Source organism: Sulfitobacter sp. EhC04, from assembly GCF_001650875.1.
Classification (GTDB): domain Bacteria; phylum Pseudomonadota; class Alphaproteobacteria; order Rhodobacterales; family Rhodobacteraceae; genus Sulfitobacter.
On record NZ_LXYI01000011.1, the window covers coordinates 1 to 115,343 of the forward strand.

Consider the following 115,343-nt stretch of genomic DNA (forward strand, 5'->3'; position numbering starts at 1 on the left):
GTTCTGCCCCTGATAATGACAACTCTTCCTGCACAGGCTCAGATCATTGATATCGATCTTGACCTGGGTGACCTTCTGGGGGTGGGGCTTTGTATCGGGGGCGGGTGCGATGACGACTTTGAATCACCTGATGACGAATTGACCCTGGCAGGTACAGATCTCAGTATTCTGTTCAACGATACTTCGGTTTCGCCTGCACCACTGAATGACTGGCGCATCAAGATCAATGACAACGATCCGACAGGCGAAAGCTATTTTGGCATCACCGATGTGACGGGGGGGCAACAACCCTTCCGCATCATGGGCGGTGCGCCGGGCAACGGTTTTATCCTTGATGCAACCGGCCACGTCGGCCTGGGCACACAGTTCCCGATGCGGGACCTGCACCTGACGGCCACGGACAGCCCCGGTATCCGCCTTGAGCAAACCAGCGGCGGGCCGGGTGCTCAGATCTGGGATGTGGTTGCCAATGAAGACAACTTCTTGATTGTGGATGTGACCCACACCAAGATTCCCTATGTGATTGAGGCAGATGCACCGAACGACAGCCTGATCATCACGGAAACCGGCAGGGTTGGTTTCGGTGTCGCGGCACCGGAAGAGCAACTTCATATTCGCTCGAACGCGCCCGACACGGACGCCTTTGCCCTGTTCGATGCCAACGGCAGCGGGTCCGACGCGGCCTTCCGGTTGCGCCAGAACGGTCTGATCCCGACAACCTGGGAATTCCGCAACCAGCAGGACTCGGGCCGCCTTAACGTTGGCATCGCGGGCGGGAACACACCGTTCAAGATCGACGACCAGGCCGACAACAACCTGCTGCGTCTTGGTGCAAACGGGCAAACCGATGTGGTCAGGATCACCGGGCGTCTGATGGTCAATGATGTATCCCTTTCCGTGCCGGACTATGTGTTCAAGGACGACTACGTCCTGCGCCCCCTGACAGAGGTGAAAGCGTTCATTGATCAGAACAGTCACCTGCCTGAAGTACCTTCCGAAAAGGACATCGCAGACGGCGGCGTGGATCTGACGGGCATGCAGATGGCCCTGCTGAAAAAGGTCGAGGAACTGACCCTCTACACCCTGCAACAGGAAGACGCGATCACGGCCCAGAAGGAAGAGAACAGCGAACTGCGTGATCGTCTGGCTCGGGTCGAGGCGCTGTTGACCGAATGACGGAAGGCGGCTGACAGCCAGCCCGGTTCCGATCAGGGACCAACGCGGCATCCATTTGAATTTCGGCCTATGATCTGAGGCCAGAAATGAAAATGGGTGCCGCTTTTTTCCGTTTGTGAACGGCGGCTGAGATTGCCGCCACGGGGGGCGATATGACCCGGATGCAGATGCTCCACCTGAAAAAGATTGAGGAGCTGACGCTTTATACGCTTGAACAAGAGGACCGCATTTCAACCCAAGACGCGCGCATTGCGATGCAAGAGGACCGTATCGCCCGGTTGGAAGCGGCGCAGTAGACGCGCCATAGGATTTGACAGGACCTGACCTTGCGCTGTTAACTTGCGCTGCCCGCCTTCTGGGGGAGGCGGTATTTGAGCGAAGCCATTTTGCGCCAGCACCCCGGCCGTTGTCGGCGCTAATTTTATTTGGGGAAGCTGTCCCATGTTGATCCGACTTATTATCATTGTCGCATTGTCGCTGACCTCCGCACTGACCGCTTCGGCGCAGGCCACCTTCAGCGAAGGTGTCCGTATCGGCGACGGAAACATACAAGAAGCAGACCTCACGGTTGCGGGAAGTGCCAGCATCGGCAACCTTTGTCTGGGGCTGAGATGCGGCGAGGACGAGCCCACCAGCAATACCACGCCTCTCATCATCGACACGCCGAAGCAGGCCTGGATTGATCTGATCAATCAGTCGTTTGCGGGGACTGGGCAATACCCCGGCCGCGATTGGCGGATCAGGCCGAACGACGATTACAATGGCGGGATCGAACGCTTTTCGATCGAGGATCTGGATGCGGCCACCATCCCCTTCAGCATCGAAGGCGGCGCGCCCGAGAACGCGCTTTGGGTCGACAATGGCGGCGGCATCGGGCTGGGCACCATGTTTCCCCAGGACCGGCTGCATGCCTCCGGGGCCATCGGCCCCGGCTTTCGGATGGAACAGACCGGCAATGGGCTTTTGCCGCCACAGGCCTGGCGAATCGTCGGGCAGACCGCCTTCAGCGTCCACGATCTGACCGCCGGGACCACCCCTTTCCGCATTGACCGGACCGCGCCCACCGGGTCTTTCCATCTGGACGAAACCGGATTTGTCGGCCTTGGCACCACCGCGCCCGAGGAATTGTTGCATATCCGGACGACGGCTCCGGATACTGATGCTTTCGCGCTGTTCGATGCGGCCGGTTCCGGTTCGGACGCCGCGTTTCGGCTGCGGCAAACGACCACGAACGCCACCTGGGAGTTCCGCAATCAGGCGGATTCAGGCCGTTTGAACGTCGGGCTTGCCGGCGGCAATACGCCGCTGAAGATCGACAATGCAGCGAACAACAACCTGCTGAAACTGGGCATCAACTCCGCCCCAGACGCTGTTGTGGTGACGGGCCGTCTTGTGGTCAACAACACCACGCTGAACGTGCCTGACTATGTCTTTGCCGAGGATTTCGCCCTGCGCTCACTCGCCGAGGTGCGCGCATTCATTGATGAAAACAGCCACCTGCCGGATGTCCCCTCAGAAGCCGAGATCAAGGCCAATGGTGTGGACATGACAGCGATGCAGATGACGCTGCTCAAGAAGATCGAGGAGTTGACGCTCTATACGCTTGAATTGGAAGCGCGGGACACGGCCAAGACAACCCAGATCGCCGAGTTGATCACTAGGCTGGAAAGGCTGGAGGCACGGTGATCTTTTGTAACCTTCGCGAGGAAACTCTCATGAAAAACTTGTCTCAATACAGAATAATGGCGCTTGGACTTGTCGCATCTGTCATTGGCGCGCCGCTGGCCGCCGACGTTCTGAGCACCACCAGCCCCACGATCCGCAACAACCTCTGCGTGGGCGGCAGTTGCCTGAATGACGAAAGTTTCAGCGGCGATTTCAACCAGATCGTCGTCAAAGCCTCCAATACCCGCCTCCTGTTCGAAGACGCCACGACACTCGCCAACTTCCCCTCTGACGACTGGGCGCTGCAGGCCAATGAACGGGTCATCAATGGGCGCAACCAGTTCATGCTCAAGAACGACACACTGGGCACCATCCCGGTGACGGTGCAGGCCGGGGCCGGGGAAAATGCGCTTTTCCTTGCCGATACGGGCAGGATCGGCATGGGCACCTCGATGCCGCAAACCGATCTGCACATCGTGGGCTCCGGCGCGACGGTCGGCTTGCGCATGCAAACCAGCGGTGCCAGCTCTCATACCTGGGCCATGCAATCGAACCAATTCAACTGGTTCATGACAAACGTAACCGACAACAATGTGCCGTTCGTGGTCCGTTCAGGCGCTGGCACCAACACCCTTGTTCTGGACGATAATAGCTTTGTCGGAATAGGAACGCCCGCACCCGAAGAACTGCTGCACATCCGTTCAAGTACACCCAATACCGATGCCTTTGCACTGTTTGATGCCACTGCCGCAGGCTCGGACTCAGCCTTCCGCCTGCGGCAGAACGGGACCATCCCCTCCACATGGGAATTCCGCAACCAGCAATCATCGGGCCGCCTGAATGTCGGCATCGCGGGCGGCAACACGCCACTCAAGATCGACAATCTGGCGAACAACAATCTGATCCGGCTGGGGCGCAATGGCCTGCCGGGCGAGGTGAATATTACCGGTACGCTGGTTGTGAACAACACGCAGCTGAACGTGCCGGACTACGTTTTCGCAGATGATTACGCCCTGCGCCCGCTCGCCGAGGTGCGCGCATTCATTGATAAAAACAGCCACCTGCCGGATGTGCCGTCGGAGGCCGAGATCAAGGCGAACGGTGTGGACATGACCGCCATGCAGATGACCCTGTTGAAAAAAGTCGAGGAATTGACGCTCTATACGCTGGAACTGGAACAGGCCCGCGCCGCGCAGCAGGCACAGATCGCCGAATTGCAGGGGTTGGTCCTTGGGTTGCGCCAGATGCAGGAATGATCCGAAAGTGACCCGATACGGCCGCGCCGTTTCGGTTTTTTCTACCGCATCTGGGGGGATGCGGCGCTGCTTTTTTCACTTCATGTCGACCGCGCCCTCCCTTCGCGGCGGTATTCGGAGTAAGGTCATGTTTTCAAATAAATATCTCTTTGCGACCATAATTTGTGCTCTTTCGGGGCTGCCGGCGCTGGCACAGAACACCCATGCCGGTGGCATCACCATATACGACAGCAACACCTCGAATGCCGATCTCTACGTAGAGGGGCCATCGGTTCTGGATGACAGCGCCTGCATAGGAAATTCCTGCGCTCTGACCGAGACATTTGACCTCGATACCTTGCTCAAATTGAACGGTCCTGTCACCGGCATCGAGTTTCGGGACAGTTCGCAGGTCTCGATCTATCCCGCCACGGACTGGCGGCTTTTTGTCAATGACCGCGATACTTTGGCAAACGGCGGTCTGAACCGTTTTTCGATCGAGGATCTGTCGGCTGGCACGACACCTTGGACCATCGAGGCGAATGCGCCCGACAATGCCTTCTGGATGACCAGGTTTGGGACCATTGGCATGGGGACCACGGTGCCAAATGCGTATCTGCATATCGTAGGGAACCTTTATACCCCGAGCGTTCGGATGGATACGACCGGCGCCGGGGCGCAAAGTTGGGAAATCATCGGGGACAGCACGTTCAGCATCCGTGACAATACCAACACCCTGACGCCCTTTCAGATCAACAGCGCCGCGCCGACCAACAGCTTTGTCATAGATGCAAGCGGCGAGGTCGGCATTGGGACCAACAAGCCGACCGAACTGCTGCACATCCGATCCAATGCCATCAACACCGATGCCTTTGCCCTCTTCGACGCGAATGGCGCAGGCTCGGATTCCGCCTTCCAGCTGCGTCAGAACGGCATCGTGCCCAGCACATGGGAATTCCGTAACCAGCAGGACTCGGGCCGCCTCAACGTCGGCTTGGCGGGGGGCAACACACCCTTCAAGATCGACAATGCGGCCAACAACAATCTTATGCGCCTTGGCCGCAACGGCAAACCGGGCGAGGTGAACATCACCGGCACACTGGTCGTGAACAACACCCAATTGAACGTGCCGGATTATGTCTTTGCCGATGAATACGCCCTGCGCCCCTTGACCGAGGTGAAGGCATTCATCGACGAAAACTCTCACCTGCCAGACGTACCCTCCGAAGCAGACATCAAAGCCAACGGCTTGGACATGACCGCAATGCAGATGACCTTGCTGAAAAAGGTCGAGGAGTTGACGCTTTACACACTCGAACAGGAGGCGATCATTGCGTCCTACGAACGCCGGTTTGCCCGGCTTGAATCGATGATGGCGGCGCAAGTCGGCGACCGGCCCCTGGACTAATTCTACGATACTTCACCCTCGTTGCGGTTTTTGCCGTGCACTCATAAGGAAATTACCCCATGCGCCCTTTTAACATTCCAATCGCGGCTGCCGTTTTTGCGATCAGCCTTGGTTCTACGCCGCTGCTGGCTCAGGCCCTCAGTGGCAGCGACCTGACCCTGTCGGGCACCATCACCCAGAACGGAACAGGCGCAAACTTTTTCAACGGCTCTTATTCGGCGTTCAACGGCAGCGGCTGCTTTGGCAACAGCTGCACTGCCGGAGACTCCAATGGCTTTGGCAACCCGCCGCTGAAGCTCAAGTGGAGCGTGGCGGACCTGCTGTTCGAGGACACCTCCACCATATCGTCTCTCGGCACCAACGACTGGCGCATCATGATCAATGACGGCGGCGTTTCAGCAGGGGGGCGCAACCGCTTTTCGATCCGCGACGACACCGCCGAGGTCATCCCGTTCACCGTCATGGCCGGGGCACCGGTAAACAGCCTCTGGATCGACAGCGATGGCGAAATCGGGCTGGGCACCTCATTGCCGCAGGCCGATCTGCATGTGGTGGGCAAAGGCATCACAACCAGCATGCGGATGCAATCGGTCGGTAGCTCGCCCCATACATGGGAGATGCAGAGCAACCTTTTCGAATGGTTGCTGCGCAACACGACTAACAGCCGCACGCCGTTCCTCGTCGGCACCGGGGCGGCCTCAAACACACTCGTTGTCAGCGATGACAGCCGGGTCGGGATCGGCACTTCCGCACCTCAGGAACTGTTGCATATCAGATCCATTGCATCAGACACCGATGCCTTTGCCCTGTTTGAAGCGGCCGGATCAGGGTCCGACTCCGCCTTCCGCCTGCGCCAGAACGGCACCACCCCCAGCACATGGGAATTCCGCAACCAGCAGGACTCGGGCCGCCTGAATGTCGGTCTGGCCGGGGGCAACACGCCGTTCAAGATCGACAATGCGGCCAACAACAACCTTCTGCGGCTGGGGCGGAACGGTCAGCCGGGAGAGGTGAACATCACCGGCACGCTGGTCGTTAACAACACCACGATGAACGTGCCGGATTATGTCTTTGCCGATGACTACGCCCTGCGACCACTGGCCGAGGTGCAAGCCTTCATCGACACAAACAGCCACCTGCCCGATGTGCCCTCAGAAGCGGAAATTAAAGCCAATGGTGTCGACATGACCGCGATGCAGATGCTGCTGCTCAAGAAGGTCGAGGAGTTGACGCTCTATACGCTGGAACAGGAGGCGGTGATCGCGCAACTGCAGGATGCCAAGGCCGCGTCGGACGCTCGCATCGCCCGGCTCGAAGCCCTGATGGACGCTCGCACGCCAGAGCACTGAACCGGCCCCGCGGGCCGGTCTCGCGGGTTTACAGGCGCTGCAGGCATGTCTTAGCATATAGCCTCACGCGCTCCGCTTTGCCGGGGCATCCTGTATTTCACCGGAAAGGCCAGTCCCGTTCAGCGGTATCGGCCACAATAGTGACCCAGTTGATTGGACATGCCCATGACTTTTCCCCGCACCCGCCACCTTTCCCTTTTCACGCTGATCCCCGTCGCCCTGCTGGCCCTGCCGCTTGTCACGCTGACCGCGTCAGAGACACGCGCACAAGCGCATGTCGATTCAGGCGACGCCACTGTGCGCAACCAGCTTTGTGTCGGTGGCGCCTGCCCCGACGATCCGACCGGAACCTTCATCAGCGGGTTGGCCGGTTCGGTCAGGATCCACGCCAACGTCACCCGTCTCGATTTTGACGACGCATCGACAGCATCCCTGGCTCCCAAGAATGACTGGGCGCTGATCGCGAATGGCGACCCTTTTTCGATTGATGCCTTTTTCTCGATCGCCGATGTCACCGGGGGCACCACGCCGTTTCGTATCGACGCCGGGGCGCCGGAAAATGCGATTTACCTCGCGAGCAGCGGCCAGTTCGGCCTTGGCACGTCCTTACCTCAGGCCGATCTGCACGTGGTTTCCGAAGTCGATCCGTCCATCATGCTGCAACAGGCCGCTGGCGGAAAACCCCCTCAGCGCTGGCGGATCCGGGGGAATGAATTCGGCCTGTCCTTGGGGGATGTCGATGCATCCACGACCCCGTTTTTTGTGGCCACCAATGCCCCGACGTCTGCATTTCATGTCAATGCCGCCGGGGCTGTCGGCCTCGGCACCAATGCCCCGCAGGAACTGCTGCACATCCGCTCCAATGCCACCAACACCGACGCCTTTGCGCTGTTCGACGCGAATGGCGCAGGCTCGGATTCCGCCTTCCGCCTGCGCCAGAACGGCATCACCCCCAGCACATGGGAATTCCGAAACCAGCAGGACTCGGGCCGCCTCAACGTCGGCTTGGCGGGGGGCAACACGCCGTTCAAGATCGACAATGCGGCCAACAACAACCTTCTGCGGCTGGGGCGGAACGGTCAGCCGGGCGAGGTGAACATCACCGGCACACTGGTTGTGAACAACACGCAGTTGAACGTGCCGGACTATGTGTTTTCCGACGATTACGCCCTGCGGTCGCTGGCTGAGGTACAGGCGTTTATCGACGAGAACTCCCACCTCCCTGATGTCCCCTCAGAGGCGGAGATCAAGGCGAACGGCGTCGACATGACAGCGATGCAGATGACCTTGCTCAAGAAGGTGGAAGAACTGACGCTCTATACCCTTGAGCAGGAAGCCAAGCTGGCGCGGATGGCAGAGTTGGAAGCCAAGATTGCCCGGCTCGAAGCGCTTCTGGATTGACCCTGAAAAGCCACGCCTGGAGCACAGTCGGTCGGATCGCGTCGACCAGCTTCTCCTTGCTGACGGGCGTTGACGCCCTGCCATCAGAACAAACATAAGTATTTCAAAAGCTTAAAAGGGTATTTTGAGAATGTGTCAAAATAGTGTATGGTGCCGAAATATAAACGAGTCTGCATCTGAGCAGTTACTGCTGAGTTTTTGAACAACCAATTGATCCGATGAAATCAGGAAATCCCATGAAAAAGACAACATTCACACTGCGCGCAACCTTTTTTGCGGCAACCAGCCTTGCCGGATTGGCAGCCATTCCCGCAACCGCCCAGGACCTCGTGGTGGATGGCAGCCTTTGCGTCGGCTTTGATTGCCCAGCAAACCCCAGCTTCGGATCTGACACAATTCGCCTGCAGGAAAACAACCTGCGCATCCATTTCGATGACACGTCAACCGCCGGCAGCTTTCCATCGAACGACTGGGCAATCCAGGCCAATGATCAGGCCAATGGTGGTGCCAGCTATCTGGCCATCGTTGACCGCACTGCCGGGCGGACAGTGTTCAGCGTCGCAGCCAATGCGCGCTCAAACGCACTGGTTGTCGACAGTCAGGGCGACGTTGGCATCGGGACGGCGAACGCCACTACCACGATACACGCCGTTGATGGTGACACGCCGACGCTGCGGTTGGCACAAGACACGTCATCCGGTTTTGCGGCGCAGACCTGGGATCTGGCCGGTAATGAAACCAGTTTCTTTATTCGGGACTCGTCAAACGGATCGACGTTGCCTTTCCGCATTCGTCCGGGCGCAGCCTCAAATTCACTGGTCATTGATACAGACAATGATGTCGGGATCGGCACGCTTACCTCGGAAGCCTCTTTGCACGTCAAGCGTACCGGTTCAAATGAAGCGACTGTGCTGATTGAGTCGGTCACTGGCGATTCATCCTTTGTGATCGAGCAAGCAGGCACGACATCTGCGGCTTGGGAGTTCCGCAATCAGGCGGACTCGGGCCGGCTGAACGTTGGTCTGGTCGGCGGGAACACACCGCTCAAGATCGACAATGGGGCGGACAACAACCTGCTGAAACTCGGCACAAATGCAAATTCCAGCGCTGTGGTCGTCACCGGCGAATTGCTGGTTAACAACATCACAATGAACGTGCCCGATTACGTGTTCGAGCCGGGCTATGCACTGCCCAGCCTGCACGAGGTCGAAGCCTTCATTCATCAAAATGGCCACCTGCCCGGCGTGCCTTCGGCCAAGAAAGTCGCAAGCGATGGCGCGCTCAACATGACCGAAATGCAAATGGCGCAGCTTGAAAAGATCGAAGAACTGACACTGCATTCCATTGCTCAGCAAAAGACGATCGAAGCACAGGAAACCGCGCTGACCGCGCAGCAAGACCGGATATCCCGGCTTGAGGCTGTGGTCCAGTCGATTGCCGATCAATAGATCAATGCGCCGCTATAGTGGCGACAAAACCTGACCTGACAAAGGCCCGTCACCATGTGTGGCGGGCTTTTTCGATGTACAGCGATCTGCCCTGCATCGCATCCGGCCCAACGGGAAACGGTCCGCGCTCCGGTGTTTTTTCTATCTGCAAAAGAAGTCCTGCCGCAACCTTGGGTCACCAGAGTTTCAGATGGTTGGCAGTGATTGTGCGCGGATGGATGCTGCGGGACAGCAGCAAAGACAAACGACCCGGCCCTGGATTTCAGGAGGAGGTGCGATTTCGGGCGGTACGAGAACGATTACTGAGACCTTTGCAGCGTCCCGCCTTTAACCTGATACACTCCGTATCGCCGATGTCCCGAGAGCGCGAAGCGCGGCAGGGTATCGGCGTTTCAAGTTTAAGGCGGGGCGCTTTAGAACATTTTGTAGGGTACACAATGAAACAGTTATTCCAATTCACCGCATTCACCGCGCGGCCAAGCCAGACAGAGAACCGATATCAGTTTTTCAGCGAGGAGCATTCTAGATGACCAAACAGACAATCACCGCGGCGGGGTTGACCCTTGCCCTTTCCCTCGGCGCCACCGCTGTGTTCGCGCAGGCGATTAACGGATCCAACCTGACCCTGTCAGGTCATATCACCCAGAATGGTTTCGGCCCGAACTTCTTCGACGCCGGGAACAACATCTTTAGCGGGCGCGCCTGCATCGGGCCTGCATGTGATGGCACCGAACCCTTCGAACAGGGCCCGCTGCGCCTGAAATGGTCCGAACCCGACATTCTTTTTGAAGACAGTTCCACAACTGGGGGCATTTCCAGCAACGATTGGCGGCTGGTAATCAACGATGTCTCGACCACCAAATTTGCGGTGCAGGATATCGACGGGGATACCATCCCCTTCACCATCGAGGGCGGCGTGCCAACCAATACGCTGGTGCTCGAAACTTCCGGCGAAGTCGGCATGGGGACGGCCAGCCCATTGACCCAACTGCATATTGTCGATGGCGACAGCCCCACTGTGCGGCTCCAGCAGGATGGCAGTGAGGCCATGCCCCAGCAAACCTGGGATATCGGCGGCAACGAGACGAGTTTCTTCATCCGCGACGTCAGCGGCAGCAACCAGATGCCGTTCAGGATCCTGCCCGGCGCCGATACCGGATCTTTCCTGATCACAGGCAACGGCGATATCGGCCTTGGCACCGCTGCCCCCGAGGAAAAGCTGCACATTCGGACCACCGCCAACAACACAGATGCCTTTGCGCTGTTTGACGCGGCGGGCACCGGCAGCGATTCCGCCTTCCGGCTGCGTCAGAACGGCACCGTGCCCAGCACCTGGGAATTCCGTAACCAGCAGGACTCGGGCCGCCTGAACGTCGGCTTGGCGGGGGGCAACACACCCTTCAAGATCGACAATGCGGCCAACAACAACCTGATGCGGCTGGGGCGGAACGGTCTGCCGGGCGAGGTGAACATTACCGGGACGCTGGTGGTCAACAACACCCAGCTGAACGTGCCGGATTACGTGTTCGCCGACGACTACCCCCTGCGCCCGCTGGCGGAGGTGCAAGCGTTTATCAAAGAGAACTCTCATCTGCCGGATGTGCCTTCAGAGGCCGAGATCAGGGCAAATGGCGTGGACATGACCGAAATGCAGATGACCCTGCTGAAAAAGGTCGAGGAATTGACGCTGTATACGCTTGAGCAGGATGCGGTAATTGCGACCCTGACAGAAAAAGCGGCGCAGTCTGACACGCAGGCAGCGATCATCGCCGCGCTTGCCGAACGCCTGGCAGTGCTTGAGGCTGCACGCTAAACGCGAACAATAATGTGTTCGAAACTGCCGCACGGTAATTCGCCGCGCGGCTTTCGCGCGCTTTACCTGCCGGTTTTTGGCGTTAAGTTAAGCCGCAAGGTACAGCAGGAGACAGGCCATGCGGCTGCGCGTCAACGGGACGGAACACGAGGTGGATGTCGAGGATGACATGCCGCTGCTATGGGTATTGCGCGACGAACTGGGGATCACTGGCCCGAAATACGGTTGCGGGATCGCGCAATGCGGGGCCTGCACGGTGCATGTGGACGGGGTCGCCGTGCGGTCGTGTCAGCTTGCCGCGGCGGATGTAGATGGCGAAGTGACCACGATCGAGGGGCTGGGCACGCCGCAGGCGCTGCACGCGGTGCAAGCGGCCTGGGTGGACCATCAGGTTGCACAATGCGGCTACTGCCAGTCCGGCCAGATCATGCAGGCGGCTTCCTTGCTTGATCTCAATCCGGAGCCCACGGACGAACAGATCGACGCGGCGATGAGCGGGAACTTGTGTCGCTGCGGGACCTATCCGCGTATTCGCGCCGCTATCAAGACCGCCGCAGTCAAGTTGCAGGGGGTCTGAGCATGGGACGGGTCAAAACCATCGCGCGGCGCAGTTTTCTGGTGGGGTCGGTCGCGGTGCTGGGCGGTGTCGCCTTTGGCACCTACATGTACAAGCGGGACGTCAAGAACCCGCTGCTTGCCGATCTGAAACCGGGCGAGGCTGCGTTCAACCCTTACGTCAAGGTGGATGCGCAGGGCGTGACGCTGATCACCCCGCGCGCGGATGTGGGGCAGGGGGCCTATTCGGTCCAGGCGCATCTGCTGGCAGAGGAACTGGATGTGGACCTGGCCGAGGTGCGGATTGATCCGGGCATGCCGTCGGCCGCCTACTACAACGGCGTGTTGGCGGCAGAAGGCATGCCGATTGCCGCAACCTCCGACAGCATGATGGCGCGCACCGGGCGTGGGGCGGCGGATGTTGTCGGCAAATTTCTGGGGCTGCAACTGACCGGCGGATCATCGACAGTGCCGGATATGTATGACCGTCTGCGCCATGCCGGCGCTGTCGCCCGCGAGACACTGCTGGCGGCGGCGGCCCGGCAAACCGGTCTGGACCGCGATCAGCTGAGCACCGAAAATGGTGCCGTGGTGCTGCCTGACGGAATGCGGCTTTCCTATGCCGATCTGGCCGCCACAGCGGCAGAGATTGAACCGGTCCAGGATGTCACCCTGCGCGACCCTTCGACATGGCGGGCCTTGGGGCGGGATCATCAGCGCACTGATATCGTTGCCAAGTCCACCGGCACGCAGGAATTTGGCATCGACATGGTGATGGAGGGCATGGTGTATGCCACCACCCGCACCAACCCCGCACTTGGTGGCGGTATTCAGGGCTATGACGCGACCGATGCAGAGGTGATGCGCGGGGTTCAGGCCATCATCCCGATCACCGGTGGCTTTGCCGTTGTCGCGGACAACACCTGGCGCGCTTTTCAGGCGGCAAATGCGGTTCAGGCAGATTGGGGTCCGTCTCCATATATTGGCGATACGGCCGCGCAGTTTGCCGATGTTGCCGCCTCTTTCGTCGAGGACCGGCAGGACAGCCGGTTCAAGGACGAAGGCGATGTGGATGCGGCGCTCGACGGCGCGGATGTGCTGGCGGCAGAGTACCGCATCCCCTATCTGGCGCATGCCCCGCTGGAGCCGATGTCGGTGGTCGTGAATTTGACGGACGGTCGTCTGGACATCTGGACCGGCACGCAGATCCCGCGTTTCGTGCAGGACGGTGCCGCAGCGGTCGCGGGGCTTGAGGCACAAAACGTCTTTGTCCATGTGTTGATGTCCGGGGGCAGCTTTGGCCGCCGGTTGGACGACGATTACGTCCGTCAGGCGGTCGAAATTGCCGTGCAGATGCCAGATACGCCGATCAAGATGGTCTGGAGCCGGGAAGAGGACATGACCCACGACTTCCCCCGTCCGCTGGCAATCAGCCGCGCGCGCGGTGCGGTGTCGGATGGTCAGGTTGTGGCCTATGATCTGGGCATCGCGGCCCCTTCTGTTGCCGCATCATCGCTGGGCCGTTTGGGCCAGCCCTCCATCGGGCCGGACGTCGCCATCGTTGCAGGTGCGTGGGACCAGCCCTATGCCATTCCCGATTACCGGGTTACCGGCTACCGCGTGCCGCCGATGGTGCCGGTCAGTTCCTGGCGGTCCGTGGGGGCATCCGGCAATGGCTTCCTGCATGAGAGTTTCCTGGATGAACTGTGTCATGCCGCAGGGGCCGACCCGATGGAGGAACGCCTGCGCCTGTGCTGGCACGACACGTCGCGCAAGGTGCTGGAAGCTGTGGCAGAGATGTCTGACTGGGGCAGCGACCTGGGTGAAGGGCGCGGCCGTGGCGTGGCCTTTACCCTTGCGTTCGGCGTGCCTGTCGCCGAGGTGGTCGAAGTCACCAACACCGATCGCGGTATCCGCATCGACAAGGTATTTGTTGCCGCCGATGTGGGCCGGGTGCTGGACCCGGTGAATCTTGAGGCGCAGCTTTCGGGCGGGGTGATCTGGGGGCTGGGACATGCGATGAACTGCGAACTGACCTATGAAGGTGGCGTGGCCCAGCAGGACAATTACCACGTCTTCGAGGGGATGCGCCTGTACCAGACGCCACAGATCATGGTGCGCGGTCTCGAAAACGGCGACAAGATACGCGGCATCGGTGAACCGGGCGTGCCACCTGCCGCGCCTGCCCTGGGCAATGCGATCTTTGCCGCGACGGGGCAGCGCATCCGCGAACTGCCGTTTTCCAAACATGTGGATTTCGTCTGATGCGTCTTTTGGTTGCAGCGCTGCTGCTGGCCACCCCCCTGGCCGCGCAGGAAACCATTGCCAGCCGGGAAGAGGGCCTTGCCGCCTGGGACCGGATCTTCGAAAAAGTCTCGCATCCGCGCTGCACCAATTGCCATGTGGGGGACAGCGGTCAACCGATGTGGAACGGGCTGGGCTACGGGGTCGATACGGTGCACGGCATGGGCGTACTGGCGGACCAGACCCGGATCGGTGCGCTGAGCACGCCGTGCCGGACCTGCCATGTGACTGCGGACAGGGCCAATACCGTCCCCCATGCGCCGCCCCATATCGACGATGCCTGGCGTCTGCCCCCGGTCGAACTGGAGTGGCTGGGCAAGTCCAGCGCCGAGATATGCACGCAGATGCGCAACCCGGAAACCAATGATGGCAATGACATCGCGGAGCTTGCCGAACACCTGCGGACCTCGCCTTTCGTGGCCTGGGGTTACGCGCCCGGCGCGGGCCGATCTGCGCCCGACGGCACGCCCGAGGATATCGCCGCCGATGTGGAGATATGGGGCGCTGCCGGAGCGCCCTGCGACTGATCAGGCTCGCGCACCACTTGACGTGGACTGCGTCGGCGTGTCCGGTAACCCATGGATATTTTGAGCGTTGCGCGACCCGTTGCTGTTTCCGGCCTGAATGACATTCCTTTCCCTGTCGCGGATGCGGACCGGGTTGAGGCGCTGCTGGCGCGCTGTCCGGTTGCCGCAGAGACCCCGCTGCTGGAGGCCGAGGCCATCGCGGTGGAGGCGGGTGTGGCCCAGGTCTGGGTCAAGGATGAACGCGGGCGCATGGGGCTGGGCAGCTTCAAGGCACTGGGGGCCGCTTATGTCATCGCAAGCCACGGCGCGGCGGCGCGGGGCCGGACCTATGTGACGGCCAGTGCGGGCAACCACGGGCTGTCCGTGGCGGCAGGTGCTGCGGCCTTTGGTGCCAGATCAGTCATCTACATTGCCGAAACGGTGCCGGAACCCTTTGCCTACCGGCTGAAAGAGCAGGGGGCCGAGGTGCGCCGCGTGGGAGCGGTCTACGAGCAGGCGATGCAGGCGGCAGAAGATGAGGCCCGCGCACAGGGCTGGCACCTTTTGTCGGATACGGCCTGGCCGGGATATACCAAAGACCCTCTGACGGTGATGGAAGGCTACCTCGCGCTGATGGCAGAGGTGGTGCGCCAGATGCCGCAGGCACCCAGCCATGTCTTTTTGCAAGCCGGGGTCGGCGGGCTGGCGGGGGCCTGTGCCGCCTTCGCACGGGCGCATTGGGGGAACGGTCCGCGGATTGTCGTGGTTGAACCGGCGGTCGCCCCGGCGCTGCATGGCTCTGTCGCAGCGGGCAGGGCGATCACCACCCAGGGCCCGGCCAGCAACATGGGCAGGCTGGATTGCAAGACGCCATCACTGATCGCCCTCAAGGGGCTGGCCCGCGATGCGGATGCCTATGCGCTGATCACCGAGGAAGAGGCACAGGTGGGCGCAGGGACCGCGATGGTCGCCGGTCTGGCGTCAACACCTTCGGGGGCGGCTGGCATTGCCGCCCTGCTGGCCCTTGGCGAGGATGGCAAGCGCGCCCTTGGCATCACGCCAGAGGCAACGGTGTTGTGTATCCTTAGCGAGGGCCCGGAAGGTTAATGGGTCCAGAGCCTAGCCCTGGGGCAGCCAGGGCAGGTCGGGGGCGTACCGCAAAAGGCGGTTAAGTCCGCCTGTGACCTGAAAGCTGGCATTGCCCTGCTTGACGCTCAGGATCGGATGACTTAACTCAATCCCTGCGCGGGCGTTGTGTAATGGTAAGACCTCAGCCTTCCAAGCTGATGATGCGGGTTCGATTCCCGCCGCCCGCTCCAGCCCTTCCAGACATCGACTGCGACATCTGTTGCGCTTGACCCCTGCGCGCTGCCGCGCCATGACACGTCACGACTAAAGCGACCGGCCTTGAAACTGAAACTCCGATACCCAGCCGCGCTATGCGCTCTCGGGACGTTGGAGATGGGGGTCTACCTCAGGTCAAAGGCCGGACGCTGTAAAAGAGGACGATCAATGGCACGCGCACCTGTACCCGCACCGACCCAGACCGAAGAACGCGAAAAGTCGCGGCAGATCGGCGCGCTTCGGGCGCTGTTGCCTTTCATGCTGCCCTATCGCGGGTTGATGGTTTTGGCTGTCATGGCGCTGGTCATGACGGCGATGGTCTCGCTGACCCTGCCTTTGGCCGTGCGCCGTGTGGTGGACAATTTCCGCTCTGCCGAAACGGAACTGCTGGACCGCTACTTTCTGGCTGCCCTGGGCATCGCGGCGCTGCTGGCTGTCGGCACCGGGCTGCGCTATGCGCTGGTGACGCGGCTGGGCGAACGTGTGGTCGCCGACATCCGGCGCGCGGTCTTCGACCGGGTGATCTCCATGAGCCCTGCGTTTTATGAACGGATCATGACCGGCGAGGTGCTGAGCCGGATCACCACCGACACAACCCTGATCCTCAGCGTCATCGGGTCATCCGTTTCCATCGCGCTGCGCAACATCCTGATTTTCGCAGGCGGGCTTGCACTGATGCTGCTGACCTCGGCCAAGCTGACGGGGCTGGTGTTGCTGATCGTGCCTGCGGTCGTCATCCCGATCCTGGTGCTGGGCCGCCGGTTGCGCGTCATCAGCCGTGAAAATCAGGACTGGATCGCGGCGTCGTCGGGCAACGCTTCGGAAAGCCTCGGCGCGGTGCAGACGGTGCAGGCCTTTACCCATGAAACCGTCACCCGCGATGCCTTTGCCCGCATGACCGAAGGATCGTTCGACGCCGCGCGCCGCCGGATCAAGACGCGCGCCGCGATGACGGTGATCGTGATCTTTCTGGTCTTCTCCGGCGTGGTCGGGGTGCTGTGGATCGGTGCCAATGATGTGCGCGCGGGCAATATGAGCCCCGGCGCGCTGGTGCAGTTCGTGATCTATGCGGTGATGGTCGCGGGCGGCGTCGCGGCGCTGTCGGAAATCTGGGGCGAGTTGCAGCGCGCGGCGGGCGCAACGGAGCGGCTGGTCGAATTGCTGCATGCCGAGGACACTGTGCAGGACCCGGTGAAGCAGGGCCTGTTGCCCGACCCGGTACGCGGGCGGATCGTGTTCGAGGACGTGCATTTCTCATACCCTGCGCGACCCGGCACCGCCGCGCTGGATGGGGTGACGCTGGACATTCGGCCGGGCGAGACTGTGGCTTTCGTCGGCCCGTCCGGGGCGGGCAAGACCACGATCATCCAGTTGATCCTGCGGTTCTACGATCCGGCCTCGGGCCGCATCACGCTGGATGGCGTGGACCTGCGCGATGTGGCGCGGGATGCGTTCCGCCGCGCGATTGCGCTGGTGCCGCAGGACCCGGTGATCTTTGCCGCCTCGGCCTCGGAAAACATCCGCTTTGGCAGGCCGGAGGCCACAGATGCAGAAGTGGAGGCCGCGGCAAGGGCCGCCGCCGCGCATGAGTTCATTGCGGCATTGCCCGATGGGTATGACAGCTACCTTGGTGAACGTGGCGTCATGTTGTCGGGCGGGCAGAAACAGCGCATCGCCATTGCTCGCGCCATCCTGCGGGACGCGCCGGTGCTGTTGCTAGACGAGGCGACAAGTGCGCTGGATGCCGAGAGCGAACGTGCAGTGCAGCAGGCGGTGGACCACCTCAGCCAGGATCGCACAACATTGATTGTGGCGCACCGCCTGGCGACCGTGAAAAAGGCCGACCGCATCGTTGTCCTGGAAGCGGGCCGGGTGGTGGCGACCGGCACCCATGACGCCCTGGTGGCCAAGGGCGGCCTTTATGCCCGGCTGGCACGGCTGCAATTCACCGATGGCATTGCTGCCGAATAGACACGGGAAATTCTGACTCTACGGCCCTGCCGCGACGTCATTTAACGGTGTTACGGGTGGACATTACCTTGCGAATGCCCCGTTTTCATCGCATCCTTGACCCAGGAAAAATTCAGCCGGAAACCGGCATTTGGGGAGGATAGTTCATGGGATACAGTGGTATCGAAGACCGCGAGAAGATTGAAGGCGAAATGGCTTGGGCAGATCGGGATTTGCCAAAAACGCTTTATGGTCTGATCAGCCGGACAACGGCAAAGTTTCCGAACCACAAGTCCATCAGCTACCAGATATTTTCCGGCCCCAAGGACAAGGCCGAGACTTTTACCTGGACCCAGCTCAAGGACAAGGTCAGCCAGACGGCGAACCTGTTCCGGTCTTTGGGCATCGGGCCGAAGGATGTCGTGGCTTATGTCTTGCCAAACTGCAATGAAACCGTACTGGCCTTGCTGGGCGGTGGCGTGGCGGGGATCGCCAATCCCATCAACCCGCTGCTGGACGCCGAACAGATCGGCTCGATTCTGCGCGAGACCGGGGCATCGGTGGTGGTCACCTTGCGGCCTTTCCCCAAGACTGACGTGGCCGAAAAGACGGCAGAGGCGGTCAAGCTTGCCCCCGGCGTTCATACGGTGCTTGAAGTCGATCTTGTCCGCTATCTGACGCCGCCGAAATCCTGGATTGTGCCGTTGATCCGGCCCAAGGGACTGACGGGAAACCAGGCGAAGTACCTGAACTTCAATGCCGAGATTGCAAAGCAGCCCAAGGAGCTGACCTTTGAAGACGTGCAGGAAGACCGGGTGGCCTTCTATTTCCACACCGGCGGCACCACGGGCATGCCGAAGGTGGCCCAGCACCTCTATTCGGGGACGATCTACAACGGCTGGATCGGGTCCGAACTGCTGCTGACCGAAGATGACGTAATGCTGTGCCCGCTGCCGTTGTTCCATGTGATGGCCTGCCAGGTGATGCTGCTGGGGGCGCTGTCTTCGGGTGCGCACATCGTCTTCCCGACGCCGCAGGGCTATCGCGGCGAAGGGGTATTCGACAATCTGTGGAAGCTGGTGGAACGCTGGAAGGTCACATTTGTGGTCTCTGTTCCAACCGCCCTTGCCGCTACCATGCAGCGCCCGGTGAATGCGGATATCTCCAGCGTGAAGACCGCATTCTCCGGCTCCGCCCCCCTGCCGCTGGAACTGTTCCGCCGGTTCGAGAAGACAACCGGCATGACGATTGTCGAAGGCTATGGCATGACCGAGGCAACCTGCCTGATCTCTGGCAATCCGGTGGACGGGCTGAAAAAGGTGGGCTCGATCGGCATTCCCTTCCCCTACACAGAGGTCAAGATCGTCAGCAACGGCAAGGAACTGGGCGTCGACGAGGTGGGGGAAATCTGCGTGTCGAACCCCGGTGTCTATGTGGGCAATACCTATACCGAAGCGGACAAGAACAAGGATCTGTATTATAAGAGTAAGTTCCTGCGCACCGGTGACCTGGGCCGGATGGATGCGGACGGCTACCTTTGGATTACCGGACGGTCCAAGGACCTGATCATTCGCGGCGGGCACAACATTGATCCTGCCGAGATTGAAGAGGCGCTTTTGGGGCATGATGCCGTCGCCTTTGCCGGGGCCATTGGACAGCCGGATGCCCATGCGGGCGAAATCCCCTGCGCCTATGTGGAACTGGTCGAAGGGGCAGAGGCCACCGCGGAAGAACTGCTGGCCTATTGCACCGAAAAGGTCCACGAGCGTGCCGCCCAACCCAAGCATGTCACCATCATGAAGGAACTGCCGAAAACGGCAGTCGGCAAGATTTTCAAGCCCGATCTGCGCAAGGATGCGATCACGCGCGTTTATGATGCCGCCTTGACGGATGCGGGCTGCGCCGCACGCGTGGATCATGTGATTGATGACAAGAAACGCGGCCTGGTTGCCAAGGTTTCGATGAACGGCGCATCGGAGCAGGACGTTGGTGCGGTGCTCGACAGCTTCACCCGGCCATGGGAGGGGGCGTGAGCACCCCGGACTATGACCAACTGATCGACGCCGAGACCTGGGCCTATATCGCGCGACTTGATGCGGCCTATCCGCCTGACGCGGTCGAGATGACCATCAGGGAACAGCGGCACGTCTATGACCAGATGTGCCGCATCTTCGATCAAGGGCGTCCGGAAGGGATCGTCGTGCGGGATATGCCCTATGGGGCGGTGCCGTGCCGGATCTACGAGAAAGCGGCGACGGATGTCACGGTGGTCTATTACCACGGCGGCGGTTTCGTTGTTGGTGGGTTGGACAGCCACGATGACATCTGTGCGGCGATCTGTGACCGCACCGGATACCGCGTGATCTCGGTGGAATACAGCTTGGCACCAGAGGTCGTGTTTCCGGGGTGTTTCAACGACGCCTATGCCGCGTTCGAGGCGATTGCAAAGGTCCATCCCGGCCCCATCATGATGGCGGGCGACAGTGCGGGCGGTAATCTGGCGGCTGCGGTCACGCATCAGGCGCGCACAGGCGTGCCGGGGCGGATTGTCGGGCAGGTGCTGATCTATCCGGGCTTGGGCGGCGACTTGGGGCAGGGGTCTTATGTGGAACATGCCAATGCGCCACAGCTTACGGCTGCGGATCTGGCGTTTTACCACAAGGTCCGTGTCGGAGACGGCGCGCCGCCGACGGACGATCCCCGATTTGCCCCGCTGTGCGATACGGATTTTTCAGGCCTGCCGCCCAGCGTGCTGATCACGGCAGAATGTGATCCGTTGGCCGGCGACGGCGGTGCCTATCGCGACAAGGTGCTGGGCGCGGGCGGGCAGGCGGTCTGGTTCAATGAACCCGGCATGGTACATGGCTGTTTGCGTGCACGCGGCATGTCCACCCGCGCGGCGGCCTTCTTTGACAAGGTGGTGGATGGGATCGGGGCACTGGGGCGCGGTGAGTGGCCTTATGCGAACGCGCCGGACTGAAAGGTTCGGATCCCGTTCTTTTCGAAAAGAACGGTGCGGAGTTTTTGAAAACTCCGATGGCGAACTGGCGCAGGTCGAACAACCGCATGCACCGCTTTCTTCGAAGAAAGCGGACCGGAGTTTTTGAAAACTCCGGGGTACGCTCCCGTCATTTCAAAAAGGACGCCGCTTTCATCGTGTCCGCGACCGGCGCGCCGAGGCGGTGCAGGATAGTGGGGGCCAGTTGCAACTGGTCAATCAGGGTGTCCTCGCGTGGTCCTTCGGCGGGGCCGAAATAATACAGCGCCGCATCCTGTTGCAACTCGCCCCGCCCGCCGTGGTGGCCGCGTTCGTCCTGACCGTGATCGGCGGTCACGATGATCTCGTATCCTGCCGCCATCCATTTCGAGATGAAGGGCGCCAGCATCTCGTCCATCACCGCGCAGGCATGGTCCATCTCCTGGCAATCGTGGAAAAACCGGTGCCCCATGCTGTCCAGCGTACAGGTGTGCAACATGCCGTAGTTCAGCCCGAACCGCAGGCACAGGTTGGTCAATGTGGCAAAGAGATCCACGTCCGAAGGCGTCATCTGGTTGACCAACCCATAGCCGGTCATCGTGTGGAACCTGCCGTGGTTGATGGTGTCGCTGTCGGGCTCGTCGTATTCGATGTCACGCACATAGTCGAAGGGGTGGCGATTGAAGAACTCCGACCAGAAGGAATGCGCCACTGCGCCCGTCACGCCGCCGCCGGCCCGGACCTGGCTGAACACGTCCTTGTGCTCCAGCCGAAAGACGTTGCCGTTTCCGGTGCAGCCATGCTCCGCCGGGGCGACGCCGGTGTGGATCGAGGCATAGCAGGAGGCCGAGATCGAGGGCAGCACCGCCCGGCTTTTCCAGACGCGGGCATCGCCGGACTGCACCCAGCCTTCGAGATTGCCAAACAACCTGCGCCAGTTTCGGTAGGGCACGCCGTCGAGGATGATCAGCAGCAGTTTGTTGTCCATGTCGGGGCCTCCTTGATTGAGGTCATATGACCGCAGGCGCGGGCGCGGTGCAACGGCTAACCTTTGGTCAAATGGGTGCGGGGCTGTCGTGCTCCGACGTTTCGGCGCTGTCGATCTGCCGGGGGAATGGGCGAATAGCATCGCCGAGCCGCTTTGGCGAAAATCCGGCCTGTGGTAGCATCGCGAGATTGGAATCAGGGAGTATTGTGATGAAACATTGGACCTTGGAAACAGATGCCGAAAAGCTGATGCCGAAACCGACCGACGGCACCGGGAGTGACGCACCGACAATGGGCACGGGCAAATGCACCGTGTCGGGCTGCGGCTGCCCCAGCTATGTCGATCCTCCGGGTGGATTTGACTGTGCCCGCTGCGGGCACGCAAGATCAGAACACTGGTAAGCGCCTGTGGCGGATCATGACCTGCGCGCAGAGAACGACCGGCTGCGCGCCCGGCTCAGCGCATTCGAGCGTTCAGCGGAAGACTCCCGCCGGGGCAAGCGGTGGTACAGTGACAATGACTGGAAGGATTGGGTCAAACTCTCTGGCCTGCCACTGGCCTTTGTTCTGGCCTGCTACACGTTCTACGACGATGTCTACCTGCGCTATAAGGGGCAGGACCGCGCCACCGTCAGCGCGATTGAAAGCAATCTGCGCGAAATCCAGAAGCTGAATGAAAAGGCCTATGCGCTGAACGAGGCGGATGGTCTGTCAGGTTCCAGCAGTTTCGAGGCGGCCAATGCCGGATTGCGGCAGCGGCTGGTCAGCCAGACATTCGCATATTGGCAGCAGCAGCCGGATTTTTTTCAACCCTCAGAGGCGCAGATCCTTGCCGATCAATTGTTGCAGCAAGGCCGGACCAAGGATGCCTGGCAGATCGCTGAAACCCTGGACAGCGCTGCCCGGACTGCAACTGATCGGGTGAACCTTGCCACGTTCAAGGGCCGGATATTGGCGGCGGAGGGGGATGCCTTTGACCTTGAAGCGGCCCGCAAGCAACTGGGGGTGGCTTACGGAATGACGGATGACGTCGCGGTGTCGTCGCGCACCCTGGCGCTGCGGCGGATGATTGTGCAGTACCGGGTGCAGATGGAACTCTACTATGAACAGCCCTGTGAGGGGATCGGGCCGCTGGTCGAGGCGCTGGAGGCCTGGACGCTCGACGGCACCCCCGCCGAGGATACGCAGGACCGGGAGGCGCGGCGGTTGTTCGAGACATACGCCGCGCGCTGCACGGGGTAGGGGCAGTTGCCAAGTAAAACCGACTTTTGTGTCACATTGCTGACCCAGAGCGCTGTGCTCCGTCTGGCGCACGGGGCAGGGGCGAAGCGGTCATCCGTGAAAATTGCAGAGGACGGCGGGAAAAAAGCCCCTTTCCACTAACCCCCCGCGCGGAATCAAGGCCGCAGGCCGCCGCGCATCGCCGGGCCGTCCCCTGGCACGGCGATTTGGCTGCTGTCGTGTGCCACGCATAATTGGGAAGTGCGTGGCTGCCATAAAGTGCCAGTCACGACGGTCGGATCGCCGCACCACGGCCCGTCGATGCGCGGCTTGGGGTTTTGTTGCGAACGGCCGCTTCGTCCGCATAACGAACCCTCACGTGTCCCGCACTGAAGGTCAGGTTGGGTCGGAAATGCTTGGCATTCGAGTCGGGATTGCTTGGCACGGCCTTGCGACAGGATTCAGAAAATCCATAGGTTTGTGTCGCTTTCGGATGGCTTTCGACAGGTAGGGGCAGGGCAAAGGGGAACAAGGCGGCCCGGCCCAGCCGGGTGCCTCCCCGCGCCTTTTCTTTGAAAAGACGCTTGGTCGCGCGGGTCGCGTTTTTTCGGGGAAAAACGCGACCTAGTTTCCGGCGCTTTCCATGCGGCGGGTTTCGATGACCTGTTCCAGCCAGCCCAGTTTCATCTCGGGCACCGAGCTGAGCAACAGTTCGGTATAGGCATCGAAAGGCGGGGCCAGCACCTGCGACTTTGGCCCGTACCGCACAACCGCGCCCTGATACATCACCGCGATGCTGTCCGCGATCGCCTTGACCGTCGCCAGATCGTGGGTGATGAAAAGATAGGACACGTCCTCGATCTTTTGCAGTTTGAGCAGCAGTTTCAGGATACCATCGGCCACCAGCGGGTCGAGCGCCGAGGTCACCTCGTCGCAGATGATCAGCTTGGGCTTGGCGGCCAGCGCGCGGGCAATGCAGACACGTTGTTTCTGCCCGCCGGACAGTTCCGCCGGATAGCGGTCCTGAAAACCCGTCCCCAGTTCGATCTCGTCCAGCAGTTCCTGAATACGCTCCTGCTTTGCGCGGCCCTTGAGGCCAAAGTAGAACTCCAGCGGCCGCCCGATGATCGTGCCGACGGTCTGGCGCGGGTTCATCGCGGTGTCGGCCATCTGATAGATCATCTGCAACTCGCGCAGGTCCTCGTAGCTGCGCTGCGCCAGCGCAGGCGACAGGTTGCGCCCGTCAAACACGATCTGCCCATCACTGGGCGGCAGAAGGCCGGTGATCACCCGTGCGAGCGTCGATTTGCCCGAGCCGCTTTCGCCCACGATGGCGAGAGTCTGACCGGGGTGCAGTTCCACGTTCACATCCTTGAGCACGTCGAAATCCGTGCCCCTGTAACGCGCGGTGATGTTCTCCACCCGCAGCAGCGGATTGTCGGTGGGTTGTTTTTCCTCGTGCTGGATTGACCGGACGGAAACCAGCGCCTGAGTGTATTCTTCCTGCGGGTTGTTGATGATCTGGTCCGTGGTGCCGTATTCAACCATCGCGCCCTGTTGCAGCACCATGATGTGGTCGCTGACCTGTGCGACAACCGCAAGGTCGTGGGTGATATAGAGCGCGGCAACACCGGTGTCGCGGATCGCCTCCTTGATGGCGGCGAGCACGTCGATCTGGGTGGTCACATCCAGCGCGGTGGTGGGTTCGTCAAACACCACAAGGTCGGGTTCGGGGCAAAGCGCAAGCGCTGTCATGCAGCGTTGCAACTGACCGCCCGACACCTGATGCGGATAGCGGTTGCCGATGGTTTCGGGGTCCGGCAGGCCCAGCTTGCTGAACAATTCAACCGCGCGGCTTTCGGCCTCCTTGCGGGAAAACTTGCCCTGGCGGATCGCGGCTTCTGTCACCTGTTCCATGATCTTTTTGGCCGGGTTGAAGGACGCGGCAGCGGATTGCGAGACATAAGTTACCTCGCCACCGCGCAGGCGGCGCACGTCGCCGACACCGGTCTGCAGGATGTCGCGGCCATTGACCCAGACCTCGCCGCCGGTCAGTTCCACACCGCCCCGGCCATAGGCCATCGCGGCCAGGCCGATGGTCGATTTGCCAGCCCCGGATTCGCCGATCAGGCCCAGGACCTTGCCGGCCTCCAGGTCGAAGTCGACGCCATGCACGATTTCGATATCGCGGGGCCGTTCGCCGGGCGGATAGATGGTCGCGCCGATTTTGAGGCCACGGACCTTGAGGAGGGGATCGCTCATCCTCTGCCCCCTTTCAGTGATGTGGTACGGTTCAGGATCCAGTCCGCCACCAGGTTGATCGAGATGCACAGTGTGGCGATGGCATAGGCCGGGTAGAGGGCCGCCTGGATGCCGTAGTTGATGCCTTCCTTGTTCTCTTTCACGATGCCGCCCCAGTCCGCCAGCGGCGGCTGCACGCCCAGGCCCAGGAACGACAGGGTCGAGATGAAGAGCACCGCAAAGATGAAGCGCAGGCCCATTTCGGCCACCAGCGGCGAGAGCGCATTTGGCAGGGTTTCGCGAAAGATGATCCAGCCGATCTTCTCGCCACGCAGGCGGGCCGCCTCGACATAATCCATGACCGTGATGTCGACCGCCACGGCGCGGGCCAGCCGGTAGACGCGAGTGGAATCGAGCAGCCCCATCAGCACAATGAGGATCGTGGTGGTGGTTGGCATGACCGAGAGCACCACCAGCGCGAAGATCAGTGAGGGGATCGACATGATCAGGTCCACAAGCCGCGAGATCGTCTGGTCAATCCAGCCGCCCGAAACGGCGGCAAAGAAACCAAGGACCGAGCCGGTGACGAAACTGAGGATGGTCGCCATCGTGGCAATGAAGATCGTGGTGCGCCCGCCGTAGATCAGGCGGGTCAGGAGGTCGCGCCCGATGCTGTCGGTTCCCAGCAGGAACTGGGAAGAGGGCGCTTCCCAGACGTCGCCAACGGTTTCGGCCATGCCGTAGGGGGCGATCAGGGGGGCGAAGACGGCCATGAGAAAGTAGAGGCCGGTGAAGAACAGGCCGATCATGGCGGATATGGGGATATTTTTCATATCAGTGACTTTCGGTGGACGGCATGCGGCGCTGTTGCGCTGGCGCGCAAGGCACCCCGCCCACCGTCCCTTGTTTGGTTGAACGCTACCGGGCGTCTCCCCGCGCCTTTTTTGCAAAAAGACGCTTGGTCGCGCGGCGTGAATTTTTTCGGGGAAAAATTCACTTTGGATGCCTCAGCCTGGGGTTGGCCAGGATCGACACGATATCGGCAATCAGGTTCAGCCCGATATAAACCGCCGCAAAGATCAGCCCGCAGGCCTGCACCACCGGCACGTCACGTTTGCTGACGTGGTCCACCAGGTATTGCCCCATGCCGGGATAGGCAAAGACGACCTCTACCACCACGACGCCAACAACCAGGTAGGCCAGGTTCAGCATCACCACGTTCACGATGGGTGCGATGGCATTGGGGAAGGCGTGTTTGCGGATGATCGTCAGCATCCGCATGCCCTTCAACTCGGCGGTTTCGATATAGGCCGATTGCATCACATTCAGGATCGCGGCGCGGGTCATGCGCATCATATGGGCCAGCACCACGAGGGTCAGCACCATGACGGGGATCGCAATGGCGTTCAGTTTCTGGCCCAGCGTCATGCCGTCATTGATGATCGCAACAGAGGAAAACCAGCCCAGCTTGATCGAGATCCAGTAGATCAGAACATAGCCGATCATGAATTCAGGGATCGAAATGGTGGTCAGCGTGATGCCGGAAATCAGCTTGTCCGGCCAGCGGTCCTTGTAGCGGACCGCAAGCAATCCGAGAAAAATCGCCAGCGGCACCGAGATGGCAGCGGCCCAGAAGGCAAGGAACAGCGTGTTCTTGAGGCGTCCACCAAGGCTTTCCGCGATGTCGCGGCCATTGGTCAGCGCCGTGCCAAGATCGCCTTGCAGGAAACCCCCAAGCCAGGAGAAATAGCGGGTCAGGGCGGGTTCGTTCATGCCCAGTTGTTCGCGCAGATTGGCCAGCGCCTGGGGGGTGGCCGATTGGCCAAGAATGGATTGGGCGACGTCGCCGGGCAGGATCGAGGTGCCGGCGAAGATCAGGATTGAGGCCGCAAAGAGCAGCAGGATGCCCAGCGCGAGGCGCTGGGCAATGAGTTTCAGGATGGGATGCATATCCGCGACGCCCCGATCAGGCGTTCTTCAACCAACATTTGATTGCCGCCTGGTTCGACATCATTTCGCCGTAGGGATCGTCGATCCAGCCACCGACATCATTGCTGACGCCGTTGATGAAGTCGTTGAACATCGGCAGGATCAGACCGCCTTCTTCGCGCAGCATCCGGCCCATCTTGGAATAGATTTCCTTGCGCTTCGCGTTGTCCAGTTCGGCCTTGGCTTCTTTCAGCATGGCGTCGAACTCTGGCCGTTTCCAGCGCGTGTCGTTCCAGTCTGCGGTGGAAAGATAGGCTGTGGAGTACATCTGGTCCTGCACCGGACGTCCGCCCCAATAGGAGGCGCAGAAGGGCTGCACGTTCCAGACTTCGGACCAGTAACCGTCATTGGGTTCGCGCTTGATCTCCAGCGGGATACCGGCGGCCTGCGCCGACTGCTGGAACAGCGCGGCGGCGTCGACCGCACCGGGGAAGGCCCCATCAGAGACGCGCAGGATGATCGGGCTGCCATCGTGGCCGGAGGCTGCATAATGTTCCTTGGCCTTTTCGATGGAATGTTCGCGCTGCGGAATGGTGTCGTCGAACAGCGGATAGGCCTTGTTGATCGGCATATCGTTCCCAACGGTCCCGTAGCCGCGCAGGATCTTGTCCACCATTTCCTCGCGGTTGATGGCGTATTTCAGCGCCAGCCGCAGGTCGTTGTTGTCGAAAGGCGCGGTGTCGATATGGGCGATGAAAACGTAATGGCCGGGGCCGGAGACGTTACGCACCTCAAGGTTCGGCGCCCGTGCCAGAAGCGCGGCAACCTTTGGATCGACGCGGTTGATCAGATGCACCTGACCCGATTGCAGGGCCGCCGTGCGTGCGGTGGCATCATTCAGGACAAGCTGTTCGAACTCGTCCGCAAAGCCACGGTTTTCGCTGTCCCAATAGTCATCGCGGCGCTTGAAGGCGTGGCGCACGCCGGGTTCGTCGATCTCAAGCGTATAGGCCCCGGTGCCGATGGCGGCACCCGGATCGTCCATGCCGCCGTTCGGCTGGATGATCAGGTGATAGTCGGACATCAGGTAGGGCAGGTCGGCGTTGGCTTCGTTCAGCTCCAGCACCACGTTGTCGCCATCGACCTTCATGTCCGCGATGCCCTTGACGATGCCCAGAGCGCCGGACTGGCTGTCCTCGTTCGAATGGCGCTGAAGCGTCTTCAGTACGTCGTCGGCGGTCATGTCCTTGCCGTTGGAGAAGGGGATGCCCTTGCGGACCTTGAAGGTCCATGTCTTGGCGTCGGCAGAGGCCTCGAAGCTTTCGGCAAGGCGAGGCTCAAGCGTACCGTCGGGGCTGACTTCGACCAGGGTTTCACCCCAGGCGTAAAGGTTGTTCAGCGGCACTTCGGAAGCGGTCAGGGCCGGGTCCTGGGTGTTGGTTGATTCACCGCCCGAGGAGCCGATGCGAATCATGCCGCCGCGCTTGGGTGTTTCCTGGGCCTGGGCACGCTCCGCCAGCATCGTGTTGGCAACGGCAGCGGTGACACCCAGAGCAGCGGCGCGGCCGACGAATTCGCGGCGCGTCATCAGGCCTTTGGCCACCTGACCGGTCATATGTTTCAGTTGTTCATTCATGTTTTGATACTCCCCTTTGGAATCGGGCGCTTGTCCGCCCGTTTTATTGATTGCTGAGTCAAGTTTGCGCATTTCTGACCTTGTCGCAAGGGTTAATAGCGCAGTTTTTGTGACGCTTACACTACATGTGATCGCGCGGGATGTTGTCTTCGATGTCTCTTGCGTAGATCAGCTCGTCGTTTTCGTAGGCTTCGATGCGGGCATTGAGATGGAATGCGGTTGCGCTGCTGGTCATCATGCAGGTCGCTTCAGTCCGCAGCGAAATGTCATCGCGCACCAGTTCGTCGGTCCAGTGGCATTGGCCGCGGGCAGAAAGAAGATCATCGGGATTGATGGTCCATGCCTCGCGCGCAACCGAGCCGTTGATCAACCCGTGATCCATGTCGCGCACCGCGCCAAAGTCGTCTTCGATGAACAGGGTGATGTCGCCGGTGGTCATGTCGACCTCGCGCCGCCTGATATGCGCTTCGGGGCGCAGTTCTTCGGTTTGCCAGGGATCGGCGGCGGTCGGGGGTTCGAACAGGTGTTCGTCGCCGCCTGCCGTCGGGCGCTGGGGCAGGTCGATATGGCCCGCACTCAGGCTCAGGCGTGTGTGGGCGGGGCTGGGCCAGATCAGCGGCCAGTAGGCATCAGAGATCGACACCCGCAGCCGGTGGCCTGCCGGAACTCGATAGGCGATGTGGTCCAGGTTCAGGGTGATTTCCACCGGCGTGCCGGGGGCCATCGGGGTGACCGCCTCTGCATCGTTGCGGTGGCTGAGGTTCAGGACGCCATAGGTGATGCGGGTGGCCGCGCCATCCGGGTGGATGTGGTTCAGGCGCACGGCGATCTGCGCCTGCGGTTGGTCGCTGGCCAGGGTCAGTGTGATGCGGGGGGCACCGACGATATCCATATCCGCGTCCAGCGGCGGGCTGTCGAAGGTGGTGGAAAGTGCATCGTCGCTGCGCTGGTCTCCGGGCAGTTCGGGGCCCAGCCAGATCGCGCAGTATTCGCCCGCATCCGCCCCGCAATGGGGTGGGGAGGATACGGTGGCGGTCAGCGGACCTGCGCTGTCGGCCATGCCCTTGTCAGTCAGATGCAGGGTGGTGGATTTGAGATGCGACGTGGCACCTGTCGGTTCCGCAATCCAGCGGCCGGGGCGGTGCTTGTACCATGTTGCGGGGCGGACCCCGTCCATCAGGTAGGCGCGGTAATCGGGGTCGTCTTCCACTCCGGTGTCGATACCCTTGAGCCAGCGGTCCCACCAGCGCAGCGCCTCTTGCAGAAAGCCGATGCGCGGTTCGGGGATGGCGAAATGCGGGTACTTGTGGACCCATGGCCCGACAATGCCCTTGGCCCCCGGCAAGGCCTCTACCAGTTGCGGCACCGCGTTCTTGTAGCCGTCGCCCCAGCCGCCGATCGCCAGCACCTTCGCCTTGATCGCGGAATAATCCTCGATCACCGATCCATGCCGCCAATAGGCGTCACGCCTTTGGTGGCGCAGCCAGACAGCGGGCAGGAAGGGTTCCGCCTCCAGCCGTTCCAGCCAGATCTCGCGCCAGTCCGCGCGCAGGGCCGGGTCCGGTGCCTTGGATGAATAGGACCACATGGTCGCGCCCCAGCCGAGGTTTTCGTTCAGCAGGCAGCCGCCCTTGTAATGAATATCATCGGCAAAGCGGTCCACGGTGGAACACAGGGTGATGACGGCCTTCAGCGGATCGGGGCCAAGTGCGGCCACCTGCAACCCGTTGAAACCGCCCCAGCTTATCCCCATCATGCCGACATTGCCGTTGCACCAGGGTTGGGCCGCGACCCAGTTGATCACTTCGACCGCGTCGGCCTGTTCCTGCGCGGTGTATTCATCTTCCATCACGCCCTGGCTGTCGCCATTGCCCCGCATGTCCACCCGCAGGCAGGCATATCCGCGTTGCGCGAACCACGGATGGGTCAGCGCATCGCGCGCGCAGGTGCCGTCACGTTTGCGGTAGGGCAGGTATTCCAGGATCACCGGCACCGGGTCGGCATCGGCATCCACCGGCCGCCACATCCGAGCGGACAGGCGGCAGCCGTCAGAAAGGGTGATGCCCAGATCGGGGTCTTCGGTGATGTCGCGCAGGCTGTTGTGAGGTGACTCCATGTGGCAGACTCTTGCCGCGTCGCAGAATTTGTCAACTGTTGCCGGAATGCCATCACATTTTGGGCTTTCCATATGTCCTATGACTTATTGGGAATTGCGAATCTTTCATGACCGGATTTGTGTCAAATGCCTCTCTCCCTGTGGTTGAAATGAACTAAGGCAAGAAAAAGGCACTAGTTTCAAAAGGATTTTCGGAGTATCCCAAGGACATACAAAAACGTGTACGGGCGATTGAACGGTCGACACGAATAAAATCAATTACAGAAGTCCCGCATAGAACGAGGGCTTCGAGGTAGAGTGGTGGTGCTATGAAGACGATAGATTTCGTCGTCCGCGATAACGCGGGCGGATTGCAGCGTGGTGTTGTTGCCTCAGAGGCGAAAAGCCACGTCATCCAGGCCGGATCAGGTCAGGAAATTTCCCTAAATCTCAGACAGACGGATCTGGCCGGACAGCAACGCGCGGGCAATGATCTGGTGCTGACGCTGGCCGATGGCCGGGTCATCATGATCGAGAATTACTTCAACGTCTCGGGCCCGGCGAACCGGCTGTTCATCTCGTCGGACGGATACCTGAACGAGGTCTCGCTGGTCGATACGGGCAGTGGTGAGCTTTACGCCCAATACGGGCCGACAGAGGAATGGGGCAAGTGGAGCCCATCCGACGATCTGATTTATCTGGGCCGCACCGAAGTGGCGGGCAACGCGGCCGCAGCCGACGATGAAGTTTCCATGTTCGCGGCCCCGCTTCTGGGTGGCGGATTGCTGGGTGGTGGCGTGGGCGCTGCGGCGGCGGCCGCAGGCGGCGCGGCGGTACTTGGCGGTCTTGGCGGCGGCAACTCCGATGGCGGCAACACGGCGGGCGAAGGCACCGGCGGTACAGGCGGCACGGGTGGTACAGGTGGGACAGGCGGCACCGGCGGCGGCACGGGTCCGGCAACGCCCTATGTTGATGACGCGGACAGTTCCAGCGACATCGGCGGCGACGATTCAGCACCGCATCAGGTGGTGATCACCGGCGGCGGCGAACCCGGCAGTGCCGTCATCGTCACGCTGGGCGACCAGCAGGTCGAAACAATCATCGACCAAGACGGCGTTTTCGAAGCGGTCTTCGAAGACGAAAACTTCCCCCCCGACGGCACCTACGAGGCCGAGGTCATCGTGACGACAGAGGGCGAAGACACGGTTCTGGACGGGCCGGAGTACGTGATCGACACGACCCCGCCACAGATCGAAGTGACATCGGGCACGCAATCGGTCGATGATTATTTCAACGCCGAAGGCTTCGATGACGGTGTGACCGTCACCGGTACGGGCGAGGCCGGTGCCGCCGTGGTTGTAACCATCGCGGGCATTGAACAGGCGACAACCGTGGCCGAAGATGGCACCTGGTCTGTCACCTGGGAAAACGGCACGCTGGACGCGGGCGAATATACCACCGACGTGACCGTCTGGACCTCCGACGCATTCGGCAACACCAATACCATCACCGATGTTCTGGTGGTGGATACGGTCATCAACGTCACCATCGACACCGATATCATCGGCGGTGATGGCGTGGTCAACGCAGAAGAGCATGACGACGGCGTGACTGTCACAGGCACCGCGGATGCGGGGGCCACGGTGGTTGTCACCTTCGGCACCGGCACCCAGACAGTGACCGCCACCGCCCAAGGCACATGGAGCGCGGTCTTTGCTGCGGGCGAAGTCCCCACTGGCGAGACAATGGCGACAATTACGGCTGTGGCGACAGATGCCTACGGCAATGCAACCTCGGCCACGGGCGAGGTGCAGATCGACACGATCGCGCCCGAGATCACAGTCACCAGCGGCACCCAGTCGGTTGATGATTTCTTTAACGCCACCAGCTTTGCCGATGGCGTCACGCTGACCGGCACCGGCGAGGCGGGTGCCTCCGTGGTCGTGACCATCGCGGGCATCGCGCAAAGCACCACTGTTTCCGCAGATGGTACCTGGTCGGTCACTTGGGCGGCGGGCACGTTGCAGTCCGGTGAATACAGCACAGACGTGCAGATCGTCACCTCCGACGCCTATGGCAACAGCACGACAGTTTCGGATGTTCTGGTGGTCGATACCGTAACGGATGTCACCATCGACACCGAAAACGTCGAAGGCGACGGGACAGTCAACGCAGAGGAACGCCTTGACGGTGTGACCCTGACCGGCACCGCGCAGCCCGGATCGACCGTCATGGTCACCTTCGGCACCGGCACCCATCAGGCGACAGTCGATGCGGATGGCAACTGGACATGTGATTTCGCGGCGGGTGAAATTCCCACCGGCGAGGTGAACGCGACCGTGACTGCCGTGGCCACCGACAGCTTCGGCAACACCTCCACCGCCAGCGGCGAGGTCGAGATCGACACGCTGGTGCGCGACTTTGGCTTTACCGGGACAACCGGCGGCGCGGATGGCGTGATCAACATCGAAGAAGCGATGCAGGATCTTGTCATGACCGGGACAACCGAACCGGGCTCGACCGTGTTGGTCACGCTTGGCTCTGCCACCCATGCGGCGACCGTCGCGGCGGATGGCAGCTGGACAGTCACTTTTGCCACCTCCGAAATTCCGGGCGGTGCGCAAACGGCTGTGATGACGGCGGTTGCCACCGATGCGGCGGGCAATGTGGACACCATCACACAGGACGTCGAAATTGACCGCGATGCGGGCATCCTCACGATCTCTTCCGCACCTGTCGAAGGCGACGATGTGGTGAACGAGGCAGAGGCCAGCGACGGCGTCGTGCTGAACGGCACCTCGAACCCCGGCGCGCTGGTGACCGTAACCATGGCAGGCGTCAGCCATACCGTGACCACGGATGCCGCAGGCAACTGGACGGCAAACTTCTCTGCCGCTGAGGTCGCGCCCGGCGTCTATACCGCCGACATCCACGCCGCCACCACCGACAGCGCGGGCAACGTGCTGGAGGCTGTGGACAGCGTTGCCGTCGACACCCGTGTGGACAACCTGAGCATCCATGCCGACATCGTCGAGGGCGATGGCGTGATCAACGGGCTGGAACGCACCGACGGGGGCGGTGTGCAGATCACCGGCACAACCGAGGTCGGCTCCACATCCGTTGTGGTCACGCTGAACGGCGTGGCGGTGAACGCGGTGGTTGATGCAAATGGCAACTGGATCGCGGAATATGCCGCCAGCCAGATCGCACAGGGCACCTATGATGCCGATGTCTCCGTGCAGGCTACGGACGCCGCGGGCAATACCGCAACCGTGACCGACAGCATCCGCGTCGACACCGAAGTGGTGCCGCTGAACATGACCGAAACAGGGGGCGGGGCCGATGACGTGGCCTCCGCCGCCGAGGCCGCCACCGGCATTGATCTGGGTGGCCAGGTCGAGGCGGGATCGACCGTTGTGGTCAATTTCGACGGGGCGAACCACACCGCAACCGTGGATGCGGCTGGCAACTGGTCCCTGACCATTCCGCCGGGTGCGATGCGCATGGGCACCTATGACGCGGCCATCGTGGTCACCGCGACCGATGCGGTCGGCAACGTGGCAACCCTGTCGGATACCCTGGCCATCGACACCGATGCGCCCGAGGGGCCGGTCATCGCCTCCTACACCCGTGACGGTGACGGCATCCGGGGCATTTCGACAGAGATCAACGACGAGACGATCGAGGTTCATCAGGTCAATAACAACGGCACGGTGACCGAGGTCGATGCCACATCCGTGGATATTCCTCAGATCAACGAAACCAACTTCCAGTTCGGCACCCAGGTCCCGGACGGGTCGCATCTGGTGATCACTGCCACGGATGATGCGGGCAACAGCTCTGGCACCTATGTGGTTCTGGACGACGAATCCGTGAACTCCGAGGTTGCGCTGAATGCGGATGTACTGGGCAACTACAACATCGAGACTATTGATCTGAGCTTTGCCGAGGAAGGCAACCTAACGATCAACGAGGCGACGCTGCTGGACCTGTCCTCCAACACCAACGAGTTGCAGATTGATGGCGGTGCCGACGATACGGTGACGGTCACCGGCGCGGTGCGCGCCGGGTCCACCGTCCGCGACGGTCAGAGCTACGATATCTATACCTTGGGCGAGGAGGGCACGCTTTACATCGACGACGATGTGACAGTGGTGATCTGAGCCGACAAACGACGAGGGAGGCGCGGGCGGCAAATGACCCGCGCCCCCAGAACGAACCGGCTATTGAGGGCAGGGCATGACATACGGTGTAAAAGGGGCTTTCGGGGCCTGCGCAATTGCAGTCACCCTGTCGGGCTGTCTTGCCGACATGGGAAATGGCTGGGTGGCGGACAACATCGTTTCGCGCACCAGATTTGCCGATCCGCTGGCACCGGGCCAGAAGACCCACAGCGAAAACGTGAATGCCGATAGCCAGATCATCCAGGGCCTTGCCGCGCGCCGGTCCGCCCTGCCGCCAGGCAGCAGTTTCGAGCAGGTGGCAACGGCGGTTCTGGCCGCCAATTCGCGCGCGGCAGAAGCGGAACTGCGCGCCGCGCGCCTGCGTTCGGAGGCCGCAAGCAAGAACTGGCTGCCGCGCATCGGGCCTGACATCAGCCTGACCTCGCTGGGATCGGTGGTGGCCAATCTGGTGGTGGATCAGGTCCTGTTTGACAATGGCCGCAAGAAGGGTGAGCGCGAATTTGCAATTGCCGATGTCGAGGTCGCGGCTGTCACCCTTGCCGTCGATACCAACGACCGGGTTCATACCGGGCTGACGCTATATGTCACCGCCGCCGAAGCACGCGAAAAGGCGATGCTGTCAGAGGCCGCTCTGCGCGATATGGGCCATTTCGAATATGTCATGGGCGAACGGGTGCGCGGTGGCGTCTCGGACATGTCCGACCTCAATATCCTGCGCCAGAAACTGGCCGAAATCCGCGCGACCCGGACCGCCAACGCCGAACTTGCGCGGACGTCGCTGGCAGAATTGAATGCAATGTCGATCCAGCCGGTGTCCGACCTGCGCGGCGTGACGGAGCTTGCGGTCAGCGCCCATGCGGCCCAGCCGCTGACCGTGGTGCTGGCCGAAGCGGAGAAAACCCGCAGCATCGCAAGGGCCAAGGTAGAGCGCGCGGGCCAGCTGCCGGGGCTTTCCGCCGGGGGCACCGTCGGGGCCAGCACCAATGTCGGCTTGCGTGTGACCACCGACAGCCTGATCGGCTTTGGCACCGGTGCCACGCTTCAGGCCATCGAGGCCGCCAAGGAAACCGCCGCCCGCCGTGTGGCGCAGGCGCAGGAGGATGCCTCGCGCAGCTTGCGAAAACTGGAAAGCCAGATTGCCGCCAAGTCGCGCCAGGCAGGTGAGGCTGCCCGCCTCACGGCGCAGGCCAAGGGGAACCTTGATCTGTTTCAACAGCAATATGACGCGGGCCAGCGGCAAGTCATGGATGTGGTGGGCGTCTACGAGACTTTTGCCCGCCAGCAGCAGGCCGAGGTCAGCCTGAAATACGAGGCGGCCCGCCTGCGGCTGGAGATGGCCCGGCTTCTGGGCGTGCTGGCGGACGGGGATCAGATTTGACCGACAAGCGCGCCTTTACCCTGACCATCACCAATGGCAACCAGGGCCGCATTGCCCCGGCAAATACCGCAGCCGCCGTGGCCAGCGCCCAGAACTCGAACCGTTTCGAAGACCGCATCGCGGCCCGTGCGCGGCTGGCCACAACCTATGCCGGGTTGCTGGGGGTCGAGGCGGTGGCGCGGGACCTGTTCGAGGCTATCGGCAGCGCAACCCGCGAAGGTGCGGGACCGGCAGCAGAGGCCGCAGCAATCAGCCACGGGCTGAAACACCTTGGCCTGCTGGCGCAGGTCGCAAAGGTTGAGGGGCTGACGCCCGCGCTCTGGCCCGCGCTGGCCTATATGACATCGGGGCAGGTGCTGCTGGTGCTGGGGCAGTCGCGCGGCGATCTGATCGTCTTTGACCAGACCTGCACGGACAACCGCGCGCAGGTGCCGGTTGCCGAATTCCAACCCTTCTTTGCCGGCATGATCGTGCGTGCCGAAGCGCCACTGACAAAAGTGGCCGAGACCCACAAGACGGAAAGCAAGCCCCGCCATTGGTTCTGGGGCCAGTTCGACCGCTTTCGCCGCCAGATGGCAGAGGTCGCCCTGGGATCGTTTGTGGCGAACCTGCTCGCGGTGGCGGTGGCGCTGTTTTCCCTGCAGGTCTACGACCGGGTGATCCCGCATCAGTCCGAGGCGACGCTTTGGGTGCTGGCCGCGGGCGCAGGCCTTGCCTTGCTGATGGAGGCCTTCATCAAGATCGCCCGCGCCCGGCTGATGGACGGGGCAGGCCGTCAGATCGAACTGGGTGTGTTGCAGATTCTGATGCGGCGCATCTTGGGCATGCGCTCCGACAGCAAGGGGCAGGCCCCGAACCAGGTCTTTTCCGCGATGCGCGAATTCGGATCGGTGCGTGAATTCTTTACCGCCTCGACCGTGGGCACGTTGGCGGATCTGCCGTTTATCTTTGTCTTTCTGTTCCTCGTGGCCAGCATCGCGGGCAATGTTGTCTGGGTGCTGGTGCTGGGGGGCATCCTGATGGTGGTGCCGGGATTCTTTCTGCAAAAGCGGATGATCCGGCTGACCCAGGAAACTCAGGGCGCATCGGCAAAATCCTCTCGCCTGCTGCATGAGACGATCTTCGAACTGGACACGCTCAAGACCCAGCGCGGCGAGGACCGCGTGATGCGGCTGTGGTCCGAGCTGAACACGCTCTCGGCCATGAAATCCTCCGAACAGCGCAAGCTGGCCTCCATGCTGACCTTCTGGAGCCAGGGGGTGCAGCAGGCCACCTATGTCAGCGCCGTGATCATGGGGACCTATCTGGTCTTTGCCGGGGAATTTACCGTTGGTTCGATTATTGCCGTGGGTATCCTGACCGGGCGCACGCTGGCCCCGCTGACCCAGCTGGCCGGTACGATGGCGCGCTGGGGCAACGTCAAATCCGCCCTCGACGGGCTGGAGTCGGTGGCCCAGGCCCCGCAGGACGCCGATGAGGCGCGGACCTACCTGCGGCGCGAGACGCTCAAGGGGCATTTCGAATTCCGCGATGTGACATTCCGCTACGAAGACGACGGCGCGCCGATCGTGGACATCGCGGGGCTGGCGATCCTGCCGGGGCAAAAGGTCGCCGTTCTGGGGGCCAATGGCTCCGGCAAGTCGTCCTTGCTGAAACTGATGAGCGGGCTTTATGCGCCTGTGACGGGGCGGGTGTTGATCGACGGCACGGAGATGGCCCAGATTGAACCCCGCGACCTGCGGCGGCTGATCGGCTATCTGGGGCAGGATGTGCGGCTGTTTGCGGGCACCCTGCGCGACAACCTGAACCTGACGATGCTGGAACGCGACGATGCGCGCCTGATGAAGGCATTGGAATTTGCGGGGCTTGGCCCCTTTGTGCAGGCGCACCCCAAGGGGCTGGACCTGGAAATCAAGGACAATGGCGCGGGGCTGAGCATCGGACAGCGCCAGTCCATCGGCTGGGCGCGGCTGTGGTTGCAGGACCCGAAAATCTGCCTGCTGGATGAACCCACCGCTGCACTGGATCAGACCCTTGAGGCGACGCTGGTGGCCCGGTTGCAGGTCTGGATGGCGGGTCGCACGGCCATCATCGCGACGCACCGGGCGCCCATTCTGGCGCTGACCAACCGCACCATGGTCCTTCAGGCCGGACGAATGACAATCGACGGTCCCAAGGACAAGGTCCTGCACCATATTGCCAGCAAGAATAAGGGGCATGCCGCATGACCTTTGTGAACCCGACCCAGCTTGAGACGCAACTGGGCCGCGAGATGCGCGGACCCTCTGCCGTGATCTGGCTGTGCGGTGCTGCGGTGCTGGTCTTCGTGATCTGGGCGGCCTTTGCCTGGGTCGATGAGATCGTGCGCGCGGAAGGGTCGATGATCTCCTCCTCGCGGCCACAGATCATTCAAAACCTTGAGGGCGGCATTCTGGCCGAACTTGCGGTGGGCGAGGGCGATGTGGTGGAAAAGGGCGATGTGCTGGCCCGTCTGCACGGGACACAGTTCAAATCCTCGGTCGATGATCTGCAAGATCAGATATCGGCCTTCGAGATCCGCCGCCTGCGGCTGGAAGCGGAACTGGCGGGCCAGTTCGATTTTGCGGTGCCAGAGGCGCTGGCGACACGCACACCGGACATCGTGGCCTCTGAACGCACGCTGTTGCAGGCGCGGCAGTCCGACTTTGTCTCACGGACCGAGGGGGCAAAGCGGGTTCTGGCCGAAGCCACCAAGGAACGGCAACTGATGGATGATCTGCTGGAGCGCAAGATCGTGTCGATGATCGAGGCCACCCGTGCCCGCAAGGTCCATGCGGATGCCCGTATCAAGTATGATGAGATCGTGACCCAATCGGAGCTGGACCGGGCGCAGGAATATTCCGACGTGCTCAAGGAGCTGAGCACACTGCGCCAGAACCTCAAGGCCAGCACGGACCAGTTGAATCGGACGATCCTGGTCAGCCCGATGCGCGGCATCGTCAACAACCTCAGCGTCACCACCATCGGCGGCGTGGTGCGCCCCGGCGAAGAGATATTGCAGATCATCCCGCTGGACGAGGAATTGTTCGTCGAGGCGCGGGTCAAGCCCGAAAACATCGCGGGCGTGCGTCCGGGGCAGGAGGCGACGGTCAAGCTGAGCGCCTATGACTACACGATTTACGGCACGCTGAAGGGCCGGGTGAAGCTGATCTCAGCCGATACCTTCAAGGATGAACGGTCCCGCGATCCCGACGGCAATCCGCATTACAAGGTCAAGGTCGAGGTCGATACAGCGCATCTGACGGAACGGCAGGCGTCGTTGCAGATCAGGCCGGGGATGCAGGCCAGCGTGGAATTGCACACAGGTGCAAAGACGGTGCTGCAATACCTGCTGAAACCTTTGTACAAATCGCGCGAGGCGTTTCGCGAGCCATAGGGTTGGGTGCGGTTTGGGGGGCGACCTGTGCCGCGACACCGGACTTCAGGCAGCCCTGTCTTGCCGTTTCGGCTCACTCGACAAATGATGACATGTCATTTTTGACATGTCATCTTTTGCAAAGGGGTGGTGCCATATCTCAGTCTCAGTCTCAGTCTCAGTCTCAGTCTCAGTCTCAGTCTCAGTCTTGATTGTCGGCCCGGCTCCCGGCGCAGGGCACCGCAGAACGGCGGCCCGCTGGCATCGTGCCGAGTGCCCATGGGCGCCATCCGGCCAACCGTTCATTCATGATAAAATCTATAGAAGTTCCAGGGCCCCACCGGATCAAGGTGCCTGCGTGTCCAGCCAGATTGTCACCGGCCCGTCATTCACCAGCGCCACCGACATCTCGGCCCCGAAAGCGCCGGTCTGGGTGGTGATGCCCAGACCCTGAAGGCTCACCACGAAATGCTCATATAGCGCGCGGGCGAGGTCGGGTTTGGCAGCATAGGAAAATCCGGGCCGCGTGCCCCGCGACGTATCCGCGGCAAGGGTGAACTGGCTGACCACCAATGCCGCCCCGCCGGTCTGGGCCAGGCTGAGGTTCATCTTGCCCGCGTCATCCTTGAAAAGCCGCAGCTTCGAGATTTTCAGCGCCAGCGCCTCGCCGGTGGTCTCGGTATCCTCCGGCATGGCACAGACCAGGATCAGCAGACCCGCCTCGATCTGTCCGACCGGTTCGCCCGCGACAGTGACAGAGGCCTGGGTCACCCGTTGCAACAGCGCGCGCATCAGTCCTGCCAGTCGATGATATCGGCGGGCGTGGCCCGTTCCGTGCGAAATCGGTTCGCGGGCGCATCCGCATCCGCGTAGCCAAAGGAAATCGCGCAAAGCACAAGGCGATCTTCGCCGATCCCCAGCAGGTCCTTGACCAGTGGCGCATAGGCCGCGATGGCGGCCTGCGGGATGGTCGCGACCCCCAGGGCCGTCGCTGCAAGGGTAAAGGCGGTGACAAAGCCGCCGGTGTCCATCGCCCCATAGGCCCCAAGTTCGTCCGGGGAATGGATGATCGCCACATGTGGCGCGTCAAAAAGCGCATAGTTGCGCTGCATCTGGGCCATCCGCGCCTTGCGGTCCGACTTCTCGATCCCCAACGCATCATACAACTGGAACCCGCAGGTGCGGCGGCGCTCCGCATAGGCGCCGGAATAGCCCTTGGGCCAGTCCAGGTCGGGCGCAGGTGTTGTGCCTTCGGCTGCGGCCTCGCTCAGCGCGTCGCGAAAACGGTCGGTCGCCGCGCCGCGCGTCACGCTGACTTGCCAGGGCTGGGCATTGCACCAGGACGGCACATGGCGCGCGGCGGTGACGATCTGCTCGATGATCGCATCCGGCACCGGATCGGGGCGGAAGGCGCGGCAGGAATAGCGGGCCTGCAGGATGTCGGTGAATGTATCGTATTGGGTCATTGCTGTGCTGCCAGATATCCGATGATTGCTGCGGCGATCAGGCCAAGAACAACCGCAATCGCGATCTTGATGGCCGAATAGGGGCGTTCGCCCTGGACCCGGCCGGTGCGGCCATTCACCACGAAACGATAGGTCTTGCCCCGGTACTTGTAGGCCGCCAGCCAGACCGGCAGCAGGATGTGCTTGAAGGTCAGATTGCCAAGCTGGGTCTCGATCCCGTGGACACGTTGCCGGTCGCCACCGATGTCAAAGCGCACATCGCGTTCGATCACCCGGTCCATGTGGTCACGTGCCTGCGCGAAACCGTCCTGCAGCGACACGGCATAGGCTTCGGCCCGGAACCCGGCAAGGTATTCGGGCGCATAGGGTTCCAGTGCGGCCAGATCCCAGGGCTCCAGCGCATCGGTATACCGCTTGGGAAGCGAGTTCGAGGCCAGTACCAGCACATCGTCGAAGAACCGTTTGACCCGGCCCGACGCAGGTTGCCAGCGCACCTTGGGGATCTGCTCCTGCACCTTCTTGCCATCGCGCGTGACCGTGCGTGTCTCGTAATAGACCGTGCCGCGCTCACCCCTGTAGGACGATTTCGTATCGGCATCATAGGTCCAGTAGGGCACATAGATGCCCTGCATCCGGCGGCCCTTGCGGGCGTATTCCTGCAGGCCGCCGGGGGCGAACCACAGCCGGCCCAGCCAGGTCGACATGGCGTCGCGGGCTGTCGCCTCGTCCAGTGCAAAGGGCAGCACACCGCGTGGCTTGATCTGGCGGCTGACGCCGGTGTCCACCACCACGGGGGTTGCGCAGAACGGGCATTCGGTGGCGTGGTCCGGCCCTTCGAATTCGACCTGTGCGGCACAGTTCGGACAATTGGTGACGCGAGTTTCCCGCATCTCGCCCGCATCGAGCGCTGCGGCAAACCCGGTTTCCAGATCCAGTTCGGCTATCGGCCTGACCGGCGCGCCGCCCCCGCCAAGGGCCTGTTGGTTGCCACAATGATCGCAGATCAGCCGCCCGGCACCGGGATCATAGCGCAGGTCCGACCCGCAACTGTCACAGGGAAAGCGGTGCTCGGCCTTTGGGGCGGATATCGGGTCGTCTTCCATGCTGGCTCCGGTGCAGTCTTTGCGGCAGGTTAGCGCCGATGCGCGGGGGCTTCCAGACGGTTGCGCAAAAAGGAAGCGATCATAATAAGGTGAACTTGCGATCAATCGTTGTCCGCACGATCCCTTGCACAATCAATGTCAATCGTTCCCATCCGCAGACGTCAGGCCCCAATCCTCGGCCGCATCTCTTACTGCTGAAAAGACCTCATCTGGCGAAACCTGGAACCACTCGCTTCCAAACCCGCCAGTTATGCGCATTTTGGAAAACTTCCGGTGGAGATGGTTTTCGAGGTCTTTTTCTCTATCTGTTCTGAAAATATGCCATAAAATCGGGATGCCCGGCGTGCTGGTTCCGTACTGCTGCAGAATTCGGGTTCTTACGTTACCAATCCCGCTGTATTCATGGCGACCGATCTTGGTGCAGACGTCCCCCAGATGGTCCAGACGGCTGTCTGTGTAGACATATACTGCGCCTGACCCAGCATAGTGCACCTGTGTGTGTCTTGCGCTCTCGGTCCAGCGTGCAAACGTTTTTCTGTTGCCACCATAGCTGATCTCGATCTGTGCCGCGATGTGTAACTCTTCCCGGCTTACCTTCCATTTCTCAAGAGTTTGGTGTCCATCAGGTGTTTCGGTGGCAAGTTGCACGGCTCCCATTTTTGCGAAGCCGTTTTTGACAAGTGTCCAGATCGCTGCATCTCGTATGTCACCGTTCCAGCCGCGATTGGTTTCAAATCGCAACTCAGGACCTATGTGGTCTCTGTACCGGTTTTGAATCTCCTTGATTGTCGTTGGCAACTTACCATCGCAGATATCGTCGATCATCAGTTGCGCAAGCTTTTCTTGGTAAGGCCGCATCCTTCGAACAACGTCGGATTTTCTCATAATCAGCATTTTGGTGTCCGAGAAAGTCATTCAATAATGTCAGTTCAAATAGTGGTGCCGCATAAACATGAAGGCAGGTCCGACCCACAGCTGTCACATGGAAAGCGGTGCTCGGCCTTTGGGGCGGGTATCGGGTCGTCTTCCATGCTGGCTCCGGTGCAGTCTTTGCGGCAGGTTAGCGCCGATGCGCGGGGGCTTCCAGACGGTGTTCACAAAAACCGGTGCAGGGCGCGGGGGGCCATGATGCGCAGGGCATTGTCGCGCAGGCGCAAATGCCGCCAGATGTGAAACCCCGCATGGCCCAGTGCAATCGCGGCCAGCAGGTAGAACTCAAAGATGTGGATCTGCCCGATGATCTCATTGGCGCGTCTCAGGCCCAGCGGCGGGGCGATGGGCAGCACGCCGCCCGCCTTCAGCAGGGTGGCAGAAGTTAGCCCGAGCAGAAACCCCGTGACCGCCACCCCGAACAGGCCCCAGATCAGCGCCCTGTGCATCCATTGATGCATCTTTCGCCCCCAGGGGGGCAGCTTTGGCCCCGGTCGGCTGGCCAGGCCCCGGCGCAGGTAATCCGCCGTCCACCAAAGGCAGACAGTAACAAAGACCAGCGCCAGCGCCGAATGCGCCTGAAAGGCAGTCGGCCCGAAAGGCAGCACATCATCGGGGGTGACAAGGAGGAACCAGATCAGCATCGGCACCATGGCCCAGTGCATCGCTTTCAGCGCGCTGCGCCGTGCGGGCAGGCGGGCGAAAAGGCCGCGCCGCATCGCTCAGGACCACCGAGGTGTTGCGCGGGACAGGAACCCTCGGCGCACAGTGGCAAAAGGGTGCCTATGCCCCGCGTTGCAGCGCAGGCAGGCAGACGCGGATAGCGCCGGAAGGATATGAAGACCTCTGAGCATTCCCGGACATTCACGGCGGAGAGCCGCCAAAAGTTTCGACCGGCGCCACCCGATTGCTGTGGCCCGACAGGGCCAGCCCTTCCCTCGCCCTGTCGTCACCAACGAAAACCGGCGTGCCCGATGGAAAAACCCGCGCCCTGGCGGGTCACCGCAGGAAGGGCACCATGCGGCGCAGCGTGCCGTCGCGGGCCACGTAGTGGTGATAAAGCGCCATGAGCGTATGACCGCTGATCAGGATCACCAGGATGTTCACGGCGATCTCATGCGCTTCTGCCGCCGGCTTGACATGGCCGTACCAGGCGGCTGCGCCGAGGGCAGGCACCAGGATCATGAAGAGATAGAGCGCCCGATGCCCCCAGAGCGCGGCCTTGTCCTGCCAGCTCGGGTTCCCCGCGACCGGCTCGGGTGCGCCGGAAACGAACCGCACCACAAGCCGGATCAGCACCAGCAGGAGGACCGCGCCGCCGATCCAGACGTGCAGCGTGTTGCCCTCGATCCCGGTGGTGCCCGCCTCGATCCGCTTGTCGAGGATACGGCCCATGCCGTCCCCCAAGAACCATGCGGCGGCGATGAGGATGGCGATGAGCCAATGCAGCGCGATCTGAAGGCTGGAGTAGGAGGATTTGGTGGCCATGGCTGTGGTTCCGATGTTTTCCGATACGTGGTCCTGTGTCACAGGCCTGCCCGTCGTCTTTTCCCTCGGCGCGCAGCTGCTGCCTTTGCCCGTCGGCTCAGGGGGCAGGCGGGGGCGGCGGCATCACGGTGAAAAGCTGCGCCAGTTCGGTCACATCCTCGGCCCGTTGCCAGCCGTCCTGGCCTGGTGTCCAGACATGGGTTTCGCGGGTCAGTTTGCCTTCGGTGACCATGCGCCCCATGCGCGCCTTGGAGTAGGGACCACTGGTCTCGCCGCCCTCGGCAATGTGCCAGACGTGTTCCACGGGCGGCGGTGGTGGCGGTGTCATGCCTGCGGGGGCCGCCGCAGCCCCGGCCGGCCGTGCGCCCCATGGTCCGGCACTGGCGGCCGCCTGCTGGCCGATCTGCATGCCCAGACCCGCGCCCAGACCCGCCTGCATCGCATCGCTGGCGCTGCCTTCGCGGCCCAATGCCTCGGCCGCCTGGAACTGCGTATAGCGGTTCAGATCGCCGATCACACCCATGGAGGAGCGCTTGTCCATCACCTCCTCCACCGCGGGGGGGAGCGAGACGTTTTCGATGTAGAGTTCGGGGATGGCCAGCCCGTAGTCGGCGATGGTGGCCGAAATTTCGGTGCTGACCAGCTTGCCCAACTCGCGGGTATTGGCGGCCATGTCCAGCACGGGGATCTTGGACAGGGCGATGGTGCGGGAGAATTCCTGTACGATGATATTGCGGATCTGGAAGCTGATCTCGTCCATGGTGAATTCGCCATCGGTGCCGACAATCTCGGTCAGGAACTTCGCGGGGTCCGACACCTTCACCGAATAGGTGCCGAAGGCGCGCAGGCGGACCGGGCCAAACTCGGGGTCACGCACGATTATCGGGTTCTTGGTACCCCATTTCAGGTCATTGAAACGGGTGGTGTTGACGAAATAAATCTCTGATTTAAATGGGCTTTTAAAGCCGTGATCCCAATGTTGAAGGCTCGTCATGATCGGCATGTTGTTGGTTTCGAGCATGTAGAGACCGGGGGTGAACACATCGGCCAGTTGCCCCTCGTGGACGAAGACAGCGGCCTGTCCCTCGCGCACGGTCAGCTTGGCACCGTACTTGATCTCGTGGCCCTCCCGCTCGAACCGCCAGACCATGGTGTCGCGGGTGTCATCCGTCCAGTGGATGACGTCGATGAATTGCCCTGAGAGGAAGTCGAGAATGCCCATGATGTCAGTCCTTGGATTGGGTGTCAGCGCGAGGATATGGCGCAGGGCCGGGGTTATCAAGGTGCGGGGTGGCCCCGTCCTCTGGCGGAATGGTTAACGGCACTGTTTTGTTAGGCGAATCGGGGCACAACCCGTGCACAGGGCGTACACGATGCGTGCACCGGCAGATGCACTGTCGCCTGTTGCGGGCAAGTGTGAACCCGCCGGGCGGCCTGTTGCGTTAAGAAAGGGTTCCGTTCGACCGCAAAAAGATCGCCTTGAGCAGGGAAAATTGCCGGGGTGCGTCAAGGACGGTCGACCGCCGCCTGCAGGCGCACTGGCAACGTGGATATTGCCACCGGGCATTTTAGTGCTTGCCCTCAAGTTAGCTTGAGCTTGTAGGGTGACGTCAGCCGTGCCCGGGATGCGTAGACAAGGTGTATAACATGAACCTCTCAAATCGAAAATTTGCCATCACCGGTGCAAGTCGTGGGCTGGGTGCGGCACTGGCAATTGAAATGGCCCGGTCCGGGGCGCGGCTTGTCCTTCTGGCCCGAACCAGCGAAGCCCTTCAGGATGTCGCCAGTGCCATCCTTGAAGAGACAGGCCAAGAGGTCGCCACCATGGATTGTGATCTGGCGAACAGCGAAAGCGCGACAGAAGCCGGCGCGAGACTGGCGGCAGAGCACAAAGATCTGGATGGCCTGATTCACAACGGCGCCATGTGGCTGTCGGGACCGATGGAGGAGGTCACTGACATGGACATTCAGGCCTGCATCGCCTCAGCCGCGATTGGTGCGCTTATCCTGACGCGCCACCTGTTGCCGCAGCTGAGGGCAAGAGAACATGCAGATATCCATACCGTGGTGTCGACCAATGGCCTGCCCAATCGGCCGCTTGACGGGGCATCGGTTCCTTTTGCGGCTGCAAAGTCAGCGCAGGCAGGGTTTGTTCACGGTCTGGCGCAGGAGCTTGAGCATACGAATGTCCGGGTGACGTCGGTTTTTCCGGGAGATTTTGAAGACAAATCGCCCCTGGACCCGGATTGGAACGCATTGGCACCGGATCATAGTTTGTGCAGTCGTGAGGTCCTCAAGGCGATCCTCTTCATACTGAACCAGCCGCCCAAAGTCACCATACGGTCATTGGTGATCCAATAGCATCAGCATCGAGACGACTTTGGGAAGCGGCTATGGGGCATTTGAGGCGAAAATCATCTCAAAGCCCAACAAAACAAGAGACGCAGGCCGGGCGCGGCACCACAGCGTCCCGCCTTCAACCTGAAGCATATCACGTCGCCAATGTCCCGAGAGCGCGCAGCGCGGTAGGGTGTTGGCGTTTCAAGTTCAAGGCGGGGCACTAGGGCGTGCAGGCAACGTCCCTATACCGGCCCGCCTGCCATTTCCTCGGCGATTTCCCGTACAATGGGTTGTGCCTCTGCCGCAGTCATCCCGATACTCAGGCGCGGATCGTAAAGCATCTTCAACAACTGCTCATCATGACGGGTCAGCAGCGCGAATTCATCATCGTCATTGAAGATCGACGGGCGCGCGCCGGGGCTGTCATTGGCCAGCCCCATGCCCTGGGCCAGTTCCTCGTGAATGCAGCTGAGCCGCAGCAGATCGGGGTTTTCCGAGCGGATCACCGCGACCGCCGCCGTATAGGTGTTGGCGGAAGGTCCGGCGGCATAGGCGGCGACGGCGCAATAGGTGTCGCGGCGCATGTCGCGCAGGGCGCGCAGGCTGCTGCCGGAAATGCCGGGCAGGCGTTTGGCGATGGCCGCCAGGGTCTCGGCGCGGTCGTCTTCTGACGCGATGACCACCAGAAAGTTGGGCCGCCCGCCTGTAGAGACCGGGTGGCCGGTGACCCGCGACAGCCGCCGGGCATAGCTGTGTACATCTTTCGTGTCGGCCTGCCGTTGGGACGGCGGAACGCTGTCGCCAAAGATCACTTCCATCCGCACCGGTGTCGCCCAGCGGCGCAGGGGGCTGGCCCCGCCGCGGCCCGTAAAGGCACCGTCATATTCGTTGAAGAACGCGATCTGTTCAAAGTTCCGGGCCAGCACGGAGGCGGTAAAGGGCGTGTCGAGGCCACCACCATCCTGGCGCAGCAATCCCTGGCTGAGCTGTGCCACCTGCACCTGGTTGAGATAGCTGCGCAGCGCAGCGCTTTTCTGTGATGTCGGCTGCGCGACCTGGGGCGGGGCGGCGGCGGCAGCCTGCGCGGGGCGAGACTGCGGTTTCAGCGAGGGTTCGACCGGGGCGGCGACATCGCAGGCCAACAGGCTGGCGGACATCGCACCCGCCAGACCCCATTTCAACATCTCGGTTCGGCCCCGCACCGTGATCCTATCCCGGAACGCTGGTGGAGGTGGTGTCGCCCAGACCGGTCTTGCTGGCCTTGGCAGAGGCCAGCGTGTCGCGCAGCCTGGCTTCCATTTCCTTAAGCTCCACCTCGGCTGCGGCGCGTTTGGCTTTGCCGGCGTCGGCGATCTGAAGGCTTTCCTCGATGGTGCCGATCAGGTCGGCGTTCGCCTGTTTGACCGCCTCGATGTCGAACACGCCGCGCTCCATCTCCTCGCGGATGATCTTGTTGCTTTCGCGCAGGTTCTTGGCGTTGGAGGTCAGCAGTTCGTTGGTCAGGTCATTGGCCTCGCGCACCGCGCTTGCGGCCTCGGCAGAGCGCTGGCTGGTCACCGCCTGTGCCAGTTGGGTTTCCCACAGCGGCACGGTGTTGACGAGGGTCGAATTGATCTTGGTCACCAGGCTTTTGTCGTTTTCCTGTACCAGCCGGATCGACGGCAGCGACTGCATGGTCACCTGGCGGGTCAGTTTCAGGTCGTGGACCCGGCGTTCCAGATCGTCGCGGGCGGCGCGCATGTCGCGCAGTTCCTGGGCGACCATCACCTGGTCGTCCACGGGGGCCGCTTTGACCTCCGCTTCCTTTGCCGGGATCACCGTGCTGTCGAGCTCGGCCAGCTTTGCCTCACCGGCAGCGATGTAGAGCGCCAGTTCATCGTAGAACTGAAGCGTCTTTTCATAGAGCATGTCCAGCGACTTGATGTCCTTGAGCAGGGTGTGTTCATGGCTCAGCAGATTGTCGGTGATGCGGTCGATCTGGCTTTGCACCTTTTCGAACTGGGCGGTGAATTTGGCAAAGGGGGCGGCGCGGCCCAACAGTTTTTCCCACCAGCTGCGGTCCCGGCGCACATCAAGTTCAGAGACCGAAAAGCCACGGATCGTGCTGACGATGCTGCGCAGGCTGTCGCCTGCGGGGCCGACGTCCTTGTTGCGCACATCGGCCAGCATCGCCTGGCTGATCTCTTGCAGTTCCGCCTGCGCGGCAGAGCCGAAGGACACGATCGACTGGGTGTCGCTCATGTCGATTTCAGCCATGCGGGATCTGATCTCATCGCCCAGGGGCTTGTCGGCCTTTTCCAACGGCACAACCGCATTGGCGTCAGAAGGTTCGGGCAGGACGAGGGCGGTTACCTCTTCGACCATGTTGCGGGATTGCGTTGCTTTTTCACGAACAGATTCAGACATATACAGGGCTTCCTTGAAAGGTTGGATGAAGGGCGCAGGTCATTTGAGCCTGACCCCTTCACGCGACAGCCGCTCGCGCAGCACATCAATTTCGACGGTCAGGTCGCTGCGGTCGTCCAGCAGCGATTTCTCGGTCCGGGCAGCGAAGTTCTGCTCCAGGTCGGTGAGCAGTGCGAGGTAGTCTTCGCGCGCCTGGCTGTCCTGGGTCCGGGCGTAGATGTCGGCGAATTTCACGGTCGCATCGCGCGCGCCGCGCAGATAAACGCTGAGGTACTTGCGCGCCGCCGTCAGGTCGCGCGGGTCTTCTTCGACTGTGCGGATCAGGGTGCGGGCAGCGCTCTGGAACTGTGCCAGCTGCACCTCTGCCCGGCGGTCGCCCGCGCGGGCGATGGCGTCGGTCATCTGTGCCAGCGTCCTTTCGGCCTCGTCCACCACGCGGGCGACGCGGTCCTGCTGGAAGGTGTCGATGCCTTCCATCCCCTTGGATTTCAGCGGGTCGATGCCGAAGGCGGCCAGGTGCAATGCTGTGGCGCAGAGGCCAAAGAGCAATGTCGCCAGAATATCGGGCAGGCCGCCCTGGTGCGCGGCCACGGCAAGGGCGGTGCCGATGCCGGTTGCGGCCCCGGCAAGGATCTTGCGTGGCAGGGCGGGACGGCGCGCGACCTTGCGTTCGGCAAAGGCGGCCTCGGCACGCAGCCCTTCGCGCAGCAGCCAGGCCCCCAGCGCCAGCGCGGCCGCGCCGATCATGCCCAGGGTCAGGCCGGTCGCACCCCCGCCGAAGCTTGTGGCCAGCAGAACGACGGGTGGCACAAACAGGATGTTGGCGCGCCCGCCCACCGGATCGACCGTGACCCTTGCGCGCGGCGTCGGAGCGGCGGGGCTGCCCGGCGCGTCGTCGGGGCTGTATTTGCCACCAAAGCGTTTGGCCATGGCTAGAGCCCCCCCAGCAGGCCGGATGCCGTGCCGAGCAGCAGCGCGATCAACGCGACATAGGCGACTTTCTGCAAACCGTTGGGTGCCATCACACCATCCTTTGTCGGGCCGAATATTGGCCTGAGGGCGCGGCGGCCCTGATCCACTGCGTTGCTCCAGATTGATGCCAGAATGACAACAATGGCAATGATAACGCCCGCAACAAGCGCCAATAGAAACAATCTGCCCATACCGACCTCACTGCGACGAACATAGGCTGTTTCCCCGGACCTTGCTAGTGCCGCGCCGCGGTGCGGCGTTCGGCGTTGAGCTTGCGGGTATAGCCGGACTGGATCACTTCGACCGCCACCAGGACCACAACCGAGAAATAGAAGGTGGTTTTCGACATCGGCACGACCTCGTATCCGAAGAAACGCAGGGCGAGGTCGGGGTCATGCATGGCGTGGGCGGCAGCCTGACCGGATTCCCCCAGCAGGACAATGCCCACGATCAGCAGGATGAACAGGCCCAGCACCTCGTACATGCGGTTGGTTTCAAGAAATGCGGTGACCCGGTCGGCCAGCAGCAGCATGGCCAGCCCGGACAGGATGATCGCAGTGGCCAGAACGAAAAAGACATCGGTGATCGCCAGCGCCGAAAGCACGGAATCGAATGAGAAAATCAGGTTCATGAAGACGATCAACAGCACGACCTGTGCGGCCGATTTGCCGGGTTTAGCATCCACGTCCGTGCCCAGATGTTCGATTGCCAGCATGTGGCTGATTTCCTTGACGGCGGTGTAGATGATGAAGACGCCGCCGATGATGAAGACCAGCGTGGCAAAGTTGACGCCGCCTGTCAGGACACCGTCCCAGTTCAGCACGAAGAACGGTTCGGCCATGGCGTCAATCAGGCGGATCATAGCAAAAAGCAGCACGATGCGCAGCGCCACCGCGATCACGATGCCCCATTTGCGAACGGCGGCCTGTTGGGCCACGGGCGCGCGCTGGCTTTCGATGGAGATGTAGAGAAGGTTGTCAAAGCCAAGAACGGCCTGCAGGAAGCACAGCACCAGCAGATTGCCGAGGTTTTCGATGGTCAAAAGGTCGGTCATGGCGTCCCCCGTCTTGGTTTTGGTGCTGTCTTAGGGATTTAGCGGGGGGATGTGAATTGCCTGTGACGGGGAATTTTCGCTGTTGGGTTGCAGTTTGGGGCAGACTTTTCAAAAAGTCTGTCCCGATTTTCTCAAAAAAATCGGTTGGCACGATGGCGGACAAGGGCAAGCCTTGCAGAAAAGCCGGTTCGGTTTTGTCGCGAAGTTCGGCTTGGCCGGTTGCGACAGGGGGACAGACTTTTCAAAAAGTCTGGTTCGATTTTTTCAAAAAAATCGGTTGGGGGTTGTGGCAGAGGGCTATCGGCTCAGAAAGACTGGTTTGTCATTGGCGCGAAGATCGGTGAGCCCGGTTGCGACAGGGGGCAGACTTTTCAAAAAGTCTGTCCCGATTTTTTCAAAAAAATCGGTCAGCGCTTCTGCGGACGGTTCGGTTTTTTCCGCTGCGGGCGCTGCACGGTTTTTGGCTTTTTCGCCGCTGTTCCGCTGTCATCCACCAGTTCCAGGCCCAATTGATCGCGCACGATCTTGCGGCGGATTTCTTCGACCTCTCCGGCTTTCAGCTCGCCCAGCTGAAAGGGGCCATAGCTGACCCGGATCAGGCGGTTCACGGCAAGACCCACCGCCTCCATCGCGCGGCGGATTTCGCGGTTCTTGCCCTCGCGCAGTCCCACGGTCAGCCAGGCATTGGCGCCCTGCTGGCGGTCAATGGTTACGGTCATTGGTTGAAAGCGTTCGCCGTCGATGGTCAGCCCGCGCCGCAGCGGTTCCAGCGTCTTGTCGTCGGGGCGGCCGTTCACCCGCGCGCGGTACTTGCGCAGCCAGCCGGTGCTGGGCAGTTCCAGCTTGCGCTTGATGCCTCCGTCATTGGTCAGCAGCAGCAACCCTTCGGAATTGATGTCGAGCCGGCCCACCGACATGACGCGCGGCATGTCCTCGGGCAGGGCGTCATAGATCGTCTGGCGGTCTTTCTCGTCCCGGTCGGTGCTGACCAGACCGACGGGCTTATGATAGAGCCACATGCGCGGCGGTTCGGGGGCCGAGACATCCTTGCCATCCACCGTGATCTGGTCGCTGGCGGTGACGTTCAGGGCGGGTGACATGATCTGCGTGCCGTTCACGCTGACCCGGCCCGCCTCGATCATGCGTTCGGCTTCACGGCGCGAGGCGATGCCTGCGCGGGCAAGCACCTTGGCGATGCGGTCGCCCTTGGGCGGTTCGGATGGCGTTGACGTGTTCATCGCTTCCGCTTAGCGGGTTTGCGTCGCTTGCGAAAGAGCGGCTTTTGCAGCCAAGGTGGGTCATGACGTTTCGCTCTTTCATGGATGTGGCACTGACGGAGGCACGCGCCGCCGCTGCGCGCGGCGAGGTGCCTGTTGGTGCCGTGATCGTGGATGCGGCGGGGCAGGTCGTGGCGCAGGCGGGCAACCGTACCCGCGAATTGCATGACCCGACCGCCCATGCCGAAGTGCTGGCGATCCGCGCGGCCTGTGCAAAGGTCGGGTCGGAGCGGCTGGTGGGTCATGATCTCTATGTCACGCTGGAGCCCTGTGCGATGTGTGCGGCGGCCCTTGCATCGGCACGGATTGCGCGGTTGTACTATGGTGCGTCCGATCCCAAGTCAGGCGGCGTCGCGCAGGGCGCGCGGGTATTTGCGCATCCGCAGTGCCATCATGTACCACAGGTGTACGATGGCATTGATGCCACCGCCGCCGAGAGACTGCTCAAGGCGTTTTTCGCCGGTAAAAGGGAAGGGAACTGAATGGCCGTCAACAAGCAATTGTCGCGCTTCGTGCGCGATGCGCTGTCATCGGGCAAGACGCGGGCTGAGATTTCGCAGGCGCTGACCGACAGCGGGTGGAGCCGCTCGGAAGTTACAGACGCGCTGGATGCCTGGGCCGAGACCATGTTCGCCCCGCCCGTACCGCGCCCGCAGGCGACGCTGTCGGCACGGGATTTCTTCATTTACGCGCTGACTTTCGGGGTGATGATCATAGGCGCAATCCATCTTGTGCAGTTGTTTCACGCGCTGATCGACCTGTGGCTGGATACCGACAGTTACCGGTCGTCCGGCCGCATTCGCTGGTCGATGGCGGTGCTGATCGTGACAACGCCGGTCTATCTTTGGCTGACGGTGCGCGAACGGGGCAAGCTGGCTGATGATCCGGCGCTCTATCGGTCCGCGATCCGGCGCTGGCTGATGTATGTGACGCTGCTTTTGTCCGCGGCGGTGTTGCTGGGCGACGGGATTGCGGTGATCTACGCCTTTCTCAGCGGTGATTTCACCTTGCAGTTCTTCCTCAAGGCGCTGGTGGTCGCTGTGGTCGCCGGGCTGATCTTTCTGTTCTACCTTGCCGACATCCGCAAAGGGGATGCGGCATGAACCGGCTGTTGCTTGTTGCCGTTGTGGCGATTGTCGGCACCGGGCTGATCGCCGGTTTCATGATTGTCGGCGGTCCGGGCCATGCCCGGATGGAGCGGTATGACAGCGAACGCGCCGCCGATCTGCGCAGTCTGGGCGACTATCACCGCTGTGTGCTGGCACAGGAAGACCGCGCAGAGGACAGTGTTTCGCCACCGCAGTGCTCGGGCTATGAACAGGCACCTGACCTGTCCGACCCGGCCACCGGGGAACCTTACCGCTTTGCCCGCCTTGGACCGCAGGCCTTCAAGGTCTGCGCGACTTTCCAGACCTCATCCCAGCAGGAGGCGCGCAACCTGCGCTATTCCTATCTGGCGTTCGAGGGAGACGAGGGCTGTGTCATCTATGGGCAAGGCACCGGCGCGGATGCGCCGGCTGCCACGCTGAAGCAGACTACAGAGTGATTGCCTGCATCACCTGCGGCTCGATCACATCGACACCGGGCAGGCCCCTGGCCAGCGCCCCTGCGTCCTGCTCCAGCAGGGGGAAGGTGCGGTAGTGGCAGGGGATCACCGTCTTGAAATCGAAGTAGCGTTTGGCGGCATAGGCGGCTTCGGCCATGCCCATGGTGAAATGGCCCCCTGCTGACAGGATTCCGATGTCGGGTTTGTAGTAATCCCCGATCCAGTCCATGTCCGCCATGATGCTGGTATCGCCCGAGAAATAGATCACATGGCCTTCGCCTTTCAGGATGAATCCGGTTTCGGCCCCCATGTAGACTGGACCGCTGTCGGTCGCGACCGAGGATGAATGCGATGCGGGCACCATGCTGACGGCAACCTTGCCGCAGGTGATGGTGCCGCCCTTGCCGAAGCCGGTTGTGTTCTCGATCCCTTTTTCCGCGAACCAGCCCATCAGCTCATAAATCCCGGCCATCGGCGCCTGCGTCCGCTTGCTCACCATGTCGAGGTCGCCGGTATGGTCGCCGTGCCCGTGGGTGACCAGAATCTGCGTCGCCCCGGCAAGTGCCGCGTCATATTGCGCCTCTTCGATCATCGGATTGCCCGTCAGCCAGGGGTCGATCAGGATCACCTGATCTTCGATTTCGATGCGAAAGGACCCGTGGCCCAGCCATATGATATTCATGCAATTCTCCTTTTGTCTTCATGTCTGCTTTGTCAGCAAGACTAGCGCGTCGAATGGATTTGGGGAGGTATTTTTGACCTGATGCCGCAGATGCGCAGGCCGCGCCCTTGCGAGGGGCGGGCAGCAAGGGTACATGACCCGCAAAGAGATGGAGAGCGTTCATGTCAATTGACGAGAGCACCGCCGCACGCGTGGCGAAACTGGCCCGGATCAAGGTCGATCCCGAAGCGCTGCCCGCGCTGGCGCAGGATTTCAACGGCATCCTCGGCTTTATCGAACAATTGAGCGAAGTGGACGTGGACGGGGTCGAGCCGATGACATCCGTGACACCCCAGCGCCTGAAGCGCCGCGCGGATGTGGTCGATGACGGGAGCCAGCAGGACGCCGTGCTGAAAAACGCGCCGGATGCGCGCGAGGGGTTCTTTGCGGTGCCGAAGGTGGTTGAATAATGTCTGATCTGAACAAACTGGGACTGGCCGGGGCACGCGACGCCCTGCGCGCGGGTGACACCACTTCGAAGGCCCTGACAGAGGCCTGTCTGGCGGCAATCGACGGGGCAGGGGCGCTGAATGCCTTTGTCCACAACACCCCCGACATCGCGCTGGCGCAGGCCGAGGCGGCGGATACACGTCTGAAAGCAGGCGATGCGCCCGCCATGTGCGGCCTGCCGATCGGGATCAAGGATCTGTTCTGCACCAAGGGTGTGCCGTCGCAGGCGGGCTCGCGCATCCTTCAGGGGTTCCTGCCGCAATACGAAAGCACGGTCAGCCAGAACCTGTTCGACGCGGGTGCGGTCATGCTGGGCAAGCTCAACATGGATGAATTCGCCATGGGCTCGTCCAATGAAACCTCCGTCTATGGCAATGCGGTCAACCCGTGGCGGCGCGGCAATGACGACACGGCCCTGACGCCCGGCGGCTCTTCGGGCGGATCGGCGGCAGCGGTGGCGGCGGACCTTTGCCTTGCCGCAACCGGCACGGACACCGGCGGGTCGATCCGCCAGCCTGCGGCCTTTACCGGCACGGTGGGGATCAAGCCGACCTATGGGCGCTGCTCGCGCTGGGGCATCGTGGCCTTTGCCTCCAGCCTCGATCAGGCCGGTCCGATGACAAAATCCGTGCGTGACGCCGCCATCATGCTTGAGGCGATGTGCGGCCATGATCCCAGGGATTCCACCTCTGCCGATCTGCCGGTGCCGGATTTCGAAGCGGCGCTGACCGGCGACATGCGCGGCAAAAAGATCGGCATCCCCCGCGAATATCGCATGGATGGCATGCCCGAGGAGATTGAAAAGCTCTGGTCCGATGGCATTGCGATGATGAAAGACGCAGGCGCCGAGATCGTTGATATCTCGCTGCCGCATACGAAATACGCGCTGCCCACATATTACGTGATCGCGCCCGCCGAGGCGTCGAGCAACCTCGCGCGTTACGATGGTGTCCGCTATGGCCACCGCGCCGGGCTGGATCAGGGCGACGGCATTACCGAGATGTATGAAAAAACCCGCGCCGAAGGCTTTGGGCCGGAAGTGCAGCGCCGCGTGATGATCGGCACCTATGTGCTCTCTGCGGGCTTTTACGACGCCTATTACAACCGCGCCCGCAAGGTGCGCACACTGATCAAGCGCGACTTCGAACAGGTCTTCGCGCAAGGCATCGACTGCATACTGACACCGGCGACACCTTCCGCCGCCTTCGGTCTTGGAGAGATGACGGATGCCGACCCGGTGGCGATGTATCTCAATGACGTGTTCACGGTGACGGTGAACCTGGCCGGTTTGCCGGGCATCGCGGTGCCGACAGGGCAGGACCGCCAGGGGCTGCCACTGGGCCTGCAACTGATCGGACGGCCCTGGGAAGAGGCCGATTTGCTGTCTTCCGCCTATGCGCTGGAACGCAGCGCGGGGTTTGTGGCCAAGCCGGACAAATGGTGGTAAAAGCCTTGCCAACAAGTCTGAAAGACAAAGCAGGACCCATGATTTCAAGATCTTTTCTCGTTCTCGCCGCTGGCGTGATGCTGGCAGCATGTCAGCCTGCGGTTCCTGATTCCGGCCGTGGTGTTGGTTTTGACGATAGCGACCGTGCCCAGCGACAGGCCCGCGACGCGGCACTTGCTGCCGAAAGCGCCTCCACCGTGCCGGCCCCCGCCTCGGTGACCGAGGCACCTCTGTCGGCACCCGCCGAAGGCTCTGCCGAAGCGACGGCGGCTGAAACCTCCCGCGTGTTGGCAGCGACTCGCCCCGGTGCCAGCAATGGTCTGGGCAATGACGCCGCAACCAATTCCGGCGTGGCACCGGTGAACGCAAGCCCCTCCAACCCGGCACCCGCTGTCATCAACAGCGCGGGCATCTCGAACGAGAACAATTTCGATGCTGTTTCCGGCCAGCGCAGCATCGGTGACGATGCCGCGCGCATTGCCGCGAATCGCGCGCAGTACCAGATCGTTCAGCCCGAAGCGCTGCCGGACCGGGCAGACGCGGGGCCGAACATCGTGGCCTATGCGCTGCAATCGAACCACGAGCGGGGCACCCAGGTCTATCGCCGCATCGGCCTGAACAAGGCGGCCAAATACGCCCGGTCCTGTGGCGAATATTCGCATCCAGACCGGGCGCAGATCGCCTTTCTTGAGGCGGGTGGACCGGAAAAGGACCGTCAGGGGATGGACCCGGATGGCGATGGCTTTGCCTGTGACTGGGACCCGACCCCGTTCCGCCGGGCCGCGCAGGCCGGCTAGGGCTGCGACCGGGTGGACGGTCTGAGCTCGCCCAATTTCGGCCCGCGCCGCAACGGGCTGACGCCCCGGCTGATCGTGATCCACTATACCGCGATGGAAAGTGCCGATGCCGCCCTAGCGCGCCTGTGTGACCCGCAGGCCGAAGTTTCCGCCCATTACCTGATTTCGAACCACGGCCGGAACCTGCAACTGGTGGCAGATGACATGCGCGCCTGGCATGCCGGGGCAGGGGAATGGGCCGGGCAGGCCGACATCAACTCACGTTCCATCGGGATCGAGTTGGACAATCGCGGATGCCATCCGTTTTCAGAGCCGCAGATGGGGGCGCTTGAGGCCCTGCTGAGAACCCTGATGGCCCGCTGGGACATCCCGCCTGCCGGTGTTCTGGGCCATTCCGACATTGCGCCGGGGCGTAAATCCGACCCCGGTCCGCATTTCGACTGGGCGCGGCTGGCGCGGCAGGGGCTGGCGCTGACAACTCCGGCAGCCCCGGCGGAAACCGCCACAGAAACCGGATTCCGCGCGGCGGCGCGGGCGGCGGGCTATACCTCGGATGTGCCGCTTGAGACGCTTCTGGCCGCGACCCGCCTGCGTCACGGGCCATGGCGGCGCGGGCCACTCTGTGCTGCCGATCTGGCGCTGCCGCCACTCTGACCCGCCACCTCCCGCTTCTTTATGCCCAAAATACGCCTGCCCCCGGTCTGCCCCATTGACGCGGTCCGCGTTCAGCGCCTATGCCAAAGCTCGCGCGGAAGGCTGGATGGCCGCTTCGTGACATCCGCTCGCGCGGATGCACGGGGAGGAAAGTCCGGACTCCAAAAAGAGACGGTGCCGGGTAATGCCCGGGCGGGGCAACCCGACGGAAAGCGCCACAGAAATGATACCGCCACGCCGCAGGTCGGGAAACCGAAACCACGACGGGGTAAGGGTGAAAAGGTGGGGTAAGGGCCCACCGCGCCGCTGGCAACAGGGGCGGCATGGCAAGCCCCACCGGGAGCAATGCCAAATAGGGACCGCGCGCCACCGGCCTTCGGGCCGGGGCGGGGCCGCTTTTGCCCCAGCAGGTCCGGGTTGGCAGCTGTAGCCCTGCGGGCAATCGCAGGGTCAGAGGAATGGTCATCCACGGGGGATTTCCCCCGTGACAAAATCCGGCTTACAGGCCTTCCGCGCGTTTTCGGCCGGTGTCGGATTTTTCGAAAAATCCGGCCCGGAAAATTCGAATTTTCCGGCACCTTGCCAACGCGGCCCCCGGTTTGGATTTCTTGCGTCTTTTGCTGTTGACACGGAGACGCATCCGGGTAAAAGCCGGGGTTCAGAATTCACGCCAGACCCCCGGTGCGGTCGGCAGCAGGAGAAGCAAGATGGCAAAGCCAACCACGATCAAGATCCGTCTGAACTCGTCCGCGGGCACAGGCCACTTCTATGTCACCAAGAAGAACGCGCGCACCATGACCGAAAAGATGGTCATCAAGAAGTACGACCCCGTTGCACGCAAGCACGTCGACTACAAGGAAGGCAAGATCAAGTAAGATCAAGCTGACTGACTATGCTAGGCCGCGCGTTTCGCGCGGCTTTTTGCGTTTCATGGGTGGGGTTTCCCCCGCAGCCCCTTCTCTGGCTGGCATCTGCCGGATGTAATGGCCGCCGTTAATCTCATTGAAAGATCGCCGCCCTAAGCCTGTCCCAAAGGCAGCGGGACGGCAGCAGTTCGTCGTGACGCCGCCAAATCGCCCATTCGGGGACGGGTGTGCCCAATCCTGCAGTTGGGTTGGCCCACTTTGCAACGACCCGCGCGGCAGGCGCGGTACGGACGGGGACGGCAGTTGTGGCGGCAATTCATGATCTTCTCGAACTGACTGACATTTCGTCTGGCACGACCTATTCCCTTGAAAACGGCAATCTGCTTGGTGTCGTCGACAACATGACCTCGGGCGAACTCGACGATGGCGAGTTCGACGAGGGTGACGTGGTCAACATTGGCGGGGTCAATTACACCATCGACCTGATCGAGGAACCCGACAGCACGGGGGCGATCCTGCTCGGTGATGGGTCATCCGATAGTTTCGGGCCGGGCAGCGAAAGCAACCTGAGCTTCGTTTTCCTGACCCTGTCGAATGGCGGCGATGTCCGGTACTTTGCAATCCCGAATGACAGCTTTGGTGACATGAACGTCCAGGCGCTCACGACCGGGGCGATACAATCGGTGGGGGGCAGCGATGCGGCGATCATCTCCACCACCGATAATGATATCGAGGTGGTGTGTTTTACCGCTGGAACGCTGATTGAAACCGAAGATGGGCAACAAACACCGGTGGAGCACCTTCAGGTGGGTGACCGGGTTCTGACATTGGATTGCGGATTGCAGAAAATCCGCTGGATCGGGGCCAAACGGCTGCCCGCGCGGCTGCTCAGGGAATGCCCCAGGCTTCGGCCGGTTCAGATCGCCGCCGGAACATTGGGCCCCGGCTGCCCGCAGCGGGATCTGCTGGTATCGCCTCAGCACAGCATCCTTGTCCGGTCGAAGATCGCGTTGCGCATGTTCGGCGCGCCGGAGGTTCTGGTCGCGGCCAAGCAATTGGTAGCCCTGGAAGGTGTCGCCCCGGTGGAGGAGGCCGGAGCCGTGACATACTATCATCTGCTGCTGGACCGGCATGACATCCTTTGGGCAAATGGTGCCCCCTGCGAGAGCCTTTACACCGGTCCGCAGGCGCTTCGGACGTTGTCGGAGGCTGACAGGGCGGAGCTGTCCGCGATCCTGCCAGAGGTCATCCAGCCGGAAAGCGATGTGCCCGCCTGCCGCCCCATGGCCTCCGGGCGGCGCGCGCGTCAACTGGCCTATCGCCACAGGAAAAACAACATGCCGCTGGCGGATGAGGCGCTGTTGCAGCCGGGGCAATGGCGGGTCAGGGAGGATGCAGTGCAACCCAGGTCCTGATCCGGGGCCGGGTGCGGAGGGAAGCCACCCTTGCGCAGGATCGGTCAAACGGCAATAGTCGGTGTGTCCCAAGCTGCCAAGGAACACCAGATGTCCAAGATGATCGCTGCCCTGACCCTTGTGGGTCTGCTCACTGCCTGCACCGGAAAGCTCGGAGGCCCACAGCCTGCGCCGGTCTTTGGCGGCACCTATTCCAACAGTGTGGGCTTTACCAGCATCGGCTACGAGCCCTTCTGAACGCGCCCTTTACCTGTCTTCGGGCGGAATGCCCCGTGTCGCGGCGACAAAGGCTGTGATGTCTTCCAGCCTGTGTTTCAGGCTGCGCCGCTTTGTGCCGGGCGGCTGGTCGGTCAGGCTGACACCCGGTCGCCGGGCCTGTCGTGGCCGGATCGGGCGCGGCACAAAACCACCTGCACAGTTCGGGCAGACATTGTGCAGCACGTTGTCAACGCAGTCCGCGCAGAAGGTGCATTCATAGCTGCAAATGCGCGCCTCTGTTGCATCCGGCGGCAGGTCGCGATCGCACATTTCGCAATTGGGTCTGATTTCCAGCATCGGTCGCTCCAACGAAAAAGGGCCAATCCCTTGCAGGATTGGCCCATGTCACGTCACAGACGCAATGTTTATTCGCGGTTGCCGAACAAGGACAGCAGCATCATGAACATGTTGATGAAGTCCAGATAGAGGTTCAGCGCGCCCATGATGGCGGCCTTGCCCAGCCATTCGCTGTCACCGTGGTGTGCATGTGCCAGATACTCGGTCTTGATCTTCTGGGTGTCATAGGCGGTCAGACCGGCAAAGATCAGGACGCCGATGGCGGAGATCGCGAACATCAGCGCCGAAGAGGCGAGGAAGATGTTCACGATGGAGGCCACGATCAGGCCAATCACACCCATGATCAGGAAGCTGCCCCAACCGGAAATATCCTTCTTGGTGGTGTATCCCCAGAGCGACAGCCCGGCAAAGGCGATGGCGGTGATCAGGAACACCTGCGCGATGGAATAGCCGGTGAAGACCAGAAAGATCGAGCTGATCGAAATGCCCATCACGGCAGCGAAAGCATAGAATACAGTCTGCGCGGTTGCGGCGGACATCTTGTTGATCATCGCGCTGAAGCCAAAGACAAAGGCCAGCGGCGCGAACATCACAACCCATTTCAGCGGCGAGGCATAAAGCGCATAGCCGATGTCGGTCAGGTATTTGTCAGTCCCGATCTGTGCGGCCGCGCCGGAGGGGTCGGTGGTGACCGCCAGGCCCGAAATCGCCCATGCGGCGGCAAAGGTGATCAGCATGCCCACGGACATCGTGCCGTAGACCTTGTTCATATGGGCGCGCAGCCCCTCGTCGATTGCGGCGGCGCGGGTTCCGGCACCTGTCCGGATTGTATTCACGTCGGCCATGAATGGACCTCCAATTGGCTAAGTGTTGCTTACCACGCGGGATGCGGACGGTATCCCGGTGAATATCGGGACTGCGGCCTTGATTTTCAAGTGGTAATAGCGCGCGCGGAGCGGTCTTTTCCAGGCCACTGAAGCGCCTATCGACCAGACAGCCAATGTGCGGGAACATCCCATGGTGGCCGCCGCGCCTCCTTCTGGGCTTCGGTGCGGTTCACGCCGATGTCTTGCAGCAGGTGGTTGTCAAGTTGGCCCAAGCGCCGCCTGCTGCGGGCAATGGCCCTGAGGCGCAGGAATCCTGCCCAAAGTGAACTGCGCCGGGTCTTGATTGCGCGGCCCCGGCCCGAGGCGCTGTCGAAAAGCTGTGCCATTCCATTATCCTTCGAAATTTGTGATGAAATTCTGGGTTTCATCGGGATGCTTGATATCTAGGGGTGCTTGGGATATGATGAAAACGATTGTTTGTTTGGTAATGCATCAAGGTTGGTGATATATGAGAAATCTGGACATCACGACGCTGCGGTCGTTCATGGCGGTGGCCGACAGTGGCGGGGTGACCCGCGCGGCGGGCTTTCTGCACCTGACGCAATCTGCAGTCTCCATGCAGCTCAAGCGGCTGGAGGAAATGCTGGGTCTGTCCCTGCTGGACCGGAGCGGCCGGACCATTGCCCTGACCGCGTCAGGTGAGCAACTGCTGGTCTATGCCCGCCGCATGGTGGCGCTGAACGATGAGGTCATCGAACGGTTGACGGATCATACATACGAGGGAGAGATCACGCTGGGCGTGCCCCACGACATCGTCTACCCGATGGTGCCGCAGGTCCTGAAACAGTTTCATGCCGATTTTCCGCGGGTGCGCGTACAGCTTGAAGCCTCGCATACAAGAACGCTCAAGACCCAGTTTGCCAAAGGCGAATGTGATCTGATCCTGACCACCGAGACCGGCATCGACAGGGGCGGAGAGACCCTGGTGACCAAGAGCCTGGAATGGATCGGCGCACCGGGCGGGGCGGCATGGCGGCAAAGACCCCTGCGTCTGGCCTTCTGCCGGTTCTGCACGTTCCGCCCCAGCGTTGTGGGGGCGCTGGATGCGGCACAGATTGTCTGGCAGATGGCCGTGGATACGGAGAGTGATCGTGCGGTCGAGGCCGCGGTCAGCGCCGATCTGGCGATCCACGCCATGATCGACGGCACCCAGCCGCCCCACCTGGAGCAGGTGGACCATGGCGGGGCGTTGCCGGAACTGCCGAAGCAGCACATCAACCTCTACGGCGCGGATCAGAACAGATCGGAGTCACACCAGACGCTGGTATCGCTTTTGCGCAGCGCATTCAGCCACGGGCAGAGCAAACGGTCCTATGCAGCCTGAACTTCATGCGGATCGGCCGGTTCAAGCCAGCTTTACGTTACGTAATGCCTTGTGAAACCGGAAATTGTGTCGAAAAGATCATCATTGAATTATTTTTTTCTCTCGTTTTCATGCTGTTAACTGCATGTTTGGCAATAATGTGGTGAATATCTTTGCCGAGGAAGGAAGATTTCGTAAGATGTTTGGCGGGAACCACGTTCGGAATGCCCGAAAAAGCGCGACCGTCGCTGTAATCGGGAAGCGTATGTCTTCATGTTATCAAGTGAGTAAGTTAGGATCTAATCTGCATGGCACATAAAGTAGACGTGCACGTCGGCAAACAAATTCGTCAGCGGCGCTGGCTGGCGGGGATGACCCAGCAGAAGCTGGCAGCGATGGTTGGGATCAAGTTTCAGCAAATCCAGAAGTACGAGACCGGCGCGAACCGCGTCAGCGCATCGCGGTTGTGGGACATCGCCGACGCACTGGAGGTTCCGGTGGCCTATTTTTTCGATGGCCTCGAACAAGCGGAAGCCTCCGGGTCCACACCGCAATGTGACGTTCCGCAGGATTTGTTGGGAGACAAGGAAGCGATGGATCTGATCCGTTCCTACTATGCCATTCCGCCACACCAGCGGCGTCGTCTATTCGATCTTGCCCGCGTCTTGAGCGACGTCGCCTGAACGGCCAACTGTGCCGCGACCGAAGGCTTGCGCGGGCGGGCACAAGCTGGCACTGACGCGGTATGACAACGAACAATTCATTCGATCCCGATGTGCGGCGCGTTGCGCATCTGCTGGCAGATGCGGCGCGCGCTGTCATCCTGCCCCATTTTCGCGGCATCACACTGGTCGCGGAGAACAAGCTCGATGCGGGGTATGATCCGGTGACGGTGGCAGACAAGGCCGCCGAACGCGCCATGCGTGAGATCCTGGCGCGGGAACGGCCCGACGATGGCATCCTGGGCGAGGAATACGGGGTGCAGCCGGGCAAATCCGGGTTGACCTGGGTGCTGGACCCGATCGACGGCACCCGGGGCTTTATCAGCGGGACGCCGACCTGGGGTGTGCTGATCGCGGTCAGTGATGCGCGGGGCCCGTTTTACGGCATCATTGACCAGCCCTATATCGGCGAGAGATTCGAGGGCGCGCCGGACGGGGCCGCGATGACGGGGCCCTCGGGGCCGCAGGTGCTGGCCACCCGCGCGGCGCGGGATCTGGCGCAGGCGATCGTTTTCACGACCTTTCCCGAAGTGGGCGAAGAGACGGACCGCGCGGGGTTCAACGCGGTGGCGTCGCAAGCCCGGCTGACGCGCTATGGGATGGATTGCTATGCCTATGCCTTGCTGGCTGCGGGGCAGGTCGATCTGGTGATCGAGGCCGGGCTGGCCGCCTATGATATCCAGGCACCGATTGCCGTTGTGCAGGCGGCAGGCGGGATCGTCACCGACTGGCGCGGCGGTCCGGTCCATGACGGGGGCCGCGCGGTTGCGGCGGCAAATCCGGAAATCCATGCTCAGGCACTGGCGATCCTGCAGGCCTTCTGAGCAGGATTCTTGACCCCGCGTGCTGGCACCTGCTATCGGGTGGGGGTCGGTTCTGGGCCCGTTTTCCACCGGCAGGCGATTGTACTCTGAGACGGGCGTGGAGAACCATACGCCATGCCCGAAATCCTGATCCGCAATGCCGACCATATTCTGACAATGGATGATACGCGCCGCGAGCTTTGCGGTGCCGACCTGCGCCTGCGGGATGGTGCAATTGCCGAGATCGGCGCCGGTCTGCACAGTGATGGTGAGATTATCGAGGCGGCGGGCTGCGTGGTGACGCCGGGCCTGGTGAACACGCACCACCATCTGTTCCAGACCCTGACGCGGGCGGTGCCGGGGGCGCAGGATGCGCTGCTGTTCGGCTGGCTGAAGACGCTGTATCCGATCTGGGCGCGGTTCACGCCGGATCACATGTTCACCTCTGCCCAGGTTGGTCTGGCAGAACTGGCGTTGTCGGGCTGCACGCTGAGCGCCGATCACCTCTATCTTTATCCCAATGGGTCGCGGCTGGAGGACACTATCGAAGCCGCGCGCGCGGTTGGCCTGCGGTTTCAGCCGACGCGGGGCGCGATGAGCATTGGCGAAACTGCGGGCGGTCTGCCCCCCGATACGCTGGTTGAGGAGGAAACGGCGATCCTGGAGGATTGTATCCGGGTGGTCGATGCCTTCCACGACCCGTCCGAAGCGTCGATGTGCCGGGTCGGGCTTGCCCCCTGTTCTCCGTTTTCCGTCAGCCTGGATCTGATGAAGCAGACCGCACTTCTGGCGCGCGACAAGGGGGTGATGCTGCACACCCATCTGGCGGAGAACGAGGAGGATATTGCCTATTCGCAGGAAATGTTCGGCTGCCGGCCGGGGCAATATGCGCAGGATCTGGGCTGGGTCGGGCCGGACGTCTGGCATGCCCATTGCGTGAAGCTGGACGCGCGCGAAATCGCGCTTTTCGCCGAGACGGGGACAGGCGTGGCCCATTGCCCCTGTTCCAACTGCCGGTTGGGATCGGGGGTGGCTCCGGTGCGCGCGATGCGAGATGCGGGGGTGCGGGTCGGGCTGGGGGTGGACGGATCGGCCAGCAACGATGTGGGCAACCTTGTGGCCGAGGCCCGTCAATGCATGTTGTTGCAAAGGGTGATCAAGGGGGCCGATGCGATGTCGGCGCGCGAGGCGCTGGAGATTGCGACACGGGGCGGGGCCGATGTGCTGGGCCGCCCGGAATGTGGGCGGCTGGCGGTGGGCAAACGCGCGGATGTGGCGATCTGGGACGTCAGCGGGATCGAGGCGGCGGGCAGCTGGGACCCGGCCGCCTTGCTGCTTGCGGGGCCGACAACTGTGCGGGACCTGTTGGTGGAGGGGCGCGCGGTGGTGCGGGACGGGCAAATGACGCGGTTTGATCTGGGCGCCGCGATTGCCCGGCAGAACGCGCTGGCGCAGGGGTTGCGGGAGGCAATGTGACCCGGCGGCGCGGCTGCGCCGCACACGATTATTGGTGCGCTTTGCGGGCCTGAGCCCCGGATTTCAGCCGCGGCGCGGGCGGCGTGCTTTGGCGTGTATTTGGGGAACAATGAAGCTCAGTTGGGTTTGCGCCACTGGCGACCGGCCACCCAGACGTCGGCAATGGCGCGGTCGTCGCCCATCATGATCGTGGCGAAGAGGCTTTCCCAGATGTCACCGGCATTGGCCGCGCGCTGGGCGATGGCCGGGGTGGAGGCAAGGTCGAGCACGGTAAGGTCGGCCTCATTGCCTGCCTGGAGGCTTCCGATCCGGTCCTGCAGGTGCAGGCTGCGGGCAGAGCCGGCCGTGGCCAGCCAGATCAGCTGCGCCGCGTGCAGGGGCGTGCCGCGCAGCTGGCCGATCTCATAGGCCGCAGCCATGGTGCGCAGCATCGAGAAGGAGGAGCCGCCGCCGGTATCGGTGGCGAGGCCCACGGGGATGGCGCGGCTGGTGAGGCCCGCCATGTCGAACAGCCCCGATCCGATGAAGGTATTCGATGTCGGGCAGTGGACCAGCGCCGCGCCGGAGTCTGCGATCCGGTCGATTTCGCGCGTCTTGAGGTGGATGGCATGGCCGAAGACCGCGCGCTCGCCGATCAGCCCCTGGGTTTCATAGGTGTCCAGATAATCGCGGGCCTGGGGGTGCAGGTCATGCACCCATTTGATTTCGTCGGTCTGCTCGCTGAGGTGGGTCTGCATCAGGCAATCGGGGTATGCGCGCCAGAGCGCGCCAAGGGCGGCCAGTTGCTCTGGCGTCGAGGTGGGGGAAAACCGCGGCGTGATGGCGTAGATTGCGCGTCCCTTTCCATGCCAGCGATCGATCAGGGCCTTGCTGTCGTCATAGGCCGATTGCGCGGTATCGCGCAGCCCGTCGGGCGCGTTGCGGTCCATGCAGGTCTTGCCCGCGACAATGCGCTGGCCCCGTGTCGCCGCAGCCTCGAACAGTGCGTCGGTGCTGTGCGGGTGGATGGTGCAATAGCTGGCCACGGTGGTGGTGCCATGGGCCAGGGTCAGATCGAGGTAGTCTGCCGCGATCCGGGCGGCATAGGCGGGATCGGAGAGGCGCATTTCCTCGGGGAAGGTGTAATCGTTCAGCCAGTCGATCAGCCGCTTTCCCCAGGAGGCGATGATGGCGGTCTGCGGGTAATGGACATGGGCATCGACAAAGCCGGGGCAGATCAGGTGGTTGTCGCCATAGCTGACAGGTTTCGCCTCGGGGTGGGCGGCGGTCAGCGCCGCGCGGTTGCCGAGCGTTTCGATATGGCCGTCCTGCAGCAGGACCGCCCCTTGGGTGTCGATCTGGACGGCCTCCTGCCAGGGGGCCCGGAAAGGGTCGCCGCCATAGCGTAACGTGGGGCCGATCAGGAGCGTTTTGCTTGTCATGTCGGCACATTACAGCGTTTCGGGATAGGTTTGAAACACCGCAGATCACTTTTCGCGTTCGACCGGAGGGAGAGGCAGCGAACAAGTGATTCAGCTATACCCCGAAACACCAGGCGCGCGGCGCGCGCGGCACAACGGCCAAGCATTGTGTCCCATGTGCGGCTTGCATATGGTCGCGCAAAACAAGGGGAGTCACCGCGATGTCTGATCAGGTCGAATTGGAACAAGACGCCCCCGAAGAGGAGGCAGAGCGCGAGGATTACGCGCTGGAACCCAAGAAGGTTGCTGCTGTTCTCTATGCGGTCGATATCGACGACCGCGAGAAGCTGATCGAGCTGATGGAGCCGCTGCACGCGGCTGACATCGCTGACCTTCTGGAGCAGATCAACGCCTTTGACCGGAGCCGGTTGATCCGGCTTTATGGGATGGAATTCGACGGGGACATCCTGTCGGAGCTGGACGAGAGCATCCGCGAGGATGTGATCGCGGTGCTGACGCCGCAGGTCCTGACCCAGGCGGTCCGTGACCTCGACAGTGACGATGTGGTCGATCTGATCGAGGACATGGAGGATGCCCAGCAGGAGGTGATCCTCGGCGCGCTGGAAGATACGGACCGCGCGGCAGTCCAGCAATCGCTCAGCTATCCGGAATATTCCGCAGGCCGGTTGATGCAGCGCGAGGTGGTGATGGCCCCCGAGCACTGGACCGTGGGTGAGGCGATTGACCATTTGCGCAACACGCCGGAGGACGACCTGCCGGACCAGTTCTATCACATCATCATGGTGGATCCGCGCCTGCATCCGGTGGGCAATATCACGCTGGGCAAGTTGATGCGTTCAAAGCGGGTCACGCCCTTGACCGACCTGCTGGAAGAGACTTTTCAGGTGATCCCGGCAATGCGCGACGAAGGCGAGGTGGCCTATGCCTTCAACCAGTATCACCTGATCTCGGCTCCGGTGGTGGATGACGAGGGTCGGCTGATCGGGGTGATTACCATCGACGACGCGATGGCGGTATTGGACGAGGAGCACGAGGAGGACATCCTGCGCCTGGCCGGTGTCGGCGAAGGGTCGCTGAGTGACCGGGTGGTCGAGACGACAAAGCAGCGTCTGCCCTGGCTGGCGGTCAATCTGGTGACCGCGATTGCGGCCTCCATGGTGATTGCACAGTTCGAGGCGGCGATTGCCCAGATCGTGGCGCTGGCGGTGCTGATGCCGATCGTGGCCTCCATGGGGGGCAATGCAGGTACGCAAAGCCTGACGGTCGCAGTTCGGGCCATCGCGACCAAGGATTTGACGCGCTCGAACGTCTGGCGGGTGATCCGGCGTGAATGTCTGGTGGGGTTGGTCAACGGGTTGATCTTTGCCGCCGTCATGGCAGTTGTCGGCATCGTCTGGTTCGGCTCGCCCGCGCTGGGCTATGTGATTGCCACGGCGATGGTGGTCAACATGGTGATCGCGGGGCTGGCGGGCACGGGCATCCCGATCCTGCTGGAGAAGGTCGGGGTGGACCCGGCGCTGGCATCGGGGGCCTTTGTGACGACGGTGACGGATGTTGTCGGGTTTTTCGCCTTTCTTGGGCTGGCGGCGGCGGTGCTGCTGTGACCGATCTGGCGGCGATCAAGACGGCAGCGCGCAGGGCGGCCTTTGCCCGGCGCAAGCCGCTTTTCGATGCCGCGACTGCCGCGCAGGCGGGATACCTCAGCGAGGTGCTGGCGGGATATCGCGGCGTGCCCTTGTCGGGGTTCATGCCGATCCGCACGGAGATTGACCCGACACCGGCGATGGCGGAAGCAGCCGCGCATGGGCCGGTCGGCGTGCCGGTGATCCAGGCGGCGGGAACGCCACTGAAGTTCGCGCGCTGGCAACCGGGGGCCGAGATGGTGCCGGGGGTCTTTGGTGCGCTGATCCCGGCAGAGCCGGATTATTTCGAACCGGAAATCCTGATTGTGCCGCTGCTGGCCTTCAACCGCAGGGGCGGGCGTCTGGGCTATGGCGGCGGCTTTTATGACCGCACGCTTGAGATGCTGCGGGCCAAGCGTCCGACGCTGGCCATCGGCTTTGCCTTTGCGGGGCAGGAAGTGGATGACCTGCCGTTGGAGCCGACGGACCAGCCGCTGGACCTGATTGTGACTGAGGCCGGGGTGATCGAGGTTGCGGATTGAACCCGAACGGCGCGGAACCGGCGGCTGATCCCAACGGCTGGCTCGCGCGGCGTGATGAGCCGCAGGGCCTCGTCCGACCTGCATCGGGCGTGTGTGTTTGTGGGGCCAGGCACCGCCAAACGGTACGGCAGGCTGTTCCTGGATAGGGCAGACTTGCAACGCCAAGCCCGTCGTTCTACCTCAGCCCAACAGCCTCGGCCGCCGACGCTGCACTATCCCCTGGTGAATGAGCCCGCGATATGATCCTGAATCTCGCCATCCTCGCCGCTGTTGCGATCTTCGGGGTTGTCCTGTGGTGGCCGGGCTTGCGGGCATCAGCCACCTGGCGGGCGATGACGACGCCGCTGGCCTCCATTATTGGCAGCGGGTTTCTGGTGCTGGGGCCGATCCTGGACAATCAATACGGGGCTTATGCCCCTGCGGTGATGCTGGCGCTTTGCGTCGGCAGTTACCTTCTGGGCGGTGCGATCCGGTACAACATGCGCGCGATGGCGGCGGGAACGACGCCCTGGCCGCAGGGAATCGAGACCCTGTCGTCATGGGCGCTCAGCTTTGCCTATATCGTGTCGGTGGCTTATTACCTCAACCTCTTTGGGGCCTTTGCGGTCAGCCTGACGCCTTTTGATGACGTGATCTTTGCCCGGATCGTGACCAGCGCCATCTACCTTGTCATTGCAGGGGTGGGCTGGACCCTTGGGTTCAAGTCGCTTGAGGCGATGGAATATCTTTCGGTCAGCGTCAAACTGGCGATCATCATGGGGTTGCTGGTCGGGCTGGGGTTCTTCTTTGTTGAAAAGTCCGGGCAGGGAGCGCTGGTGTTTCTCGGTCCGCAGATATCCGGCTGGGCGGCGCTGACGCTGGGCTTCGGGCTGATTGTGACGGTGCAGGGGTTCGAAACCTCGCGCTATCTGGGTGCCACCTATGATCCGGAGACGCGGGTGCGGTCGATGAAATGGGCGCAATGGCTCTCGGCGGTGATCTACATGACCTACATCGTGCTGATCAGCTATGCTTTTGCCCGCGAAGACCTGCAATTCAGCGAGACCGCGATTGTCGACATGATGGGGGTCATCACGCCGATCTTGCCGCTGTTGCTGGTTGCCGCGGCACTGGCCGCGCAGTTCAGCGCAGCAGTTGCCGATACCAGCGGGTCGGGTGGCTTGATGGCGGAACTGTCGGGCCAGCGCATCCGTCCGCGCATGGGATATGTGATCCTGACCGTGGTGGGGCTGGGGCTGACATGGGTGACGGATGTGTTCCAGATCATCAGCTATGCCTCACGCGCCTTTGCGGTCTATTACGCGCTGCAATCGGCCATCGCGGCTTTGGCAGCGCAGCAGCAGGGCCGCAGGCTCAGGGCTGCGGGGTTTGCGGCGCTGGCCGTGCTGGCTTTCGCGGTTGCCGTCTTTGGGCAGGCTGTCGAAGTTTAGACACCCTGCGGTCTGGCCCCTCTTGCCCTCAACCGCGCGGCGGCCTATCGCTGAGCACATGAAAATACTCTTTCTCGGCGATGTGATGGGCCGCGCGGGGCGCCGTGCCATCACTGATAACCTTGCCCGCCTTCGGACCGAATGGAAGCTCGACTTCATTGTGGTGAACGGCGAAAACGCGACCTCCGGCATGGGGTTGTCTGCGCCACATGCCAAGACCCTGCTGGAGGCGGGGGCGGATTGCCTGACGCTGGGCGATCATGCCTTTGATCAGAAGGACATGCTCAGCTTTATCGAGCAGGAGCCACGTATCATCCGACCGCTGAACTTTTCGAAATCCGCGCCGGGCAAGGGCGCGCGGCTGTTCACGGCGCAGAACGGCAAGAAGGTTCTGGTGACGCAGGCGCTGGGCCAGGTCTTTATGAAACGTCCCTATGACGATCCGTTCTCGGCGCTGGAGCCGGTGTTGAAGACGCATCCGCTGGGCGGGCTGGCGCAGGCGATCATCGTGGACATGCATTGCGAGGCGACCTCGGAAAAGATGGCGATGGGCCATTGGTGCGACGGGCGGGCCTCGCTGGTGGTGGGCACCCATACCCATGTGCCGACAGCGGATGCGATGATCCTGCCCGGCGGCACGGGTTATCTGACCGATGCGGGCATGTGCGGCGACTATCATTCCGTCATCGGCATGGAAAAGGCGGAACCCCTGCGCCGTTTCATCACCGGAATGCCAAAGGAACGCTTCACCCCCGCCAATGGCGAGGCCAGCCTGTCGGGTGTCTATCTTGAGACCGACGACCGCAGCGGGCGGGCGACCCGCGTTGTTCCCGTGCGCACGGGCGGCGTGTTGCAGGAAAGCACGCCCTGACGCCCTGTTGCATGCTGTTTTCAGGCTCCGGCGGTGACCTGTAGTGCGGGTGCTGCTTGCAGCGCGCAGCGCTATGGACCAATGTGTCCGCTGACCCATAAAGAAGTTGAAACGCCTTGCTGAACTTCCTGAGTTTTTCCCAAACCGAAAGCGCGGTTCTTACGCTTGCCGTCGTTGTGATCATGTTCGTGCTTTTCCTGCGCGAATCCTTCCCGACGGAGGTTGTCGCCATCGCCGGTGCCGCAACCCTGCTGGCCATCGGTGTCTTGCCCTACCAGGACGCGCAGGCGGTGCTGTCCAACTCCGCGCCCTGGACCATTGCCGCGATGTTCATCGTGATGGGGGCGCTGGTGCGCACCGGGGCACTGGATGTGCTGACGCAGACCGCTGAACGCTATGCCCGCAGCCATCCCAAGACGGCGGTGATCGGGGTGATCCTGTCGGTGATGGGGGCATCCGCGATCATGAACAACACCCCTGTGGTGGTGGTGATGATCCCGGTTGTCGTGCAGCTCAGCAAGACCCTGGGCACCAAGGCCTCGAAGCTGCTTATCCCGCTCAGCTATGCGGCGATCATGGGCGGGTCGCTGACCCTGATCGGGACATCGACAAACCTGCTGGTGGACGGTGTGGCGCGGTCGCAGGGGCTTGAACCCTTTGGCATCTTCGAGATTCTGCCGATCGGCTTGGTGGTCTGCTTTACCGGGCTGATCTACATGGGCCTGCTGGGGCGCAAGCTGCTGCCAGATCGCGACAGCATGGCAACCATGCTCAGCGACCGGTCCAGGATGAAGTTCTTTACCGAGGCGGTGATCCCGCCCGAAAGCAACCTGATCGGACGCGAAGTTCTGGACGTGAACCTGTTCAAGCGTGAAGGCGTGCGCCTGATCGACGTGATCCGGGGCGACCAGTCGCTGCGCCGCGCGTTGCAGGGGGTTGAACTGCAGGTGGGTGACCGGGTTGTGCTGCGCACCGAGATGACGGAACTGCTGAGCCTTCAGAACAACAAGGAACTCAAACGTGTTGACCAGCTTTCGGCGGTAGAGACCCGCACGGTGGAAGTGCTGATCACGCCGGGCTGCCGGATGATCGGGCGCTCGCTGGGGTCGATGCGCCTGCGCCGCCGCTATGGGGTTTATCCGTTGGCCGTACACCGGCGGAACCAGAACATCGGCCGCCAGCTGGACGATCTGATCGTCAAGGTGGGCGATACCCTGCTGCTGGAAGGCGCGCCGGAGGACATCCAGCGTCTGGCCGCGGATATGGAGCTGGTAGATGTCAGCCAACCCTCTGCACGGGCCTTCCGACGCGGCCATGCGCCCATCGCAATTGGCGCGTTGATCGGGATCGTGGTGCTGGCGGCGCTGAACGTCGCCCCGATTCTGCTGCTGGCGGTGATCGCGGTGGCGCTGGTGCTTGTCACCGGGTGCATCGACGCGGAAGAGGCGTTTTCCTTTATCGACGGGCGGCTGCTTGCGCTGATTTTCGCCATGCTTGCGGTGGGCGCCGGTTTGCAGAACTCCGGTGCGATTGCGCTGCTGGTGGATGGCATCGCGCCGACACTGGGAACCCTGCCGCCCGGTGCCGTGCTCTTTGCGGTATTCCTGCTGACCACGATCCTGACCGAGGTGGTGTCAAACAACGCGGTGGCGGTGATCATGACGCCAATTGCGATTTCGCTGGCCACTGCGCTGGGGATGGACCCGCGCCCGCTGGTGGTGGCGGTGATGATCGCGGCATCCTGCGCCTTTGCCACGCCGATCGGGTATCAGACCAACACGCTGGTCTATGGCCCCGGCGGCTATCGCTTTACCGACTTCCTGCGCATCGGTGTTCCGCTCAACCTGCTGATGTCGGTCGTGGCAAGCCTGGCGATCCCGTTCTTCTTCTGAGCGGGCGCACCGGCGTCAGGCGCTGCGCTTTTCGACCCGCTCGGCCAGGATCTCGGCAAAGCCGTCGCGCGCGGTGATAAAGTTCCGGGTCAGCGGGGCGGTCAGGGTGGTCTGATCAGAGAAATAGGCCCCGACCTCGGCAATATGCACGGCAAAGGCGGGGTTGCGGCCCGCGTCGTCGTATTTGCGGATGTGATGCTTGCTGGCCCAGCCGCGTTTGCTGGCCTCGCGGGTGACGAGGTTCAGCCGCTGGATGGCATGGAACGTCGTGTAGATCGCCAGGTAATGCATGTAGTCGTCCAGCGGGATGCCGCAGGAGGTGTCAAAGCTGTCGATCATCACATCGACCATCTGGTCCGGTGCGATGGGCCAGGCTTCGTCTCCGATCAGCCAGGCAAAATCCTCGGCGCCGTGGCGCATCCCGGCATATTCGAAATCGAACCAGCGCAGGCGGTCGTCATCGCCCAGGGCGGCATTGCCTGACCGGCAGTCCCATTTGACGAACTGGTGCCCGGTGATCGCAACCGCAGCGCAGGCGGCGTTGCGGTCAAAGCTGTCGGAGATGCCGCCGGTCAGCCCATCCAACTGGTCAATCCCGCCGATGAAGTTCTCGACCCAAGAATCCGTCGCGCCCAGATGCGGCATGATCTTGTGCAGGTCGGTCTTGCGGGCTGCGGCGTGAATGCGGAACAGGGCCGCGACCGCCTCTGCGGCAAGGTCGAGCCGGCGGTCGCTGCTGACCGTGGGGATCAGCGTGTTCAGCCGGCGCGCGCCGACGTCGGACTGGAACATCACCTCGCCAACGACACCGAGGCAGACCGGCAGGTCGTCGCAATGTTCGTTCAGCGATTGCAGGACATGCGCCTCAAGGTGGGTGCGGCGAAAGTTGGGGCGCAGGGTGGCAATCACGCTGCGCCCGCCGATCCGCAGCCGAAAGCTGGATCGGCTTTCACCGCCCGGCGCCGTCACATCCTCGACCGGGCGGCCAAAGAAGGTCTCGGCGGTGCTGACAATATGCTGTCGGGTGGATGTCTTGCCGTCTTCGGTCATGGGGCATTCCCTGTGTGTCTGCGCGTTGCCGCAGCGGTTAGCCCAGCTTCTTGACGACAATATGGCCTTTCTCGGGCCGGGATGCAGATGATTCGGGGATGGTCACGGCCCATTGGCCGGGTTCCTAAAACAATGTTGGAAGATGCCTCTCAACTGTTTCTAAAATAGGCTCCAAAACCTTATAAATAAGGCAAAAATCGTCAAAAGGTTTGTTCGATTCAGGCCCGCCGGGGTAAATATGGCCATCGCCTGACGATCAGGAAACCCGTCGCGCGCCGGACCTTTCCGGCACGCCCTTGAGCGTTGGCCATTCGTATTTGAAAAGGAAGCGGACATGACATTCAGATTTTCGAGCTTTGGCTCGTGGGGAAAGACGCCGGTAAAGGCGTCGTGGAATTCCAACAACCATACGAACAAGTTCTTTGGCAACACCTGGGGCCACGGTTCCGATGGCACCGGCAAGGGTTCTGACGGCACCGGCAAGGGGTCTGATGGCTCTGGCAAGGGCTTTGACTGGTTCAATGGCAGCGGCAAAGGGTCCGATGGGACCGGCAAGGGGTCTGACGGCAGCGGCAAAGGGTCCGATGGCACAGGCAAAGCGTCCGATGGCATGGGCAAAGGCTCCGATGGCACCGGCAAGGCGTCTGGTGGCACCGGCAAAGGGTCGGGCGGCGAGGCCTGCGGTGGCGATTCCTACCACAACGGCGGCGTCGAAGGTTCGAAATTCTCCAATTGGTACGACAACCACCTGTCGGACCATTTCGACAAGTCGCATTTTGGCGGTAAATTCGGGAAGTGGTTCGATCACCAGGATGGCACCGGCAAAGGCTCTGACGGCACTGGCAAAGGCTCTGACGGCACCGGCAAGGGATCGGATGGTTCCGGCAAAGGTTGGCCCTGGGGTTCCGACGGCACCGGCAAAGGTTCCGATGGCACCGGCAAGGGCTCTGACGGCACGGGCAAAGGGTCTGACGGCACTGGCAAAGGGTCCGACGGCACCGGCAAAGGGTCCGACGGCACTGGCAAAGGCTCTGATGGCACCGGCAAAGGGTCCTGCGGAACCAAGGGTACGGAAGAACCGGAGACACCGACAGAAGAGCCTGATGACGGCAAGGTCACCCATCACTATACAATGGGCGATGAGGGCGAGATCGACATCTCGGTCACGCAGGACCTTCAGGGACAATTGTTTGTCAGCATCAGCCAGGCCAACTTTGAAGGCGAACCGCTGGACATCGACGGTCTGTTCTTCAACCTGACGGATGACAGCGAACTCAGTTCATTGAACTTCTTCCCGGATGAAAACGCGCCGGGCTATGAGCTGACCGATGTGCAGGCAGCGGCCGACAGCGTTACCACCCTGCCCAACGGTGCCGGTGTGGAACAGCCCTATGACGTCGGGTTGCAGTTCGGTCAGGTTGCGGACAGCACGGAGGGTACGGTCACCCAGACCAACTTTACCCTGTGGTCGGACGATGGCCCCGTCAACTTTGACGACATCGACCTGTCGGGCATGCGCCTGGTGGTCAACTCCGACACCGCAGATGGCGAAGTGCTGGGCGTCAGCGCAAGCGACGATCCTGACTTTGACCCTGCCGATGGGGCCGATGACAGCGAAATCACGGTTGCGGACGTGATGGGCCTGATGACGGTCGAACTGGACGAAGAAGAAGAGATCGAGGATCTCGAAGAAGAAGAGGACCTGATGGAGGTCTGACCTTCCATCACTCGTCCAAACCAGAGGCGCGCGGGAAACCGCGCGCCTTTTGCGTTGCAGCAGTCAGGTTGGATTTGACGCCGGGTGCCGGGGGTCAGAGCGGCCAGAAGAACAGGATCGCGGGGATCGAAACGGTGACCACGATGATCTCCAGCGGCAGCCCCATACGCCAGTAATCCCCAAAGGAATAGCCGCCGGGGCCAAGGATCAGCGTGTTGTTCTTGTGACCGATGGGCGTCAGGAAAGCGGAGGATGCCGCAACGGCCACGGCCATCAGGAAGGGATCGGGCGACACATTCAGCGACTGGGCCATCTGGATGCCCACAGGTGCCGCCACAATGGTGGTGGCGGTGTTGTTCAGCACATCCGACAGCGACATCGTGACCACCATCAGCACGGTCAGCACGATCCAGGGGGCAAGGCCTTCGGTCAGCCCCACCAGCGCGCCCGCGATCAATTCGGTCCCGCCGGAGGTTTCCAGCGCCGCGCCCAGCGGGATCATCGACCCCAGCAGCACGACAACAGGCCATTCGATATGGGTGTAGAGCTCTGCCAATGGGACAATCCGGGTCAGCACATAGGCCACCACCACCAGCCCCAGCGCGATGGGCAGGTAGATCAGCCCGATGCTGGCCGCCGCCACCGCCCCGCCGAACAACCCGATGGCCAGCCAGACCTTGGCGTTGTCCGTGACGGTCAGCCCCCGGTCCGCCAGCGGCAGGACCCCCAGCCAGTCGGTGACATGGGCCGCGGTTTCGCGCGGGACCAGCAGCAACAGGATATCGCCTGGCTGAATTTCGGTGCTGCGCAGTGACGAGGTGATTTTGCGCCCCTTGCGCGATATGCCCAGCAGGATCGTGCGTTGCCGCCAGGCCAGACCCACCGCCTGCGCCGTGCGCCCGGTCAGGCGGGAGTTCTCCGGCACCACAACTTCGATGACTTCGACGCCTTCGCCGCCTGCCTTCAGCCGTTCCTCGCGGCTTTCGTCGGCCAGTGCGAGGTCCAGCGTGGTGCGGAATTCGTCCAGTGCGTCCGGCGTCGCCTCCAGCACCAGAGCATCGCCCGCCATCAGCGTGACATTGCGCGACTGGCCATAGCGGCGCTTGCCATCGCGGATCAGGCCAAGGATCGCGACATCGGATTTCTCTGCCGTTTCGAACAGTTCAGACAGCCGCTTGCCGATCTGCTTGTTGTCTTCGGGGAGGGTCAGTTCGGCGATGTATTGCGAAATGTCCTCGGCATCCAGCGTCGCATCCTCGCGGGTGGGGATCAGCCGCCAACCGATCAGCGCGACAAAGATCAGTCCGGCAATCGCCGCGATCCCGCCGACCGGGGCAAAGTCGAACATCTTGAAGGGGGCACCCAGTGACTCCTGCCTGATGCTGGCGATGATGATGTTGGGCGGCGTGCCGATCAGCGTGGCCATGCCGCCCAGAATGGTGGCAAAGCTCAGTGGCATCAGGCTGAGACCCGGCTGCCGGCCCGCCTTGCGCGCGGTCTGAATGTCCACCGGCATCAGCAGGGCCAGGGCCGCGACATTGTTCATGAAGGCCGACAGCACCCCGCCGATGGCCCCCATCAGCGTGATATGCGCGCCCAGGCTGCGCGAGGCATCCACCAGCGTGCGCGTGATCAGAAACACCGCGCCCGACCGCACCAGCCCGGCAGAGACCACCAGCACCAGCGCCACCACCAGCGTGGCCGGGTGGCCAAAGCCGTCAAAGGCGTCTTTGCTGGGCACCACCCCCAGCACGACCCCTGCCATCAGGGCGGCAAACGCCACAAGGTCATAGCGGAACCTGCCCCAGAGCAGCAGCCCGAAAACCGCGCCGAAGAGGGTGAAGAGAATGATCTGATCTGTGCTCATGACACAGGTGTAACTTGGATGGATCAGGGGGGAAAGCGAACATTGCCGTGGTCCGTTGACCTGCGCGATACGTAGATGGGGTTGATATGATTGCCTTTTGTCACGGTTGCATCGGGTCGCCCGGCGGGGTGCGGGACGCAGGCAACTGCGCCGGCCCGGAAAGGTTGCGTGAAAGGGCGCTGTGGCTTGTTTGGACCAATGCGCTCATTTATAGAGGCGCGACACCAGCTTTCACTGAACAAGAGGTTTCCATGGCAGGCCATTCCAAATGGGCAAACATTCAGCACCGCAAGAACCGGCAGGATTCGGTGCGCGCCAAGGTGTTTTCCAAGATGTCCAAGGAAATCACGGTTGCGGCCAAGATGGGCGATCCCGACCCCGACAAGAACCCGCGCCTGCGGCTGGCGGTCAAGGAGGCCAAGGCGGTTTCCGTCCCCAAGGACGTGATCGACCGCGCGATCAAGAAATCGACGGCGCAGGATGGCGAGGATTACGAAGAGATCCGCTATGAGGGTTATGGCCCGAATGGCGTGGCGGTGATTGTCGAGGCGATGACCGACAACCGCAACCGGACGGCGTCCAACGTGCGCTCCACCTTCACCAAGAACGGCGGCAACCTGGGAGAGACCGGCTCTGTCGGCTTCATGTTCGACCGCAAGGGCGCGGTGACCTATCCCGCGTCTGTCGGGGATGCCGATACCGTCATGATGGCCGCGATCGAGGCCGGGGCGGAAGATGTGGAAAGCTCGGAGGAGGGGCATACCGTCTGGTGTGCGGATACGGACCTGAACGATGTGGCAACCGCGCTGGAAGCGGAACTGGGCGAGTCTGAATCGACCAAGCTGGTCTGGCGTCCGACCACCACCACCGAGATGGACCTGGAGAACATGGAAAAGCTGATGAAGCTGGTGGACGCGCTGGAAGACGACGACGACGTGCAGCGGGTCACCACGAACTTCGAGGCCTCCGATGAGGTCATGGAAGCGCTGAACGGCTGAAATCCAGACAGGATCGACGTAAAAAAACCGCTCTGTGAGGAGCGGTTTTTTAGCTTTGGAGAACTGTTGGCCGCTTACCCGAGGCTGCGGGCCTTCAGCCAGCCAAGCGCGCCGCGCGTGCAGCGTTTTGACGTCGCAGCAGGCTTTTGCTGAGACAGCTGTGCCAGCAGGCCCTTGACCTCGTTCAACCGCTGCCGGGCGGCATTTCCGCCTGCTTCGGCCTGAACATTCAGGATTTTGGACTGCGTGTGCAGTGCAGATTCGATCACTTCCAGCTGCTCGGCGCTGACTGCTATTTTTTGTTGATTATCCAGCATGGCGTATCCTTTGGTCCTGCGTGTTATTTAGAAGCACGGGTGGGAAGCGCCAGAAGTTTCATAGCCGGATCACTCACTTGTGTACTTTTCATGACATGGGCTTTTCGTCCGGCGGGTTCAAGCTGTCTTGTGCAGTTTTTTGGACCGCCGTGGTAAGCCGCTTCAGCGCCGGGGCCATCACCCGCGTGACCTGCCAGTATTGCGGCACATCCAGCGGGGCATTCGGCACCAATGCAACAAGGGTGCCGCGCGCCAGATGTTCCTGCACGAGGCTGAGCGGATTCATGCCCCAGCCCAACCCGCAAAGCGCCGCATCGACAAACCCGTGACTGGAGGGAAGCTGGTGGATCGGCGGATGGAACCGCGTGGCACCCTGCGCTTCGGCCCAGCGGTGTTGCAGCCGGTCCTTGGGGTTGAACACCAGCATCGGTGCCTGCGCCAGGGCGGGCAGGGTAAACGCCCCGTCAAAATGGCGGTCCATGAAGGCGGGGCTGGCGGTCGCGACATAGCGCAGGTTGCCCAGGGCATGGACATCGCATCCCGGTGCTGCGCGGGCATGCCCGGTGACAGCGGCGCTGACCGCGCCCCGGCGCAACCACTCGTCAGAGGTGTCCTGATCGTCCAGCACCAGATCGAAATACAGGCCCTCGACCTGCGCCAATGCCGGGATCAGCCAGGTTGCCAGACTGTCGGCGGGCACCGCAAGCGACACACGCGGCGCGGCCCCCTGTTGATCCGCCAACCCAGCCAGCGCGTTTGCCTCCAGCAGCGCCACGTCTTCGGCATGTTTGGCCAGCCTCTTGCCCATATCCGTTCCGGTGCAGGGCTGGGCGCGGTGGACAAGGGTAGTGCCGATGCTTTCCTCCAGCGCCTTGATCCGTTGCGACACGGCAGAGGGCGTGACGCGCAGCGCCGCTGCCGCAGCGTCAAAACTGCCCAGGCGGAGCACGGCCGAAAGTGCGGCAAGCTGATGGGTATCGAAGGGAATAAGAAATTCTTAATTCATGTGATCAGGATTAATTTGCGTAATCCCGGCCCGTCTCATAGTCAAGCGGTGCACCAACCGCTGGAGTTTCGATGCTGACCTCTTTCCTGCCCGGCTTTGCCCTGAGCCTGACGCTGATTCTGGCCATTGGGGCGCAGAATGCCTTTGTCCTGCGGCAGGGATTGCGGCGCGCGCATCTGTTCTGGGTCTGCCTGACCTGTGCGCTGTCCGATGCGGCGCTGATTGCCGCCGGGGTGGCGGGCTTTGGCGCTTTGGGCGAACAGGTGCCGTGGTTCGAGCCACTGATGCGCTACGGTGGTGCTGCCTTTCTGATCTGGTACGGGGCGCGCAACGCGGTGTCGGCCTGGCGGGGCGGGGCAGCACTGGCGGTCGGCGGCGGGGCAACGGCCAGCCTGCGCCACACGATCCTGACCCTGCTGGCGCTGACCTGGCTGAACCCGCATGTCTATCTGGACACTGTTGTGCTGCTTGGCTCGATCTCGGCGCAATATCCCGACCGGCTGGCCTTTGGCACCGGCGCGGTGTTTGCTAGCTTCTGTTTCTTCTTCTGTCTGGGCTATGGGGCACGATTGCTCAGCCCGTTTTTCGCGCACCCAAGGAGTTGGCAGTTGCTGGATGCGGTGATCGCCGCGACCATGTGGGCGATTGCCGTCAAACTTTTGTGGATGTGATCTTGCCCTTGCCAGGGCGCGCGGCCATGGTCGCGCCATGACAACTGCGCTTCCCCATCGCCCGCTCACCGGCATTTTCTGGATGCTTGTCACGGGGTTCTGTTTTCTCGCCGTGACGGCACTGGTGAAATACATGGGGCCCCGGTTGCCCTCGGCAGAGGCGGCCTTCATCCGCTATGCTATTGGGCTGGTGTTTCTGCTGCCCGCCATCGGGTCCCTGCTGAATGCGCGCCCGACAAGGCGCCAGTGGTCCCTGTTTGGCATGCGCGGGTTGTGCCACGCGTTGGGTGTGATCCTGTGGTTCTTCGCGATGCCCCGGATTTCCATCGCCGAACTGACCGCATTGAACTATCTCGCACCGATCTATGTGACCGTTGGCGCGGCCATATTTCTGGGCGAAAAGCTGGCCGCGAGACGGATCATCGCGGTCCTGATGGGGCTGGCCGGGGCCGCGATCATCCTGCGTCCGGGCTTTCGCGAGGTCAGTCCGGGCCATCTGGCCATGCTGGCGGCGGCTGTGGTCTTTGCCGGGTCCTATCTGCTGGCCAAGGTGCTGGCAGACGAGGTGCGCCCGGCCATCGTGGTCAGCATGATGTCGATCTTTGTGACCATCGGCCTTGCACCTTTTGCCCTGCCGGTCTGGATCGCGCCGACGGGCAAGGAACTGATGCTGCTTACGACAGTCGCGGTATTCGCGACCACGGGGCATTATACCATGACGCTGGCCTTTGCCGCGGCTCCGGTTACGGTCACGCAGCCGGTCACCTTTCTGCAACTGGTCTGGGCCACAGCACTGGGTGCCGTCGCCTTTGCCGAACCGGTGGACATCTGGGTCGTGTTGGGCGGTTTCGTCATCCTTGCGTCCGTCACTTTCATCACCTGGCGCGAGGCGATGCTGAACCGTCAGGTCACCCCGATCAACGACCAGACCAAGGTCTGATCGCGGCCCGTTGCAGGTTATTGATTGACGGATCAATAAACATTTCATTAGGAAGGGGCATTAGCAACCGAAAGGTCGAATCCGCATGCCCAAAGTCGGAATGGAGCCCATCCGCCGCTCTGCCCTGGTCGAGGCGACCATCGCCGAGATCGGTGCCGCGCATTCGCTGGATGTCACCGTGGGCCAGATCGCCCGGCGCGCGGGCATGTCCACGGCCCTTGCGCATCACTACTTTGGCGGCAAGGACCAGATTTTTCTCGCGGCGATGCGCCATATCCTGACGGAATACAAATCAGAGGTGCACAAGCGGCTGTCGCAGGCCGAAACCGGCAAGGACCGCGCGGCGGCCATCATCGAGGCCAGTTTCGACGAGACCTGCTTTGCCCCCGAAACGGTATCCGCCTGGATGACCCTTTACGCCGCATCGCGCACCCATCCGGAAACCCGGCGCTTGCTGCGCATCTATCAGCGACGGTTGCGGTCGAACCTGACCCATGCGCTGCGCGGGATCAGTGCGCATCCGCAGGCAGACGCCGACACGATTGCGGCGCTGATCGACGGGCTTTATCTGCGCGCCGCCCTGTCCCAAAGCGGCCATCCCGACATCGCACGCAAAAGCGCGCTGTCCACGCTTGAACTGCTTTTGGGAGCGCAAAGATGACCAGACCGAATATCCTCATCCTGATGGTGGACCAGTTGAACGGCACGCTGTTTCCCGACGGCCCGGCCGACTGGCTGCATGCACCCAACCTGAAACGTCTTGCGGCGCGCTCCACCCGGTTCCGCAATGCCTATACCGCCTCACCGCTCTGCGCACCGGGGCGGGCGGCCTTCATGTCGGGGCAATTGCCAAGCGCCACGGGTATCTATGACAATGCTGCTGAATTCGCCTCCTCGATCCCGACCTACGCGCACCACCTGCGCCGCGCGGGCTATCAGACCTGCCTGTCGGGCAAGATGCACTTTGTCGGGCCGGACCAGCTGCACGGGTTCGAGCAGCGCCTGACCACCGATATCTACCCCGCCGATTTCGGCTGGACGCCGGACTATCGCAAACCCGGAGAGCGGATCGACTGGTGGTATCACAACATGGGCTCTGTCACCGGGGCGGGGGTGGCCGAAACCTCCAACCAGATGGAATACGACGACGAGGTGGCCTATAACGCCGTGCGCCAGATCTATGAATATGCCCGTGGCGGCGATGACCGGCCCTGGTGCCTGACGGCCAGTTTCACCCACCCGCATGACCCCTATGTGGCGCGGCGCAAATACTGGGACCTCTACGAGGATTGCGAACATCTGCAACCGCAGGTGCCCGCCATGGGCTACGCGGATCACGACCCCCATTCGCAACGGATTTTCGATGCCAACAACTGGCGCGAATTCGACATCACCGAGGAAGACATCCGCCGGTCCCGCCGCGCCTATTTCGCCAACATCAGCTATCTCGATGACAAGATCGGCGAGATCCTGCAAACGCTTGAGGACACCCGGCAAGAGGCGATCGTGGTTTTCGTCTCCGATCACGGCGATATGCTGGGCGAACGCGGGTTGTGGTTCAAGATGTCCTTCTTCGAAGGCTCGGCACGGGTGCCGGTGATGATCGCGGCACCGCAAATGACACCGGGCCTGCAGACAACGCCGGTCAGCAACATCGACATCTGCCCGACGCTCTGCGACCTTGCCGGCGTCAGCATGGAAGACGTGATGCCATGGACCACCGGCACCTCGCTGGTGCCGATGGGGCAGGGGGTCGCACGCACCGACCCCGTCGCGATGGAATACGCCGCCGAGGCAACCCAATCGCCCATGGTGGCCCTGCGGCAGGGCCGCTGGAAATACACCAATTGCGCCATCGACCCCGAGCAGCTGTTCGATCTGGACGCCGATCCGAACGAGCTAGCCAACCTCGCCGAAGACCCCGCCCATGCCGAAACGCTGGAACACTTCTGCATCGAGGCCGCAAGCCGCTGGGATCTTGAGGCCTTCGACGCCGATGTCCGCAAAAGCCAGGCACGCCGCTGGGTGGTCTATGAAGCCCTGCGCGAGGGTGGCTATTACCCCTGGGATTACCAGCCGCTGCGCAATGCCTCCGAGCAATACATGCGCAACCACATGGACCTGAACATCCTTGAGGAAAGCAAACGATTCCCTCGGGGTGAATGACCGCCACCCGTTTCATTGTTCCAAAAAATACACCTGCACTCCGATCCCGAAAGACGCCACATGCCTTATGATACGCAACCACCCGCAAGCCATTTCATCAATGGTGCCTATGTCGAGGACAAGGCGGGCACCCCGATCGACGTGATCTATCCCGCCACCGGCGAAAAGATCGCGACGGTACATGCCGCAACCTCCGCGATCATCGAACAGGCGATTAAGGCCGCGCGCGCGGCGCAGGTCGGCTGGGCCGCGATGACGGGCACCGAACGGGGCCGCATCCTGCGCCGTGCCGCCGACATGATGCGCGACCGCAACCACGACCTGAGCGTGCTCGAAACCTGGGACACCGGCAAACCCTATCAGGAGACATCGGTCGCGGATGCGACCTCGGGTGCGGATGCGCTGGAATATTTCGGCGGCATGGCCGCGACCCTGACCGGCGAACATATCCAGCTGGGCGAGAACTGGGTCTATACCCGGCGCGAACCGCTGGGCCTTTGCGTCGGGATCGGTGCGTGGAACTATCCCACGCAGATCGCCTGCTGGAAGGGGGCTCCGGCGCTGGCCTGCGGCAATGCGATGATCTTCAAACCCTCCGAGACCACACCGCTCTGCGCGCTGAAGGTGGCCGAAATCCTGCACGAGGCGGGCCTGCCCGCAGGCCTTTACAATGTGGTGCAGGGCATGGGCGAGGTCGGCGGCGCGCTGGTGACCGATCCGCGTGTCGACAAGGTATCGCTGACCGGATCTGTGCCGACGGGGCGCAAGGTCTATGCGGCTGCGGCCGCCGGGATCAAACATGTGACGATGGAACTGGGCGGCAAATCTCCGATGATCGTCTTTGAAGACGCCGACATCGAAAATGCGGTGGGCGGGGCCATCCTGGGGAACTTCTACAGTTCGGGCCAGGTCTGTTCCAACGGCACGCGGGTCTTTGTGCACCGCGCGATCAAGGAAAAATTCCTGACCCGGCTTTCCGAACGGTTGGGCAATGCGGTGATCGGGGACCCGATGGCCCCCGAGACCAGCTTTGGCCCGATGGTGTCCGAGCGGCAGATGAATATCGTGCTGGGCTATATCGAGAAAGGTCAGGCCGAGGGCGCACGCCTTGTGACCGGCGGCAAGCGGATCGACCGGGAGGGCTTTTATCTGCAACCCACGGTCTTTGCCGATGTGCGTGACGATATGGCCATTGCCCGCGAGGAGATTTTCGGCCCGGTCATGGCGGTGCTGGATTTCGAGGATGAGGATGATGTGATGGCGCGGGCCAATGACACGGAGTTCGGTCTGGCCGCCGGTGTCTTTACCCGTGATCTGGCCCGCGCCCACCGGGTTGCGGCCCGGTTTCAGGCCGGGACATGCTATATCAACACCTACAATGATGCACCGGTGGAAGCGCCCTTTGGCGGCTCCAAGAATTCCGGCGTCGGGCGCGAGAACTCCAGGGCGGCGATTGAATACTACTGTCAGCTCAAGTCGGTTTTTGTGCGCATGGACGATGTGGAAGCGCCCTTCTGAGCGGGGCGTGATCTGATTGCGCGCTGACGCGCATGATATTGTGGGATGCGCTGACGCGCATGATATTCCTGGTGCCCGTTGCGGGCTGAGCCCAGATGGATCAGCCGCGCATGTGCCGAGAGGGATTTGAAATCTGCTGAGAGGTGCTTGAGGGATCAATGTGATCCTCAAGTCACCTTTTCAATTTTGACGGTGCGATTCCCCGCAGCGTCAAGGACAAGCCGGGCAAGCCCGGTCGCGTGCCGCGATCCTTGACCCTGCGTGGAATCACGAAAAAGGTGGGACGAGATGCAGGCGGAATTTGTGATTGTGGGGGCCGGGTCGGCGGGATGCGCGATGGCATACCGGTTGGCCGAAGCCGGGCGCAGGGTTATCGTGATCGAACATGGCGGTTCGGATGCGGGGCCGTTTATCCAGATGCCTGCGGCGCTGAGCTATCCGATGAACATGAAAACCTATGACTGGGGCTACAAGTCCGAGCCGGAGCCGCATCTGGGTGGGCGGCGGCTGGCCTGTCCGCGTGGCAAGGTGATCGGCGGGTCGTCGTCGATCAACGGCATGGTCTATGTGCGCGGGCATGCGATGGACTTCGATCATTGGGAGGCGTCCGGCGCGCAAGGCTGGTCCTATGCGGATGTGCTGCCCTATTTCAAACGCATGGAAAGCTGGCACGACAACGGTCATGGCGGCGACCCTGCCTGGCGCGGCACCGATGGGCCGCTGCATGTCAGCCGCGGCCCGCGCAAAAACCCATTGTTCGAGGCATTTGTGCGCGCCGGCGAACAGGCCGGTTATCAGGTAACCGACGATTACAACGGCGAAAAGCAGGAAGGCTTCGGCCCGATGGAGCAGACCGTCTGGGGCGGGCGGCGCTGGTCGGCAGCAAATGCCTATCTGCGGCCCGCGCAGAAGACCGGCAATGTTCAGGTGATCCGCGCCTTGGCGCAGCGCGTGGTGATCGAAGACGGGCGCGCGACGGGGGTCGAGGTCTTGCGCCGGGGCCGCCGCGAAGTGATCGGTGCCGAGCGCGAGGTGGTGCTGGCCGCGTCCTCGCTGAATTCGCCCAAGCTGTTGATGTTGTCGGGCATCGGCCCCGCCGCGCATCTGGCCGAGCACGGCATCGAGGTGGTCGCAGACCGCCCCGGCGTCGGCCAGAACCTGCAGGATCACCTGGAGCTTTACATCCAGATGGCATCAAGCCAGCCGATTACCTTGTACAAGCACTGGAATCTGGTTTCCAAGGGGTTGATCGGGGCGCAGTGGCTGTTCACCAAGACCGGCATGGGGGCGTCGAACCAGTTTGAAAGCGCGGCTTTTGTGCGGTCCCGCGCAGGGGTGCCCTACCCGGACATCCAGTACCATTTCCTGCCCATTGCCGTGCGCTATGACGGTCAGGCGGCGGCAGAGGGCCATGGTTTTCAGGCACATACCGGCCCGATGCGGTCAAAATCACGCGGCTCGGTCAGCCTGCGGTCCGCGGATCCGGCGGCAGAGCCGGTGATCCGGTTCAACTACATGTCCCATCCCGAGGACTGGGAGGACTTCCGGACCTGCATCCGTCTCACGCGGGAGATATTCGCGCAGGATGCGTTCAAGCCTTACGTCAAGCACGAGATCCAGCCCGGCGAGGCGCTGCAATCGGATGCGGAACTGGATGGGTTCATCCGCGAACATGCCGAGAGCGCCTATCACCCCTGCGGCACTTGCCGGATGGGCCGTGCGGACGACCCGAAGGCTGTCGTTGACCCGGAGGCCCGCGTGATCGGCGTTGAGGGGCTGCGGGTGGCGGACAGTTCGGTGTTCCCGCGGATCACCAACGGCAACCTGAATGCGCCCTCGATCATGGTGGGGGAAAAGGTGTCTGATCATCTGCTGGGCCGCGATCCGCTGGCGCGGGCCAATGATGCCCCCTGGCTGCATCCTGATTGGGAGACCATGCAGCGTTAGGGTGTTCCGCGTTAATCATTCTTAACAACAGCCGTTGTCTGGGCGGGGGAAGCCTGACATCTTAACCTGATGTTAAGACTTTGTTCATGTTTCGTGCTGATGCTGATGTTTGCCGGTGCCGTGCAGGCTGCGGATGTCAGTGGCGTGGTTCGGGTGGTTGACGGCGATACGCTGGACGTGGGCGGCACGCGGATTCGGATCTTTGGCATCGACGCGCCGGAGCGGGATCAGCCCTGCACCACGCTGTCCGGTCAGAACTGGGGCTGCGGCGATTGGGTCACCCGGCAGGTGCGCGACCTTTACGAGGGCCGCGCGGCGCGGTGTACGCCGCTGGACCGGGACCGATACGGGCGCATTGTGGCGCGCTGTTTCGTGGCGGATGAAGATGTCGGGCAGGCGCTGGTACGGGCGGGGCTGGCCTATGCCTATCGCAAATATTCGCTTGATTACGATCTGGATGAAAAGGCGGCGCTGGTGTCGGACCGTGGCATTCACGGCTTTGTCCTGCAATCGCCTGCGCGCTACCGGCTGACCCGGATCGAGGGGCGGGTCGCGGCGGACCCGAACTGCCGGATCAAGGGCAACATCAGCGCGTCCGGAGAACGGATTTATCACACGCCCGGCCAGGCATTCTATGACCGCACCGGCATCAGCGCGGCCAGGGGTGAACGCTGGTTCTGTTCCGAAGCGCAAGCGCGTGCATCGGGTTGGCGGCCGGCGCGGCGCTGATCATTCGATGCGATAGGGCAGCAGATCGCGCCGGTCCGGGTCCACCACCAGATGCCGTTCCAGCGGTGGCACGGCGCGTTGGTGGCAATTCTTGCGCTCGCAGATGCGGCAGGAAATGCCGATCGGTTCAAAGGCGGAGTGCCGGGTGACATCCAGCCCGTCGGCATAGACCAACGCATCCGCATGGCGCACCTCGCACCCCAGCGAGATGGCATAGCGCCGCACCGGCGCGCCAAAGCGCCCCGCCGGTTTCGAAATGTCCCGCGCAAGGGAGATATAGCGCACGCCATCGGGCGTCTCGGCCAGTTGGCGCAGGAACCGACCGGGGGTTTCAAAGGCGCTGTGCACGTTCCACAGCGGGCAGGCCCCGCCGAAGCGGGCGAATTGCAACCGTGTGGCAGAGTGGCGTTTGGTGATCGTGCCGGCCTGATCGACCCGGACAAAGAAAAACGGAATGCCCTTGGCACCCGGACGTTGCAGCGTGGAAAGCCGGTGGGCCACCTGTTCGATGGAGGCCCCGAAATGGCTGGCCAGGATTTCCAGGTCATGACGGCATTCCTGCGCCTTGGCCAGAAAGACGTTGTAGGGCATCAGCACCGCACCGGCAAAGTAGTTGGCCAGCCCGATCTTGGCGATGTCGCGGGCGGGGCCGGGTTGGAACCGCGCGAGGTCCAGCGTTGCTTCCAACAGCTTGTCCTGCCGTGTCAGCGCCACCTGCAACAGCAGTTGAAAGGTCTGGGTTTCCGGCGCGCTGCGGTCCGACAGGGTCAGCACCCTTTCCGCCGGGTCGAAATGGCGAAGCGCGTCGGTGTCGGCAAAGACCACGCTGACACCGGCGTTCGACAGGGCAGAGACCGCCGCGACACGGGTGTTGCGCGGCCCGCCGGGTTGCGATGCGAAATGTTCGGCGGCACGGTCCACAGCGTCGATGTAATTGTCGCAGTAGTGAAAGAAATCGCGCACTTCTTCCCAGGGCGAGGGGGCGGCGCGGGCGTCTTCGCGGCCCAGTGCCTCGTCTAGGGACGCGAGCCTTTCATGGGCCTGCCGATAATGCTGGTGCAGTTCCAGAAAGGCGCGTGCCAATGCCGGGGCGTTCGAGGCGGTCAGTCGCAGATCGGCCACCGGCGGCGTGTTGCCCCCAAAGACCGGATCGCTCAACGCCTCGCGCATGTCGGTGACCAGCCGCTCGCCACCGCCTGCGCTGAGTTCGGTCACATCCAGCCCGAATTCCGCAGCCAGTGCCAGGACCACTGTTGTGCTCAGCGGGCGGTTGTTGTTTTCCATCTGGTTGAGGTAGGGCAGCGAGATGCCCAGCCGGGCGGAAAATTCCTTTTGCGTCAGGCCGATCTTGGTGCGCAGTTCGCGCAGCTTGGCCCCGGCATAGAGTTTCTTAACCGCCATCATGCGCCCTTTGCAAATTTGCAATTTCGCCGAAGATAGCTTTGCAAACTTGTTTTCGCAAGATCGGTGACTAGGGCCTGTGGGCAATCATCTTCCGCCACCCGTTTCAGTCCAAAATTGCTCAGTTCCAAGCTCTCTTAACGCAGAAGTGGGCAATTTTGGCGAAACCCCTGCGGGGCGCGGCGGATTTTGCCTCTGCCATCTCGGATTTTCGCTTCCAATGATCACATTGCTGCGCTCACTTCAGGGCGCCAGCGGCAAAATCCGACTCGCGCGGGTGGTCGAAGATGAACGTCCACAGGCCCTAATGCGTCATCCCATCGCTTCCTTGCGGATCATGTCGGCGGCTTTCTCGGCGATCATGATCACGGGAGATGCGGTATTGCCGGAGGTTATTTTCGGCATGATCGACGCGTCCACCACGCGCAATCCGGTCAAACCACGAACCTTCAGCTCCGTATCTACAACAGCCCTTTCGTCCGATCCCATCTTGCAGGTGCCGACCGGGTGGAAAATGGTGGTCGCAATATCTCCGGCCCCCTTGATCAGTTCTGCGTCGGTCCGAACGCCGGGGCCGGGCAGGATCTCGGTGGGGTGGAAGGGGGCCAGCGCCGTGGCGGTCATCAACTGGCGCACCTGTTTCACGCATGTCACCGCAACCTGCCTGTCCCTCTCGGCTGATAGATAGTTGAGCCTGATCTCAGGCTGCGCGTCCAATCCGCCCGCCGTGACATGGCAGGAGCCGATGCTTTCCGGGCGCAGGTTGCACACCGAAACCGTGATGGCCGGAAACGGATGCAGCGGGTCGCCAAGCCTGTCGGTGGACAGGGGCTGCACATGGTATTCGAGGTCGGGCGTTTCCAGCGACGGGTCCGATTTGGTAAACATGCCGAACTGGCTGGGTGCCATCGACATCGGGCCAGACCGGGCCGCCGCGTATTGCACCGCCATTTTCATCTTGCCGGTCACACTGTTTGCCATCGTGTTGAGCGTCTTGGTGTTCTCGACCCGAAAGACCGTCCGGATCTGAAGGTGGTCCTGAAGGTTTTCGCCCACCCCCCTGCTTTCATGCTGCACTTCGACGCCAATGTCGGCCAGCACCTCACCGCTGCCGATCCCCGACAGTTCAAGGATCTTTGGCGAATTGATGGCCCCGGCGGCCAGCAGTACCTCTGCCCTGGCGCGCGCCTCGAACACCGCACCTTTGTGGCGGAACCGCACGCCGGTCACCTGTTTTCCGTCCAGCACCAGCCTTTCAGTCTCTGCCTGTGTCAGCACGCGCAGGTTGGGGCGTTTCATCGCCGGGCGCAGAAAACCGCGCGCGGTGTTCCAGCGCACGCCGTTCTTCTGATTGACCTCGAAGAACCCGGTGCCTTCGTTGTTGCCATCGTTGAAATCGTCGCGCGGCATGATGCCGAATTCCTGCGCGCCGGTCCGCACCGCCTTCAGGATATCCCATTTCAACCGCTGCTTTGAGACCTTCCATTCGCCGCCCGCACCATGCAGGGCGGTCTTGCCGCCATGATGGTCTTCGGATTTCAGGAAATAGGGCAGGACATCGTCCCAGCCCCAACCGGTATTGCCCAACTGCCGCCAATGGTCATAGTCCGCCGCCTGACCGCGCATGTAGATCATGCCGTTGATCGAGGTGCAGCCGCCCAGAACCTTGCCGCGCGGATAGACCAGCGACCGCCCGTTCAGCCCCGGTTCGGGGGCCGTCTTCATCATCCAGTCGGTGCGCGGATTGCCGATGCAATAGAGGTATCCAACCGGAATTTGCACCCAATGATAGCGGTCCGATCCCCCCGCCTCCAGCAAAAGCACCTTTACCTTCGGGTTCGCGCTGAGGCGGTTGGCCAGCACGCAGCCCGCCGTGCCAGCCCCGACAATGATATAGTCGTAGTCACCATCGAGGGTTTCGGGTTTGCTCATGGGTGTCGATCTTTCCTGTCAGTCGTCGGCATTTCGCAAGTCGATGAAGCCGCCGGTCGTAAGTGTCTTGTGGGGGTCCAGGACATTCGCGTCAAATGGTCCGTGTGACGGTATCAACTTAATCCCGATGTTCGACGGCTGGCGCATCGTCCCAAAAGCCTTGCAGAGCGTCGATCAGGGACAGATAGCGCGCGTAGCGCTGGCCGTAGTGATCGTGCATTTTACCATCCGGCTCATAGGTTGTTCTGGTGCGTACCATGCGGGCCAGCCCCTCTTCGTAGGAGCTTGTTTCACCCACCGCCAGCGCCGCCCCGATGGCCGCCCCCAGCGCGCCGGTTTCTTGCGTTTCCGCCACCGTGATCGGTACGCCCAGACAATCGGCAAACATCTGCGGCCAATGCGGGCTGCGCGATCCGCCGCCTGAGAGGACGGCGCTGTCAAAGGACACGCCAGCCTCTTTCAACACCGAAATGTGACGGCGATGCTCGAACATGATGCCTTCGAACAGGGCGCGCAGCATGTGCCCCTCGCCATGCCATCCTGCCAGCCCGTAGAACCCCGCGCGGTATCTGGCCCCCAAGGCAGAGCCATAGAGAAACGGGTGAAAAAACGGGTCATCGGCACGGGGCTGCACCTGCCCCAATCGGTCGTTGCAAAAGCCGAACGGATCGTCGTGGTGTTTGCCGCGCTCGACGAATTCGCGCACATACCATTCCAGATTGGCCGCCGAGGTGGCGCTGGATTCGATATTGGCAAATCGCCCTTTGCCAAAGCCCGATACCATGAAGACGGAAGGGTCGTTGACCGGCACGTCGGAGAAGACCTGATTGATCCCCCATGTGCCCGCGATGATCGAAGCCTGTCCGGCACCGACCACGCCCGAGCCCATGGCGCTGGAGATCACATCGAAATAGCCCCCGATCACCGGGGTGCCGGGGGCGAGGCCGGTCGCCTCGGCGGCCTCAACCGTGATGTGTCCGGCGATCTCTGCCGGGTCGATCAGGCGGGGCAGTTTCTCGCGCGCGTCCGCCAGCCCGTATAGCTGCAACAGCCTGTCATCATAGATGCAGCCGGGCATCGCGGTCAGCCCGCAGCCCGACATGTCAGACACCTCGCTGACCCGCTCGCCGGTCAGTTTGTAGGTGATGAAGTCCTTGCACAGCAGCGCTGTGCCGCATTGTTCATACAGAGCCGGACGGTGGCGTTTGATCCAGGCAAGCAATGTAGGCGTTTGTGAGGGCCAGGGCTTTTGCAGGCAGAGCGCGTGCAGCGCGTCGCCATGTGCCGCATCCAGTTCGGCGGCCAGTCCGGCAGCGCGTGTATCCAGTGACTGGATGCCCACAAGCGGCGCGCCCGCGCGGTCCAGCATGTAAAGCCCGTTGCCGTGCCCGGCACAGCCGATCGACGCGATCTGACGCGCATCAATGCCGGCCTTTTGAATGCAGCCCGCAATCGCGTCCCGCGCGTTGGTCCAAAGCTCGGTCAGGTCACGCTCGACATGCCCCGGTTCCGGGGTTGCGGATTTGCCATCCAGCGCGCAGCGCGCCACCTGCCGCCCATCAAGGTCGAACAACACGGCCTTGATCACCGTGTTGCCCGCATCAAGGCCCAAAAGGTATTTCCCGGTATCAGCCACGGTTGTAGATATCCCAGGCTTCTTCGCCACTGGCGTTATTGTGGATCATCGCCATCAGCGCCGACACCACGGCTTTCGGATTGTCGTGTTGATAGATGTTGCGCCCATAGACCATGCCCTGCGCGCCCTGCGCCATCAAGGCGGCTGATTTCGTCAGGACGGTCTTCAGGTCTTCCTTCCCGCCGCCACGCACCAGCACGGGAACGCGGGCCGCCTCGATCACGCGATGGAAGTCCTGCGGGTCAGCGGTCGGGTCGGCCTTGATGATGTCCGCCCCCATTTCAGAGGCGAGCCGCACCAGCGTCACGATCTTTTCCGCGTCACCATCGACCTGATAGCCGCCACGCACATCGTTGGGCAGCATCACCAGCGGTTCGATCATCAGGGGCATGCCATAGCGCTGGCAGGCATCGCGCACACGCGAGATGTTCGCGACGCATTGGCGGAACAGATCGGGTTCCTCCGGCAACATGAACAGGTTCACAACCACCGCAGTGGCATCCATTTCCAGAGCGCCGATGATCGGCTCATCGGCGTTCTGCAACAACGACCACATCACGCGGTGACGCTGATCGTTATAGGGGTTGCCCATGTCGATCCGCATCACTAGTGCGGGTTTGTCCTTTTCCGGGCGGGATTGCAGCAGATCGGCCTGCCCATAGGCGCATTGGATTGCATCGGGCCGCGCCTCGATCAGCGTGTTCATCACGCTTGCCATATCTTCCAGACCGCCCAGAAAGCTCGGCTCATTGCAGACGCCGTGATCTACGGCCACGTCAAGACATCCTCCATTGGTGAACATCCGGTTCATTCGGGCTTTGGTGCTAATGCGCATTACGCTCTCCTACTTTCGTTTCTTGCAATCAACATCGCGGCGCTCACGCCGTGATACGCGTCCAGCTCGGCAACCAGCGCGGCGCTTTGCTGCTCTATTTCACTCTGTGTTAACGCCCGTTCCCGCCCGACCAGCACGGCAAGCGCGTCAATGATCTGCATGGAAACCTGGCCGGTGATGGCCAGCGCGGTCCGCCGCAACACCACATCAGACAGGGTTTCGACAAACTCGTTTCGGCACAGCCAGATGATCTCTGCCGTGCCATAGGTGCATCCGGCAACAAGCGGCCTGTCCTGTGCATCGTGGCAAAACCGGGCCAGTTCCACAGCCTGGGTGCCGTAGCGGTCGATCAACTGGTCGGCGCGGTCCGGCGGCAGGCCATATTGCTCTGCCAGTTGCGCGCGCAGATCAGCCGGATCATCGGGGAACTGCTTGCCGCCGCCAATCGCCATGTCGCGGGTAGAGACGCGACGATTGCGGCCAAGCGATGACAGCACGGCATCGGTTGTCTGCTCGGCGAAGGCCCGGAAGGTTGTCCACTTGCCGCCCACCATGCAGAATTGCGGCACTGGCCCATGCAAACGCCGGACGTCATGGCCCCGCGATATCCGTCCGGTAAAATCCTGGTCACTGCGGGGCAGGGGGCGAATGCCGCTATAGCTGAACACCACCTCATCCGGTGATATCGTCACCTGCGGAAACACCAGCCTCAGAGAGCCGAGAATATAGTCGCGCTCATCGGCTTCGCAGCGCACGCGGCGGGCTTGTTCCACCCGGATATCCGTCGATCCCGCCAGAACCTTTCCCTGATAGGGGAACACGATGCAGACCCGGCCATCTGTGTTCTCGAAATAGGCCATGTGGCCGTTCAAGGCGTCATATAGGCTGGCATTGTCGATGATCAGGTGTGATCCCTTGGTGCCCGTAACCAGACGCTCGGTCTTGCCCTGCGCAAGCGCGGCAATGGTGTCGTCCAGCCAGGCACCGGTGGCATTGACCACCACTTTGGGCAAGATCTCGAAACCCGTGCCGGTCAGCCTGTCCCGCAGGCGAAAGACATTCTGGCTCAGCTCAACCTCGGCATAGTTCAGGGCGACCGACTGCGGTGCCACCTCTGCCACGTCGCGCAACAGTTCGATGCACAGACGTTCGGGGTGGCTGATCCAGGCATCGTAATAGACAGCGGAACGCCGGGATTTATCCGTCAGCGCGGGCCACAGATGCCGCGTTTCGGTCTTGGAAAAAAACCGGTGTTTCGGCAGCACCCGCCGCTTGCGGGTGGTCCAGTCATACAGCGCCAACCCCAGTTTGATCGGCACCACCCCACGCGCGGCAGGTTTTCCGCCACGGCCAAGGAACTGCGCGGCAGCGTTCAGCGTCCCTGAAAACCATGAGGCAATCGGAATGACGGTGGGCAGGGGGCGGACCATATGCGGCGCGTTGCGCAGCAGGGCGTCGCGCTCAAAAAGCGATTCCCGCACTAGGTCGAATTCGCCGTTCTCCAGATACCTCAAGCCGCCATGGATCATCCGGGACGGTGCCGCGCTGCAACCAGAGCAAAAATCGTTCCGTTCGATCAACAGAACGCGCAACCCCTGCAAGGACAAATCCCGGTAGACGCCGATCCCGTTCACGCCGCCGCCCACGACAACCGCGTCAAACGCCGCATTCTGCGACAGCTTTGCCAGGTTTTGTTTGCGTTGCTCGGACATTATCTCTCCGTTCGCCGAAATCGACGTGCCTGCGGTGCAGTGGTTCGGGGTTGAAAACAGGCCTATGCGTCCAGGCCGTTCAGGTGGGTTTTGACGTTCTGATCTATCTGGGAAACCTCCTGCGCCGACAGCCGAATGCGGCCGGCCTTGGCATTCTCGACTGCCTGCTGCGCATCGCGCGCACCGCACAGCGAAAAGGTGATACCGGGCTGTTGCAGGGTCCAGGCAATCACGGTCTGCGCCGGTGTCGCCCCATGCGCCGCCCCGATGGGCGCGATGGTTTCCATCAAGGCCGCGACCTTTTGACGGTTGGCCATGGAAAAGCGGGGATTGTCCTTGCGCTGATCATCGCCGGAGAAAACCCGGTCCGGTGTCATTTTTCCCGAAAGCAGCCCAAGCGCCAGCGAGGAATAGCTGAGCGCGGACACGCCCGCCTTTTGACAGACCGGCAAAAGGCTGTCCTCGATGTCGCGCTTGACCATCGAATATTCCTCCTGGATTGCATCCAGCTGCCCGGCAGCAACATAGGCCTGGACATCCTCGACCGAGGTATTGCTGGCACCGATTGACCGGATCTTGCCCTGGGTCTTGAGCGCCTCCAGCGCCTCCATCGTCTCTTCGATGGGGGTGGTCGGGTCCTGCCAATGGGTGATGTAGTGATCAATGCAATCCACCCCCAATCGCGTCAGGCTTTGCTCGACCTCGTAGACAATCGCGTCTTTGCCAAGGTAGCGGTGAACCGGTTTGCCCTCGTAATCGAAGAAATGGTTGCCCTTTTGCGTGTGCCAGACAAGGCCGCATTTGGTGGCCAGCACCACCTTGTCGCGCCGCCCTTTCAGCGCCTTGCCGACGATCTCTTCGGCCACCCCCTGGCCATAGGCCGGGGCGGTGTCGATCAGCGACACGCCTTCGTCGATGGATGCATGAATCGCCGCGATGGAGCGGTCAACATCGGTCCCGCCCCACATCCATCCGCCAATTGCCCAGGTTCCCAGACCAATGGCGGAGGCCGAAATTCCGGAACCTCCGATGTCTCGCGTTAACATCTCATGCGACATTCTGTTTCCCTTCCAGTTCTTTCAGGACCGATCCGGCGGTTTCTTCGTCAAGGATCAGTGAGTTCAAAAAGTTTCCGTTCAGCGCCGCCGTGATCGGCTGGGCTTTTTGCTGTCCCGACGCCACCCCGATGACCCGCGCGCATTTGGGCAGTTCCTTGGGGGCCAGTGCGACAAGGCGCGAGTTCAGCGCATAGTTCGACACCGCGCCGTCGCTGTGGATGAGATGGGCCAGAAACTCGCCCACAACCCCCATGCCGACCAGCATCTTGCGGTCCGCATCCGGCACCGGGTGAAGGTCGTAATAGCTCGACCCTTCCGCCTCGATCGAGCCGACGCCGACAAGCGCCACATTTGCCCGCCGCGCGAGGTCAAAGACTTCGCGGATCGACGCCACCTCCATCAGCATGTCGCGCTGCTCCCGGCTTTCGGCAAAGAGCGGCGCATGCAGCAGCATCGTCTTGCCGCCCAGACGCTCGGCCATGCGTGTCGCGAGATGGTTCACGTCGGTGTAATACTTGCCCTGCACCCCGCCTGTCAGCGGCACCACGGTGACATCGACCCGGTGATCGGGGTCCAGATTTTCGACAACCGCGCTGACGGCCTTGCCGCCAGTGATTGCGATCACATCGCCGTCGCGCAGTGTTTCGTGCAACTGGCTGGCCGCCGCACGGCCAACCTGTTGCAACGTGGCCTTCGGGCTGCCCTGCACGAAGGGGGCAACCATGGCATCATCCAGGCTGGTCCTGTCGGTCAGCGCGCGTTCGATATCCATGAGCGCCTGGAACGGGCTTTCAATGTCGATCCTGACCATCCCCATCTGGCGGCCCTGGGTGATCAGCCGGTTCACCTTGGAGGTGGACAGGTTGAGCGCCGCCGCGATCTCGGCCTGTTTCTGCCCTTCGATGAAATGCAGGGTCAGGACCGTGTGGATCTGCCGCACATGTTCGAAGTCATTGGATTTGTCTGCCATGATCTACCTCCGACGCTTGTTGAGATAGTGGTCAATGGTCACAGCACTCAGCAGGATCGAGCCGCGGATGATGTCCTGCCAGTAGACCGACACATCAAGCAGGGCCAGCGAACTGGACACCAGCGACAGCAAGATGACTCCAAGAATGGCCCCCAGGATCGACCCCGAGCCTCCGTTCAGGCTGGCCCCGCCGATCACCGCCGCTGCGATGACCGTCAGTTCAAGGCCGATCCCGAAGGTGGGCTGCGCCGATCCGAACCGCGCCATATAGATGATCCCGGCAATCCCGCAGAGCGTCGAGCACAGGGTTGTCGTCAGAAAGATGACCTTCTTGGTGCGAATGCCGGAATAGGCCGCCGCCTTTTCGTTGCTGCCTGTATAGAACACCTTGCGGAACATCGTCGTGCGCCGCAGCAGGAAATCGAAGGCGATCACAAAGACAAGGAAGATGATGATCACGATCGGGACCGGGCCGATGGAACCCTGACCGATGAACTTGAACTCCGGGGGCAGGGTGAACAACCCAAGCGGCCGCCCGCCGGTGAACAGCAGACAGGCCCCGCGCGCGATCACCATGACCGCGAGCGACACAATGAAATGATGCAGCCCGACCTTGGTGACGAAAAACCCCTGGAACGCGCCGATCCCGGCACAAAGCGCGATGGCGATCCCCGAGGCGAGCCAGGGGTTTATGCCGTTCAGGAACAGCCATCCCGCGATCACCATGGCAAAGGCGGTGACAGAACCGACCGACAGGTCGATGCCGCCGGAAATCAACAGGATTGTCATGCCGATGACCAGAATACCGTCCACGGCAAAGGCCATCGACATGGCCCGCATATTGGCCCAGCTCAAGAAATACGGCGAGGCAAATGACATGACGACAAAGAGCGCGAGGATGATCACGATCAGCCCGGTCTCGCGCATCTTCAGCAGCTTGCGCCAGAACGGGACGCCCTGCACCTTGCTCGCCTGTGTTTCAGCCAAACTTACGGCATTTTCCATTTTTCTCTCACTTGTCAAAACGATACTGCCTGCGCGTCCATGACCGAAGCCAGGCGCATGATGTTTTCTTCTGTCATGTCGTGGCCCGCGACTTCGCCGCTGATCCGGCCCTCGCGCACAACGATGACCCGGTCACAAACGCCGATCAATTCGGGCAATTCGGACGAGATCACGATGATACCAACACCGCTGCGCGCAAGATCGCGCAGGATGCGATGAATTTCAGATTTCGCGCCCACATCGACGCCACGCGTCGGCTCATCCAGAAAGATCAGGCGCGGATTGACCGACAGCATCTTGGCCAGCGCCACCTTTTGCTGATTGCCGCCGGAAAGGGATGAGACAGGATCGGAGAGCGACCCACATTTGAGGTTCAGCTTGCGGCCAAGATCGCCGGCCTGGCTGATCTCGGAGGATGCCCTGATCAGGCCAAGACGGTTCGCGACCTGATCGAGGTTCAACGCCGAGACATTCTCGGAGATCGGCAGATCGAGGAACAGGCCGTCGCCCTTTCTGTCTTCGGACAGATAGACCATGCCCTTGGCGATGCTGTCCTGATAATTGCGCAGCGCCAGCTTTTCGCCCAGCAGCCAGACCTCCCCGGTCGCGGCCCCTTCAAGGCGGCAAATGCCCCTCGCAATTTCGCTGCGCCCGGCCCCGATCAGCCCCGCAATGCCAAGGATTTCCCCGCGCTTCAGGGCAAAGGACACATCCCGAATGCGGGGGCCTTCGTTGAGGTTCTTCACATCGAGGATGATCTCCTCGGAGGTCTCATCGGCAGATTGTTTTTCGGGGTAAAGCTTGTCGACAATCCGCCCCACCATGGCGTTGACCACATCGCCCGGCGTGATATCGGCCACATCACTGGTCACAATATGCTTGCCATCCCGAAACACTGACACGCGGTCGCAATTGTCGAGAATCTCGACCATGCGGTGCGAGATATAGATGATCGAAATCCCCTGATCCGCCAGTTCGCGCATGATCCGGAACAGCGTCTGCGCCTCGTTCTCGGTCAGGGCGGCGGTGGGTTCATCGAGGATCAGGATACGGCAATCCAGCGTCAGAGCCTTGGCAATCTCGACCAGTTGCTGGTTCGAAATCGACAGCTCGCGCAGCAGAACCGATGCGTCGATATCACTGAGCCGACGAAACACATTGGCCGCGTCCCGCTCCAGCTTTTCGTAATTCATCAACCAGGATCTGCTGACATTGGTTCTGGACATAAAGATGTTCTCAGCGACGGAGACATCGGGGCAAAGCGCAATTTCCTGATGCACAAAACCGATGCCCAGCCGCTGCGCCTCGGTGGGCGATGAGATGGTGACCGGCGCGCCATCCAGAATGATCTCGCCGCTGTCAGGCTGTAAGATCCCGTCGATCACATTCATCAATGTGGATTTCCCGGCCCCGTTTTCGCCCGCCACTGCGTGGATCTCGCCTTTGCGCAGTTCAAAATCCACACCACGCAGGGCTTTGACGGGGCCAAAGGACTTGCTGAGGTTCGAGATTTTGAGGATCACATCGTCTTGCATGGCAGTTCTCGGTTGACCGAAGGGTGTTTGAGATTGCGCAGCCTGGCTGGCCTTGTTGCCGGGCTACGCATGAGGTGCATGGTTCGGCCCGATCAGGACGGATCGCGGCCTTCCATATAGACGTTCAGATCAAAGCTGTCGGCGTTCTCCTGCGTGATCACGGCAAACCCGTTGTCCATGAAGGGGATCTGCACGGGATTGAAACCGGAGGTTTTCCAGTCGTTGAACGGATCGAAGATTTCCGACCGGTTGGCCAGATGCACCGCCATGAAACCCATGAAGCCCTGCACACCCTGGTTCGGGTTCAGCGCCATATGGATGTTGCCGGCCCGGATGTGCTCCAGCGTTGTTGGTGTCACATCCGCGTGCATGATCAGGATATCGGATTCGGCTTCCAGCTTTGCCGCAACCGCACCTTCTGCCGATCCGGCCTCTGGGATCCATATTGCGGCGATATTCGGGTTCGCCTGGATGATCGAGGCCGTCGCACGATAGGCCGCGTTGCTGTCCTGGTTGGTCGCCTGACGCCCGACCAGCTTCATGTCGGGATAGTTGGCTTCCATATAGTCGATCAGTGCGGTGACACGCAGGTCGTGGTTGGACTGCCCCGGATTTTCCAGCACGGCATATTCGGCGATGTCGCCAACCTGTGCCACGATTTCGTCGGCGGCAAACTTGGCTTCGGCCAGATTGTCCGAGGTGATATAGGCCGTGCGCTCCGAATTGGGCGAATCCGCAGCAAAGGTCACAATCTCGGTGCCGCTGGAGATTGCCCGGTTGATCGGTTCGATGAATGGATCGGACTGCATCGGGTGCAGCAGGATACCTGCCGGCGATTTGATCAGGTCCTGTTCAAACGAAGCGATCTGCTTGGTGATGTCGTAGTCGGGCGTGCCCGAGAACACGGTGTCACATCCAAAGGCCGCAGCGGCCTGTTTGAAGCCCTGATAGACCGGCACCCAATAGGGGTGACCCGATACCATGACATTCATGATGTATGTTTCTCCGGGCTCACACATGATCCCTTCGGCGGTGGCTGTGGTCGCACCCGCAAGGCTTGCAGCCATCACGGTTGAGGCGATGAACCCCTTCAGAGTCGTAATTTTCATGAGCATCCTCCCTAGCTCTATCGCGTGGCCGTCCGACTGCTATCCTCCATGATCACAGCCGGAATGACAGAAATTTCACGCAATGGTTTTTTCTGCGCCTCCGAACATCAGGGCGAATCTGTCGCCGGTCAACACGGTATCAAATTTTTCCCATGTACTGAAATAAATCCCAAACCCGAGGGTTTTCTGCATGCGCAAGGTGACATGATGGGCGTCCTTGCAGCGTCGGAATTAAAGGGTGTGTTTCAGTTTCAGCAGGTCAGCCACGCATCGGTTCGGGAAAGCCCGAACTGATGTGTAATTCCTGGACTTCTATTCGAACGGGGGCGCTGGTCAGCGCGGCGTCAGTCCCAGCGCCTTTTCGCGGCGGATGACCACCATGATCGCCCCCAGGCCAGCGATGGCCGTGGCCATCATCAGCAGCAGCAGCGGGTAGGCGCCGGTTTCAGGCGTCAGCAACATGCCCGCCAGAACCGCAAGCGCCGATCCACCGCCGATCATGATTGCGCCGCCCAGGCCCGATGCGGTGCCGGCCAGGTGGGGCCGGACCGACAGCATCCCCGCCGTGGCATTGGGGATACACAGCCCGTTGCCCAGGCCGACCAATGTCATCATCCCGAAAAAGGTCAGCGCAGTGCCAAAGCCGGACAGGAAGATCAGCAGCGAAACGGAGCCGCCGATGGCATTGGCCATACAGCCCCAGAGCACCATCGCGTTCACGCCGAAACGGGTGGCGAAAAGACCGGTCAGGAAGTTGCCTGCAAAATAGCCGACAGCCGGAGAGCCGAAATAGATTCCCAGCCAGAACGGGTCCAACCCGAAGACTGTGGAGCCGACAAAAGGTGCGCCGCCAAGATAGGCAAAGAAGGCACCCGAACAGAACCCGGCGGCCAGCGCATAGCCCCAGAAGCGGGGGGAGCGGAGCAATTCAGGATATTCGCGAAACTGCGCGATCATGGATTTGCCGGAGGCCTGCACTGTCTCGCCCATGTCTGCAATCACCAGGGCAAGGCTCGCGCCGCCGATGGCGAACATCGCCCAGAAGGTCACGTGCCAGTCGAAATACTGCTGGATCGCGCCGCCCACGGCGGGGGCGATCATCGGGACCAACGCCATGCCCATTGTCACATAGCCGATCATCGACGCCGATTGATCTTGCGAATAGAGATCGCGGATCACTGCCCGGCTCAGGACCATGGCTGTCGCGATCACCGCCTGTGCGATGCGAAACAGCAGGAATATCGCGGCATTGGGGGCGAAAATGCAGCCAAGCGTGGCAAGCATGAACAGCACCAGAGCCCAGATCATCACCTGCCGCCGACCGAGGTTGTCTGAAATCGGGCCGATGAACAGCTGCAATACCGCCGAACACAACAGATACAGCGGCACCGACAGTTGCATCACCGCATAGGATGTGCCGAAATAGTCAGCCATCTGGGGCAGGCTCGGCAGGAAGATATTCATCGCCAGCGCCGACAGGCCGGCCAGCACAATCAAGGTCAGGATGTATGGCGGTGTGCTGCGGTCCAGGAATCGGATCACGGGCGCGGTGGGCTGAATGTCTTTCATGCAAATGCAATTAGTCCGAGGGCGGAAAATTGTCCATGCCCGTTTGGCGCTTTGCTAATTCGCAATTTGCAAATGCAATAATGCATAGAGTTTGCAAATATTCAGAAAGATGCTTTCATCTTGGGCCCTCACAAGAATACTATGGCGCAAACCAGCATTGGGGGACCTTCCATGAAAGATATTCTCGAACAGCTCGAAGTGCGCCGCGCCGATGCCCGTCTGGGCGGCGGTCAGGCCCGGATCGACGCGCAGCACGGACGCGGCAAACTGACCGCGCGCGAGCGGATTGATCTGCTTCTGGACGAGGGGTCATTCGAAGAGTTCGACATGTTCGTGGCGCACCGCTGCACCGATTTCGGCATGGAGAAGCAGCGCCCGGCAGGCGACGGCGTGGTCACAGGCTGGGGGACGATCAATGGCCGCCTGGTCTATGTCTTCAGTCAGGATTTCACCGTCTTTGGCGGGTCGCTGTCAGAAACCCATGCGCAGAAGATCTGCAAGATTCAGGACATGGCAATCCAGAACGGCGCGCCGGTCATCGGCATCAACGATTCCGGCGGCGCGCGCATTCAGGAAGGTGTTGCCAGCCTTGCCGGTTATGCCGAAGTGTTCCAGCGCAACATCGAAGCCTCGGGCGTGATCCCGCAGATTAGCGTCATCATGGGCCCCTGTGCGGGCGGGGCGGTCTATTCCCCCGCGATGACCGACTTCATCTTCATGGTCAAGGACACCTCCTATATGTTCGTGACCGGCCCCGACGTGGTGAAAACCGTGACCAACGAACAGGTCACCGCAGAAGAGTTGGGTGGTGCCATCACCCACACGCGCAAATCCTCCGTTGCTGATGCGGCATTTGACAATGATGTGGAGGCGCTGGCAGAGGTGCGCCGCCTGGTGGATTTCCTGCCTGCCAACAACCGCGAAAAACCACCCGTCCGCCCGTTCTTTGATGATCCGGGCCGGATCGAGGCATCGCTTGACACGCTGGTGCCCACCAACGCCAACACCCCCTATGACATGAAGGAACTGATCTTCAAGCTGGGGGACGAGGGCGATTTTTACGAAATTCAGGAGGATTTCGCCAAGAACATCATCACCGGCTTCATGCGCATCGAGGGGCGCACGGTGGGCGTTGTCGCCAACCAGCCGATGGTGCTGGCAGGGTGCCTCGACATCGACTCATCACGCAAGGCCGCGCGGTTCGTGCGGTTCTGCGACTGCTTCGAGATCCCGATCCTGACGCTGGTGGACGTCCCCGGCTTCCTGCCCGGCACCTCACAGGAATTTGGCGGGGTGATCAAACACGGTGCCAAGCTCCTGTTCGCCTATGGGCAGGCGACGGTGCCGATGGTCACGGTGATCACCCGCAAGGCCTATGGCGGGGCCTATGACGTGATGGCGTCCAAGCATCTGCGGTCCGATTTCAACTATGCCTGGCCCACGGCGGAGGTTGCGGTGATGGGTGCCAAGGGTGCGACCGAGATCATCCATCGCGCGGACCTGAAAGACCCCGAGAAGATCGCCCAGCACACGAAGGATTACGAGGACCGTTTCGCCAACCCCTTTGTCGCCGCTGAGCGCGGGTTCATTGACGAGGTGATCATGCCCCATTCCACCCGCAAACGGGTGGCGCGCGCCTTTGCGTCGCTGCGCAACAAGAAGGTCGTGACGCCCTGGAAGAAGCACGACAACATTCCGTTGTGAGGGGGCAAAGGGTGCGCGAATATCCGATCAGGTCGGAGACAAAAATGTATTTGGCGTCGACGTCGAATAGCGAGCGGATAGCAGTATGATCTCTCCCTTCGAGTCCCGGCGATCCGTAGATCCATCCATTGCCTGCGAAGGCACGGAACAAGGCCGCTTGTGGCCGCCGTGCCCATCGTCTGCCCACCCCTTGGGCAGGCGATTGATCGACACCTGCGCCTCCAGGACAACGCGCACTTGCGCATCCGAGATAAAGTGCCAGAAAACCGATGTTGGATCGCCTCCCCTGGGCAGTCGATCGGCACGGCGCGCGGTGCATTGGGTTGAAGGCTGGGTGTTATGACACTTTGGAAGAATCAATCCTTCACCATCTCCCACGCGGACTCCGGCACCTTCGAAGGCGCCGGACTGCGCCCGTTCTTTGAATACCGCGATCTTGGCATCAAATCCGCCACCACCGCCAAATATGGCGCGCATGTGATCCGTGCGGTGCCGGGCATGGAATCCCCCGGCACCTGGCATTCCCACGACCTGGATTTCCAGATGGTCTATGTCACCAAGGGCTGGGTTGTCTTTGAATACGAAGGGCAGGGCGAACACATCCTGCGCGCCGGGTCCTGTGTGCTGCAACCGCCGGGCATTACCCACCGCGAGGTCCGCCATTCCGACGACATGGAACTGATCGAGATCATCTCGCCCGCCGATTTCTCCACGGCAGAGGAGGCGGCACCATGAGAACCGCCGCCCTGGCCCTGTTGCTGGCCGCCACGCCCGCGCTGGCGCTTGATGTGCCGTCTGGCCAGCCGGTGACCCTGCAGGAGGTACTGGTGGACTCCGTCGGGCCGCAGACCTGGCTGCGCTTTCGCCTGATCGCACCCGCGATTGCCCGCGACACGGGTGAAATCGACTATCAGACAGCCGCCGGTGACATGATGCATCTGTGCCAGGAACTGGCACTGCCCTACATCAGCGAATACGATCTGACCGGTGATGTCATCGTCATCTCACTGGCCGATCGCGAGACCGAATTTGGCGTCGCAGACCCTGAGGTGACTCAGTTTTTCGAGGCATTTCACGTAGAGAATGACCTCTGCATTTGGGAGAGTTTGTGATGCGGCCACCATATATTGCGGCTCGGGGCGGGGCTTTGCCGATTTCTGATGCTTTGGAGTCACATACGTGCCGATTGACGCGGCCCCCGTATCATTGGACATTCCTTTGCCGTAATCTGCGCTCAAGGAATACCCAGGTATCCCTTACCTCTGAACCGGGGCGTGCGAGGCATGTAGCAGTGCCGCGCCCCATCAACAATGACAGGAGACTTAGATGTCCAAGAGCATCAAACTCATCGCAGCCTTCGGCTTCATCGCCGCAATTTCGGCCTGCACCAGCGGCCAGACCGACGAAGAATACGTTGTCGTCGATCCCGAGCCCATCTCGGTTGAGCCGACATACACAGGCAAATACAAGTAAGCCTTCCCCAGGGCAGGCGTTCGCGCCTGCCCTGAACACGCCCCTCGCTATCGGGAGGGATGTGTGATGCCCGCTTATATGTTGAAACATCGCGGGTTTCCGGGCCGTTTGCCCGGCACCGATTTCCAATTCACAATCCGCCGACCGAACCCCAAGGGGGTCACACCGCTGACCCGCCGGGAACGGCGTTCGGACCGCAAGGCCGCTGACCGGCGCGCCGATGCCGCTTTCATGAAAGCGCTGTGGGAGTGTTTCGGCCCCGAGCCGTTCGAGCGGGGCAATCTGGATGCGGGGCGGCTTTCCTGGCTGTTCGGGCGCGAGGTGCTGCCCGCCACGGACCCTTTCGATGCGGCGGATTACGAGGCGATGCTGGTCATTGACGAGAGAATCGCCCGCGCCTCCTTTCCCGAAGCTTTCGAGGGGTGATCGGCGTGAATTTGCCTGTGTCATCCGAATTTCAGCGGGGCTTGGCCGATCTTGCGGCAACGCGCGGTATGGGCTTTCCGGCACCGCGCGCTTGGGCCAACGTCCGCCTTGAGGGTGGCGCAGACCAAACCAGTTGGCCAACCTCGCATCTAGACCATACCCCTTCCCCCTCTGGGCAGCAGCGGGTCACATCCCTGCTGCCCGTTTTTTCACAAGACGGGGGACATGGGGGGCAAAAAATCGAAGCTCGGCGGGAACCGGCACGCAATTGCCGCGTTGACGCTTCGCAAACAAAAAAAGAAGGAACGGGCAAGTGTTCGAGCATATCCACGTTACATCAAAATCGGCCCGCAACGTCGTGCTGGCGGTTGCCGCCTGCGGCGCGCTTGCGGCCTGCGGCGACAACATCGGCGAGCAGGCGCTTGCGGGCGGTGCGGTTGGTGCCGGTGCCGCAGCCATCACCAGCGGCAGCCTGTTGCAGGGCGCTGCCATCGGCGCAGGCGCGAACCTGGCCTATTGCCAGCTCAACCCCGGCAAGTGCAAATCCTACTGATCTGACACGCCGTCAGCGCCACACCGGCGCTGAAACCCGCTTAACTGACCCCGCGCAGCACCCGCTGCAGCGGGGTTTCCGCGTTTTCACCAAGACCAAGAAGGACAGTGCATGTTCAAGAAAATCCTGATCGCCAACCGGGGCGAAATCGCCTGCCGCGTCATCAAGACCGCGCGCCGGATGGGTATCACCACCGTTGCCATCTATTCCGATGCGGATGCGAACGCGCTGCATGTGCAGATGGCCGACGAGGCGGTGCATATCGGTCCGGCCCCGGCGAACCAGTCCTATATCGTGATCGACAAGGTGATGGAGGCGGTCAAGTCCAGCGGCGCGGAGGCGGTGCATCCCGGCTATGGCTTTCTGTCCGAGAACAGCAAGTTCGCCGAGGCGCTGAGTGCCGCCGGTGTCGCCTTTGTCGGCCCGCCCGTTGGGGCCATCGAAAAGATGGGCGACAAGATCACCTCCAAAAAGATCGCGCAGGAGGCCGGGGTCAGCACGGTGCCGGGCTATATGGGCCTGATCGCGGATGCAGAGGAGGCCGTGAAGATCTCGAATGAGGTCGGCTATCCGGTGATGCTCAAGGCCTCTGCCGGGGGCGGCGGCAAGGGCATGCGGATCGCCTGGAACGACGAGGAGGCGCGCGAGGGCTTCCAGTCTTCCAAGAACGAGGCGGCCAATTCCTTTGGCGATGACCGCATCTTTATCGAGAAATTCGTGACCCAGCCGCGCCATATCGAGATTCAGGTGCTGTGCGACGCCCATGGCAACGGCATCTACCTGGCGGAACGGGAATGTTCGATCCAGCGCCGCAACCAGAAAGTGGTTGAGGAGGCCCCGAGCCCGTTCCTGGACGAGGCGACCCGCAAGGCGATGGGCGAACAGGCCGTCGCCCTTGCGCAGGCCGTGGGCTACACCAGTGCGGGCACCGTGGAATTCATCGTGGACGGGGACAAGAACTTTTACTTCCTTGAGATGAACACACGCCTGCAAGTGGAACACCCGGTCACCGAGCTGATCACCGGGGTCGATCTGGTCGAACAGATGATCCGGGTGGCCGACAACCAGAAGCTGGAGATGGCGCAGGACGATGTGAAGATCAACGGTTGGGCCATCGAGAACCGGCTTTACGCCGAAGATCCCTATCGCGGCTTCCTGCCCTCCATCGGGCGGCTGACCCGTTACCGTCCGCCGGAGGAGGTGGTCGAGGATGATCACATCGTGCGCAATGACACCGGCGTCTATGAGGGCGGCGAGATTTCGATGTATTATGACCCGATGATCGCCAAGCTCTGCACATGGGCACCAACACGGCCCGAGGCGATCGAGCGGATGCGCGTGGCGCTGGACAGTTTCGAGGTCGAGGGGATCGGGCACAACCTGCCGTTTCTCAGCGCCGTGATGGACCACCCCAAGTTTGTGTCGGGTGACATGACCACCGCCTTCATCGCCGAGGAATATCCAGCCGGCTTCGAAGGCGTGGAACTGCCCGAGGCCGATCTGCGCCGGATTGCGGCGGCCACCGCCGCGATGCACCGGGTGGGTGAGATCCGGCGCGCCCGCGTGTCGGGCCGCATGGACAACCACGAACGCAAGGTGGGCAGCGCCTGGAACGTGGCCGTGCAGGGACAGTCCTTTGACCTCACGGTTCAGGCCGATCAGGCCGGGGCGACAGTGCGCTTCGAGGATGGCGCGGACCTGCGCGTCAGTGGCGATTGGACGCCGGGCGACCAACTGGCCAAAATGACGGTTGGTGACACGCCGCTGGTGCTGAAGGTCGGCAAGATCTCGGGCGGGTTCCGCATCCGCACGCGCGGGGCCGACCTGCGGGTGCATGTGCGCAGCCCGCGTCAGGCCGAACTGGCCCGGCTGATGCCCGAGAAGGTGGCCGCCGATACCTCCAAGCTGCTGCTGTGCCCGATGCCCGGCCTTGTGGTCAAATTGTCGGTGGCCGTGGGCGACGAGGTTCAGGATGGCCAGGCGCTGTGCACCATCGAGGCGATGAAGATGGAGAACATCCTGCGCGCCGAACGCAAGGGCATCGTGTCCAAGATCAACGCGGGCGAAGGCGACAGCCTTGCCGTTGATGACGTGATCATGGAGTTCGAATAAGATCCCATGCTGGCAACCCCGACCTTTCCGCTGATCCTGCTGGCTGGTGTCGCGCTTTGCGCGGTGCTGCTGGCGGTGTGGCGGGAAGCGCGGGTTGCCGGGCGGATCATCGCGCAATTCTTTCTGACCATCGGCCTGCCGGTGGTGCTGGTCCTGGGGGCGCTGATCTGGCTGGCGCTACCGCTGATGGGGCAGATCGACCCGCGTGTGGGGCAGGCGATGATCGCCGGTCTGGTGATTGCCACCGGCTGGCTGACCACCGCGATCTTTGCCGAAGGTGGCAAGGCGCGCGCGCGGGCAGAGAAGCTGCGCGACTATCACAAGGCGCTCTATGCCGAGATCGGCAATACGCTGGAATCGCTTTGGGAAGCCGATAGTTCAGAGCAATACGTGAACGCGCTGATCGACCGGATGCGCAAGGAGCCGAACTATGTCCCCTTTCTGCCGCGCGAACAGCACGATCATGTCTATGACGCCGTGATCGCGGAAATCGACGTGCTGCCGCGCCAGACCATCGACGCCATTGTCGCCTATTACAGCCTGATCAAATCGCTGTCCGGCCTGGCCGAGGACATGCGCGGGGACACGTTTCGCACCCTGGATGCAGAACGGCGGATCGCGATCTATTCGGATTATGTGGGGATGCGGAAACAGGCGTTTGTTTTCGGGAAATATGCCCTCAAACTGATCCTTGCCTATTCAGACGGCGGCAGTGCTGCCGCCGATCGGGTGATCAATAGCCCGGACGCGGGCCGGTCCGCCATGTCACGGGGATCGGTGTGAACGGGATGTCTGGGTCTTTTTCCATAATCTTGCTCCCTGCCTCTTGCCCCTTCAATATAGGGCAGGCGGGCCCATCCCACAAGGTTCAGCGCAGGATGACGCCCTCGGCCTCCTTGCGCTCGCGGATTTCGCGCTGGCGCATCGGCATCTTGTCAATGCTGCGGGTGATCTCGCGCACGTCCCAGGGAAACGGCTTGCGCAGCTTGATCCCGCCATCCTTGCCGACCAGCACCAGCATGAAGCCGCGCGGCCGCATTTTCAGCCGCAAGGGCGCGCGTGCGTCCGGGTCCGTGTCGGTCAAAACCATCACGTCGCGCGCGGCGAGTTCCTCGGGCTGGGCACGCAGCAATTCCATCTGTTCGATAAAGGCTGGGTCGTCCGCGCTGTCCGCAAAGACCACCACGGGGCGCTTTTTCCAGCGAAATTCACTTAAATCCGCCATGTCGGCGGGTGCAAACAACAGCCCGTCATCGCCGGTATCGGTCGATTGGGCGGCGGCTGAAGTTGCGAAAATTCCAGCAAAAACAAGCATCAACAGGCGTTTCATAAGATCTCCCCTGTCCCTGTATATAGGGGTTGGGCCGGCAAATGCGATGCACTTTCTCGGGACTGCGCGCATTAAGCACACTGCAAGGGTTTTGAGGCCATGACCGGGGCTATCCCCGTGATGTGGCCGGACCGGGCGGCCTTTTTGCAAAAGATGGGCCAGAGCATCATGGATGTCATTCTGCACCTCGGCGCGCACCGCACCGGCACCACCACATTTCAGCATTTTGTTCGGGACCACATTCGGACGCTGGATCAGAACGGCATCGGCTTCTGGGGGCCGGGCCGGACCCGCAAATCGGTGTTTCCGGGCATGTTCCACAACATTCCGCGCCGTGCGCCGCACCGCGCCGATGGCCGGGTGCGCATGTTGACCGCCAAGGCAGAGGCGCGGGGCATCACGAAACTGCTGGTCAGCGATGAGAACATGCTGGGCACCTGCACCTACGGGTTTCGCCACGCCGCACTTTATCCCGCTGTCGGAGAGCGGATGGCCCGGCTTGCCGCGGCCTTTGGCGGGCGGGTGTCGCGCGTGGTCCTGTCGATCCGCGCGCAGGACCTGTGGTGGGCCTCGGCCTCGGCCCTGACGGCGGCACGGGGCCACAAGATCCATGATGCGGCGAAATATGCCCGGATCGCGGAAAGCACCCGCAGCTGGCGCGATGTGATCACCGATCTGGCCTGCGCGGTGCCGGATGCGGATATCAGGATCATGCCGTTCGAGACTTTCGCGGGCCGACCCGAAAGGATGCTGCAGGAAGCGGTTGATCTGCGCCTGCCCGGCAAGCCGCAGATGCTGTGGCTGAACCGGTCGCTGCCGCTGAACGACCTGCGCGGGGTGCTGGCCGACCAGGGCAGCGATCCGACGCTTCTGCCCCGTGGGCAAGGGCGCTGGCAGCCCTTCACAACAGCGCAGGCGGCAGCCCTGCGCGAACGATATTCAGACGATCTGCACTGGCTGACCGCCGGTGCCGATGGTCTGGCGACACTGACAGAGGATGAAACCCGGAAAAGAGCGGGCCCAAGCCTGCCTCCGGCGCAAACGACAAAAGGACATGGACATGAGCAAAGACAAGTGGCGCAGCATCGCTGAAAAGGAACTGCGCGGGCGCGGCCTGGACGATCTGACATGGCGCACGCTGGAGGGGATCGACGTACAGCCGCTTTACACGGCGGAAGACACCAAGGGGCTTGATCATCTGGGGTCCGTCCCCGGTGAGGCACCGTTCACGCGCGGCGTAAAGGCCACGATGTATGCGGGCCGTCCCTGGACCATCCGCCAATACGCCGGGTTCTCCACGGCAGAAGAATCCAACGCCTTCTACCGGCGCAATCTGGCAGCGGGCCAGCAGGGTGTCTCTGTCGCCTTCGATCTGGCGACACACCGGGGCTATGACAGCGACCATCCCCGCGTCGAGGGTGATGTGGGCAAGGCTGGCGTGGCCATCGACAGCGTCGAGGATATGAAGATCCTGTTCGACGGCATCCCGCTGGACAAGGTCAGCGTCAGCATGACGATGAATGGCGCGGTGGTGCCGATCCTGGCCAGCTTCATTGTCGCGGGCGAGGAACAGGGCGTGGACCGTGCGGCACTCTCCGGCACCATCCAGAACGACATCCTCAAGGAGTTCATGGTCCGCAACACCTATATCTATCCGCCCGAACCCTCGATGCGGATCATCGCGGATATCATCGAATATACCGCCAACGAGATGCCGAAATTCAACTCCATCTCGATCTCGGGCTATCACATGCAGGAGGCGGGCGCGAACCTGGTGCAGGAACTGGCCTTCACGCTGGCCGACGGGCGCGAGTACGTGCGCACGGCCATTGCCGCCGGTATGGACGTGGACCGTTTCGCGCCGCGCCTGTCGTTCTTCTTTGCCATCGGCATGAACTTTTTCATGGAGGCGGCCAAGCTGCGCGCCGCGCGCCTGCTGTGGAGCCGGATCATGGAAGAATTTGCGCCCAAGGATGCCAAATCCTCCATGCTGCGCACCCACTGCCAGACCAGCGGTGTCAGCCTGGCCGAACAAGACCCCTACAACAACGTGGTGCGCACGGCTTACGAGGCGATGTCGGCGGTTCTGGGCGGCACCCAGTCGCTGCACACCAACTCGCTGGACGAGGCGATTGGCCTGCCCACCGACCATTCCGCCCGCATCGCGCGCAACACGCAGCTGATCCTGCAGGAAGAAACCGGTGTGACCAATGTGGTCGACCCATTGGCGGGCTCCTACTACGTTGAAAAGCTGACCGCCGATCTGGCGGATGCGGCATGGAAACTGATCGAAGAGGTCGAGGAGATGGGTGGCATGACCAAGGCCGTTGCCTCCGGCATGCCGAAACTGCGCATCGAAGAGGCCGCGGCCCAGCGGCAGGCCAACATCGACCGGGGCGACGAGGTGATCGTGGGCGTCAACAAGTACCGCCGCGACAAGGAAGACCCGATCGACATTCTGGACGTGGACAATGTCGCCGTGCGCGACAGTCAGATCAAGCGTCTGCAAAACATCCGGGCCAGCCGCGACGAGGCCGCCTGTACCGCCGCATTGGGTGAATTGACCCGCCGCGCGGCAGAAGGCGGAAATCTGTTGGAAGGCGCGGTAGAGGCCGCGCGCGCACGTGCCACGGTGGGAGAAATCAGCATGGCAATGGAAAAACAATTCGGTCGGCACCGCGCTGAGGTCAAGACCCTGGCAGGCGTCTACGGTGCCGCCTACGAGGGCGACGCAGGCTTTGCCGCGATCCAGAAGTCAGTCGAGGATTTCGCCGAGGCCGAAGGCCGCCGCCCGCGGATGCTGGTGGTCAAGATGGGCCAGGACGGCCATGACCGGGGGGCCAAAGTGATCGCCACCGCCTTTGCCGACATCGGGTTCGACGTGGACGTGGGCCCGCTGTTCCAGACCCCGGCAGAGGCGGCGCAGGATGCCGTGGACAACGACGTGCATGTCATCGGCATCAGCTCTCAGGCCGCCGGTCACAAGACATTGGCCCCGCAACTGGTCAAAGCACTGAAAGAGGCCGGGGCCGAGGATATTCTGGTGATCTGTGGCGGCGTGATCCCGCAGCAGGATTATCAGTTCCTCTATGATGCCGGGGTCAAGGCGATCTTTGGACCCGGCACCAATATCCCCGCAGCGGCGCAGGACATCCTGAAACTGATACAGGCCGCACGCAGCTAAATTGCAAAGGGCCGCCCGCAGGTGCGGACGGCCCTTGACCATATCAGATTGCGGCTACGTCAGTTTCGCGATGGAAAGATGCCCTGAAGCACAACACAGTACCGGATGACCTGCACCGGCTGAATGTTCGGATGGGGCAGGTTGCCGCCCGCGTTTGTGATGGAAGCCGTATTCAGGGTGTCGGACCCTGTTGGCGCCGTGGCGTACATCTTTTCGACCTG

103 protein-coding genes, 1 tRNA gene and 1 other RNA gene (1 of these 105 running past the window's edge) are annotated in these 115,343 nt (G+C 61.9%); 64 read left to right on the top strand and 41 right to left on the bottom strand.

Annotated elements, in window-relative coordinates; all coding sequences use genetic code 11:
- From A8B82_RS06425 to A8B82_RS06500, 17 genes are all read left to right on the top strand, one after another.
- On the top strand, positions 1-1,176 hold a 1,176-nt coding region (locus A8B82_RS06425), incomplete at its 5' end, for a hypothetical protein (protein ID WP_235604630.1).
- Positions 1,177-1,328: 152 nt separating this feature from the next.
- Positions 1,329-1,472 (top strand): hypothetical protein, encoded by a 144-nt coding sequence (locus A8B82_RS24155; protein ID WP_161489426.1) that lies wholly within the window; start codon positions 1,329-1,331, stop codon positions 1,470-1,472.
- Between the two features lie 145 nt (positions 1,473-1,617).
- Positions 1,618-2,862, top strand: coding sequence for a hypothetical protein (locus A8B82_RS06430; RefSeq protein WP_067289807.1), 1,245 nt, complete (start codon positions 1,618-1,620; stop codon positions 2,860-2,862).
- A 29-nt stretch (positions 2,863-2,891) separates the two neighbouring features.
- Complete coding sequence (locus tag A8B82_RS06435; RefSeq protein ID WP_138069692.1) at positions 2,892-4,097, top strand: hypothetical protein; 1,206 nt, start codon at positions 2,892-2,894, stop codon at positions 4,095-4,097.
- A gap of 127 nt (positions 4,098-4,224) precedes the next feature.
- Positions 4,225-5,484 carry a hypothetical protein gene (locus A8B82_RS06440; protein ID WP_067289813.1) on the top strand — a complete coding sequence of 420 codons (1,260 nt, stop codon included), beginning with the start codon at positions 4,225-4,227 and terminating at the stop codon, positions 5,482-5,484.
- Between the two features lie 59 nt (positions 5,485-5,543).
- Positions 5,544-6,833 carry a hypothetical protein gene (locus A8B82_RS06445; protein ID WP_067289814.1) on the top strand — a complete coding sequence of 430 codons (1,290 nt, stop codon included), beginning with the start codon at positions 5,544-5,546 and terminating at the stop codon, positions 6,831-6,833.
- Positions 6,834-6,998: 165 nt separating this feature from the next.
- Positions 6,999-8,234: a hypothetical protein gene (locus tag A8B82_RS06450; RefSeq protein WP_067289817.1), complete on the top strand. Its 1,236-nt coding sequence runs from the start codon at positions 6,999-7,001 to the stop codon at positions 8,232-8,234.
- 236 nt (positions 8,235-8,470) lie between these two features.
- Positions 8,471-9,682 (top strand): hypothetical protein, encoded by a 1,212-nt coding sequence (locus A8B82_RS06455; RefSeq protein ID WP_067289825.1) that lies wholly within the window; start codon positions 8,471-8,473, stop codon positions 9,680-9,682.
- A gap of 526 nt (positions 9,683-10,208) precedes the next feature.
- Positions 10,209-11,495 carry a hypothetical protein gene (locus A8B82_RS06460; RefSeq protein ID WP_067289828.1) on the top strand — a complete coding sequence of 429 codons (1,287 nt, stop codon included), beginning with the start codon at positions 10,209-10,211 and terminating at the stop codon, positions 11,493-11,495.
- 118 nt (positions 11,496-11,613) lie between these two features.
- The gene (locus A8B82_RS06465) at positions 11,614-12,072 is read left to right on the top strand and encodes a (2Fe-2S)-binding protein (RefSeq protein WP_067289830.1); all 459 of its coding nucleotides are present in this window, start codon (positions 11,614-11,616) and stop codon (positions 12,070-12,072) included.
- A gap of 2 nt (positions 12,073-12,074) precedes the next feature.
- The gene (locus tag A8B82_RS06470) at positions 12,075-14,315 is read left to right on the top strand and encodes a xanthine dehydrogenase family protein molybdopterin-binding subunit (RefSeq protein ID WP_067289833.1); all 2,241 of its coding nucleotides are present in this window, start codon (positions 12,075-12,077) and stop codon (positions 14,313-14,315) included.
- Complete coding sequence (locus A8B82_RS06475; RefSeq protein WP_067289836.1) at positions 14,315-14,881, top strand: hypothetical protein; 567 nt, start codon at positions 14,315-14,317, stop codon at positions 14,879-14,881. Before A8B82_RS06470 ends, A8B82_RS06475 begins: the two co-directional genes overlap by 1 nt.
- A gap of 51 nt (positions 14,882-14,932) precedes the next feature.
- Positions 14,933-15,967, top strand: a complete 1,035-nt coding sequence (locus A8B82_RS06480) for a pyridoxal-phosphate dependent enzyme (RefSeq protein WP_067289838.1) — start codon at positions 14,933-14,935, stop codon at positions 15,965-15,967.
- A gap of 138 nt (positions 15,968-16,105) precedes the next feature.
- Positions 16,106-16,179, top strand: a tRNA-Gly gene (locus tag A8B82_RS06485).
- 193 nt (positions 16,180-16,372) lie between these two features.
- Entirely contained in the window at positions 16,373-18,175 is a 1,803-nt protein-coding gene (locus A8B82_RS06490; RefSeq protein WP_067289840.1) for an ABC transporter transmembrane domain-containing protein, read from the top strand.
- 146 nt (positions 18,176-18,321) lie between these two features.
- Positions 18,322-20,187 carry an acyl-CoA synthetase gene (locus A8B82_RS06495; protein WP_067289843.1) on the top strand — a complete coding sequence of 622 codons (1,866 nt, stop codon included), beginning with the start codon at positions 18,322-18,324 and terminating at the stop codon, positions 20,185-20,187.
- On the top strand, positions 20,184-21,134 hold the full coding sequence (locus A8B82_RS06500) for an alpha/beta hydrolase (protein ID WP_235604631.1): 951 nt from the start codon (positions 20,184-20,186) through the stop codon (positions 21,132-21,134). The genes A8B82_RS06495 and A8B82_RS06500 overlap by 4 nt, the downstream gene beginning before the upstream one ends.
- A 148-nt stretch (positions 21,135-21,282) precedes the next feature.
- Here the strand turns inward: A8B82_RS06500 and A8B82_RS06505 are convergent, their stop codons facing one another.
- Positions 21,283-22,119 carry an alkaline phosphatase family protein gene (locus A8B82_RS06505; RefSeq protein WP_067289848.1) on the bottom strand — a complete coding sequence of 279 codons (837 nt, stop codon included), beginning with the start codon at positions 22,117-22,119 and terminating at the stop codon, positions 21,283-21,285.
- 209 nt (positions 22,120-22,328) lie between these two features.
- On the opposite strand from A8B82_RS06505, the gene A8B82_RS06510 reads away from it, so the two are divergent.
- Positions 22,329-22,520: a hypothetical protein gene (locus A8B82_RS06510; RefSeq protein WP_067289851.1), complete on the top strand. Its 192-nt coding sequence runs from the start codon at positions 22,329-22,331 to the stop codon at positions 22,518-22,520.
- Positions 22,521-22,526: 6 nt separating this feature from the next.
- Complete coding sequence (locus A8B82_RS06515) at positions 22,527-23,360, top strand: hypothetical protein (protein WP_067289854.1); 834 nt, start codon at positions 22,527-22,529, stop codon at positions 23,358-23,360.
- Positions 23,361-23,963: 603 nt separating this feature from the next.
- Here the strand turns inward: A8B82_RS06515 and A8B82_RS06520 are convergent.
- The 5 genes from A8B82_RS06520 to A8B82_RS06540 all read right to left on the bottom strand — a co-directional run bounded on the left by A8B82_RS06520 (position 23,964) and on the right by A8B82_RS06540 (position 31,261).
- Complete coding sequence (locus A8B82_RS06520) at positions 23,964-25,601, bottom strand: ABC transporter ATP-binding protein (protein WP_067289856.1); 1,638 nt, start codon at positions 25,599-25,601, stop codon at positions 23,964-23,966.
- On the bottom strand, positions 25,598-26,413 hold the full coding sequence (locus tag A8B82_RS06525; RefSeq protein WP_067289859.1) for an ABC transporter permease: 816 nt from the start codon (positions 26,411-26,413) through the stop codon (positions 25,598-25,600). Before A8B82_RS06525 ends, A8B82_RS06520 begins: the two co-directional genes overlap by 4 nt.
- Before the next feature lie 160 nt (positions 26,414-26,573).
- The gene (locus tag A8B82_RS06530) at positions 26,574-27,530 is read right to left on the bottom strand and encodes an ABC transporter permease (protein ID WP_067289862.1); all 957 of its coding nucleotides are present in this window, start codon (positions 27,528-27,530) and stop codon (positions 26,574-26,576) included.
- Between the two features lie 16 nt (positions 27,531-27,546).
- Positions 27,547-29,145: an ABC transporter substrate-binding protein gene (locus A8B82_RS06535; RefSeq protein ID WP_067289865.1), complete on the bottom strand. Its 1,599-nt coding sequence runs from the start codon at positions 29,143-29,145 to the stop codon at positions 27,547-27,549.
- A 121-nt stretch (positions 29,146-29,266) separates the two neighbouring features.
- Positions 29,267-31,261: a CocE/NonD family hydrolase gene (locus A8B82_RS06540; RefSeq protein WP_067289868.1), complete on the bottom strand. Its 1,995-nt coding sequence runs from the start codon at positions 31,259-31,261 to the stop codon at positions 29,267-29,269.
- 308 nt (positions 31,262-31,569) lie between these two features.
- On the opposite strand from A8B82_RS06540, the gene A8B82_RS06545 reads away from it, so the two are divergent.
- The 4 genes from A8B82_RS06545 to A8B82_RS06560 all read left to right on the top strand — a co-directional run bounded on the left by A8B82_RS06545 (position 31,570) and on the right by A8B82_RS06560 (position 40,217).
- Positions 31,570-35,403, top strand: a complete 3,834-nt coding sequence (locus A8B82_RS06545) for an Ig-like domain-containing protein (protein WP_067289871.1) — start codon at positions 31,570-31,572, stop codon at positions 35,401-35,403.
- A 76-nt stretch (positions 35,404-35,479) separates the two neighbouring features.
- Positions 35,480-36,802 carry a TolC family protein gene (locus A8B82_RS06550; RefSeq protein ID WP_067289874.1) on the top strand — a complete coding sequence of 441 codons (1,323 nt, stop codon included), beginning with the start codon at positions 35,480-35,482 and terminating at the stop codon, positions 36,800-36,802.
- Positions 36,799-39,030, top strand: coding sequence for an ATP-binding cassette domain-containing protein (locus A8B82_RS06555; protein ID WP_067289876.1), 2,232 nt, complete (start codon positions 36,799-36,801; stop codon positions 39,028-39,030). Before A8B82_RS06550 ends, A8B82_RS06555 begins: the two co-directional genes overlap by 4 nt.
- Positions 39,027-40,217 (top strand): HlyD family efflux transporter periplasmic adaptor subunit, encoded by a 1,191-nt coding sequence (locus tag A8B82_RS06560; RefSeq protein WP_067289878.1) that lies wholly within the window; start codon positions 39,027-39,029, stop codon positions 40,215-40,217. The genes A8B82_RS06555 and A8B82_RS06560 overlap by 4 nt, the downstream gene beginning before the upstream one ends.
- Positions 40,218-40,541: 324 nt before the next feature.
- Here A8B82_RS06560 and dtd read toward each other — a convergent pair whose 3' ends face one another.
- From dtd to A8B82_RS06595, 7 genes are all read right to left on the bottom strand, one after another.
- Positions 40,542-40,988: a D-aminoacyl-tRNA deacylase gene (gene dtd / locus A8B82_RS06565; RefSeq protein WP_067289879.1), complete on the bottom strand. Its 447-nt coding sequence runs from the start codon at positions 40,986-40,988 to the stop codon at positions 40,542-40,544.
- Complete coding sequence (locus A8B82_RS06570; RefSeq protein WP_067289882.1) at positions 40,988-41,662, bottom strand: nitroreductase; 675 nt, start codon at positions 41,660-41,662, stop codon at positions 40,988-40,990. The genes dtd and A8B82_RS06570 overlap by 1 nt, the downstream gene beginning before the upstream one ends.
- Positions 41,659-42,765, bottom strand: coding sequence for a TFIIB-type zinc finger domain-containing protein (locus A8B82_RS06575; RefSeq protein ID WP_067289884.1), 1,107 nt, complete (start codon positions 42,763-42,765; stop codon positions 41,659-41,661). The genes A8B82_RS06570 and A8B82_RS06575 overlap by 4 nt, the downstream gene beginning before the upstream one ends.
- A 138-nt stretch (positions 42,766-42,903) precedes the next feature.
- Positions 42,904-43,659: a GIY-YIG nuclease family protein gene (locus A8B82_RS06580; RefSeq protein WP_161489427.1), complete on the bottom strand. Its 756-nt coding sequence runs from the start codon at positions 43,657-43,659 to the stop codon at positions 42,904-42,906.
- Between the two features lie 200 nt (positions 43,660-43,859).
- Positions 43,860-44,414 (bottom strand): cytochrome b/b6 domain-containing protein, encoded by a 555-nt coding sequence (locus A8B82_RS06585; protein ID WP_067289887.1) that lies wholly within the window; start codon positions 44,412-44,414, stop codon positions 43,860-43,862.
- 280 nt (positions 44,415-44,694) lie between these two features.
- Positions 44,695-45,225: a cytochrome b gene (locus A8B82_RS06590; protein WP_235604632.1), complete on the bottom strand. Its 531-nt coding sequence runs from the start codon at positions 45,223-45,225 to the stop codon at positions 44,695-44,697.
- A 55-nt stretch (positions 45,226-45,280) separates the two neighbouring features.
- The gene (locus tag A8B82_RS06595) at positions 45,281-46,405 is read right to left on the bottom strand and encodes an SPFH domain-containing protein (RefSeq protein WP_067289891.1); all 1,125 of its coding nucleotides are present in this window, start codon (positions 46,403-46,405) and stop codon (positions 45,281-45,283) included.
- Positions 46,406-46,830: 425 nt separating this feature from the next.
- Here A8B82_RS06595 and A8B82_RS06600 point away from each other — a divergent pair, with 425 nt between their 5' ends.
- Positions 46,831-47,544 carry an SDR family oxidoreductase gene (locus A8B82_RS06600; RefSeq protein WP_067289892.1) on the top strand — a complete coding sequence of 238 codons (714 nt, stop codon included), beginning with the start codon at positions 46,831-46,833 and terminating at the stop codon, positions 47,542-47,544.
- A 221-nt stretch (positions 47,545-47,765) separates the two neighbouring features.
- Here A8B82_RS06600 and A8B82_RS06605 read toward each other — a convergent pair whose 3' ends face one another.
- The 6 genes from A8B82_RS06605 to A8B82_RS06630 all read right to left on the bottom strand — a co-directional run bounded on the left by A8B82_RS06605 (position 47,766) and on the right by A8B82_RS06630 (position 53,193).
- Positions 47,766-48,707, bottom strand: coding sequence for a DUF2927 domain-containing protein (locus A8B82_RS06605; protein ID WP_443069329.1), 942 nt, complete (start codon positions 48,705-48,707; stop codon positions 47,766-47,768).
- 25 nt (positions 48,708-48,732) lie between these two features.
- Positions 48,733-49,929 (bottom strand): toxic anion resistance protein, encoded by a 1,197-nt coding sequence (locus A8B82_RS06610; protein ID WP_067289894.1) that lies wholly within the window; start codon positions 49,927-49,929, stop codon positions 48,733-48,735.
- Between the two features lie 39 nt (positions 49,930-49,968).
- On the bottom strand, positions 49,969-50,859 hold the full coding sequence (locus tag A8B82_RS06615) for a 5-bromo-4-chloroindolyl phosphate hydrolysis family protein (RefSeq protein ID WP_067289896.1): 891 nt from the start codon (positions 50,857-50,859) through the stop codon (positions 49,969-49,971).
- Between the two features lie 2 nt (positions 50,860-50,861).
- Entirely contained in the window at positions 50,862-51,092 is a 231-nt protein-coding gene (locus A8B82_RS06620; RefSeq protein ID WP_067289898.1) for a hypothetical protein, read from the bottom strand.
- Between the two features lie 44 nt (positions 51,093-51,136).
- Positions 51,137-51,955 (bottom strand): TerC family protein, encoded by an 819-nt coding sequence (locus tag A8B82_RS06625; RefSeq protein ID WP_067289900.1) that lies wholly within the window; start codon positions 51,953-51,955, stop codon positions 51,137-51,139.
- Between the two features lie 407 nt (positions 51,956-52,362).
- Positions 52,363-53,193 (bottom strand): pseudouridine synthase, encoded by an 831-nt coding sequence (locus A8B82_RS06630; protein ID WP_067289902.1) that lies wholly within the window; start codon positions 53,191-53,193, stop codon positions 52,363-52,365.
- A 62-nt stretch (positions 53,194-53,255) separates the two neighbouring features.
- Between A8B82_RS06630 and A8B82_RS06635 the strand changes: the two genes are divergently transcribed.
- Genes A8B82_RS06635 through A8B82_RS06645 form a run of 3 tightly spaced genes read left to right on the top strand, consistent with a single transcriptional unit; the run spans position 53,256 to position 54,778 of the window.
- Entirely contained in the window at positions 53,256-53,714 is a 459-nt protein-coding gene (locus tag A8B82_RS06635) for a nucleoside deaminase (protein ID WP_067289903.1), read from the top strand.
- On the top strand, positions 53,715-54,335 hold the full coding sequence (locus A8B82_RS06640; RefSeq protein ID WP_067289906.1) for a DUF5671 domain-containing protein: 621 nt from the start codon (positions 53,715-53,717) through the stop codon (positions 54,333-54,335).
- Positions 54,332-54,778, top strand: a complete 447-nt coding sequence (locus tag A8B82_RS06645) for a hypothetical protein (protein ID WP_067289909.1) — start codon at positions 54,332-54,334, stop codon at positions 54,776-54,778. The genes A8B82_RS06640 and A8B82_RS06645 overlap by 4 nt, the downstream gene beginning before the upstream one ends.
- On the opposite strand, the gene A8B82_RS06650 is transcribed toward A8B82_RS06645, so the two are convergent.
- Complete coding sequence (locus A8B82_RS06650) at positions 54,768-55,460, bottom strand: metal-dependent hydrolase (RefSeq protein WP_067289911.1); 693 nt, start codon at positions 55,458-55,460, stop codon at positions 54,768-54,770. The two genes, A8B82_RS06645 and A8B82_RS06650, sit on opposite strands and share 11 nt — an antisense overlap.
- A gap of 161 nt (positions 55,461-55,621) precedes the next feature.
- Here A8B82_RS06650 and gatC point away from each other — a divergent pair, with 161 nt between their 5' ends.
- From gatC to A8B82_RS24160, 8 genes are all read left to right on the top strand, one after another.
- On the top strand, positions 55,622-55,909 hold the full coding sequence (gatC, locus tag A8B82_RS06655) for an Asp-tRNA(Asn)/Glu-tRNA(Gln) amidotransferase subunit GatC (protein ID WP_067289914.1): 288 nt from the start codon (positions 55,622-55,624) through the stop codon (positions 55,907-55,909).
- Positions 55,909-57,396, top strand: coding sequence for an Asp-tRNA(Asn)/Glu-tRNA(Gln) amidotransferase subunit GatA (gatA, locus tag A8B82_RS06660; RefSeq protein WP_067289917.1), 1,488 nt, complete (start codon positions 55,909-55,911; stop codon positions 57,394-57,396). The genes gatC and gatA overlap by 1 nt, the downstream gene beginning before the upstream one ends.
- Positions 57,397-57,434: 38 nt before the next feature.
- Positions 57,435-58,193, top strand: coding sequence for a hypothetical protein (locus A8B82_RS06665; protein ID WP_067289919.1), 759 nt, complete (start codon positions 57,435-57,437; stop codon positions 58,191-58,193).
- A 12-nt stretch (positions 58,194-58,205) separates the two neighbouring features.
- The gene (locus A8B82_RS06670) at positions 58,206-58,847 is read left to right on the top strand and encodes an N-acetylmuramoyl-L-alanine amidase (RefSeq protein WP_067289921.1); all 642 of its coding nucleotides are present in this window, start codon (positions 58,206-58,208) and stop codon (positions 58,845-58,847) included.
- A gap of 94 nt (positions 58,848-58,941) precedes the next feature.
- Positions 58,942-59,365, top strand: an RNA gene (gene rnpB, locus A8B82_RS06675) — RNase P RNA component class A.
- A gap of 189 nt (positions 59,366-59,554) precedes the next feature.
- Positions 59,555-59,722, top strand: a complete 168-nt coding sequence (rpmG, locus tag A8B82_RS06680; RefSeq protein ID WP_067289923.1) for a 50S ribosomal protein L33 — start codon at positions 59,555-59,557, stop codon at positions 59,720-59,722.
- 296 nt (positions 59,723-60,018) lie between these two features.
- On the top strand, positions 60,019-61,128 hold the full coding sequence (locus A8B82_RS06685) for a Hint domain-containing protein (protein WP_067289926.1): 1,110 nt from the start codon (positions 60,019-60,021) through the stop codon (positions 61,126-61,128).
- Between the two features lie 90 nt (positions 61,129-61,218).
- Entirely contained in the window at positions 61,219-61,365 is a 147-nt protein-coding gene (locus tag A8B82_RS24160; protein WP_161489428.1) for a hypothetical protein, read from the top strand.
- Between the two features lie 9 nt (positions 61,366-61,374).
- Here A8B82_RS24160 and A8B82_RS06690 read toward each other — a convergent pair whose 3' ends face one another.
- The 3 genes from A8B82_RS06690 to A8B82_RS06700 all read right to left on the bottom strand — a co-directional run bounded on the left by A8B82_RS06690 (position 61,375) and on the right by A8B82_RS06700 (position 62,896).
- Entirely contained in the window at positions 61,375-61,683 is a 309-nt protein-coding gene (locus A8B82_RS06690) for a DUF1272 domain-containing protein (RefSeq protein ID WP_067289928.1), read from the bottom strand.
- Positions 61,684-61,751: 68 nt separating this feature from the next.
- Positions 61,752-62,528 carry a Bax inhibitor-1/YccA family protein gene (locus A8B82_RS06695; RefSeq protein ID WP_067289930.1) on the bottom strand — a complete coding sequence of 259 codons (777 nt, stop codon included), beginning with the start codon at positions 62,526-62,528 and terminating at the stop codon, positions 61,752-61,754.
- A gap of 137 nt (positions 62,529-62,665) precedes the next feature.
- Complete coding sequence (locus tag A8B82_RS06700; RefSeq protein WP_067289932.1) at positions 62,666-62,896, bottom strand: DUF1127 domain-containing protein; 231 nt, start codon at positions 62,894-62,896, stop codon at positions 62,666-62,668.
- Positions 62,897-63,018: 122 nt separating this feature from the next.
- On the opposite strand from A8B82_RS06700, the gene A8B82_RS06705 reads away from it, so the two are divergent.
- The 4 genes from A8B82_RS06705 to A8B82_RS06720 all read left to right on the top strand — a co-directional run bounded on the left by A8B82_RS06705 (position 63,019) and on the right by A8B82_RS06720 (position 66,874).
- On the top strand, positions 63,019-63,894 hold the full coding sequence (locus A8B82_RS06705; RefSeq protein WP_067289935.1) for a LysR family transcriptional regulator: 876 nt from the start codon (positions 63,019-63,021) through the stop codon (positions 63,892-63,894).
- A gap of 287 nt (positions 63,895-64,181) precedes the next feature.
- Positions 64,182-64,556, top strand: a complete 375-nt coding sequence (locus tag A8B82_RS06710; RefSeq protein ID WP_067289936.1) for a helix-turn-helix domain-containing protein — start codon at positions 64,182-64,184, stop codon at positions 64,554-64,556.
- A gap of 62 nt (positions 64,557-64,618) precedes the next feature.
- Entirely contained in the window at positions 64,619-65,419 is an 801-nt protein-coding gene (gene hisN / locus A8B82_RS06715) for a histidinol-phosphatase (protein WP_067289939.1), read from the top strand.
- A gap of 114 nt (positions 65,420-65,533) precedes the next feature.
- Positions 65,534-66,874, top strand: coding sequence for an 8-oxoguanine deaminase (locus A8B82_RS06720; protein ID WP_067289941.1), 1,341 nt, complete (start codon positions 65,534-65,536; stop codon positions 66,872-66,874).
- A 116-nt stretch (positions 66,875-66,990) separates the two neighbouring features.
- Here A8B82_RS06720 and guaD read toward each other — a convergent pair whose 3' ends face one another.
- On the bottom strand, positions 66,991-68,295 hold the full coding sequence (gene guaD / locus A8B82_RS06725) for a guanine deaminase (protein WP_067289943.1): 1,305 nt from the start codon (positions 68,293-68,295) through the stop codon (positions 66,991-66,993).
- A 200-nt stretch (positions 68,296-68,495) separates the two neighbouring features.
- On the opposite strand from guaD, the gene mgtE reads away from it, so the two are divergent.
- The 5 genes from mgtE (at position 68,496) to A8B82_RS06750 (ending at position 74,652) form a co-directional block, all read left to right on the top strand.
- Positions 68,496-69,899 carry a magnesium transporter gene (gene mgtE, locus A8B82_RS06730; protein ID WP_067289945.1) on the top strand — a complete coding sequence of 468 codons (1,404 nt, stop codon included), beginning with the start codon at positions 68,496-68,498 and terminating at the stop codon, positions 69,897-69,899.
- Positions 69,896-70,459 (top strand): 5-formyltetrahydrofolate cyclo-ligase, encoded by a 564-nt coding sequence (locus A8B82_RS06735; protein ID WP_067289947.1) that lies wholly within the window; start codon positions 69,896-69,898, stop codon positions 70,457-70,459. The genes mgtE and A8B82_RS06735 overlap by 4 nt, the downstream gene beginning before the upstream one ends.
- 239 nt (positions 70,460-70,698) lie before the next feature.
- Positions 70,699-71,889: a hypothetical protein gene (locus tag A8B82_RS06740; protein ID WP_067289948.1), complete on the top strand. Its 1,191-nt coding sequence runs from the start codon at positions 70,699-70,701 to the stop codon at positions 71,887-71,889.
- 58 nt (positions 71,890-71,947) lie between these two features.
- Positions 71,948-72,760, top strand: a complete 813-nt coding sequence (locus A8B82_RS06745) for a TIGR00282 family metallophosphoesterase (RefSeq protein ID WP_067289950.1) — start codon at positions 71,948-71,950, stop codon at positions 72,758-72,760.
- A gap of 119 nt (positions 72,761-72,879) precedes the next feature.
- Positions 72,880-74,652: an SLC13 family permease gene (locus A8B82_RS06750; protein ID WP_138069698.1), complete on the top strand. Its 1,773-nt coding sequence runs from the start codon at positions 72,880-72,882 to the stop codon at positions 74,650-74,652.
- Positions 74,653-74,667: 15 nt separating this feature from the next.
- On the opposite strand, the gene A8B82_RS06755 is transcribed toward A8B82_RS06750, so the two are convergent.
- The gene (locus A8B82_RS06755) at positions 74,668-75,702 is read right to left on the bottom strand and encodes a hypothetical protein (protein WP_067289956.1); all 1,035 of its coding nucleotides are present in this window, start codon (positions 75,700-75,702) and stop codon (positions 74,668-74,670) included.
- A gap of 334 nt (positions 75,703-76,036) precedes the next feature.
- On the opposite strand from A8B82_RS06755, the gene A8B82_RS06760 reads away from it, so the two are divergent.
- Positions 76,037-77,419, top strand: a complete 1,383-nt coding sequence (locus A8B82_RS06760) for a hypothetical protein (protein ID WP_067289958.1) — start codon at positions 76,037-76,039, stop codon at positions 77,417-77,419.
- Between the two features lie 94 nt (positions 77,420-77,513).
- On the opposite strand, the gene A8B82_RS06765 is transcribed toward A8B82_RS06760, so the two are convergent.
- On the bottom strand, positions 77,514-79,286 hold the full coding sequence (locus A8B82_RS06765; protein ID WP_067289960.1) for an SLC13 family permease: 1,773 nt from the start codon (positions 79,284-79,286) through the stop codon (positions 77,514-77,516).
- A 251-nt stretch (positions 79,287-79,537) separates the two neighbouring features.
- On the opposite strand from A8B82_RS06765, the gene A8B82_RS06770 reads away from it, so the two are divergent.
- Positions 79,538-80,284 carry a YebC/PmpR family DNA-binding transcriptional regulator gene (locus A8B82_RS06770; protein WP_067289962.1) on the top strand — a complete coding sequence of 249 codons (747 nt, stop codon included), beginning with the start codon at positions 79,538-79,540 and terminating at the stop codon, positions 80,282-80,284.
- 74 nt (positions 80,285-80,358) lie between these two features.
- Here A8B82_RS06770 and A8B82_RS06775 read toward each other — a convergent pair whose 3' ends face one another.
- Both A8B82_RS06775 and A8B82_RS06780 read right to left on the bottom strand, forming a co-directional pair.
- The gene (locus tag A8B82_RS06775) at positions 80,359-80,601 is read right to left on the bottom strand and encodes a hypothetical protein (protein WP_067289965.1); all 243 of its coding nucleotides are present in this window, start codon (positions 80,599-80,601) and stop codon (positions 80,359-80,361) included.
- Between the two features lie 88 nt (positions 80,602-80,689).
- Positions 80,690-81,589, bottom strand: a complete 900-nt coding sequence (locus A8B82_RS06780; protein ID WP_067289968.1) for a LysR family transcriptional regulator ArgP — start codon at positions 81,587-81,589, stop codon at positions 80,690-80,692.
- Between the two features lie 89 nt (positions 81,590-81,678).
- Between A8B82_RS06780 and A8B82_RS06785 the strand changes: the two genes are divergently transcribed.
- From A8B82_RS06785 to A8B82_RS06815, 7 genes are all read left to right on the top strand, one after another.
- The gene (locus A8B82_RS06785; protein WP_067289971.1) at positions 81,679-82,278 is read left to right on the top strand and encodes a LysE/ArgO family amino acid transporter; all 600 of its coding nucleotides are present in this window, start codon (positions 81,679-81,681) and stop codon (positions 82,276-82,278) included.
- A gap of 37 nt (positions 82,279-82,315) precedes the next feature.
- Complete coding sequence (locus A8B82_RS06790; protein ID WP_067289974.1) at positions 82,316-83,218, top strand: DMT family transporter; 903 nt, start codon at positions 82,316-82,318, stop codon at positions 83,216-83,218.
- Positions 83,219-83,303: 85 nt separating this feature from the next.
- Complete coding sequence (gene betI / locus A8B82_RS06795) at positions 83,304-83,879, top strand: choline-binding transcriptional repressor BetI (RefSeq protein WP_067289977.1); 576 nt, start codon at positions 83,304-83,306, stop codon at positions 83,877-83,879.
- On the top strand, positions 83,876-85,384 hold the full coding sequence (betC, locus tag A8B82_RS06800) for a choline-sulfatase (RefSeq protein ID WP_067289980.1): 1,509 nt from the start codon (positions 83,876-83,878) through the stop codon (positions 85,382-85,384). The genes betI and betC overlap by 4 nt, the downstream gene beginning before the upstream one ends.
- A gap of 60 nt (positions 85,385-85,444) precedes the next feature.
- Positions 85,445-86,902 (top strand): betaine-aldehyde dehydrogenase, encoded by a 1,458-nt coding sequence (gene betB, locus A8B82_RS06805; RefSeq protein WP_067289983.1) that lies wholly within the window; start codon positions 85,445-85,447, stop codon positions 86,900-86,902.
- 288 nt (positions 86,903-87,190) lie between these two features.
- A complete protein-coding gene (gene betA / locus A8B82_RS06810) occupies positions 87,191-88,849 on the top strand; it encodes a choline dehydrogenase (RefSeq protein ID WP_067289984.1) in 1,659 nt (552 codons plus the stop codon).
- A gap of 99 nt (positions 88,850-88,948) precedes the next feature.
- Positions 88,949-89,578 carry a thermonuclease family protein gene (locus tag A8B82_RS06815; RefSeq protein WP_235604633.1) on the top strand — a complete coding sequence of 210 codons (630 nt, stop codon included), beginning with the start codon at positions 88,949-88,951 and terminating at the stop codon, positions 89,576-89,578.
- On the opposite strand, the gene A8B82_RS06820 is transcribed toward A8B82_RS06815, so the two are convergent.
- The 10 genes from A8B82_RS06820 to A8B82_RS06865 all read right to left on the bottom strand — a co-directional run bounded on the left by A8B82_RS06820 (position 89,579) and on the right by A8B82_RS06865 (position 102,771).
- Entirely contained in the window at positions 89,579-90,979 is a 1,401-nt protein-coding gene (locus tag A8B82_RS06820; RefSeq protein ID WP_067289987.1) for a helix-turn-helix transcriptional regulator, read from the bottom strand.
- Positions 90,980-91,291: 312 nt separating this feature from the next.
- Positions 91,292-92,911, bottom strand: coding sequence for a GMC family oxidoreductase (locus tag A8B82_RS06825; RefSeq protein WP_067289988.1), 1,620 nt, complete (start codon positions 92,909-92,911; stop codon positions 91,292-91,294).
- Between the two features lie 118 nt (positions 92,912-93,029).
- Positions 93,030-94,547 (bottom strand): FGGY-family carbohydrate kinase, encoded by a 1,518-nt coding sequence (locus tag A8B82_RS06830; protein ID WP_067289990.1) that lies wholly within the window; start codon positions 94,545-94,547, stop codon positions 93,030-93,032.
- Positions 94,540-95,382 carry a class I fructose-bisphosphate aldolase gene (locus A8B82_RS06835; RefSeq protein ID WP_067289992.1) on the bottom strand — a complete coding sequence of 281 codons (843 nt, stop codon included), beginning with the start codon at positions 95,380-95,382 and terminating at the stop codon, positions 94,540-94,542. Before A8B82_RS06835 ends, A8B82_RS06830 begins: the two co-directional genes overlap by 8 nt.
- Positions 95,382-97,094, bottom strand: coding sequence for a glycerol-3-phosphate dehydrogenase/oxidase (locus A8B82_RS06840; RefSeq protein ID WP_067289993.1), 1,713 nt, complete (start codon positions 97,092-97,094; stop codon positions 95,382-95,384). The genes A8B82_RS06835 and A8B82_RS06840 overlap by 1 nt, the downstream gene beginning before the upstream one ends.
- Before the next feature lie 62 nt (positions 97,095-97,156).
- Positions 97,157-98,152 carry an aldo/keto reductase gene (locus tag A8B82_RS06845; protein WP_067289996.1) on the bottom strand — a complete coding sequence of 332 codons (996 nt, stop codon included), beginning with the start codon at positions 98,150-98,152 and terminating at the stop codon, positions 97,157-97,159.
- Positions 98,142-99,122 (bottom strand): sugar-binding transcriptional regulator, encoded by a 981-nt coding sequence (locus A8B82_RS06850; RefSeq protein ID WP_067289998.1) that lies wholly within the window; start codon positions 99,120-99,122, stop codon positions 98,142-98,144. The genes A8B82_RS06845 and A8B82_RS06850 overlap by 11 nt, the downstream gene beginning before the upstream one ends.
- Positions 99,123-99,125: 3 nt before the next feature.
- On the bottom strand, positions 99,126-100,127 hold the full coding sequence (locus A8B82_RS06855; protein WP_067290001.1) for an ABC transporter permease: 1,002 nt from the start codon (positions 100,125-100,127) through the stop codon (positions 99,126-99,128).
- A gap of 14 nt (positions 100,128-100,141) precedes the next feature.
- Positions 100,142-101,662, bottom strand: coding sequence for a sugar ABC transporter ATP-binding protein (locus tag A8B82_RS06860; protein WP_067290004.1), 1,521 nt, complete (start codon positions 101,660-101,662; stop codon positions 100,142-100,144).
- 92 nt (positions 101,663-101,754) lie between these two features.
- Positions 101,755-102,771: a substrate-binding domain-containing protein gene (locus A8B82_RS06865; RefSeq protein ID WP_082899174.1), complete on the bottom strand. Its 1,017-nt coding sequence runs from the start codon at positions 102,769-102,771 to the stop codon at positions 101,755-101,757.
- Positions 102,772-102,834: 63 nt separating this feature from the next.
- Between A8B82_RS06865 and A8B82_RS23875 the strand changes: the two genes are divergently transcribed.
- Entirely contained in the window at positions 102,835-103,065 is a 231-nt protein-coding gene (locus A8B82_RS23875) for a hypothetical protein (protein ID WP_161489429.1), read from the top strand.
- Between the two features lie 39 nt (positions 103,066-103,104).
- On the opposite strand, the gene A8B82_RS06870 is transcribed toward A8B82_RS23875, so the two are convergent.
- Positions 103,105-104,340, bottom strand: coding sequence for a multidrug effflux MFS transporter (locus tag A8B82_RS06870; protein WP_067290005.1), 1,236 nt, complete (start codon positions 104,338-104,340; stop codon positions 103,105-103,107).
- Positions 104,341-104,511: 171 nt separating this feature from the next.
- On the opposite strand from A8B82_RS06870, the gene A8B82_RS06875 reads away from it, so the two are divergent.
- From A8B82_RS06875 to A8B82_RS06905, 8 genes are all read left to right on the top strand, one after another.
- Positions 104,512-106,044, top strand: coding sequence for an acyl-CoA carboxylase subunit beta (locus tag A8B82_RS06875; RefSeq protein WP_067290139.1), 1,533 nt, complete (start codon positions 104,512-104,514; stop codon positions 106,042-106,044).
- A 339-nt stretch (positions 106,045-106,383) separates the two neighbouring features.
- Entirely contained in the window at positions 106,384-106,779 is a 396-nt protein-coding gene (locus tag A8B82_RS06880; RefSeq protein ID WP_067290008.1) for a cupin domain-containing protein, read from the top strand.
- Complete coding sequence (locus A8B82_RS06885) at positions 106,776-107,156, top strand: DUF6497 family protein (RefSeq protein WP_067290009.1); 381 nt, start codon at positions 106,776-106,778, stop codon at positions 107,154-107,156. The genes A8B82_RS06880 and A8B82_RS06885 overlap by 4 nt, the downstream gene beginning before the upstream one ends.
- Before the next feature lie 214 nt (positions 107,157-107,370).
- On the top strand, positions 107,371-107,517 hold the full coding sequence (locus tag A8B82_RS24320) for a hypothetical protein (RefSeq protein WP_162841705.1): 147 nt from the start codon (positions 107,371-107,373) through the stop codon (positions 107,515-107,517).
- A gap of 78 nt (positions 107,518-107,595) precedes the next feature.
- A complete protein-coding gene (locus tag A8B82_RS06890) occupies positions 107,596-107,943 on the top strand; it encodes a hypothetical protein (protein ID WP_067290142.1) in 348 nt (115 codons plus the stop codon).
- A gap of 313 nt (positions 107,944-108,256) precedes the next feature.
- Positions 108,257-108,496, top strand: a complete 240-nt coding sequence (locus A8B82_RS06895; RefSeq protein ID WP_235604634.1) for a hypothetical protein — start codon at positions 108,257-108,259, stop codon at positions 108,494-108,496.
- 111 nt (positions 108,497-108,607) lie between these two features.
- Positions 108,608-110,608: an acetyl-CoA carboxylase biotin carboxylase subunit gene (locus tag A8B82_RS06900; RefSeq protein ID WP_067290012.1), complete on the top strand. Its 2,001-nt coding sequence runs from the start codon at positions 108,608-108,610 to the stop codon at positions 110,606-110,608.
- A 6-nt stretch (positions 110,609-110,614) separates the two neighbouring features.
- Positions 110,615-111,391, top strand: coding sequence for a hypothetical protein (locus tag A8B82_RS06905; protein ID WP_067290015.1), 777 nt, complete (start codon positions 110,615-110,617; stop codon positions 111,389-111,391).
- 85 nt (positions 111,392-111,476) lie between these two features.
- Here the strand turns inward: A8B82_RS06905 and A8B82_RS06910 are convergent, their stop codons facing one another.
- Complete coding sequence (locus tag A8B82_RS06910; RefSeq protein WP_067290017.1) at positions 111,477-111,938, bottom strand: DUF4174 domain-containing protein; 462 nt, start codon at positions 111,936-111,938, stop codon at positions 111,477-111,479.
- 99 nt (positions 111,939-112,037) lie between these two features.
- Here A8B82_RS06910 and A8B82_RS06915 point away from each other — a divergent pair, with 99 nt between their 5' ends.
- Positions 112,038-113,030, top strand: a complete 993-nt coding sequence (locus A8B82_RS06915; protein ID WP_235604635.1) for a hypothetical protein — start codon at positions 112,038-112,040, stop codon at positions 113,028-113,030.
- Entirely contained in the window at positions 112,993-115,122 is a 2,130-nt protein-coding gene (gene scpA, locus A8B82_RS06920) for a methylmalonyl-CoA mutase (protein WP_067290019.1), read from the top strand. The genes A8B82_RS06915 and scpA overlap by 38 nt, the downstream gene beginning before the upstream one ends.
- Positions 115,123-115,181: 59 nt before the next feature.
- Here scpA and A8B82_RS06925 read toward each other — a convergent pair whose 3' ends face one another.
- Positions 115,182-115,343, bottom strand: the 3' portion of a protein-coding gene (locus A8B82_RS06925) for a phage tail protein (RefSeq protein WP_201120760.1). 471 nt of this gene lie beyond the right edge of the window; only the last 162 of its 633 coding nucleotides appear in the window; the start codon falls outside the window, past its right edge; the stop codon is at positions 115,182-115,184.

Coding starts and splice junctions, on each gene's coding strand:
- A8B82_RS24155 (WP_161489426.1), top strand. CDS start 1,329: ATGACCCGGATGCAGATGCTCCACCTGAAAAAGATTGAGGAGCTGACG.
- A8B82_RS06430 (WP_067289807.1), top strand. CDS start 1,618: ATGTTGATCCGACTTATTATCATTGTCGCATTGTCGCTGACCTCCGCA.
- A8B82_RS06435 (WP_138069692.1), top strand. CDS start 2,892: ATGAAAAACTTGTCTCAATACAGAATAATGGCGCTTGGACTTGTCGCA.
- A8B82_RS06440 (WP_067289813.1), top strand. CDS start 4,225: ATGTTTTCAAATAAATATCTCTTTGCGACCATAATTTGTGCTCTTTCG.
- A8B82_RS06445 (WP_067289814.1), top strand. CDS start 5,544: ATGCGCCCTTTTAACATTCCAATCGCGGCTGCCGTTTTTGCGATCAGC.
- A8B82_RS06450 (WP_067289817.1), top strand. CDS start 6,999: ATGACTTTTCCCCGCACCCGCCACCTTTCCCTTTTCACGCTGATCCCC.
- A8B82_RS06455 (WP_067289825.1), top strand. CDS start 8,471: ATGAAAAAGACAACATTCACACTGCGCGCAACCTTTTTTGCGGCAACC.
- A8B82_RS06460 (WP_067289828.1), top strand. CDS start 10,209: ATGACCAAACAGACAATCACCGCGGCGGGGTTGACCCTTGCCCTTTCC.
- A8B82_RS06465 (WP_067289830.1), top strand. CDS start 11,614: ATGCGGCTGCGCGTCAACGGGACGGAACACGAGGTGGATGTCGAGGAT.
- A8B82_RS06470 (WP_067289833.1), top strand. CDS start 12,075: ATGGGACGGGTCAAAACCATCGCGCGGCGCAGTTTTCTGGTGGGGTCG.
- A8B82_RS06475 (WP_067289836.1), top strand. CDS start 14,315: ATGCGTCTTTTGGTTGCAGCGCTGCTGCTGGCCACCCCCCTGGCCGCG.
- A8B82_RS06480 (WP_067289838.1), top strand. CDS start 14,933: ATGGATATTTTGAGCGTTGCGCGACCCGTTGCTGTTTCCGGCCTGAAT.
- A8B82_RS06490 (WP_067289840.1), top strand. CDS start 16,373: ATGGCACGCGCACCTGTACCCGCACCGACCCAGACCGAAGAACGCGAA.
- A8B82_RS06495 (WP_067289843.1), top strand. CDS start 18,322: ATGGGATACAGTGGTATCGAAGACCGCGAGAAGATTGAAGGCGAAATG.
- A8B82_RS06505 (WP_067289848.1), bottom strand. CDS start 22,119: ATGGACAACAAACTGCTGCTGATCATCCTCGACGGCGTGCCCTACCGA.
- A8B82_RS06510 (WP_067289851.1), top strand. CDS start 22,329: ATGAAACATTGGACCTTGGAAACAGATGCCGAAAAGCTGATGCCGAAA.
- A8B82_RS06520 (WP_067289856.1), bottom strand. CDS start 25,601: ATGAGCGATCCCCTCCTCAAGGTCCGTGGCCTCAAAATCGGCGCGACC.
- A8B82_RS06525 (WP_067289859.1), bottom strand. CDS start 26,413: ATGAAAAATATCCCCATATCCGCCATGATCGGCCTGTTCTTCACCGGC.
- A8B82_RS06530 (WP_067289862.1), bottom strand. CDS start 27,530: ATGCATCCCATCCTGAAACTCATTGCCCAGCGCCTCGCGCTGGGCATC.
- A8B82_RS06535 (WP_067289865.1), bottom strand. CDS start 29,145: ATGAATGAACAACTGAAACATATGACCGGTCAGGTGGCCAAAGGCCTG.
- A8B82_RS06540 (WP_067289868.1), bottom strand. CDS start 31,261: ATGGAGTCACCTCACAACAGCCTGCGCGACATCACCGAAGACCCCGAT.
- A8B82_RS06545 (WP_067289871.1), top strand. CDS start 31,570: ATGAAGACGATAGATTTCGTCGTCCGCGATAACGCGGGCGGATTGCAG.
- A8B82_RS06550 (WP_067289874.1), top strand. CDS start 35,480: ATGACATACGGTGTAAAAGGGGCTTTCGGGGCCTGCGCAATTGCAGTC.
- A8B82_RS06560 (WP_067289878.1), top strand. CDS start 39,027: ATGACCTTTGTGAACCCGACCCAGCTTGAGACGCAACTGGGCCGCGAG.
- dtd (WP_067289879.1), bottom strand. CDS start 40,988: ATGCGCGCGCTGTTGCAACGGGTGACCCAGGCCTCTGTCACTGTCGCG.
- A8B82_RS06570 (WP_067289882.1), bottom strand. CDS start 41,662: ATGACCCAATACGATACATTCACCGACATCCTGCAGGCCCGCTATTCC.
- A8B82_RS06575 (WP_067289884.1), bottom strand. CDS start 42,765: ATGGAAGACGACCCGATATCCGCCCCAAAGGCCGAGCACCGCTTTCCC.
- A8B82_RS06580 (WP_161489427.1), bottom strand. CDS start 43,659: ATGCTGATTATGAGAAAATCCGACGTTGTTCGAAGGATGCGGCCTTAC.
- A8B82_RS06585 (WP_067289887.1), bottom strand. CDS start 44,414: ATGCGGCGCGGCCTTTTCGCCCGCCTGCCCGCACGGCGCAGCGCGCTG.
- A8B82_RS06595 (WP_067289891.1), bottom strand. CDS start 46,405: ATGGGCATTCTCGACTTCCTCTCAGGGCAATTCATCGACGTCATCCAC.
- A8B82_RS06600 (WP_067289892.1), top strand. CDS start 46,831: ATGAACCTCTCAAATCGAAAATTTGCCATCACCGGTGCAAGTCGTGGG.
- A8B82_RS06605 (WP_443069329.1), bottom strand. CDS start 48,707: ATGTTGAAATGGGGTCTGGCGGGTGCGATGTCCGCCAGCCTGTTGGCC.
- A8B82_RS06610 (WP_067289894.1), bottom strand. CDS start 49,929: ATGTCTGAATCTGTTCGTGAAAAAGCAACGCAATCCCGCAACATGGTC.
- A8B82_RS06615 (WP_067289896.1), bottom strand. CDS start 50,859: ATGGCCAAACGCTTTGGTGGCAAATACAGCCCCGACGACGCGCCGGGC.
- A8B82_RS06620 (WP_067289898.1), bottom strand. CDS start 51,092: ATGGGCAGATTGTTTCTATTGGCGCTTGTTGCGGGCGTTATCATTGCC.
- A8B82_RS06625 (WP_067289900.1), bottom strand. CDS start 51,955: ATGACCGACCTTTTGACCATCGAAAACCTCGGCAATCTGCTGGTGCTG.
- A8B82_RS06630 (WP_067289902.1), bottom strand. CDS start 53,193: ATGAACACGTCAACGCCATCCGAACCGCCCAAGGGCGACCGCATCGCC.
- A8B82_RS06635 (WP_067289903.1), top strand. CDS start 53,256: ATGACGTTTCGCTCTTTCATGGATGTGGCACTGACGGAGGCACGCGCC.
- A8B82_RS06640 (WP_067289906.1), top strand. CDS start 53,715: ATGGCCGTCAACAAGCAATTGTCGCGCTTCGTGCGCGATGCGCTGTCA.
- A8B82_RS06645 (WP_067289909.1), top strand. CDS start 54,332: ATGAACCGGCTGTTGCTTGTTGCCGTTGTGGCGATTGTCGGCACCGGG.
- A8B82_RS06650 (WP_067289911.1), bottom strand. CDS start 55,460: ATGAATATCATATGGCTGGGCCACGGGTCCTTTCGCATCGAAATCGAA.
- gatC (WP_067289914.1), top strand. CDS start 55,622: ATGTCAATTGACGAGAGCACCGCCGCACGCGTGGCGAAACTGGCCCGG.
- gatA (WP_067289917.1), top strand. CDS start 55,909: ATGTCTGATCTGAACAAACTGGGACTGGCCGGGGCACGCGACGCCCTG.
- A8B82_RS06665 (WP_067289919.1), top strand. CDS start 57,435: ATGATTTCAAGATCTTTTCTCGTTCTCGCCGCTGGCGTGATGCTGGCA.
- rpmG (WP_067289923.1), top strand. CDS start 59,555: ATGGCAAAGCCAACCACGATCAAGATCCGTCTGAACTCGTCCGCGGGC.
- A8B82_RS24160 (WP_161489428.1), top strand. CDS start 61,219: ATGTCCAAGATGATCGCTGCCCTGACCCTTGTGGGTCTGCTCACTGCC.
- A8B82_RS06690 (WP_067289928.1), bottom strand. CDS start 61,683: ATGCTGGAAATCAGACCCAATTGCGAAATGTGCGATCGCGACCTGCCG.
- A8B82_RS06695 (WP_067289930.1), bottom strand. CDS start 62,528: ATGGCCGACGTGAATACAATCCGGACAGGTGCCGGAACCCGCGCCGCC.
- A8B82_RS06700 (WP_067289932.1), bottom strand. CDS start 62,896: ATGGCACAGCTTTTCGACAGCGCCTCGGGCCGGGGCCGCGCAATCAAG.
- A8B82_RS06705 (WP_067289935.1), top strand. CDS start 63,019: ATGAGAAATCTGGACATCACGACGCTGCGGTCGTTCATGGCGGTGGCC.
- A8B82_RS06710 (WP_067289936.1), top strand. CDS start 64,182: ATGGCACATAAAGTAGACGTGCACGTCGGCAAACAAATTCGTCAGCGG.
- hisN (WP_067289939.1), top strand. CDS start 64,619: ATGACAACGAACAATTCATTCGATCCCGATGTGCGGCGCGTTGCGCAT.
- A8B82_RS06720 (WP_067289941.1), top strand. CDS start 65,534: ATGCCCGAAATCCTGATCCGCAATGCCGACCATATTCTGACAATGGAT.
- guaD (WP_067289943.1), bottom strand. CDS start 68,295: ATGACAAGCAAAACGCTCCTGATCGGCCCCACGTTACGCTATGGCGGC.
- mgtE (WP_067289945.1), top strand. CDS start 68,496: ATGTCTGATCAGGTCGAATTGGAACAAGACGCCCCCGAAGAGGAGGCA.
- A8B82_RS06740 (WP_067289948.1), top strand. CDS start 70,699: ATGATCCTGAATCTCGCCATCCTCGCCGCTGTTGCGATCTTCGGGGTT.
- A8B82_RS06745 (WP_067289950.1), top strand. CDS start 71,948: ATGAAAATACTCTTTCTCGGCGATGTGATGGGCCGCGCGGGGCGCCGT.
- A8B82_RS06755 (WP_067289956.1), bottom strand. CDS start 75,702: ATGACCGAAGACGGCAAGACATCCACCCGACAGCATATTGTCAGCACC.
- A8B82_RS06760 (WP_067289958.1), top strand. CDS start 76,037: ATGACATTCAGATTTTCGAGCTTTGGCTCGTGGGGAAAGACGCCGGTA.
- A8B82_RS06765 (WP_067289960.1), bottom strand. CDS start 79,286: ATGAGCACAGATCAGATCATTCTCTTCACCCTCTTCGGCGCGGTTTTC.
- A8B82_RS06770 (WP_067289962.1), top strand. CDS start 79,538: ATGGCAGGCCATTCCAAATGGGCAAACATTCAGCACCGCAAGAACCGG.
- A8B82_RS06775 (WP_067289965.1), bottom strand. CDS start 80,601: ATGCTGGATAATCAACAAAAAATAGCAGTCAGCGCCGAGCAGCTGGAA.
- A8B82_RS06785 (WP_067289971.1), top strand. CDS start 81,679: ATGCTGACCTCTTTCCTGCCCGGCTTTGCCCTGAGCCTGACGCTGATT.
- A8B82_RS06790 (WP_067289974.1), top strand. CDS start 82,316: ATGACAACTGCGCTTCCCCATCGCCCGCTCACCGGCATTTTCTGGATG.
- betI (WP_067289977.1), top strand. CDS start 83,304: ATGCCCAAAGTCGGAATGGAGCCCATCCGCCGCTCTGCCCTGGTCGAG.
- betC (WP_067289980.1), top strand. CDS start 83,876: ATGACCAGACCGAATATCCTCATCCTGATGGTGGACCAGTTGAACGGC.
- betB (WP_067289983.1), top strand. CDS start 85,445: ATGCCTTATGATACGCAACCACCCGCAAGCCATTTCATCAATGGTGCC.
- betA (WP_067289984.1), top strand. CDS start 87,191: ATGCAGGCGGAATTTGTGATTGTGGGGGCCGGGTCGGCGGGATGCGCG.
- A8B82_RS06815 (WP_235604633.1), top strand. CDS start 88,949: ATGCTGATGTTTGCCGGTGCCGTGCAGGCTGCGGATGTCAGTGGCGTG.
- A8B82_RS06820 (WP_067289987.1), bottom strand. CDS start 90,979: ATGGCGGTTAAGAAACTCTATGCCGGGGCCAAGCTGCGCGAACTGCGC.
- A8B82_RS06825 (WP_067289988.1), bottom strand. CDS start 92,911: ATGAGCAAACCCGAAACCCTCGATGGTGACTACGACTATATCATTGTC.
- A8B82_RS06835 (WP_067289992.1), bottom strand. CDS start 95,382: ATGCGCATTAGCACCAAAGCCCGAATGAACCGGATGTTCACCAATGGA.
- A8B82_RS06840 (WP_067289993.1), bottom strand. CDS start 97,094: ATGTCCGAGCAACGCAAACAAAACCTGGCAAAGCTGTCGCAGAATGCG.
- A8B82_RS06845 (WP_067289996.1), bottom strand. CDS start 98,152: ATGTCGCATGAGATGTTAACGCGAGACATCGGAGGTTCCGGAATTTCG.
- A8B82_RS06850 (WP_067289998.1), bottom strand. CDS start 99,122: ATGGCAGACAAATCCAATGACTTCGAACATGTGCGGCAGATCCACACG.
- A8B82_RS06855 (WP_067290001.1), bottom strand. CDS start 100,127: ATGGAAAATGCCGTAAGTTTGGCTGAAACACAGGCGAGCAAGGTGCAG.
- A8B82_RS06860 (WP_067290004.1), bottom strand. CDS start 101,662: ATGCAAGACGATGTGATCCTCAAAATCTCGAACCTCAGCAAGTCCTTT.
- A8B82_RS06865 (WP_082899174.1), bottom strand. CDS start 102,771: ATGAAAATTACGACTCTGAAGGGGTTCATCGCCTCAACCGTGATGGCT.
- A8B82_RS23875 (WP_161489429.1), top strand. CDS start 102,835: ATGACAGAAATTTCACGCAATGGTTTTTTCTGCGCCTCCGAACATCAG.
- A8B82_RS06870 (WP_067290005.1), bottom strand. CDS start 104,340: ATGAAAGACATTCAGCCCACCGCGCCCGTGATCCGATTCCTGGACCGC.
- A8B82_RS06875 (WP_067290139.1), top strand. CDS start 104,512: ATGAAAGATATTCTCGAACAGCTCGAAGTGCGCCGCGCCGATGCCCGT.
- A8B82_RS06880 (WP_067290008.1), top strand. CDS start 106,384: ATGACACTTTGGAAGAATCAATCCTTCACCATCTCCCACGCGGACTCC.
- A8B82_RS06885 (WP_067290009.1), top strand. CDS start 106,776: ATGAGAACCGCCGCCCTGGCCCTGTTGCTGGCCGCCACGCCCGCGCTG.
- A8B82_RS24320 (WP_162841705.1), top strand. CDS start 107,371: ATGTCCAAGAGCATCAAACTCATCGCAGCCTTCGGCTTCATCGCCGCA.
- A8B82_RS06890 (WP_067290142.1), top strand. CDS start 107,596: ATGTTGAAACATCGCGGGTTTCCGGGCCGTTTGCCCGGCACCGATTTC.
- A8B82_RS06900 (WP_067290012.1), top strand. CDS start 108,608: ATGTTCAAGAAAATCCTGATCGCCAACCGGGGCGAAATCGCCTGCCGC.
- A8B82_RS06905 (WP_067290015.1), top strand. CDS start 110,615: ATGCTGGCAACCCCGACCTTTCCGCTGATCCTGCTGGCTGGTGTCGCG.
- A8B82_RS06910 (WP_067290017.1), bottom strand. CDS start 111,938: ATGAAACGCCTGTTGATGCTTGTTTTTGCTGGAATTTTCGCAACTTCA.
- A8B82_RS06915 (WP_235604635.1), top strand. CDS start 112,038: ATGACCGGGGCTATCCCCGTGATGTGGCCGGACCGGGCGGCCTTTTTG.
- scpA (WP_067290019.1), top strand. CDS start 112,993: ATGGACATGAGCAAAGACAAGTGGCGCAGCATCGCTGAAAAGGAACTG.